This window comes from Flavobacterium sp. LC2016-23 (genome assembly GCF_009674775.1).
Classification (GTDB): Bacteria; Bacteroidota; Bacteroidia; order Flavobacteriales; family Flavobacteriaceae; genus Flavobacterium.
This window is the reverse complement of the sequence record NZ_WKKE01000006.1, coordinates 1-115,343: the sequence shown is the minus strand read 5'-3', so window position 1 is coordinate 115,343 and position 115,343 is coordinate 1. Positions and strand designations below refer to the sequence as shown.

At 35.9% G+C, this 115,343-nt stretch carries 105 protein-coding genes (1 of these 105 running past the window's edge); 32 read left to right on the top strand and 73 right to left on the bottom strand.

Annotated features, from left to right (window positions below; all coding sequences use genetic code 11):
* Both GJU43_RS06820 and GJU43_RS06815 read right to left on the bottom strand, forming a co-directional pair.
* A protein-coding gene (locus GJU43_RS06820) for a response regulator (protein ID WP_154340039.1) crosses the window boundary here: on the bottom strand, positions 1–3,178 show its 5' portion. Its footprint begins 392 nt before the window's first position; 3,178 of the gene's 3,570 nt are visible here — the first part of the coding sequence; the start codon lies at positions 3,176–3,178; its stop codon lies off the left edge, out of view.
* A 24-nt stretch (positions 3,179–3,202) separates the two neighbouring features.
* Entirely contained in the window at positions 3,203–4,420 is a 1,218-nt protein-coding gene (locus tag GJU43_RS06815; RefSeq protein ID WP_154340038.1) for a response regulator, read from the bottom strand.
* Between the two features lie 397 nt (positions 4,421–4,817).
* Between GJU43_RS06815 and GJU43_RS06810 the strand changes: the two genes are divergently transcribed.
* Positions 4,818–5,081: a SemiSWEET family sugar transporter gene (locus GJU43_RS06810; protein ID WP_154340037.1), complete on the top strand. Its 264-nt coding sequence runs from the start codon at positions 4,818–4,820 to the stop codon at positions 5,079–5,081.
* Between the two features lie 59 nt (positions 5,082–5,140).
* Here GJU43_RS06810 and GJU43_RS06805 read toward each other — a convergent pair whose 3' ends face one another.
* Both GJU43_RS06805 and GJU43_RS06800 read right to left on the bottom strand, forming a co-directional pair.
* Positions 5,141–5,974 carry a hypothetical protein gene (locus GJU43_RS06805; RefSeq protein WP_154340036.1) on the bottom strand — a complete coding sequence of 278 codons (834 nt, stop codon included), beginning with the start codon at positions 5,972–5,974 and terminating at the stop codon, positions 5,141–5,143.
* A gap of 274 nt (positions 5,975–6,248) precedes the next feature.
* On the bottom strand, positions 6,249–6,596 hold the full coding sequence (locus GJU43_RS06800; RefSeq protein WP_154340035.1) for a hypothetical protein: 348 nt from the start codon (positions 6,594–6,596) through the stop codon (positions 6,249–6,251).
* 395 nt (positions 6,597–6,991) lie between these two features.
* On the opposite strand from GJU43_RS06800, the gene GJU43_RS06795 reads away from it, so the two are divergent.
* Positions 6,992–7,492: a pyridoxamine 5'-phosphate oxidase family protein gene (locus GJU43_RS06795; RefSeq protein WP_154340034.1), complete on the top strand. Its 501-nt coding sequence runs from the start codon at positions 6,992–6,994 to the stop codon at positions 7,490–7,492.
* Positions 7,493–7,623: 131 nt separating this feature from the next.
* Here GJU43_RS06795 and GJU43_RS06790 read toward each other — a convergent pair whose 3' ends face one another.
* The 3 genes from GJU43_RS06790 to GJU43_RS06780 form a co-directional block, all read right to left on the bottom strand.
* Positions 7,624–8,337, bottom strand: a complete 714-nt coding sequence (locus tag GJU43_RS06790) for a DUF72 domain-containing protein (RefSeq protein WP_154340033.1) — start codon at positions 8,335–8,337, stop codon at positions 7,624–7,626.
* The gene (locus GJU43_RS06785; RefSeq protein WP_154340032.1) at positions 8,334–9,065 is read right to left on the bottom strand and encodes a DNA-formamidopyrimidine glycosylase family protein; all 732 of its coding nucleotides are present in this window, start codon (positions 9,063–9,065) and stop codon (positions 8,334–8,336) included. Before GJU43_RS06785 ends, GJU43_RS06790 begins: the two co-directional genes overlap by 4 nt.
* 81 nt (positions 9,066–9,146) lie before the next feature.
* Positions 9,147–9,722: a ferritin-like domain-containing protein gene (locus tag GJU43_RS06780; protein ID WP_154340031.1), complete on the bottom strand. Its 576-nt coding sequence runs from the start codon at positions 9,720–9,722 to the stop codon at positions 9,147–9,149.
* A gap of 188 nt (positions 9,723–9,910) precedes the next feature.
* Between GJU43_RS06780 and GJU43_RS06775 the strand changes: the two genes are divergently transcribed.
* On the top strand, positions 9,911–10,375 hold the full coding sequence (locus GJU43_RS06775; protein WP_154340030.1) for a hypothetical protein: 465 nt from the start codon (positions 9,911–9,913) through the stop codon (positions 10,373–10,375).
* Positions 10,376–10,450: 75 nt separating this feature from the next.
* On the opposite strand, the gene GJU43_RS06770 is transcribed toward GJU43_RS06775, so the two are convergent.
* The 3 genes from GJU43_RS06770 to GJU43_RS06760 form a co-directional block, all read right to left on the bottom strand.
* On the bottom strand, positions 10,451–11,098 hold the full coding sequence (locus tag GJU43_RS06770; protein ID WP_154340029.1) for a DUF5661 family protein: 648 nt from the start codon (positions 11,096–11,098) through the stop codon (positions 10,451–10,453).
* Between the two features lie 136 nt (positions 11,099–11,234).
* Positions 11,235–12,332 carry a DNA topoisomerase IB gene (locus GJU43_RS06765; RefSeq protein ID WP_154340028.1) on the bottom strand — a complete coding sequence of 366 codons (1,098 nt, stop codon included), beginning with the start codon at positions 12,330–12,332 and terminating at the stop codon, positions 11,235–11,237.
* A 28-nt stretch (positions 12,333–12,360) separates the two neighbouring features.
* The gene (locus GJU43_RS06760; protein WP_154340027.1) at positions 12,361–12,600 is read right to left on the bottom strand and encodes a Rho termination factor; all 240 of its coding nucleotides are present in this window, start codon (positions 12,598–12,600) and stop codon (positions 12,361–12,363) included.
* Between the two features lie 293 nt (positions 12,601–12,893).
* Here GJU43_RS06760 and GJU43_RS06755 point away from each other — a divergent pair, with 293 nt between their 5' ends.
* Positions 12,894–13,481, top strand: a complete 588-nt coding sequence (locus GJU43_RS06755) for a DUF4142 domain-containing protein (RefSeq protein WP_154340026.1) — start codon at positions 12,894–12,896, stop codon at positions 13,479–13,481.
* Positions 13,482–13,622: 141 nt separating this feature from the next.
* On the opposite strand, the gene GJU43_RS06750 is transcribed toward GJU43_RS06755, so the two are convergent.
* Both GJU43_RS06750 and GJU43_RS06745 read right to left on the bottom strand, forming a co-directional pair.
* Positions 13,623–14,030, bottom strand: a complete 408-nt coding sequence (locus GJU43_RS06750) for a cupin domain-containing protein (RefSeq protein WP_154340025.1) — start codon at positions 14,028–14,030, stop codon at positions 13,623–13,625.
* Between the two features lie 256 nt (positions 14,031–14,286).
* Entirely contained in the window at positions 14,287–15,159 is an 873-nt protein-coding gene (locus GJU43_RS06745) for an AraC family transcriptional regulator (protein WP_154340024.1), read from the bottom strand.
* Positions 15,160–15,260: 101 nt separating this feature from the next.
* On the opposite strand from GJU43_RS06745, the gene GJU43_RS06740 reads away from it, so the two are divergent.
* Positions 15,261–15,848: a Crp/Fnr family transcriptional regulator gene (locus GJU43_RS06740; protein WP_154340023.1), complete on the top strand. Its 588-nt coding sequence runs from the start codon at positions 15,261–15,263 to the stop codon at positions 15,846–15,848.
* Positions 15,849–15,949: 101 nt separating this feature from the next.
* Positions 15,950–17,131 carry an MBL fold metallo-hydrolase gene (locus tag GJU43_RS06735; protein WP_154340022.1) on the top strand — a complete coding sequence of 394 codons (1,182 nt, stop codon included), beginning with the start codon at positions 15,950–15,952 and terminating at the stop codon, positions 17,129–17,131.
* Between the two features lie 113 nt (positions 17,132–17,244).
* On the opposite strand, the gene galA is transcribed toward GJU43_RS06735, so the two are convergent.
* The gene (gene galA, locus GJU43_RS06730) at positions 17,245–20,079 is read right to left on the bottom strand and encodes a beta-galactosidase GalA (RefSeq protein ID WP_154340021.1); all 2,835 of its coding nucleotides are present in this window, start codon (positions 20,077–20,079) and stop codon (positions 17,245–17,247) included.
* Positions 20,080–20,298: 219 nt separating this feature from the next.
* On the opposite strand from galA, the gene GJU43_RS06725 reads away from it, so the two are divergent.
* The gene (locus tag GJU43_RS06725) at positions 20,299–20,682 is read left to right on the top strand and encodes a hypothetical protein (protein WP_154340020.1); all 384 of its coding nucleotides are present in this window, start codon (positions 20,299–20,301) and stop codon (positions 20,680–20,682) included.
* Between the two features lie 197 nt (positions 20,683–20,879).
* Here GJU43_RS06725 and GJU43_RS06720 read toward each other — a convergent pair whose 3' ends face one another.
* Complete coding sequence (locus tag GJU43_RS06720; protein ID WP_154340019.1) at positions 20,880–21,356, bottom strand: hypothetical protein; 477 nt, start codon at positions 21,354–21,356, stop codon at positions 20,880–20,882.
* An 18-nt stretch (positions 21,357–21,374) separates the two neighbouring features.
* Positions 21,375–21,869 (bottom strand): TlpA disulfide reductase family protein, encoded by a 495-nt coding sequence (locus GJU43_RS06715; RefSeq protein WP_154340018.1) that lies wholly within the window; start codon positions 21,867–21,869, stop codon positions 21,375–21,377.
* A gap of 487 nt (positions 21,870–22,356) precedes the next feature.
* Between GJU43_RS06715 and GJU43_RS06710 the strand changes: the two genes are divergently transcribed.
* Positions 22,357–22,659 carry a helix-turn-helix transcriptional regulator gene (locus GJU43_RS06710; RefSeq protein ID WP_127337434.1) on the top strand — a complete coding sequence of 101 codons (303 nt, stop codon included), beginning with the start codon at positions 22,357–22,359 and terminating at the stop codon, positions 22,657–22,659.
* A 6-nt stretch (positions 22,660–22,665) separates the two neighbouring features.
* Positions 22,666–23,772 (top strand): NADH:flavin oxidoreductase, encoded by a 1,107-nt coding sequence (locus GJU43_RS06705; protein WP_154340017.1) that lies wholly within the window; start codon positions 22,666–22,668, stop codon positions 23,770–23,772.
* Between the two features lie 282 nt (positions 23,773–24,054).
* Here GJU43_RS06705 and GJU43_RS06700 read toward each other — a convergent pair whose 3' ends face one another.
* The 4 genes from GJU43_RS06700 to GJU43_RS06685 form a co-directional block, all read right to left on the bottom strand.
* Positions 24,055–25,194 carry an acyltransferase gene (locus GJU43_RS06700; protein ID WP_154340016.1) on the bottom strand — a complete coding sequence of 380 codons (1,140 nt, stop codon included), beginning with the start codon at positions 25,192–25,194 and terminating at the stop codon, positions 24,055–24,057.
* A 150-nt stretch (positions 25,195–25,344) separates the two neighbouring features.
* The gene (locus GJU43_RS06695; protein ID WP_154340015.1) at positions 25,345–25,995 is read right to left on the bottom strand and encodes a DUF1349 domain-containing protein; all 651 of its coding nucleotides are present in this window, start codon (positions 25,993–25,995) and stop codon (positions 25,345–25,347) included.
* Positions 25,996–26,086: 91 nt separating this feature from the next.
* Entirely contained in the window at positions 26,087–28,303 is a 2,217-nt protein-coding gene (locus tag GJU43_RS06690; RefSeq protein ID WP_154340014.1) for a glycoside hydrolase family 3 C-terminal domain-containing protein, read from the bottom strand.
* Between the two features lie 207 nt (positions 28,304–28,510).
* A complete protein-coding gene (locus GJU43_RS06685; protein ID WP_154340013.1) occupies positions 28,511–30,154 on the bottom strand; it encodes a DUF6377 domain-containing protein in 1,644 nt (547 codons plus the stop codon).
* 142 nt (positions 30,155–30,296) lie between these two features.
* Here GJU43_RS06685 and GJU43_RS06680 point away from each other — a divergent pair, with 142 nt between their 5' ends.
* Positions 30,297–30,641, top strand: coding sequence for a 5-carboxymethyl-2-hydroxymuconate Delta-isomerase (locus tag GJU43_RS06680; RefSeq protein ID WP_154340012.1), 345 nt, complete (start codon positions 30,297–30,299; stop codon positions 30,639–30,641).
* A 75-nt stretch (positions 30,642–30,716) separates the two neighbouring features.
* Here the strand turns inward: GJU43_RS06680 and GJU43_RS06675 are convergent, their stop codons facing one another.
* The gene (locus GJU43_RS06675; protein ID WP_154340011.1) at positions 30,717–33,167 is read right to left on the bottom strand and encodes a glycoside hydrolase family 3 N-terminal domain-containing protein; all 2,451 of its coding nucleotides are present in this window, start codon (positions 33,165–33,167) and stop codon (positions 30,717–30,719) included.
* Between the two features lie 424 nt (positions 33,168–33,591).
* Here GJU43_RS06675 and GJU43_RS06670 point away from each other — a divergent pair, with 424 nt between their 5' ends.
* The gene (locus GJU43_RS06670; RefSeq protein ID WP_154340010.1) at positions 33,592–34,338 is read left to right on the top strand and encodes an NUDIX domain-containing protein; all 747 of its coding nucleotides are present in this window, start codon (positions 33,592–33,594) and stop codon (positions 34,336–34,338) included.
* 494 nt (positions 34,339–34,832) lie between these two features.
* On the opposite strand, the gene GJU43_RS06665 is transcribed toward GJU43_RS06670, so the two are convergent.
* On the bottom strand, positions 34,833–37,094 hold the full coding sequence (locus tag GJU43_RS06665; RefSeq protein ID WP_154340009.1) for an acyl-CoA dehydrogenase: 2,262 nt from the start codon (positions 37,092–37,094) through the stop codon (positions 34,833–34,835).
* Positions 37,095–37,226: 132 nt separating this feature from the next.
* A complete protein-coding gene (locus GJU43_RS06660) occupies positions 37,227–38,141 on the bottom strand; it encodes an EamA family transporter (RefSeq protein ID WP_370455524.1) in 915 nt (304 codons plus the stop codon).
* Positions 38,142–38,242: 101 nt separating this feature from the next.
* On the opposite strand from GJU43_RS06660, the gene GJU43_RS06655 reads away from it, so the two are divergent.
* Positions 38,243–39,664: a PLP-dependent aminotransferase family protein gene (locus GJU43_RS06655; protein WP_154340007.1), complete on the top strand. Its 1,422-nt coding sequence runs from the start codon at positions 38,243–38,245 to the stop codon at positions 39,662–39,664.
* Positions 39,665–39,873: 209 nt separating this feature from the next.
* Here the strand turns inward: GJU43_RS06655 and GJU43_RS06650 are convergent, their stop codons facing one another.
* From GJU43_RS06650 to GJU43_RS06635, 4 genes are all read right to left on the bottom strand, one after another.
* Entirely contained in the window at positions 39,874–40,821 is a 948-nt protein-coding gene (locus GJU43_RS06650; protein WP_132033708.1) for a bestrophin family protein, read from the bottom strand.
* A 46-nt stretch (positions 40,822–40,867) separates the two neighbouring features.
* Complete coding sequence (locus tag GJU43_RS06645; RefSeq protein WP_154340006.1) at positions 40,868–41,587, bottom strand: hypothetical protein; 720 nt, start codon at positions 41,585–41,587, stop codon at positions 40,868–40,870.
* A 77-nt stretch (positions 41,588–41,664) separates the two neighbouring features.
* Positions 41,665–43,068: a HAMP domain-containing sensor histidine kinase gene (locus tag GJU43_RS06640; RefSeq protein WP_154340005.1), complete on the bottom strand. Its 1,404-nt coding sequence runs from the start codon at positions 43,066–43,068 to the stop codon at positions 41,665–41,667.
* A gap of 2 nt (positions 43,069–43,070) precedes the next feature.
* Positions 43,071–43,745: a response regulator transcription factor gene (locus GJU43_RS06635; protein WP_154340004.1), complete on the bottom strand. Its 675-nt coding sequence runs from the start codon at positions 43,743–43,745 to the stop codon at positions 43,071–43,073.
* A gap of 228 nt (positions 43,746–43,973) precedes the next feature.
* Here GJU43_RS06635 and GJU43_RS06630 point away from each other — a divergent pair, with 228 nt between their 5' ends.
* Positions 43,974–44,552 carry a pentapeptide repeat-containing protein gene (locus GJU43_RS06630; protein ID WP_154340003.1) on the top strand — a complete coding sequence of 193 codons (579 nt, stop codon included), beginning with the start codon at positions 43,974–43,976 and terminating at the stop codon, positions 44,550–44,552.
* 200 nt (positions 44,553–44,752) lie between these two features.
* Here the strand turns inward: GJU43_RS06630 and GJU43_RS06625 are convergent, their stop codons facing one another.
* The 5 genes from GJU43_RS06625 to glyA form a co-directional block, all read right to left on the bottom strand.
* Complete coding sequence (locus GJU43_RS06625; RefSeq protein ID WP_154340002.1) at positions 44,753–45,412, bottom strand: hypothetical protein; 660 nt, start codon at positions 45,410–45,412, stop codon at positions 44,753–44,755.
* A 27-nt stretch (positions 45,413–45,439) separates the two neighbouring features.
* Positions 45,440–45,937: a GNAT family N-acetyltransferase gene (locus GJU43_RS06620; RefSeq protein WP_154340001.1), complete on the bottom strand. Its 498-nt coding sequence runs from the start codon at positions 45,935–45,937 to the stop codon at positions 45,440–45,442.
* Between the two features lie 24 nt (positions 45,938–45,961).
* Complete coding sequence (locus GJU43_RS06615; RefSeq protein WP_154340000.1) at positions 45,962–47,002, bottom strand: GMP reductase; 1,041 nt, start codon at positions 47,000–47,002, stop codon at positions 45,962–45,964.
* 270 nt (positions 47,003–47,272) lie between these two features.
* Entirely contained in the window at positions 47,273–47,866 is a 594-nt protein-coding gene (locus tag GJU43_RS06610; RefSeq protein WP_007810758.1) for a tRNA-(ms[2]io[6]A)-hydroxylase, read from the bottom strand.
* A 140-nt stretch (positions 47,867–48,006) separates the two neighbouring features.
* Positions 48,007–49,281 (bottom strand): serine hydroxymethyltransferase, encoded by a 1,275-nt coding sequence (gene glyA / locus GJU43_RS06605; protein ID WP_154339999.1) that lies wholly within the window; start codon positions 49,279–49,281, stop codon positions 48,007–48,009.
* A gap of 108 nt (positions 49,282–49,389) precedes the next feature.
* Between glyA and fahA the strand changes: the two genes are divergently transcribed.
* Positions 49,390–50,673 carry a fumarylacetoacetase gene (gene fahA / locus GJU43_RS06600; RefSeq protein WP_154339998.1) on the top strand — a complete coding sequence of 428 codons (1,284 nt, stop codon included), beginning with the start codon at positions 49,390–49,392 and terminating at the stop codon, positions 50,671–50,673.
* 301 nt (positions 50,674–50,974) lie between these two features.
* Here fahA and GJU43_RS06595 read toward each other — a convergent pair whose 3' ends face one another.
* Positions 50,975–52,015, bottom strand: a complete 1,041-nt coding sequence (locus GJU43_RS06595) for an agmatine/peptidylarginine deiminase (RefSeq protein WP_154339997.1) — start codon at positions 52,013–52,015, stop codon at positions 50,975–50,977.
* A 187-nt stretch (positions 52,016–52,202) separates the two neighbouring features.
* Between GJU43_RS06595 and GJU43_RS06590 the strand changes: the two genes are divergently transcribed.
* Together GJU43_RS06590 and GJU43_RS06585 are read left to right on the top strand one after the other, a co-directional pair.
* A complete protein-coding gene (locus GJU43_RS06590) occupies positions 52,203–53,726 on the top strand; it encodes a choice-of-anchor I family protein (protein WP_154339996.1) in 1,524 nt (507 codons plus the stop codon).
* A 226-nt stretch (positions 53,727–53,952) separates the two neighbouring features.
* Complete coding sequence (locus GJU43_RS06585) at positions 53,953–55,218, top strand: OmpA family protein (RefSeq protein WP_154339995.1); 1,266 nt, start codon at positions 53,953–53,955, stop codon at positions 55,216–55,218.
* Between the two features lie 73 nt (positions 55,219–55,291).
* On the opposite strand, the gene GJU43_RS06580 is transcribed toward GJU43_RS06585, so the two are convergent.
* The 6 genes from GJU43_RS06580 to clpB form a co-directional block, all read right to left on the bottom strand.
* A complete protein-coding gene (locus GJU43_RS06580) occupies positions 55,292–56,179 on the bottom strand; it encodes a carbon-nitrogen hydrolase (RefSeq protein WP_154339994.1) in 888 nt (295 codons plus the stop codon).
* A 99-nt stretch (positions 56,180–56,278) separates the two neighbouring features.
* The gene (locus GJU43_RS06575) at positions 56,279–56,569 is read right to left on the bottom strand and encodes a type II toxin-antitoxin system RelE/ParE family toxin (protein ID WP_154339993.1); all 291 of its coding nucleotides are present in this window, start codon (positions 56,567–56,569) and stop codon (positions 56,279–56,281) included.
* Complete coding sequence (locus GJU43_RS06570) at positions 56,570–56,815, bottom strand: hypothetical protein (RefSeq protein ID WP_154339992.1); 246 nt, start codon at positions 56,813–56,815, stop codon at positions 56,570–56,572.
* A gap of 153 nt (positions 56,816–56,968) precedes the next feature.
* A complete protein-coding gene (locus tag GJU43_RS06565; protein WP_154339991.1) occupies positions 56,969–57,382 on the bottom strand; it encodes a hypothetical protein in 414 nt (137 codons plus the stop codon).
* Positions 57,383–57,570: 188 nt separating this feature from the next.
* The gene (locus tag GJU43_RS06560; protein WP_154339990.1) at positions 57,571–58,446 is read right to left on the bottom strand and encodes a DUF808 domain-containing protein; all 876 of its coding nucleotides are present in this window, start codon (positions 58,444–58,446) and stop codon (positions 57,571–57,573) included.
* 415 nt (positions 58,447–58,861) lie between these two features.
* Complete coding sequence (clpB, locus tag GJU43_RS06555; protein WP_154339989.1) at positions 58,862–61,462, bottom strand: ATP-dependent chaperone ClpB; 2,601 nt, start codon at positions 61,460–61,462, stop codon at positions 58,862–58,864.
* Between the two features lie 207 nt (positions 61,463–61,669).
* On the opposite strand from clpB, the gene ytxJ reads away from it, so the two are divergent.
* A complete protein-coding gene (gene ytxJ, locus GJU43_RS06550) occupies positions 61,670–62,059 on the top strand; it encodes a bacillithiol system redox-active protein YtxJ (protein WP_154339988.1) in 390 nt (129 codons plus the stop codon).
* A gap of 237 nt (positions 62,060–62,296) precedes the next feature.
* Here ytxJ and GJU43_RS06545 read toward each other — a convergent pair whose 3' ends face one another.
* The 14 genes from GJU43_RS06545 to GJU43_RS06480 all read right to left on the bottom strand — a co-directional run bounded on the left by GJU43_RS06545 (position 62,297) and on the right by GJU43_RS06480 (position 79,095).
* Positions 62,297–63,466: a hypothetical protein gene (locus GJU43_RS06545; RefSeq protein ID WP_154339987.1), complete on the bottom strand. Its 1,170-nt coding sequence runs from the start codon at positions 63,464–63,466 to the stop codon at positions 62,297–62,299.
* The gene (locus GJU43_RS06540) at positions 63,463–64,458 is read right to left on the bottom strand and encodes a DUF2157 domain-containing protein (protein WP_154339986.1); all 996 of its coding nucleotides are present in this window, start codon (positions 64,456–64,458) and stop codon (positions 63,463–63,465) included. Before GJU43_RS06540 ends, GJU43_RS06545 begins: the two co-directional genes overlap by 4 nt.
* A 145-nt stretch (positions 64,459–64,603) precedes the next feature.
* A complete protein-coding gene (locus GJU43_RS06535; protein WP_154339985.1) occupies positions 64,604–65,176 on the bottom strand; it encodes a hypothetical protein in 573 nt (190 codons plus the stop codon).
* Between the two features lie 100 nt (positions 65,177–65,276).
* Positions 65,277–66,557, bottom strand: coding sequence for an argininosuccinate lyase (gene argH, locus GJU43_RS06530; protein WP_154339984.1), 1,281 nt, complete (start codon positions 66,555–66,557; stop codon positions 65,277–65,279).
* 187 nt (positions 66,558–66,744) lie between these two features.
* A complete protein-coding gene (locus GJU43_RS06525; RefSeq protein WP_154339983.1) occupies positions 66,745–67,815 on the bottom strand; it encodes a M20 family metallo-hydrolase in 1,071 nt (356 codons plus the stop codon).
* 84 nt (positions 67,816–67,899) lie between these two features.
* Positions 67,900–68,670, bottom strand: coding sequence for an acetylglutamate kinase (argB, locus tag GJU43_RS06520; protein WP_154339982.1), 771 nt, complete (start codon positions 68,668–68,670; stop codon positions 67,900–67,902).
* Positions 68,671–68,768: 98 nt separating this feature from the next.
* Positions 68,769–69,716, bottom strand: coding sequence for an N-acetylornithine carbamoyltransferase (locus tag GJU43_RS06515; RefSeq protein ID WP_154339981.1), 948 nt, complete (start codon positions 69,714–69,716; stop codon positions 68,769–68,771).
* A gap of 80 nt (positions 69,717–69,796) precedes the next feature.
* Positions 69,797–70,558 carry a glutamate 5-kinase gene (gene proB / locus GJU43_RS06510; RefSeq protein WP_154339980.1) on the bottom strand — a complete coding sequence of 254 codons (762 nt, stop codon included), beginning with the start codon at positions 70,556–70,558 and terminating at the stop codon, positions 69,797–69,799.
* Positions 70,559–70,827: 269 nt separating this feature from the next.
* Positions 70,828–72,021, bottom strand: a complete 1,194-nt coding sequence (locus GJU43_RS06505; RefSeq protein ID WP_154339979.1) for a glutamate-5-semialdehyde dehydrogenase — start codon at positions 72,019–72,021, stop codon at positions 70,828–70,830.
* A 90-nt stretch (positions 72,022–72,111) separates the two neighbouring features.
* The gene (locus tag GJU43_RS06500; RefSeq protein ID WP_154339978.1) at positions 72,112–73,251 is read right to left on the bottom strand and encodes an aspartate aminotransferase family protein; all 1,140 of its coding nucleotides are present in this window, start codon (positions 73,249–73,251) and stop codon (positions 72,112–72,114) included.
* An 86-nt stretch (positions 73,252–73,337) separates the two neighbouring features.
* Entirely contained in the window at positions 73,338–74,315 is a 978-nt protein-coding gene (argC, locus tag GJU43_RS06495; protein ID WP_154339977.1) for an N-acetyl-gamma-glutamyl-phosphate reductase, read from the bottom strand.
* The gene (locus GJU43_RS06490; RefSeq protein ID WP_154339976.1) at positions 74,308–75,501 is read right to left on the bottom strand and encodes an argininosuccinate synthase; all 1,194 of its coding nucleotides are present in this window, start codon (positions 75,499–75,501) and stop codon (positions 74,308–74,310) included. Before GJU43_RS06490 ends, argC begins: the two co-directional genes overlap by 8 nt.
* A gap of 65 nt (positions 75,502–75,566) precedes the next feature.
* Positions 75,567–76,208 (bottom strand): GNAT family N-acetyltransferase, encoded by a 642-nt coding sequence (locus GJU43_RS06485; RefSeq protein WP_154339975.1) that lies wholly within the window; start codon positions 76,206–76,208, stop codon positions 75,567–75,569.
* 616 nt (positions 76,209–76,824) lie between these two features.
* Positions 76,825–79,095, bottom strand: a complete 2,271-nt coding sequence (locus GJU43_RS06480; RefSeq protein WP_154339974.1) for a M1 family metallopeptidase — start codon at positions 79,093–79,095, stop codon at positions 76,825–76,827.
* Between the two features lie 186 nt (positions 79,096–79,281).
* On the opposite strand from GJU43_RS06480, the gene GJU43_RS06475 reads away from it, so the two are divergent.
* The 3 genes from GJU43_RS06475 to GJU43_RS06465 all read left to right on the top strand — a co-directional run bounded on the left by GJU43_RS06475 (position 79,282) and on the right by GJU43_RS06465 (position 81,382).
* Complete coding sequence (locus tag GJU43_RS06475) at positions 79,282–80,133, top strand: aldose 1-epimerase family protein (protein ID WP_154339973.1); 852 nt, start codon at positions 79,282–79,284, stop codon at positions 80,131–80,133.
* Positions 80,134–80,142: 9 nt separating this feature from the next.
* A complete protein-coding gene (locus GJU43_RS06470; protein WP_154339972.1) occupies positions 80,143–80,691 on the top strand; it encodes a GNAT family N-acetyltransferase in 549 nt (182 codons plus the stop codon).
* Between the two features lie 133 nt (positions 80,692–80,824).
* On the top strand, positions 80,825–81,382 hold the full coding sequence (locus GJU43_RS06465; protein WP_154339971.1) for a DUF3575 domain-containing protein: 558 nt from the start codon (positions 80,825–80,827) through the stop codon (positions 81,380–81,382).
* Here the strand turns inward: GJU43_RS06465 and GJU43_RS06460 are convergent.
* A complete protein-coding gene (locus GJU43_RS06460; RefSeq protein WP_154339970.1) occupies positions 81,379–81,606 on the bottom strand; it encodes a VF530 family DNA-binding protein in 228 nt (75 codons plus the stop codon). The genes GJU43_RS06465 and GJU43_RS06460 overlap by 4 nt on opposite strands.
* 101 nt (positions 81,607–81,707) lie before the next feature.
* Positions 81,708–82,346: an outer membrane beta-barrel protein gene (locus GJU43_RS06455; RefSeq protein ID WP_154339969.1), complete on the bottom strand. Its 639-nt coding sequence runs from the start codon at positions 82,344–82,346 to the stop codon at positions 81,708–81,710.
* A 138-nt stretch (positions 82,347–82,484) separates the two neighbouring features.
* Between GJU43_RS06455 and smpB the strand changes: the two genes are divergently transcribed.
* Positions 82,485–82,940, top strand: a complete 456-nt coding sequence (gene smpB / locus GJU43_RS06450; RefSeq protein WP_047776350.1) for an SsrA-binding protein SmpB — start codon at positions 82,485–82,487, stop codon at positions 82,938–82,940.
* Positions 82,941–83,168: 228 nt separating this feature from the next.
* Positions 83,169–84,218 carry a Fic family protein gene (locus GJU43_RS06445; RefSeq protein WP_154339968.1) on the top strand — a complete coding sequence of 350 codons (1,050 nt, stop codon included), beginning with the start codon at positions 83,169–83,171 and terminating at the stop codon, positions 84,216–84,218.
* A 59-nt stretch (positions 84,219–84,277) separates the two neighbouring features.
* Here GJU43_RS06445 and GJU43_RS06440 read toward each other — a convergent pair whose 3' ends face one another.
* The gene (locus GJU43_RS06440; protein ID WP_154339967.1) at positions 84,278–84,919 is read right to left on the bottom strand and encodes a protein-L-isoaspartate(D-aspartate) O-methyltransferase; all 642 of its coding nucleotides are present in this window, start codon (positions 84,917–84,919) and stop codon (positions 84,278–84,280) included.
* Between the two features lie 267 nt (positions 84,920–85,186).
* Between GJU43_RS06440 and GJU43_RS06435 the strand changes: the two genes are divergently transcribed.
* The 8 genes from GJU43_RS06435 (at position 85,187) to GJU43_RS06400 (ending at position 93,016) form a co-directional block, all read left to right on the top strand.
* Positions 85,187–86,044, top strand: coding sequence for an RDD family protein (locus GJU43_RS06435; protein ID WP_195760026.1), 858 nt, complete (start codon positions 85,187–85,189; stop codon positions 86,042–86,044).
* A gap of 122 nt (positions 86,045–86,166) precedes the next feature.
* Positions 86,167–87,132, top strand: a complete 966-nt coding sequence (locus GJU43_RS06430) for a Gfo/Idh/MocA family protein (protein ID WP_154339965.1) — start codon at positions 86,167–86,169, stop codon at positions 87,130–87,132.
* Positions 87,133–87,224: 92 nt separating this feature from the next.
* The gene (locus tag GJU43_RS06425; protein ID WP_154339964.1) at positions 87,225–88,118 is read left to right on the top strand and encodes a 3-hydroxyacyl-CoA dehydrogenase family protein; all 894 of its coding nucleotides are present in this window, start codon (positions 87,225–87,227) and stop codon (positions 88,116–88,118) included.
* Positions 88,119–88,131: 13 nt separating this feature from the next.
* Positions 88,132–88,803 carry a YggS family pyridoxal phosphate-dependent enzyme gene (locus GJU43_RS06420; protein WP_154339963.1) on the top strand — a complete coding sequence of 224 codons (672 nt, stop codon included), beginning with the start codon at positions 88,132–88,134 and terminating at the stop codon, positions 88,801–88,803.
* Positions 88,804–88,894: 91 nt separating this feature from the next.
* Positions 88,895–90,256 (top strand): exonuclease domain-containing protein, encoded by a 1,362-nt coding sequence (locus GJU43_RS06415; RefSeq protein ID WP_154339962.1) that lies wholly within the window; start codon positions 88,895–88,897, stop codon positions 90,254–90,256.
* A 30-nt stretch (positions 90,257–90,286) separates the two neighbouring features.
* Positions 90,287–91,132, top strand: a complete 846-nt coding sequence (locus tag GJU43_RS06410; protein ID WP_154339961.1) for an ion transporter — start codon at positions 90,287–90,289, stop codon at positions 91,130–91,132.
* 146 nt (positions 91,133–91,278) lie between these two features.
* A complete protein-coding gene (gene miaA, locus GJU43_RS06405) occupies positions 91,279–92,199 on the top strand; it encodes a tRNA (adenosine(37)-N6)-dimethylallyltransferase MiaA (RefSeq protein WP_154339960.1) in 921 nt (306 codons plus the stop codon).
* 76 nt (positions 92,200–92,275) lie between these two features.
* Complete coding sequence (locus tag GJU43_RS06400) at positions 92,276–93,016, top strand: acyl-[acyl-carrier-protein] thioesterase (protein WP_154339959.1); 741 nt, start codon at positions 92,276–92,278, stop codon at positions 93,014–93,016.
* 75 nt (positions 93,017–93,091) lie between these two features.
* Here GJU43_RS06400 and GJU43_RS06395 read toward each other — a convergent pair whose 3' ends face one another.
* The 13 genes from GJU43_RS06395 to GJU43_RS06335 all read right to left on the bottom strand — a co-directional run bounded on the left by GJU43_RS06395 (position 93,092) and on the right by GJU43_RS06335 (position 105,432).
* Complete coding sequence (locus GJU43_RS06395; protein WP_127337492.1) at positions 93,092–93,808, bottom strand: response regulator transcription factor; 717 nt, start codon at positions 93,806–93,808, stop codon at positions 93,092–93,094.
* A 3-nt stretch (positions 93,809–93,811) separates the two neighbouring features.
* Entirely contained in the window at positions 93,812–95,398 is a 1,587-nt protein-coding gene (locus tag GJU43_RS06390; RefSeq protein ID WP_154339958.1) for a sensor histidine kinase KdpD, read from the bottom strand.
* Positions 95,399–95,457: 59 nt separating this feature from the next.
* Positions 95,458–96,054, bottom strand: a complete 597-nt coding sequence (gene coaE, locus GJU43_RS06385) for a dephospho-CoA kinase (protein ID WP_154339957.1) — start codon at positions 96,052–96,054, stop codon at positions 95,458–95,460.
* Position 96,055: 1 nt separating this feature from the next.
* Positions 96,056–97,054 carry a glycosyltransferase family 2 protein gene (locus tag GJU43_RS06380; RefSeq protein WP_154339956.1) on the bottom strand — a complete coding sequence of 333 codons (999 nt, stop codon included), beginning with the start codon at positions 97,052–97,054 and terminating at the stop codon, positions 96,056–96,058.
* A 123-nt stretch (positions 97,055–97,177) separates the two neighbouring features.
* Complete coding sequence (gene fabV, locus GJU43_RS06375) at positions 97,178–98,368, bottom strand: enoyl-ACP reductase FabV (protein WP_154339955.1); 1,191 nt, start codon at positions 98,366–98,368, stop codon at positions 97,178–97,180.
* 21 nt (positions 98,369–98,389) lie between these two features.
* Positions 98,390–98,911 carry a hypothetical protein gene (locus tag GJU43_RS06370; RefSeq protein WP_154339954.1) on the bottom strand — a complete coding sequence of 174 codons (522 nt, stop codon included), beginning with the start codon at positions 98,909–98,911 and terminating at the stop codon, positions 98,390–98,392.
* Between the two features lie 14 nt (positions 98,912–98,925).
* Positions 98,926–100,578, bottom strand: coding sequence for a DNA repair protein RecN (recN, locus tag GJU43_RS06365; RefSeq protein ID WP_154339953.1), 1,653 nt, complete (start codon positions 100,576–100,578; stop codon positions 98,926–98,928).
* 53 nt (positions 100,579–100,631) lie between these two features.
* Positions 100,632–101,519 carry a DUF4835 family protein gene (locus tag GJU43_RS06360; protein ID WP_154339952.1) on the bottom strand — a complete coding sequence of 296 codons (888 nt, stop codon included), beginning with the start codon at positions 101,517–101,519 and terminating at the stop codon, positions 100,632–100,634.
* A gap of 80 nt (positions 101,520–101,599) precedes the next feature.
* Positions 101,600–102,808, bottom strand: coding sequence for a bifunctional phosphopantothenoylcysteine decarboxylase/phosphopantothenate--cysteine ligase CoaBC (gene coaBC / locus GJU43_RS06355; RefSeq protein WP_154339951.1), 1,209 nt, complete (start codon positions 102,806–102,808; stop codon positions 101,600–101,602).
* Positions 102,809–102,817: 9 nt separating this feature from the next.
* Positions 102,818–103,135, bottom strand: coding sequence for a DNA-directed RNA polymerase subunit omega (locus GJU43_RS06350; protein ID WP_007807938.1), 318 nt, complete (start codon positions 103,133–103,135; stop codon positions 102,818–102,820).
* Positions 103,136–103,144: 9 nt separating this feature from the next.
* Entirely contained in the window at positions 103,145–103,939 is a 795-nt protein-coding gene (locus GJU43_RS06345) for an outer membrane protein assembly factor BamD (RefSeq protein ID WP_154339950.1), read from the bottom strand.
* 125 nt (positions 103,940–104,064) lie between these two features.
* Complete coding sequence (dapA, locus tag GJU43_RS06340; RefSeq protein WP_154339949.1) at positions 104,065–104,958, bottom strand: 4-hydroxy-tetrahydrodipicolinate synthase; 894 nt, start codon at positions 104,956–104,958, stop codon at positions 104,065–104,067.
* A gap of 15 nt (positions 104,959–104,973) precedes the next feature.
* Positions 104,974–105,432, bottom strand: a complete 459-nt coding sequence (locus GJU43_RS06335) for a hypothetical protein (protein ID WP_370455515.1) — start codon at positions 105,430–105,432, stop codon at positions 104,974–104,976.
* A gap of 101 nt (positions 105,433–105,533) precedes the next feature.
* Here GJU43_RS06335 and GJU43_RS06330 point away from each other — a divergent pair, with 101 nt between their 5' ends.
* Together GJU43_RS06330 and GJU43_RS06325 are read left to right on the top strand one after the other, a co-directional pair.
* On the top strand, positions 105,534–106,313 hold the full coding sequence (locus GJU43_RS06330) for a 5'-nucleotidase C-terminal domain-containing protein (RefSeq protein ID WP_154339947.1): 780 nt from the start codon (positions 105,534–105,536) through the stop codon (positions 106,311–106,313).
* A 329-nt stretch (positions 106,314–106,642) separates the two neighbouring features.
* Positions 106,643–107,554, top strand: a complete 912-nt coding sequence (locus GJU43_RS06325; RefSeq protein WP_154339946.1) for a bifunctional UDP-sugar hydrolase/5'-nucleotidase — start codon at positions 106,643–106,645, stop codon at positions 107,552–107,554.
* Here the strand turns inward: GJU43_RS06325 and GJU43_RS06320 are convergent.
* The 5 genes from GJU43_RS06320 to GJU43_RS06300 all read right to left on the bottom strand — a co-directional run.
* The gene (locus tag GJU43_RS06320; protein ID WP_154339945.1) at positions 107,544–108,236 is read right to left on the bottom strand and encodes a lysoplasmalogenase family protein; all 693 of its coding nucleotides are present in this window, start codon (positions 108,234–108,236) and stop codon (positions 107,544–107,546) included. The genes GJU43_RS06325 and GJU43_RS06320 overlap by 11 nt on opposite strands.
* Positions 108,223–110,229, bottom strand: a complete 2,007-nt coding sequence (ligA, locus tag GJU43_RS06315) for an NAD-dependent DNA ligase LigA (protein ID WP_154339944.1) — start codon at positions 110,227–110,229, stop codon at positions 108,223–108,225. The genes GJU43_RS06320 and ligA overlap by 14 nt, the downstream gene beginning before the upstream one ends.
* A gap of 246 nt (positions 110,230–110,475) precedes the next feature.
* Positions 110,476–112,410, bottom strand: a complete 1,935-nt coding sequence (locus GJU43_RS06310; RefSeq protein WP_154339943.1) for an OmpA family protein — start codon at positions 112,408–112,410, stop codon at positions 110,476–110,478.
* An 11-nt stretch (positions 112,411–112,421) separates the two neighbouring features.
* A complete protein-coding gene (locus GJU43_RS06305; RefSeq protein WP_154339942.1) occupies positions 112,422–113,354 on the bottom strand; it encodes a type IX secretion system membrane protein PorP/SprF in 933 nt (310 codons plus the stop codon).
* A gap of 46 nt (positions 113,355–113,400) precedes the next feature.
* The coding region (locus tag GJU43_RS06300; RefSeq protein ID WP_154339941.1) for a gliding motility-associated C-terminal domain-containing protein at positions 113,401–115,343 on the bottom strand (1,943 nt) is incomplete at its 5' end.

Genomic DNA, 115,343 nt, shown 5'->3' with positions numbered 1-115,343 from the left:
GCAAATTAAGCTTTTTATGGCTTTCTTTTTTACCGTCTGCTCCTTTCGTTTCTTCTACCAAATGTAAGAACAAAGATACTTCATCTAGCATTCTTTGGTACGAATGAGCGGTTTTTACAATAATAGAATCGGCGTATTTTTTAATTTTAACTTCTTCTTTTAGAGATAAACTTTTCCCTGTAAATACAATTACGGGCAGGTTTTCTAAGCCCGGACTCTTTTTGACACCATCTAAAATTTCATAAGAATGGGCATCCGGAACTCCCATATCCAGAATTACACAATCCACTTCTTTCTTGTTAAGTGCCAGCAAACCTTCAGAAACTTCGCTTTTAATTTCAGAATTGATGTCATGCGTTTCTAAAAAGAAGGCCAGTGCTTTGGCATGTTTTGGATTATCTTCAATAATTAAAACCTTTTGCGATTCTTTGTTTATTATATGTTCAATACGTGTAAAAACTTCCGGAATGCGGTCAAATGCAACCGGTTTATGAAGAAAATCAATAGCTCCCTTCAGTAAACTTTCCTGTTTTAGTTTATGCGATGACATGATATGCACGGGAATATGTTTGGTTTCTCCGTGATTTTTCAATTCCTCCAGCACTTCCCATCCGCTTTTTATAGGCAACTCAATATCCAGTAAAATCCCGACTGGTTTGTAGATAATCGCAAAATTTAAAGCATAATCCCCACGAACTGCAACAATGGCTTTATAACCATTATTTCTGCTAAAGGTCAGAAGTGATTTTGCAAAATTAATGTCATCTTCAACAATCAAAATTACCTTGTCCTCTTCGGAAATAGCATCTCTGTCATCTTCAATCTCAGCCGGAATGACAGGAGAAATGTATTTATTTTTGACTGTTTTCAACTCTTCCGACTCCGCTGCAGTAATTTCTGCGGGAGGGGCTTTCTCTACCGTTACTTTTTTAATAATTGACCCGAAAACAGGTAAACATAAGGTAAAACTGCTTCCCTCGCCTTCTGTACTATGCAGGATAATCTCTCCTCTTAATAATTTTGCAAGTTCCCTGCTTATCGATAATCCTAAACCAGTTCCGCCGTACTTGCGTTTTGTAGATCCGTCTGCCTGCTGGAAAGCTTCAAAAATCAGGGGCTGTTTGTCTAACGGGATTCCGATTCCGGTATCTTTTACGATAAAACAAATGATTTTATCGTCGTCGTCGTTTACTTTAATTTCCAGGCTCACAGATCCTTTTTCGGTAAATTTTATGGCATTTGAAATTAGATTTTTAAGAATCTGTTCTAATCTCATTTTGTCTGTTTTTATGACAATTGGGGCATCTTTTGAGATAATCTCAAACCCTATATTTTTCTCTTTCGCCACAAACGAGAATAAGTTATACATGCCATCTGTAATTTCTTTGGTCGAAACATCTATAAATTCAAGTTCCATTTTACCGGCTTCAATTTTAGACAGATCAAGAATTTCATCAATTAAGCCCAATAAACTATTTCCGGAACTCTGAATTACTTTTGCAAACTCAATTTCTTCATTGTTCATACTCTGACTATTATTCTCCGATAATAATCGGCTTAAAAGCAAAATAGAGTTTAAAGGTGTTCTTAATTCATGCGACATGTTGGCCAAAAATTCAGACTTGTAACGTGTTGTCAGTTCTAAAGCTTCCGATTTTTTCTGAATTTCATTGTTTTTTTCTTCCAGTAAAACACTGCGTTCCGAAAGTTCCTCATTGGTTTGTTCCAGTTCTTCCTGTTGTACTCTTAATTCTTCTTCGGAGGCCTGCAATTTCTCTGTCTGCGCTTCTAATTCGGCATTAATAGCCTCCAGTTCACTATGCTGAATACGCAGTTCTTCTGATTGTGACTGCGTTTCTTCCAGTAATTCTAAAACACGTTTTCGGTTTTGAGTTGATTTAATTGCAATACCAATGTTATTCCCTACTAATTTCAGGAATTCCATGTGAAGATCAGAGAATCCGTAAATACTAGCCAGCTCCAGTGCTCCTTCTACTCTTAAGTGTAATAAAGGAAGCGCGACAACGTGAGTCGGTTTTATTTCACCCAGGGCATAATTAATATGAATTAAATCGGATGACACTGTTTTTAATTCTAATATTTTACCTGAAATGATGGCTTGTCCCAATAAACCATCACCTTTCTGAATACGCTCTCTGTTCTTCGTCGGTATATAGCTATATCCTGCCGTCGCAAAAAGTTCATCGCCTTCCAGAATGTACATCACACCTGCACTGCTGTTGGTATACGTACATAAAAATTCAATAACATCTTTACATAATTCATTCATTGATTTATCGCCCAGCATGACATTATTCAATTTTGCAATACCACTTTGCAGCCATTCTTTTTCAGACAATAAACCAAAAGAAGCTTTCAGGGAAGCCCCCATATTATTTAGGGATTCTCCAACATTTCCGAGAGCATCTGCCTTGGTATCTTCTATTTTAATATCATAATTTCCATTCGAAATATTAGAGGCAATGGTACTAATGGCAGAAATTCTTTCAGCGGTTTCCCTGTCTTTCTTTTCCAGCTCAAGCTGAAGGGCTAAACGCTCGTTATAATCTTTTAAAATTCGGGATAAAAAGAGAATCGAAATACAAAAGGCAATAATAAAAGCAACTACAATCAGGATAATACTGTACGTTCCGTACCTGTCTGAAGTCTCGTTCCGTTCCTTCAACAGAACCTGTTCGATCTTTTCGATGCGATTGAAATAACTTCTTAATTCATCCATCATCTCTATTCCTACTTCAAGGTCAAAAGTGGTATTCTTGTTTCCAAAACGTTTCTTTACAATCTGGTTGTTTAAATATTTAAAGAAATTAGCCCTGAGTGGCTTTAAGTCTTTAATCAGTTTCTGCTGTTCCGGATTATCAATAGTTAGTTCATCAAGCTTTTCGAAATAAGCATTTGATCTGGCTTCAGAATTAGTGTAATCTTTTACAAATTGCTCGTCTCCGCTGATCAGGTAGCCACGCATCCTGGTTTGAGCATCTGTAACCAGGAATGATCCCTGATTTAAATTGTAAATAACCGCCTGAGTATGCTTTACCCAGAAATTACTGTCCAGCAAATTTTTTATACTAATATAGGAAGCTGTAGAACTGATAGTCAATACCAACAGCGAAATCAATGAACTAATTAGTAAATTCCTTTTAAAATTGTTTTTCATAGGTTTTAATCCGGTTATTTAATTTTAATTCTCATATTTTAACGGTAAGACCATGATAAAACTGGCTCCCTTACCGGATTGACTTTTGGCCGTTATTAATCCGTTGTGTTTTTCTATTATTTTTTTAGCAATTGCCAGTCCAATTCCGGTACCTTCATAAGTCTGACGATCATTCAGGCTTTGAAAAATAATAAAAATACGATCCAGATAAATTTCATCAAAACCAATTCCGTTATCTGCAACGATGATTCGGCAATATTTCCCGTCCGGTGAAACCTCACCCTCAATATCTTTTGTTTTAATTAATTCTGAAGTAATGGTAATAAGGGGGGTATCTACATTTCCGGAGAACTTGAGGGCATTACCAATCAGGTTCTGAAATACCTGTCTCAACTGGCTCGGAATACTGTCTATTGTGGGAAGTTCGCTTGTTTTTATGACCGCATTTTTACGTTCTATAAGATAATCAAAATCGGAAAGTACTTCCTGTAAAACCACATTTAAATCTGTTTTTTCCGGTTCTACTTTTGATGATAATCTGGAATAGGCCAGTAAGTCTGTAATAAGAGTCTGCATTCTTTCGGCAGCCTTTACCGTGCGGTCTACATAATCAATTGCTTTTGCATCAGATACTAAGTAAAGTTCTTTTATAATTTTGATAAATATCTGAATCTTCCGCAGGGGCTCATTCAAATCATGGGAAACTACCCAGGAAAATTGCTGCAATTCGTGGTTTTTGAGTTCCAGTTCTTCATTTTTCAAAACCAGTTCTTTGGTTCTTTCCGCAATTTTGATTTCGAGGTTTTCCTGCGCTTCTTTTCGAATTTTAATTTCTTTTGAAAGTAAATCTTTCATTACTTTCAATTCGTTTTTCTGCTCGTAAATCTTGATGAAGGTTTTTACTTTTAAAATAAGTAAATCTGTATCTACCGGTTTGGTAACATAATCTACGGCACCTGTTTCATATCCTTTAAAGATGTACTTTTTTTCGATGCTGATGGCAGACAAAAATATTACGGGTATTTCTTTTGTCTTTTTGTTTCCGGAAAGAATTTTAACGACTTCAAAACCGTCTAATCCCGGCATCTGAACATCCATTATAATCAGAGAATAGTCAATTTTTAAAATTTTCTTCAACGCTTCTTCACCGGACTCTGCTGTGTCTACCTGTATATTATGCAGCTCCAGCGTTTTTTTTAAGGCAATTATATTAGCCTTAATATCATCTACGATTAATATCATTTTATTGGTGTAAAACGTTATTGAATTAAATTTTAAAACTAAAATTCGTTTCTAATGGTTTTTATTTTGGAAATACCTGCTGTTATGTAAAAAACAGCTGACAAAAGTTCCAAATTTATAAAAAAAAACTAAAATTTTTTTTTATCGTAAACGGAAATAGTTTCATAATTCCCATGTTTGGATCGAATGAATTAAATTTCCAATGATTGTTAAGTGATTAGAATTGCCCCGCATTTTAAACTCAGGTATTATGGCAACTGTATTTTCGTACAAAATAAAAGCGTACCACTTTATCAGGGTAGCTTTTGTGGCAATACAGTTAATACTTCGTAAAAATTAAGGCTACTTTTAAAGTGCTCTTTCATTTTAAAAATATCCGGGTTTATTTTAAAAAAATATGAATTTAATTAATTTTGTCGGGCTTCTTGCCGGTATATGTGTCACGCTATCGGTAATTCCGCAGATTTTAAAAGTATGGAAAACTAAAAAAGTAAAAGAAATTTCACTTTTAACGTTTAGTGTGCTCACTTTTGGAATTGCTGCCTGGATATTTTATGGTTTTCTTAAAAATGATATACCGATCATTATCACCAATAGCATATCTCTTTTTCTAAATTTAATAATGGTGTATTTTATAATTTATTACGAAAAGGAAAAGTAATCCCATAAAAAAAACAGCTTTGTTTTAAGCTGTTTTTTGTCTTACAAGTTAAGGTTATATCAGGCTGTTTTAGCTAACGAATTTTGAGCGTATTTATTAATAAGCTGGTATTTCTCTCTGAAAAGTCTTGGAAGGTAATTTCTTCCTGCATGTCCGATAGAATGTAATACTTCAGAAATATTAACCTGTGATATTCTTTTGATTTCATCCATCTGTTTCGTTGCTAAATCTAAAATGGGTGTAATCATTGCGCTGTAATTAGAACTGTGCTGCATCGCTTCAATCGCTACGATACTGCTTAGGATACTTTTTTTAAGCAGATTTTTGACAATCCCTTTCTGCGGAATACAATCAAACTCTTTTATTTTTTCACTAATTTTATGGTTTTGCGCGCCAACATAGACATAATTGCCTGAAGAATTAATAAACATTTTTGATATTTTGGAAAGCAAATCAGCATCTTCCGACTGAAATGTTGCCGTAGGAACGCCGATTAATAAAATCTTAACGGGTTTGTTTCTTTCAAAATACAGAACATTATTGATTGTTGTATTGTTGCTCATTATTCCGGACTGCCCTTTTTTCAGATTGGTACTGTTTCCATAAGCCCCAAAACTATGTTTCAGATTTCCGGCAGAACAATAAGCAAAAAAAACGGGGGCACATTGAAAAGATTCTATACTCAAAGTTACTTCATCGGAAAAAATCATATCAAACTGTATGTACGACATTTTGTTTTCAAAACTCATTCCACTGATTGTCCCTTTTGCCCACTTTGAATTGACAGCTAAATTGTAATCCTCATTATCAGCCGTTAAAGTTCCTTCAAACGAACTTTCGAGATCAGTAAAAATAGTATTGATTCCACCAGTATTTAAGTATAGTTTTTTCATTTTGATTCTCTTTAAAAACAAACAATTAGTATTAATTTAAGTACAAAACCGGCTTAAGGTTTTTATCGCTTTTGATATTTCAAATTTCGTTACTATTGCAAATCAAATTGTTATACAATTTTGCTGATATATTTCAAAATTTGTAGTTGAGCGTAAATTCATACTTTAGTAGTCTTTAAATGAAAAAGCAGCTACTCCGAAATTTCTCCTGAATAACTGCTCTTCCCAGCAAAATAAAATAGTTATGTCTTTTGTAGTAAACTTCCGGAATGCATTACTCTGAAGCAATTTCATTAATGTCTGCATTTTTAGAATAGTTCTTTTTTGGAATGTCTTTAAAGAATTCTGCTTCTTCCAAATCAGCAGTTGGTCCATATCCTATCAAATGCGTTCCTTTTTTCTCATCTTTAGTTTCTATTACATATAAGATTGACATATCATCAGGATCACTCATTCCTTCGTAGCGATGGTGGGCAACAATAAATATTTCCTCCGGCTGATAACTGTTTTTAGTTTCTGAATCTAAGAAAGTGCCGTCCTGAAACAGGAAGTTAGACGTATATCCTTCATCCTGGTATTTTTTGATATAGTCGGTTTCGTTTTTTGAATACTCCTTTTTCATGATTTTATATTTTAATAGGTTTTGTAATCTGTTCTTCAAATTTCATCAATCAGACCTGAAAAAGTTAACTCAAAACATTTAAATCTTAGCTCATTAAAAAATTAAATATACGTTACGGCGCAGCGAAAAGGCTTACATCTTTTTGTAATGCTATACGCTATAAAATGTCATTTAGGTTGCAAGGCATACCACAATCAATATTTCTAACTACTTGTTTTATTTTAAATTTCAACCCTAAATAAATTGAAATCTCATAATTTATAATAAGAATTCTGTAACCGAAAAAAAGAGTAAAAACCTCAACTTTATCTTTATCAAATTAATAGCTGAAATTCAAATGATGAATTTAGCTATTGTATGAAAATTAACTAATTAATACATTAAAAAACAAAGTTATGGGAGATCATAAAGACCTTACAGATGAACTTGCTGCAGATAAAATAAAAGATCTGGCAGAAGATATAAAAACATGTATGTTTTGTACATATAAAGACATCAGACTGCAATCTCGTCCGATGTCTGTTCAGAAAATTGATGAACTGGGACAATTATGGTTCTTATCGGATCGAAACAGCAGTCAAAATGCAGAGATTACGCTAAATCCGCAGGTAGAAATCTTCTTTGCTGCCCCACATGATAAGTTTTTAACGTTACATGGAACAGCAACAATTCTTTACAAACGCGAAATCATTGAGGAATTATGGGATCCTATTGTTAAAATCTGGATGCCGGGCGGAATTGACGATCCGAATCTGAGTGTGATTAAAGTAGTACCTGAAGATGGTTACTACTGGAACAACAAACATGGAAAAGTGGTTGCCATTGCAAAAATGACCGCTGCATTTGTAAGCGGAAAAACCATGGATGACGGAATTGAAGGAACTTTGAAATTGTAAAATTTCTCTTCTTTATATATTTTTTTTCATTTCATACGAAGGAGCAATCCTATTCAGGCGAATGCAGGAATAGGATTGCTCCTTCGTTTTAATGGCTTATTTGCTTTTTTGTTTCTCTTTTACAGAAGAAATTACAACGCTTTAAATTCTAAAGCATTCAAAATCCCCTCCACATTTGCTGTATTATTAAAATAAACAAAAGCATTTTTAGGGGCTTCTGAAATTACCTTTTTTATTTCTTCTAATTTTTCTGTTGCATAACCGGAATAAAACAACTTTTTATCGCCGTGCAGCCGAACGTAAACCATTGGAAATTCCGTTAAGACCATCTCCGGCAATCCAGGATAACTGACACTGCAAAAAGTAATTCTATGCGCTGTAAAAGCATCCCAAACGTGCTGATTCCACCAGCTTTTATGCCTAAATTCAATTACGTTTTGAAATTTTGTATCGACTGATTTTATAATAGTTTGCAGCCTCTCTTCCGTAAAATCATAGCTTGGGGGCAACTGAAACAATATCGGTCCTAATTTTTCACGCAGGCCATTTTCGCAAATAGCATAGAAATCAGACAGCAACGTTTTACAATCCTGAAACTTTTTGATGTGCGTAATTTCTTTTGGTGCTTTTACGGAGAAAAGGAAATTTTCCGGGACTTTTTTATACCAGTTTTCGAATATTCTTATGGTAGGGAATTTGTAAAAGGTTCCATTCATTTCGTACGTATCAAAATGCTGGCAATAATAATCAAACCATTTGGAAGCGGGCAGATTTTCAGGATAGAAAATGCCTTTCCAATAGCGGTTATTGTAACTCGAACATCCGGTTAAAAACTCTTTTTTCATTGGTATAAATTTTGACAATTGGTACAAAAGAAACTTCTTCGTTTTTTTACTCCGGTATACTTCTTTGTAAACGGAAGATCGCAGCGCAGACAGACACTTTTGCTGTGTGCAAGCCAATGCTGTTTTAGTTCAAATTTCTTTTTCCATTCCAAAAACTGAAAACTGTAAACAGAGCATTCCTTAATCAGTTCTGCTACTTTTTCGGGTGGAATTTTCCCAACCAAAGATTCGGGATGGGTATAGCAACGGTATAAAACTTCATTTTTGATAATGTTGCCCAGCCCGGAAAATATATTCTGATCGAGTAAGGCATCACAGATCTTTTGCTTTGGAATTTTATCCAGACTTTGTTTTGCCTTTTGCGGATCCCAGTTTTTATTCATTATATCCTCACTCCAATCGTAATGAAGATTAATATCCCCTTCCAGAATTTTGACGGAACAGGTATAAAAATTAAGTTCACCTTTCGAAAAGATCAAACTTAATCGCGGTGTGGTTTCTTTTCGCTCATTAATCCGATAGGTGCCAAACATGAGCAAATGAATTTTAATTGTAAAATCGTCAAAACAAATCAAAAAGTGTTTTCCCCAGGTTTTAAAAGAGGCTATGGTTTTGCCTTTTATTCTTTGTATATCAACAGCACTATTTCCGGAAACAGAAATTACTTTCTGTCCTGTAAATTGCTGTGTTTCTTCTTTAAGTATTACGATTGACGGACCTTCGGGCATGGGAATTCTATTTTTATAATACAGACATAATTATAAAAGAAAAAGTGCCGTAAAAAAACAACACTTTTCTTTTACAGCAGCTTACTTTTCATCTTCTTCCGCCGCTTCAATATTGATGGCAGCTACGGCAACTTCCGTTAATTTTTTATCAGCTCCTTTTTCTTCATCCAATGTTTCCTCCAAAAGAGCAGCGGCTTCCGTAAAACCAAGGGTCTCGGCAAATTGTCTTAACGTACCGTAAGTGGCAATCTCATAATGTTCAATTTTTTGGGCAGCTGCAATTATCCCTGCATCACGCACTACGCCAGGTTCAGTTTCCTCGAGGATACCTTTCCCTTCTTCAATTAAACCTTCCATGGCATCGCATTTTTTGGCAGTTGCTTTTTTACCGATTGATTCAAAAACCTTTTCTAAACGCGTTATCTGTTCTTCTGTTTCGGTCAAATGATTGTTTAAGGCATCAATCAACTCAGGAGAAGCAGCATTTTTTGCCATTAGCGGAATTGCTTTTGTTAAAGCTTTCTCGGCCCAGTAAATGTCTTTTAGCCCATCTTCAAAAAGTTCTGTTAGTCCTGAAGCAGCATTTGATTTTGGTTTCGTTACACCCGATTTGACAGTTTGTTTTGGTGTAGTCTGTTTTTTACTTTTAGTTTCCATGATATGATTTATTTGAATAATTAATAATGGTAAAATTACATGCAATGAAAACGAATTTGTTACAGCCTTTTTCGCTTAAATTACAATATAAACATCTGTAAATTATAGAATTAGCAATTAAAATTCTATAAGAAAAAAGTATTCATCAGGCAGTAGATTTGTAAAACAAACTATTAAAATTAACTATCATGGAGACTAGAGATAAAAAAATGAGAACTGCTAACTTAAATAAGCAAAATGCTATCATGAACGAAGTTCTGTATAGCAATGACGAAATAAGAAAAGGAAACCATAATTACAACGATGTTAAAAATTATGGCCGTACCACCAATGGTTATGATCCCAATAAAGCAATCCCGGATCAGGAACAAATCACCAATGATGAAGGCGATTATGATGAAATTGATGATCTGGACGATGACTTTCATGCTCCCGGTGATATTGAACACGATGACGATCATGAGGATTTAAATGACGAATTCGACAATCCTAAAGATGTTGACGATGACTTTACCGAAACAGATGAAGATCTCGAAGATATTGATCAGGACGAAGATGACGATGATCTGGAAGATGACCTTGAAGAAAATGAAATTGAAGAAGAAGAAGACGCCGGTGATAATTATCCGGACAATGATCCCCGAAAATTTTAACCGGGGCTAAAAATAAAAAGCCGTTCCATGTTGTAACGGCTTTTTCTATTTTGAGTCAGTATTAGTATTAAAAACCTAATCCCCGATTTTTTCCAAAGGAGGAATCTCATCCATTTTTTCCAGGCGTTCTGCAAGACCGGATCTGGCTTCGTTTAATTCCTGTTCGGCTTTCCCTAATTCTTTATACCATTCCTCTTTTCCTGTAGCAGAACTTTCTATTTTACGCATGATTTCATAAATTTCAGCCTGCGCTTCCATAACGGCTAATCTTTTGTAATACGTCAGGCTTTCGGTCATATGTGCCAGTGCGATCATCGCAGTCAGAAACGGATGATTGCTGGTTACATTCACATCTTTTATCCTTCCGTGTTCTAATTCGACTTTTAAGGCAAAAGCAAATTCTTCCATATTGAACTTTTCGTATTTGCTTTTTGGATTTAAATAAGCTTTAATCGCTTCGACATTATTCATCGTAGACAAATCAACATCTGTATCCTTATTTTTATTTAAATCGTTATAAACAACAGCTGCAATCGCTCTCGCTTCGTCAATTGTTGGATCGTTTTCCGGATTTTCGAAATCCCTTACCGACCAGTCCCAATTCTCGGGATGAACAGGTTTGATGTACTTTTCACAAAAATCTGTTACATCATTTTTCAAACTTACCATTTCATCTTCCCGTTTGATATAAACATCCTGATAAGCACCGCTTTTAGTTCCCATAACTTTATAATTTTATTTTAAATTAAAACGACACATTTACCAAAAGATACATGTGCCGTTTCTTTCCAATCTAAACTCCTTGTGTCTCAAAGTTCCCGTTTTTTAGCGTACTACATTAACTCTATACGATCAATTTTTAGCTCAATCCGTTTGAAAATTCGGGCTGAAAACTTCCGATTAATTCGGAAAAAACAACTTCGGAACGTGAAAAATATTTTTGATTGCTTCTGTTTTTACGGACTTTATCAAAATATTCCCGGATAGAACCGTCTTCGTAACCGGCTACAATTAACGGATGCACATAGTAATTTCGACAGACACTTCTGGTATTTCCCAATGCTTCGGCGGTACTGTCGATCGCTGTAAGAATATTTTTTTTAATTTCTTTTTCTTCTTCAGCAATTCCGATATTTAGTAAGGTTTCAAAAAATATCAGCGATGCCGCCCACGTTCTGAAATCTTTCGCACTAAAATGCTGTCCCGAAATTTCATGCAGGTATTCGTTTACCATATGACTGTCGAGCACTTTTCGTTCTCCCTTTTCATCATAATATTTAAAAACTTCCCAACCCGGAATTTCTTCGCAGCGACTTACCAGTTTGATCAGCTGTTTATTTCTGGTAGTTATAGTATGCTGTTTTCCTTTTTTACCGACAAACTCAAAACGAAGTGAATTCCGATCGATGTTGATGTGTCTTTTTCTTAAAGTCGAAAGGCCATACGATTTGTTGTCTTTTGCGTATTTTTCATTTCCGATTCTAATGTGCGTTTCCTCCATAAGCCGAATGACAAGCGCTATTACTTTGTTTTTGTCCCATTCTTTTTGTTCGAGGTCCAAATCGACCTGCCTTCTGATTTTGGGAAGAAACTTTCCGAATTCGGCTATTTTATAGAATTTTGTCTGATTTCGAATCAGGTTCCACTTGGTGTGGTATCTGTATTGTTTTCTGTTTTTATCATCAGTCCCTACCGCCTGAAGATGCCCGTTGGGTAAATCTGTTATCCTTACATTTTCCCAGGCAGGCGGAAGTACTAAACTGTTAAAACGTTTTAATTCACTTTTCCTTTTAACACTTCTGCCGTTCTTTTTATATACGAAACCCTCACCTTCTCTGCAACGTTGTATTGTAAGCTTGTGATCATTTACGTATACTAAATCTAATTTTTCTAAAACTAATTGTGGTGCTTTTATTAATTGCTCCATTAGTTTCCCCTGGGCGATTTTAGCATTCATATGATTTCCTGAAATTTAATTTTACATTCTAATTTTTGCGTAATGATTTGATTAGACTCTTTTTAGACATATACGAACGACCTGGAATTCCCACTATTCTGGCTTCCTGGTATAATTCGTCTTTTGTCCATTCTTCATAAGATTTTGTTTTATCGCCCTTTACTCCTGAACCAGGAGTATTGGCAATTCGTAGAGCGTTTTCCTGATTGTACCCTTTTTTTAAAAGTATCTGGTATTGCTCCTTATTTTTAGTTTCCGGATCTGGCATGGTAATACGTTTTATTAGATGAATTGATAAGTATATATGGTGCCCCAAAATTCCTCATAAACCAAAAGAATTTCGTTATACAATTTCTGATTAATTTTTCATAATTAACTACAAATCAAATAGTTTAAAAAAGAAGTATAGTTCTAGTGATTTGCGGTCAATACTTTTTTTATGGAAAATTATTCCCCAGTAGTGGTGCATGTTTAAATCCTGTAACATTTTTCAAAAATGGTGTAAAATATTCTTTAGCCTTTCTGAATAATTTTACACTATAACATTTAAACCATAAAATCATGAAAAAGTTACTACTAGCAGGGAAAGTTATTTTAGGTGCCGGATTAATCATTATATTCCTGAATTCCTGCAAAAATGAAACTAAACAAGAAGATCCAAAAGAGGTTGCTGAAGATACTAATGAAGCCAAATTTGACTCTATAGAAGATAAAAAAGACGATTCTGAATTTTTAGTAGATATCGCTGAAGTGAATTTAGCTGAAATCGAAATCGGAAAACTGGCTCAGACTAAAAGTACGAATGTAGAAGTGAAAAAATTTGGTAAAATGCTTGTTGATGAGCATACTAAGTCTGCTTCTGAAGTAAGTGCTTTGGCTAAAGCAAAAAATTTCACACTTCCAACATCTTTAACTGAAGAAGGACAGGAAGAGTACAATAAATTAAATGAAAAATCAGGTATTGATTTTGACAAAAAATTTGCTGACATGATGATCGACGGTCACGAAAAAGCAATTGATAAACTAAGAAAAACGTCTGAGGATGCTAAAGATGAAGACGTAAAAGTTTGGGCATCTAATAGCATTGCAGGTTTAACAGCACATTTAGAACATGCTAAATTGCTTAAACAAAACTTAGACAAAAAATAGAATTGGTATTGGTATTTTTTTTTGGGGAGCCCCTGGACAGCAATGTTCAGGGGTTTATTTTTTTTATAAGCTACTGAGCTGCTAAGGTTCTAAGTTTTTTCTTTTCTCAGGACCTTAGCAGCTTAGAGACTTAGTACCTTACTAACTCTTCCCAAAACTATTGTATTCTTCGTCGGTTACGCTTTCTAACCAGATTCCTTTGCCTTTATCGATTTCCGTAATAATGGCTATATGCGAAAACCGGCTGAAAGGCGTGGCCCCGTACCAGTGTTCTACACCAGGTAATACCGTAAGCACCTGCCCTTTATGGATCAATTTCATTCCTTTGCCTCTTTCCTGATAATAGCCAATTCCGTCTGTCGCGATAAACAGCTGCAAACTAGAGTTGATATGCCAGTTGCATCTCGAACCGGGTTCAAAAGTAACATCTTTGATCAGCGTATTTTCGGGATGAATATCGCTGGTTTGCTTTTTATAAGAAACATCGCCCGTCATAAACGAATTCGAAACTTTCCCTTCTTCAGTAACTGTGGTGTATTTTGTTGACATAAAGTTAGTTATTAATTGAGTTTAGTTTTCTATTTAAAAATTTATTGAGTATTGCCCATTAGCCTTATCTTATTATAAAGCTTTATTTTATTGTCAGTACCGGAACTAAATCAAGCGAGAGTGTGCTTATGGAAGTTTATGTTTAGACGGTAAAAGAAATCTGATCAATAATTCTGTATTCTGAGGGCAAATTTACTACGGTAAATCCGATCAGAAATAATGAAATTCAAACAAAAAATTAAGAATTTGAAACAATTTACATCCGTAACGATTTCGGAACCGTTCCTGTAAGCCTTTTGAAGTAATTATTGAAATAACTCGGATATTCAAATCCAAGGGAATATCCGATGTCGGCAATACTCCAATCGGTATGCTGCAGCAAGGCTTTTGCTTCACTGATAATTCTTTCGGTAATGTGTGCTGTCGTCGATTTTCCTGTAATTTCTTTTACCGAACGATTCAGGTGATTGACGTGAACCGCCAGATTTTGTGCATAATCCTGCGGGTTTTTCAAGACAAGGGGCTGATTCTTAGTTTCAATTGGAAATTGTCTTTCTAAAAGCTCCAGAAATAAGGATGTAATTCTTGCAGATGCATTTTTATGTTTAAAGAAATTTTCCGAAGGCTGCATTTTCATCGATTCATGAATAATCAGATTGATATAATTGCGGATTAAATCGTCTTTAAACACATAATCGGTATCCTGTTCTACAATCATTTTCTGAAAAAGAGAAGTCACAAACTCTTTTTGTTCTGCCGATAAATAAAAGATTGGCGTTCCGCTGATTTTAAACAACGGACATTCATGAAGGCTTTCCGAACGGTCATTGACCTTCAGAAATTCTTCGGTAAAAACACAGGCAAAGCCATGATAGGCTGGAGAAATTACTTCCCAGGAATAGGGAATATGCGGATTTCCGAAAAACAGAATGGTTCCGTCGGTTTCAATACCCCGGTCTGCATACTGAATGATATTCTGACCTGTATTGATACAGATTTTGTAAAAATCCCTGCGATTATAAGTCGGTATGGCATTGCAATCGTTTCCGGCCTCATACACTTTAAATCCTTTCAGCTTTAAGTCAGAAGTATTAAAATCAAGTGGTTCCGAAATAGTGTTCTCCTTCATAAGGCAAAGTTATGAAATTCAAACAAAGATTTACATCTGCAAATGTTAAAGAATAAAAACAGATCCTTCCTGTTCCATTAATAATATTTTATCTTTGTCAGATGAAGGATTTACTACCCGTTATAGATTATATTTCCAGATATGTGGATCTGACCGATGATGAAAAAAATCATCTGGCTGGCTTTTTGAAAATTACAAAGGTCAAAAAAAGACAGTTTATCGTACAGCCGGGTTTTGTATGCCAGCATAAAAGTTATGTCGTTAAAGGTGCGTTACGGGGGTATCTTGTAGACAATGAAGGCAAAGAACATACCTTATCTTTTGCCATAGAAGACTGGTGGATTTCTGATTACAGCAGTCTGATCTATCAGGAACCTGCTACTTTATTTGTAGAAGCACTCGAAGATTCAATTCTCATTCAGATCGCTTATGAAGACGAGCAACGATTTTTGGCAGAAATTCCCAAACTTGAAAAATTCGAACGCATCATTACCCAGCGCTCATTAGCCTTCCAGCAAAAAAGACTCCTGTCTAATTTTACCAAAACTGCCGAAGAACGTTACGATGAATTTATGAGCAAATATGCTGCAATTGCCAGGCGGGTTCCCCAGTACGCACTGGCTTCGTATCTGGGTTTCAGTACAGAATACCTCAGCAAAATCCGAAACGGAAAAACATCAAAAAGTTAAACCAGTTCAACCTTATTTCCTAAACCAGTTCATTTTTATTTTTCTTATTCTGCCCCAGATTTGCATTGTCAATAAGGACAAATAATTTTAATATCATAAAAATGAAAAAGACAATGTATTCAAACAATAGGGAACGCTTTTCTTTAGTGTTTCTCTTTCTAATGTGTATCGCAACTTTTACTGCAGCTGCACAAAACAAAAATGACAACCGTAAAGTCGGAGTGTATCATATCAGTAATTATTTTTCTGAAGCTTATCTTATAAAAGGCAATTCAGAAAAATTAATCTTAATTGACACAGGCGTTCCCGTTGCAGGATATCAGGACAGTCTGGTAAATTCAATAAAAAAATTAGGATTTAAACCTGAAAATATTACGTTGGCCATTGTCACGCACGGCCATGGCGATCACGCGGGAAATGCCCGATTTTTACAACAGACCTTCAAAACTAAGATCGCCGGAAGCAGAGCTGATCTGGAAAAGTTTACTTCTGGCAAAACAGAGCTGCAAAAATCGGAAGATGTCAGCATCTGGGGAAACCGGCTTCGCCCTTATTCCGATTTAAGTTATCCGCCTTTTACGCCCGATATTATTGTTGACACTACTATCGATCTTGCCCCTTACGGCATAATCGGTAAAATCATTCCGATTAAAGGCGGACATACACCCGGTGATTTATTGGTTCTGATTGGTGAAAATCTTTTTGTCGGAGATGCTTTCGTAGGAACCTTTAAATCTCAGGGAGGCGGACTGGCTCCTGACGGCCATCATGTAAGGGAACATTTTTTTCACGAAAACAAACAACTGGCAGACCAGAATTTAAAAGTCATTGAAAAAATTGCACTTGAAAATAAGGTGAAAACGATTTATCCGACGCATAACGGACCGGTTACTACTTATGAATTAAGCAAATACATTAAAGAAGAACCTTTGCTGAAACTTTTATCTAAACAGGAAAATGATTTGTTAAGTGCTGTTCTCAATGGAAAATCTGAGGTAGCGAATTCATTTTTAGCAGCCAATTTCATTTTGCAGACTGCTGATCATAAAGACCTAAACAAAAATGAATTTCTGCAAAGTTTTAATCCGGATCCGAAAACTAAAACAGAATCCCTGACTGCTGAAGATTTCAGGATTGTGTCTTCTAATGAAAATACAGTGGTTCTAACTTACATTGAAATAATTAAACTGGAAGGTAAAGATGCCACAAATGTTGCTGTAACAGAGACTTATTTCAAAGAAAAAAACGAATGGAAACTGGGGTATAAGAAGGAGGTTAATTAGGCTCAGGGCTCAGTCGCAGTCGCAGTCGCAGTCGCAGTCGCAGGGTAAAAAAATGGCTGTAAAAGTTTAAAATTTTACAGCCATTTTTTTATTCAAATTGTGATGGCCTTTTATTATTTTTTGGTCGAAGTGATCGTTAAAACTGCTGTCTTTAGACGCTTGGCGGAGGCTGAAATCACTACATCATTTCCGCTGCCGTCAGACTGAACAATTAGCTGTGCATATCCGTTAAAAAGTTTTCGCTTCCAGGGTTCTGAGGGCGTTATGATCTGAATTATTCCGGGATCGGTATTCATCACATCCCACTCTTTTAATTTTTGAAGGGGCTTAGCCACTATGTGAATTGTATTTTTTCCCTGTCTTAAAATACCGGGATTTAAAATGTATTTGTCAGAATCTTCCGCTGTTGCCGGAACTCTGTTTCCATTGACAAAAATAGTCGTCTCCAGTCCGATTTTTTTATAAAAGAAACTAACAATATTGGTTATGGCATTATTCTTCAGCTCAAACTGGCCGCGGTACGCATACGACGGAGCCTGGTTTTTATAATCCCTGTCTTTAAAAGCTTCTTTCCAGCCTTCTTCCGTATCGGCTGATAATGGTGTTGCGGCATCCCCTGTTGTTGCTTTTCTTTCCTGAAAATTAGTGATCGGAACCAGTGTAATTTCATCGAGGAATTTATCTTTCTCCAGTGATGTCGGATTACCATTTCCTGTTCCAATAATCTTTCCTCCTTTTACCTCAAACTTAATTTCATCATTGGTATTCGGCACATGCAATCCTTTTTTGTCTGTTAATTCTACGGTTACCACCGTTATGTCTGTATGAGGAAGAATTTGCTTATCGGCAGTCAGCTTGATATTTTCCTCTATTTCTGTTGTTTTCTGAACATCAGACAGTATTTTTTTTCCATCTTTATATCCAATGGCTTCCAAAGTTCCAGCCTGGTATTTGACTTTCCATTCTAAGTGTCCCAGACGATCCATTTTTTTCTTTCCGAGGCTTTTTTTGTTTAGAAACAGTTCGACTTCATCACAATTAGAATAGGCCCAGACATCGATTTCCTTCCCTTCTCTCCCAGCCCAGTTCCAGTGTGGCAACAGATGTAGAACCGGTTCTTTTCCCCACCAGGATTTAAGATAATACACATTGTCTTTCGGAAAACCGCAAACATCCATCATACCGAAATAAGAAGTAACCGAAGGCCATCCGTACGGAGTTGGTTCTCCGCGGTAATCGAAACCGGTCCAGATAAACATTCCGGCCAGATAAGGACGTTCCGCATAAAACTTCCAGCCTTCTTCAATACTGTAAAAAGACGGGCGTGGTTTTTTATCATACGCACTCTGATAGTGTTTGGCATCATCTGTAACATAAACCCCGCGTGTCGCAAAAGTAGAACCTTCCTCCGTTCCCATTCCGGGTTGTTGTTTAAATTCATTGTGGTGTGCGTCAATATCTCCGTTTCCAAGATAGTTGTACCCCATAATTTCAACAACCGATGAAATTCCACTCTTAAAACCGCTGCTGATTCCAACCGTTACCGGTCTTGTGGGATCTATGCTTTTCGAAAAACCCTGCATGACATTGGTAATACGTTCGCCGGTGCTATTTCCTTCAATATTCCATTCTTCATTTCCAACCGACCAGCAAAAAATACTAGGATGATTACGGTCCCGTTCGATCATTCTTTTCAGATCGTTCAGGTGGTAGTCGTTAATTCCCATCAGACGTGTTTCATCAATGACCAGCATTCCCAGTTTGTCGCAGGCTTCCAGCAATTCCGGAGTGGGCGGATTATGAGAGCAGCGATAGGCGTTTGACCCCATTTCCTTTAGCTTCTGAATTCGGAAATACTGCAATTCATCCGGCAGCGCAGTTCCTAATCCTGCATGATCCTGATGATTATTGGTACCCTGAAGTTTTATGTTTTTGCCATTCAGAAAGAAACCTTTTTCGGCATCAAACCGAATTGTTCTTATTCCCAAAGAAGTTTCATAACGGTCCAGGACCTTATCGCCTTGTCGGATCTCAGTTACCAAACGATACAAATTAGGCGAATCAAGATCCCATAACAGCGGATTCTTTACTGTTAATTTTGAAGTATATTTTACTGTTTTATAAAAATCAGGCGCCGTCGCATTTTCAGAAACAGTGGCAATCTGATTTCCTGATGCATCAACGATATTTTGCACGATTTCAATCGGCCCTTTATAATTTCCTTTGTTTTCAATGGTTACTTCTGCTGTGACTTCCGCTATATCATTTTTGATTTCAGAGGTGACATACGTTCCATTTTGGATGATATGCAGCTGATTTGTTTTTTGAAGATAAACATGCCTGTAAATTCCGGCCCCTTCGTAAAACCATCCTTCTTCCATCGATGCATCGGCACGGACGACAATTGTATTTTCGCCTCCGTAATTAATGTATGCCGTAACATCATATTCAAAACCGTTATAGCCGCTTTCTTCCGTTCCCAGAAAATGCCCATTGAACCAAACTTTGGAATTCCTGAAAACACCATCAAATTTTAAGGAAATAATCCGTCCGAGATCGGACTGCGGGATTTCGATTTTTTTTCGGTACCAGCCAATACTTTTTTCAGGAAAACCTTTTCCTGCTGCTTTAAATCCGTGGCTAAAACTCGCTTTTTCGCTAAAAGGCTGTTCCACTACCCAATCGTGCGGAAGATCTAACTTCCTCCAGGCTCGATCATCAAAGCCCGGTGCAGCTGGTCCGTCGCCAAATCCTGTTTTTGATAAATAGGAAAAATAACCTGTAGCGTGTCCGAAATCCTTTTCAGTATCAGACAAATGGCCAAAAGAAAAACGCCAGCCTTTGTCAATCAAAATCAAATCCCTTTCTGATTTATTTTGCCCGAAAGAATAGAATGAAAGTATAAAAACAAAGTATAAAAGAATTCCCTGAAGAGAAATAGTTTTCATAAATAGAATAGTTAACAGAAATGTTTTGCAAACAGCGATAAAAATATTGTTTTTAAACCGATTAAAATAATAGTATTTTATCAAAATGTAATATTTTATATTTTTTGCGCCTGAAAATTAGGGCTTAAAAATTTAGAATCATTCTATCAGCCCTTCTGTACCAAATCTTGTTCTTTTAACTTAATTTTACTTATTAAATCAATAAAAACCATACGTACCATGAGTGTTATAAAAGATGAAAACACCCTTCATAGCACCCTAAAAAGCATTGACGAGAAGATTAACAGTCTTAACGATCAGAAAATAGTTGCTTTTTTTGAGTCGCTTGGCTTAACCGAAAGAGAAGATGTCCCTAAAGATTTCCTGAAATGGGAAACTATACTTATAATAGTGCCGAACCGTCATGTTTCCAATGAAATCAAACCTTATAAGTACTCCATTTCAAGACTTTTCTTCGTTACTAATCCCTATGCACATGAAATTCATATATTTGATTTTCAGGAATGGAAAAATATTACGCTGAGCAAAACGCAATTTCAAATCAGGGAAATGCTAAAAACCAGCTTTGGGGGAGTCAGAAAAGCAAACAGCGATTCTGATTAGAGAGTCGCTGTTTCAAGTTTTAAGTGGACTGGAATCTGAATCCGGTCGGGTAACCTTTGCCAAAACGCTAAAACAGATTAACATTAAATAAAGACAATCATTGTCATTTCCGGAAATGAGAAATCTTCGCAAAGACAAGGTTTTTTTTGCCGCCACTGGTAAAGATTCCTAATTTCCCGGAATGATAAAAATGTGTACTACTCTTTTTTAATTTCAAAAATCCTGACAAATTTTTGTTCTAACTTTTTTCTCTTCCGCTCTTCATTCCATCTCGAATAGAAAGCCATGACAAGTAAAAACAAATTAACAATTGTCGATGCTCGTCTAAGCCCTCTCGCAAAAAAAAGAAAAAATATATTAATTGCTACGATACAAACTATTGGAAAATATCTTGACCAAAGCAACTGAAATTTATTGTTGAGTTCAACAACATAATCCACTTTAAGTGTATTATTAAAATTCTTGTATTTTCCTTTTATACTGAAAGGTGTCGAAGAAGATCTTGAATTGATTGTCAGGTGAAAACTTTTATCATCAAAAAGTCCGTAAAATGTTTTAACAGCACCAGATACAGGGAATACTCTCACCTGTCCCAATGTTGCTTTTAGAGAACCAATCTCTGTATTATGCTGTAATCTTGCGCGGAATTCAGATAAACTCAGTTTTGATTCCATTGGACTTTCAGTTTGCTTTTACTTTTGTTCTAATATACTCTTCACCATTTCATTCAGGGCATTTCCGTGAATATTTTTGGCCAGAATAATTCCGTTTTTATCAATAAGGAAATTTAAAGGTACAGATTGAAGCATGTAATCGCCTACCACCGGGGATTTCCAGTATTTTAAATCACTTACCTGTGTCCACGGAAGTTTTTGTTTCGCAATTGCACCTAACCAAAGCGGTTTTTTGGTATCCATAGAAACACTGTAAATTGCAAATTTATCCGGATAAGCATTGTATAGTTTTATCAATTCCGGTTGCTCTTTAATACTCGGCCCGCACCAGGATGCCCAGAAATCTACCAGCACCAATTCTCCTCTGAAAGAAGAAAGTACCACATTGTTTCCTTTTGTATCCGGAAGATCGATTTCAGGCGCAATATCTCCCACTTCAACTCCAACAACCTGGGCTTTTGAACTGGTTATTACACAACATAAAAATCCTAAAATGAGTAAAGTTTTTTTCATAGTTTGATTAAGTTTATTATTTGAGGCAAGTTTCTAATCCCGCAAAGTTGATTTTTTTGTCATTTCGATTTCTATAATAAAACCAAATTTCTTTTTCAGGAGCTAATCCCGCTATCCGTTGCAATCTTTTGTGGCGAACTCCGCCACAAAAGGATTTCCACTTCTATCGGGGCTAGGTCAATCTTTTTCATAAGAATATTTCCGTTTATCTTCTCATTTCGGCGAAGGAGACTCGAGCGGCAGCGAACAGACGAAGTAAGTCACACTAGAAATTCCGTACAGTAAGGAGCCAATCTTTGTCGAGTTAAAACTGTGATTTCTCTCTCCGGTCGAAATGACAATATTGCGCATAAACTCCGTGACTTTGCGAGATTATTACACCCGCAAATATAAATACTTCTTCATAAATCCTCTTCTCTCTTCTTAAAATTATGCTAAATATTTTTTCTTTAATTGGTATATCGGGAAAAGTCGATATATTTGCGCGATGGAAAATATAGAAATCTTTAAAGCATTATCTAACAAGTCCAGATTGCAAATGCTGGAATGGCTGAAAGAGCCTGAAATAAACTTTCCGGATCAACTTCAGCATGCCGGATTTGAACATGGAGTCTGCGTTGGTCAAATTCAGGCCAAAGCCGGCTTAACACAGTCTACAGTTTCAGAATACCTGTCTATTTTACAACGTGCCGGTTTTATAGAAGCCAAACGCGTTGGGCAATGGACTTACTATAAACGCAACGAAGGTGCCTTTGAAGCACTCAGTAAATTAATCCAATCTAATTTGTAAATTACTATGAGTACAAACAACCTGTTTTCGCCATTTAACCTAAAAACGTTAAATCTTAAAAATAGAATCGTAATGGCGCCCATGACGCGCTCTTTTTCTCCAAACGGAGTTCCAACTGATAAAGTAGCTGCTTACTATGAAAAAAGAGCTGAAGGAGAAGTTGGCTTAATCTTATCTGAGGGAACTGTAATTGACAGACCTTCATCATCAAACGATGCTAATGTACCTCATTTTTATGGAGACGAATCCTTAAAAGGATGGAAAAAAGTAATCGATGAAGTTCATGCTGCCGGAGGTTCAATGGGACCACAAATCTGGCATATGGGAATTATGGACAATCACCATTCCGGATGGGTTCCTCCTGTTCCGTTTGAAGGTCCTTCAGGACTAAACCGACCTGATTTTAGAAACGGTATTGCCATGTCTGAAAAAGATATTGAAGATACGATTCTTGCTTTCGGAAAAGCGGCTGCTGATGCTAAAAGATTAGGTTTTGATACGATCGAAATCCACGGAGCACACGGATATTTAATCGATCAGTTCTTTAGAGCTGAAACAAATTTACGTACTGATATTTACGGTGGAAAAACATTGCCGGAACGCAATCGTTTTGCTATTGAAGTGGTGAAGGAAATCAGAAAACAAGTAGGTAACGATTTTGCTGTTATTATGCGATTTTCTCAATTCAAACCTTCTGATTACAATTATAAACTGGCTAAAAATCCAGAAGAATTAGAAGCATGGCTTACGCCTCTTGTGGATGCCGGTGTAGATATATTACACTGTTCACAACGTCGTTTCTGGGAACCTGAATTCGAAGATTCTGATCTGAATTTTGCAGGATGGGCTAAAAAAGTTACGGGAGCACCAACCATTACGGTAGGTTCTGTTGGTCTTTCGGGAGATTTCTTCGGTGCTTTTGCAGGAGAAAGTTCTCAGCCTACTTCTCTTGAAGAATTAAACAGACGTTTCGACAGAGGTGATTTTGATTTGGTTGCAGTTGGAAGACCTCTTTTATCGGATCCGAACTGGGTTGCCAAAATCAAAGCCGGAAAAACGGATGAATTAAAAGGTTTTAGCAAAGAAGCTTTGGGAGCATTGGTTTTAGAATAAAAAAAGGTTCTAAGTTACAAAGGTTCAGAGGGGCTAAGGTTTTCTCTGATTGAACTTAATACAAAAGGGATGAAGCTTTTAAAGTTTAATCCCTTTTTTTAGTTTTATTAAGGTTCAAAGTTGCAGAGATGCAAAGTGACAAAGGTTTTCCCTCTGTACCTTTGAACCTATCCCTCTTTAAGCCTTTTTAAGAAGCTAAGCTACAGAAAAGTTACAGAGTTGCAAAGCGACAAAGGTTTTCCCTTTGCAACTCTGAACCTTTGTAACTTTGAACCTATGAACCTATGCCTCTTTGAGCCTTTTCTGAAATCTTTTCTGAAGCCAGTTACGTACAGGTTCATCATACAATTTCAAACATAAATAAGCTATTACAATACTGGCAATCAAAACCCCGATTCCTAACAAATATCCATCCTGTATCGAAACTTTATTGTCTACCACCCAGGCAGTATACCAATAAATAAGGGGATAATGCGTAATGTAAATCGGATAAGAAATATCTCCTAAAGCTTTACAGATTTTTAGGGAGAACGGATTTTTGATTTCTCCTCCTGCCCCAATAGAAACAATTAAGGGAAACAATACAATAATACAAAGCGATTCGTAGATACCATTCATCCATAAACTGCTTTCATTTCCAAATCTTGGCAGGGCTAAAATTACCGTTATCATTAAACTGCATACCCAAAAAGCTCCTTTAAGGTGAATTAATTTTCCTAAACGAGAAAGTAATATTCCGGCAAAAAACGGGTATAGCAAACGGGTAAAACCAACATTAAGCTGCTCCAGGTTTAAGGACCATCCGCCAATGACATCGCCTTTTGGTCCAAAAACGGTGTAGTTAATTAATAGTCCGGCAAATATCAGCACAAAAACTGACAGCACTTTATTTGAAAATTTGCGAAAAATCAGTGCGTACAGAATATTAGCAATATATTCGAAAAAAAGTGACCATGCCGGACCATTTAAAGGATGCATTTCGCCCCATCCCCTGATTTCCATTGACGGCGGAACCGGAAGTAACGTAAAGCCAATAATCATGGTTAGGATCACTTTCCAAACTTCCATTCCGCCAATCATCGGAAACAAAATATCCGAAGCCTGAAAATAATAAAAAAGGGCTCCGATGATCATTCCCATAATCACCATAGGCTGTAAACGGATTAATCTTCGTTTGTAAAATTCCCATTGCGTCATTTTCAACCAACGATCATCATACGCATACGCGACGACAAATCCGGATAAAAGAAAAAAGAAATCCACAGCCAGATAGCCGTGATTGATAATTTGCACAAAACGGTTTCCTCCCGAGAAGGCTTCGAAAATGTGAAAAGCAACAACTAAAATTGCTGCTACTCCACGTAAGCCATCCAGAATTTCATAATGTTTTTTTGGTTTTATAGCTGATGAAATTGAACTCATAAAAATGGTTAATGGTTAGTTATTAATTGTTAGCGGGTTTTAACCGCAAAGTTTGCAAGGTTTTACGCGAAGATCGCAATGAAAAACGCATACAACTCAGCAGAGCTTTATGTTAAATCCAGCTAATTATCTAATTGTCTAATTATCTAATTATTCCTGATGATTTTTAAGCCATTCTGCTCTGCGCTGATCCGGTAAATGTGTTACTTTGAAATTTTCAAATTTAGCTTCAAAACCTTTTCCGTCTGGGGATGCAGCCATTAAACCTACCATAACGGGAGTGTTATCCTGTAACGGTGCATTTCTGGTCAGGATATAGTTTTTATCATCATAAGAGAAGAATACTTCGATCGCATCTAATCTTCGCACTACTTTGATCCATACAAAAGGCGGAGCTTTCTCTAATGTTGTAACGCTCCAGTCGCTTTTGTCATGTGTTACTACGGTACTAATATTGAATTTTCCATCTACAAATTCAACTCCGGTTTTGATGTAGTTTTTTTCATCTACCCGAATCATCAGTCCCATCTGGTCAAAACGGGCGATATAGTTTCCGGTTAATTTTACTTTGGCTTCGAATTCCCCACCGTAACTGGCGTAGTAAAACGGAGCATCATCAACGGTGAATCCATAGTGCGAAATACGCCAGTAATCACTGTTTGCCGTAACATTCATAATCAATGCATTGTTTTTAATTTCCCATTTTTCAGGTTCATTAAACCACTGCATTTTATTCAGGCTTTGTGCCGAAAAGTTCTGCGCTAAAAATAAAGCTATTAGGCTTAGTACAATTTTGTTCATGATATTTTATTTTTTTTTAAGACTAAAAATAAAGCTGCAAGTTTTACCATTGCAGCTTTACAAACCAACCAAGTTTAGAAATTAATGAAAATTATTGAAGTGAGAAACCCACCTTAGATTTTATATTAACCGCCGAAGCACCAATTATAGCTTCAAAAGCGCCCGGTTCTGCAACCCATTCGTGTTTTTTATCATCGAAAAAGCTCAATGCGGTTTTGTCTACTGTGAAAGTGACTGTTTTTTCTTCTCCCGCTTTAAGCGAAACTTTCTCAAACCCTTTTAATTCTTTTATGGGACGAGGCAGAGAAGATTTTAGATCACTGATGTAAAGCTGAACCACTTCAGACCCTTCTCTTGTTCCGGTATTTTTAACTTTAACAGAAAATGTAATCTGATCTCCTGCACCCATTTGCTTTTTATCAGCCGTTACTTTTCCGTATTCAAAAGTAGTATAGCTTAAACCATGTCCGAAAGCGAATAATGGTTTTGCTTTTTGTTTGTCAGCCCAACGGTATCCGACAAAAATACTTTCTTTATAGGTTACCTCTTCTCCACCCGGGAATTCTCCCAAGGCATGAGCTCCGTTATCCGTTAATTTTACCGGGAAAGTAAAAGTCAGTTTTCCGGATGGATTCACATCTCCAACCAAAACAGCAGCCAGTGCATTTCCTGCTTCAGTACCTAAAAACCATCCCTGAACAATTCCGGGAACTTCTTTTACCCACGGCATTGCCACGGCATTTCCTGAAATGTTTACAAAAACTATATTTTTATTGACTTTAACTAACTCCGAAATTAATTGATCCTGGCCATACGAAAGTTCTAATCCTTTACGATCGTGACCTTCATCATCCTGATTTGGAGCTTTATTCAATCCTCCGATAAAAAGGACAATATCAGCATCTTTTGCTACTTTTAAAGCTTCGGCTGTCAATTCGGCCGGAGAACGTTTTTCTTCTAAACTTACTTTGGCCACAACTCCGTTATAATTACTGGTCGGATCTCCAACGTAACCACGGGCGTACACAATTTCAGCCTGATTTCCGATTCTTTTCTTTAGTCCTTCAAGTGGTGTAATTTCGTATCTGGCTTTTAAGGAAGAACTTCCTCCGCCAACGGTCATCATTTTAATCGCATTTTCTCCGATAACTGCAATCTTTTTGGTTTTGGAAAGATTGATTGGCAGAATATTATTATTGTTTTGCAATAAAACGATGCCTTCTTCGGCAATTTTCAAACCTGCATCCGCATGTTCTTTTGTTCCGAAAGATCCGAAAGGTCTTTCTTTATTCATGGTCGTTAAAAATGACAAACGCAGAATACGACGTACTTTATCATCTAATTCTTTAGTTCCCACTTCCCCTTTAGCAATCATGGTGGAATATGGTTTTGCTAAATAATAATTATCATAAGCATTGCTGGTCCCCCACGTAAGTCCGTTGGTCCAGGAACCGAATTCCATATCCAGTCCATTATGAATGGCTTGTTTGGTATCATGCACTCCGCCCCAGTCTGAGATTACCACTCCTTTAAACCCCCATTCTCCACGAAGAATATCATTCAGTAAAAACTCATTATGGCAGCAGTGCTGTCCTTTGTATTTATTATATGATCCCATAATGGCCCAGGCATCACCTTCCTGAACGGCAGCTTTAAAAGCCGGCAAATAAATTTCATATAAGGCACGGTCATCAACGATTACGTTTACACTATTACGGTTCGTTTCCTGATTGTTTAAAGCAAAATGTTTCACACAGGCAGCTACTCCGTTAGACTGGACTCCTTTAATGTAAGGAACGACCATTTTTGAAGTAAGGAAAGGATCTTCTCCCATATATTCGAAGTTACGACCGTTTAGCGGCGTTCTGTAAATATTAACTCCGGGGCCTAACAGTACATTTTTATTACGAAAACGTGCTTCTTCTCCTATTGATTTACCATATAAGGAAGACAATTCTTTATTCCAGGTGGCAGCAAGTGCTGTCAGTGCAGGAAAGGCAATACAGGAATCATTGGTCCAGCCGGCCTGTTCCCATTCGTCCCATAAAACTTCCGTTCGGATTCCGTGAGGTCCGTCGGTCATCCAGTTTTCAGGAATTCCCAAACGCGGAACACCCGGTGAACTAAATTTAGATTGTGCATGAATCATGGCGATCTTTTCATCGACAGTCATTTTCGAAAGTGCATCTTCTACACGCTCATTGATTGGCTTTTTATCATCCAGATAAACAGGGACTTTATTTTGTGCATTCAATCCGAATGAACTTAATAAGACTAAAACAAGAACTGTTTTAACGTTTTTAAACATAACTATATAATTTATTAAAGCATTTATTTTGGCAGGGTACTCTATTAGTCAAAAGTACCTTATAATAATATTGTAAAGCTAAAACGTTATCGTACACGTTACATTTTTAAACGAAAAAAAGTAGTGGTTTAAAAAATTAAAATACTAATAATCAATTATTTAATTAAATTTAGATTTAAAAAAAAGTAGTGATTTTGAAACAAATCGTTATACTTTCAAAGATATTAAACCTATTTTTATCACCATTTCCTCGAAATCATTTCGTGAAACTGCGGCTTTATTTCTGGCTCTTGTACGGTAATTGTAAATAGTGCTCAACGAGTACCGAAGAAAGGCTGCAATTTTTACACTGTCGGTAATCCCAAGGCGGATCAGTGCAAAAATTCTAAGTTCCGTATTGAGCAATTCCCCCTGCTTTAAAACGATCTGTTCTTCTTTTATAAGCAGGTCATTAAAATCTTTTACGAAAGTCGGGTAAAGGTTCAGAAAGATAATATCAAAGTTTTTATACAATTCTTCCAGTTCATTATCAACCAGTGTTGTTGATTTCAGCATTTTATAAATCTCATCAAACTGTCTGGCTGTCGCTTTTTTATTCAGAATGATGCGGTAATTCTCTAATTTGTTGATGTAAGCCGAACAAAGGCTGAAGAAATGCGCAATATATTCTTCTTTAATATGATTGGATTCCGACAACTGTGCGTTTCGTTCCTGCAGCTGACTGTTGGTTTCGGTAATATCTTTGTTTAATTCGGCTAATTTCTGGCTGGTTTCATACAGTTCTCCCCGAATTCTTGATACTTTTTTCATTTGCTTGTACACATAAATAACAGCAACAATCAAAAATAAAGACAGTAAACTAATGCATAAAAGATAGAGCTGCAGTTCTGTTTTTCTTTTTGCTTCTTTCTCTAAATAAACAGTATTGATGATCGAATATACTTCCGACATCAAAAGCGTACGAAACTGTACATTGCAATAAAGGGCATCCTCAATAGCAGATTGCGTCAGCTTATATGCCATGTCTACATCGCCTATTTCATAAAAAACCAAAGCCAGCTCCTGAAGCGATGCATTGTCTTTTATGGCATTTTTGATATCAGCGGTAGAAGAAAGCGCATAATATTTTTTTCGTAATTCTAATCGATGGGTTGTTTCGTAAATACTGCCGAAGAGATAGGTAATCATGGCATATTGCGAATCTTCTTCCCTGGTGTTTTTTAATAAAACGGTCAATTGCTTTTCAGCGACGGCAAACTTTTTATCAAAAATATTTTTCTGAATCTGAGTAATTTTAAAATTCAGTGATTCCGGATTGAGAACGCTTAGCAGAGAATCTCTGTATTTCCCGATTTGTTCAATGTATTTTTGGCTGGTGCTGTTGGCATTATAGTGTTCGAAAAACTCCCTGTATACTACATAATAGTTGGGCAGCAATGATTTGTTTAGTGTTTTCTTGTTGATGCTTTTTAGTATAGCTTCCGATTCCCGGTATTTTCCTGAGGAGGAATACAGATTGGCTAATTGCAGTTCTGCCAAATCCGATAAGTCTTTATTTTGAAGTGCCGCCGCAATTACCAGGTTCTTTTTGACATAAAAAATAGCCGAATCTGAATTGAATTTCTGATATTCGGTATATAAAGTTTTATTGTAATTGTATTCCTGTTCCTTTGTAAAAGCATCCGACTTAATTTTCTTGAAATTCAGAATTCTTTCTTCTTTTATTTTAACATAGTATTGTTTGTTTCTCAAAGCATCATTAAGCTTTTTCAAAATAGTATCGGTACTATCCGATGCCTGAACAGGAAAGCAAAAAAGAAGGGTGACAACAAACAGAAAATAATTTTTCAAACTAATAAAAGATAAAAACAGAATTACAAATATAAGAAAGTGATGGTATAAAAGTGATTTATAAAAACCATTTCCGTCAAATGCGAATAATCTTTCCTTAATTTTGTGTAAATGAAAACTTCACACTTTAAAATCCATACCAATGCCACATTTTATAATTGATTGTTCCGAAAACGTGATCCGCTTAAAATCTGCCGATGAAATAATGCAGGAAGTTTTTAATTCGGCTTTATCAACCGGGATTTTTGTTGCATCTGAGATAAAAGTCCGCATCAATCCTTTTGCTTTTTATAATAACGGAGGCACGCCGGATGATTTTATTCATGTTTTCGCCTATATTATGGAAGGTAGAAATGACGAACAAAAAGGGAATCTTTCCAAAGTAATTGTCACTAAATTGGCTTCGATTCTTCCTGAAGTTCCGGTGATTTCGATCAATATTCAGGATTTCGAAAAGTCAAATTACTTCAATAAGACCATGGTTTAAAAAATAGTTCCGTTTATAAGTTCCTCTGAATTTATAAACGGAACGATAGTTTTGAAAATTAAAATCGTCTCTAAATTACGGTTTCAATTCTGTGAATTTAGTGTCTAAATCAAAAGCTTTCTTTACTTTTTCAACCGTAATTTCATTTGCTACGGAGAATTCCGCTGTTTGTTTGATATTTAAAGATGAAGCACCGACCAAGACTTTATAGGTTCCGGCTTCGGCAATCCAGGCACTTTTGGCTTCTAAAAATGAGGCCAGATCTTTTGGAGATAAAGTAAAAGTTAATGTCTGGCTTTCACCCGGCTTTAATTCTTTGGTTTTGCCAAAAGCTTTCAATTCTTCTTTTGGTTTGTCAATAGACTTCGAAGGAGCAGCAAGATAGACCTGTACTACTTCTTTTCCGGATGTTTTTCCGGTATTTTTGACTGTAACTGAAACCGTCAGTTTATCTTTAAAAACCGGAGCACTTACTTTCACATTCGAATACTCAAAAGTCGTATACGAATTTCCATAACCGAATTCATATGATGGTTTTATATTAAAAGTACTGAAATAACGGTATCCCACATACACACCTTCTTCATAAGTCACTTCTTTTGGATTATCAACGGGAATTCCCGGAAAGTTTTTGGCGGAAGGCGTATCAGCATATTTCACCGGAAAAGTCATAGTTAATTTTCCGGACGGATTGATTTTTCCGGAAACGACATCTGCAACAGAATGTCCGCCTTCCTGACCCGGCTGCCAGGCTAACAAAATAGCATCTGCTTTATCTTTCCAGGATGCCGTTTCGATTACACCGCCAATATTTAAAATCACCACCACTTTCTTTCCTTTTGCGTGAAAAGCAGTTGCAATTTTGTCCAGCATTTCTATTTCTTCTGTGGCCAGATTAAAATCGTTATCCACTACCCTGTCGCCGCCTTCTCCGGAATTTCTTCCTAAAGTCACAAAAGCAATCTCAGAAGTGGCCGCTTTTTTAGTGATAAAAGCATCGTCCATTTTCATTTCAGGAAGTCTTTCGGGCAAAGCCAGAATACCTCTTGATTTACTTCTCTCTTTTGCGGCAAGGGCTTCTTTTTCTGCATACGGTTTGTATAAATCAACCAATTCTTTATCTAATTTATAACCTGCTGCATTTAAACCTTCTAATAAAGAAACGGTGTGTTTATTGTTTACGCTTCCACTTCCGGTACCTCCTGTAATCCAGGCATAAGAAGTCACTCCGAATACCGAAACTTCTTTTTGTTTATCGCTAAAAGGCAATGTGTTTTTTTCGTTTTTTAATAAAACCATTCCTTCTGCTGCCGCATTTCTGGTTACAGCGGCATTTTTGGTTAAGTTGGGTTTGTTGCTGTATTTATAAGCTGCGAAAGTTGGTGTGCGAAAAACATATTCTAAAATTCTTCTCACATTCGTATTCGCTACTTCCTGCGATAATTTTCCGGAATTTAAGGCTTCCAGCAAGGCTTTTTGCTGCACGGGAATTCCCGGCATGAGCAAATCATTTCCGGCATTCATTTGTTTCACTACATCAGAACTTGAACCTTTTTGTATCGATTCAAAACCCGGAAAACCACCAAACCAGTCGGTCATCACAATTCCTTTAAAACCCCATTCTTCTCTTAAAACCTGCGTTAACAAATCTTTCCTGTCCGAAGTATAAACACCGTTTACTTTGTTGTACGAAGACATTATTGTCCAGGGCTGGGCTTCTTTAACGGTGATTTCAAAACCTTTTAAATACAATTCTCTCATGGCTCTTTCCGAAACGTGGGCATTAATCGTCAGACGATTGGTTTCTTCGTTATTGGCTGCGAAGTGTTTGATAGAAGTTCCCACTCCCTGCGACTGGATTCCGTTTACAATTGCTGCTGCGGTTTTTCCTGCAATCAGCGGATCTTCAGAATAATATTCAAAGTTTCTTCCGTTTAGAGGATTTCTGTGAATGTTCAAAGCCGGAGCCAGTAAAACATCTACGCCATATTCTTTCACTTCATTTCCCATAGCTTTTCCCACCTGCTCCAAAAGCGCTGTATTCCACGTTGAAGCCAAAGCAGTTCCTACCGGAAAAGCCGTTGCATAATAGGTTTGTGAATCGTTTTCCCTTTTCGGTTCAATTCTTAAACCGGCAGGACCATCTGCTACCACTGTTGCAGGAATTCCGAATCTTTTCATTTCTAAAGTACCTCCCGCAGCTCCGGGAACCAGACCTTGTTTCGAATCTCCGACAGGGCCTGTGAGCATTTCGATTCCGGGCATTCCTGTTCCGATCAGAAAGGCTGCTTTCTCTTCGTTGGTCATTTCTTTTATGATCGCATCAATTCTTGTATTGACCGAAAGACGGGTATCTTCCCAGGTATCTAATTTTCCGTTTTTGTTTAAATCCTTAAACGTAAAACCTTTAATGGTAAGTAACGGCGGCTCATTTCCGTCATTTGGAACGGTAGTAAAGGATAAATTGGAAAGCACCACTGCGGTCAAAAGTGATACTCTCGCTGTCTTTATAATTTTGTGTTTCATGGTAGATAAATTAGTTTAATAGTATGTTTCATTTCAGCCGATTTTTCAATCTGTACATGGATTAAAAAAATCATTGCTTCATAATGAAGCAATATTAATTACAATTTCTCATTTCAACAAATAAATCCTGTATAAATTTCATTATCAAATCAATAGCAGTTAAAAAAATACCAGAAAACTAAATATGCAATCTATAATTGATTTATCAAAATGAAGTTCAAAAATGGCTATTTCGTTTGCGTAAAATAATGAAATTAACAGAAATAGTAATTTTAACTCACCAAAAACCGGAAACGAAAAAGCCCGGAAATGAAAAATATCATGAGCATACTTTTTTTCAATGCATGAATTTATTTGTAGGAAAAAATTTAAACAACTTGACTTATAGCATTCAAAAAACTAAATTTGGAAATACTTCTGTCTTATGGAATTTAAAAAAATACTTGAACAGCAATCCGAAGAGGCCTGGAATAAATATATTCCGACCCTTTCTATTGACTGCGTTATTTTCAGTTTTCACGAAACGACGCTTCAGGTGTTGACGCTAAAAATGAAAGATCAGCTCAATTGGGGACTTCCCGGCGGCTATGTCAGAAAAGACGAAAATGTAGATGATGCGGCGATACGTATCCTGAAAGACAGAACCGGAACTGAAAATATCTATTTGCAGCAATTTTATACGTTTGGAAATTTAAACCGCTCTGAAAGTGCTTTTGAGCAATATGATGATACGCTTTGGAACAAACAGCGTTTTGTTTCCATCGGCTATTATGCTTTGGCGGAATATACGAATGTGAAACTAATTATCGATCAGTATTCTACAGCCTGCGAATGGAAATCTATTGACGAGCTGCCCGAATTCATGATGGATCACAGAACCATTTTCGACAGGGCTTTACTTGCACTTCGGGAACAATTGAACAATCACCCGATTGGATATAACCTTCTTCCGGAGAAGTTTACCATGCCGGAGCTTCAAAAATTATATGAGGCCATTTTAGGAAAGAAATTAAACCGTGGTAATTTCTACCGAAAAATCCTGCGTTACGATATCCTCACAAAATTAGACGAATCGCGTAAAGGCGGTGCGCACAAAGCGCCTGATTTGTACAGTTTCGATCTGGAGAAATACAATGCTGCTTTAAAAGAAGGTTTAAAAGGAAGCTGGTAACAGGAATTATTTACCATATAATTGATGTGAGTAAATATAAGTTTGAATTTTATTGTTTTCCCACAGATTAAAGAGATTTTTATTCTCGCAGATTGGGCAGATTGCTTCGCCTGTTCGCTATCGCTCGGGTTTGCAGATTTTTTTTTATTTGGTGTCATTTCGACGAAGGAGACTCGAGCGGTAGCGAACAGACGAAGTAAATCACACTCGTAATTCGACAAAGATTGGCAACTTTCTTTGCGTAGTTTCTAGTGATTTCTCCTTCGTCGAAATGACAAACTTTGGAGTAAAAAAAAGCTCTGTCAAAGTTTAAAACTCCAACAAAGCTCTTAAAAAAATCTATTTTCTTTACTCTTCACTCTTAACTTCTAACTCTTAACTTCTAACTCATAACTCATAACTCTTAACTTCTAACTCATAACTCTTAACTCTTAACTCTTTACTCTTAACTCTTTACTCTTAACTCTTTACTCTTAACTTCTAACTCCATATCCCTAATTAACAGCAATAGGCGCTGCCAGACAACTTTCCGGAATATCAAAGGCGTTCACCAATGATACGGCATCCGGACGAATATCCCAGCACAACTGATTGACCATTTTACGGATGGCTTTGGTTTTCACCGCTTCCATATAACCGTCTTCAAGATACCAGCCTTTGTTTTTTTCTATTTGCGAAAGCGCATATAATTGATATAATTTGGTCAGTATTACTTTTGAATTTTCATCCTCAACGGTTTTTATTGCCGCCTGAAATTGTTCTAACACAATTCTTTCTAAATAGGCCTGAGCGACATCAATCATTTGATGTTGTACGACATTAAAAGCATCATAAGGTTCTAAACCGCCATCGACCAGTTTTTTGATACGTCTTGCTGCAGATGCTAAAATTGTTTTTTCCCTGTGAATAAATGCCTGCAAATGAAATTCAGAATCCAGCAGATGTTCGTCATCCGTTTTGCGGGTAACTATTGGGTTTTTCTCAGCAATAGCGGTTTTTGCATTTTCATAAACATAATTAATAATGCCAAGGGATCCCATCTCGCCAAAGGCTTTACGGAACTCAGATAAGCGGTTTTTAGCCACCAATTGCATCAAAACTGTATTGTCTCCTTCAAAAGTCGTATAGATTTCGGTATCGTTTTTTAAAGCATCAATACGGTTTTCAGACAAATATCCTTTTCCCCCGATGGCTTCACGGCATTCCTGTAAAATATCCCTTGTGCTCCAGGTCGAATAGGATTTCATTCCGGCCGCCAAAGCTTCGATTTCCTGCATTTCCGATTCAGTTCTGTTCAGAAAACGATTCGTCAGGTATTGTAAGGCAAAATGTACCGCGTAGGTTTTGGCTAAGTGCGGCAACAATCTGCGCTGGTGCATGCGGTAATTTAAAATCGGCACTTCAGAACCGCCTTCGGGACCAAATTGTCTGCGCTGATCGCTGTAACGAATAGCAATTGTAAGTCCTGATTTAGCCGCAGCCAAAGCCGAACGCGGAATTCCGATTCGTCCTCCGACCAAGGTTCCCAACATGGTAAAAAAACGTCTGTTGTCACTCGGAATGGGGCTTTCAAATTCACCTTTATCGTTTACGGAAGCAAAACGATCCAGCATGTTTTCTTTTGGAATCTCCACCTGATCGAAACTAATGGTTCCGTTATCCACACCGTTTAATCCCATCTTATGACCGCAGTCGCCAATCGTAATTCCTGGTAACGTATTTCCATTTGTATCGCGCAAAGGCACTACAAAAGCATTTACGCCGTAATCATGACCGTCAATAATCAGTTTGGCGAAAACGGTGGCCATTTGTCCGTGAACGGCTGCGTTACCGATGTATTCTTTTTGTGCATTCTTATTGGGCGTATGGATCGTAAAAGTCTGATTGCTGTGATTATAAGTTGCGGTAGTTTCAAGCCCTTTTACATTCGAACCGTGATGTGTTTCGGTCATGGCAAAACAGCCAGGAAGTTTTAAGGAACCAATATCTTTTAAATATTTTGCGTAATGTTTTTCTGTTCCTAACGACTGAACGCTCATTCCCCAAAGCCCAAACTGAACGCCAAATTTGATGACCAGGCTTAAATCGTGATAACTCAGGGTTTCCATAATAGCAAAATAATCGGCTATGTTTTCTCCTCCTCCATATTGCTTTGGATAAGCCATATTTCCGAGATTTTCAGCAGCCAGAATTTTACACCAGTTGTATACCGTTTCGCGATACACATTGATGTCTGTTGAAGTTTCGTAAGCGAACTCCGGTCTTGAAATTACCGATTTTACTTTTTTGATAATCGCGGCTTCTTTACCGTTTAAAAGTTCGGTGATTTTCTCAATGTCAAAAGTATTGTTGGTCTGGGAACTGGCTGTAAAGGATTCCGCTTTTGTTTTGAAATTCTGAATGACTTCCTCACCTAAAACGCCCAGATCATTTTCGAGTTTGGTGAAATCAGATGCTAATGCTGAAATATCAAGATGGGTATCAGATAGTGAAACTGCGATGTCAAAAATAGATTTTATCGAAGATTTATCTTTAATACTTTTCTCGATATCCCCTTTCCATTCGGCAAGTTCGTTTCGGGAAGGCGGATTTGAAATATCAACTTTAGAAAGTAAATATTGCTGTTCTTCAGGCGAAAGAAAAGTAAGCGAAGTAATAAATTCCTGTAAAGTCGTAAATTCTTTCTGCGTCAGAAGATCGTCAGACCATACCATGTAAAATAAAGGAATAAAGGCTTGTAGTTTCGTATTTTTCATAAAATAATATTGAGCTATTTGGAAATTAAATTTCAATTGCTTTTTCGTAAAAACAAAAAAAAACAGAAATGAAAAATACTCATTCCTGTTTTAATATGCTGTTAAGATTCTGGTAATTTTATCGCTCCGGATTTATGTGTTTTTAGCCGCCGGCATATATTTTTCCCTCAGGGCAAAGAGATGATGTGAATTAAATACCAAAACTGCAATAAAAATAATGCTGTAAGCCAAAATCTGCAAGGTTCCAATCTGTTCGTTAAAAACAAAGGCTGCCAGCGCAAAAGCAATCATCGGATTAATGTTTAAAAGCATTCCGACCGTTGAAGAATTAAGTCCTGAAAGCGCGTATAAATTCAAAAACAGCGGGAAAATGGTAAACAATATGGCAATGGTTTCAATACAGAAATAAAACTTAAATTCTGTTGGTACCGGTCCGCTGTAAATTGGATAAAAAGGCAATAAAACCAATGCGGCTAACGTAATGTGAAACGTTAGTATGATAAATTTATCAAACCCTTTATTGACACGCTGACTTACTAAATAGGCTGCGTAGGTCAAACCAATTACAATACTGAAAACCATATCCATAATATTGGTGTATGATAAAAGTAAACAGCCTGAAACGCTAAGTCCAACGGAAATCCATTGTGTTTTTGACAGCTTTTCGTGCAAAAGAAAATACGCCAGCAAAGTGGTTAAGATCGGACATACTAAATACGCCAGAGATGTCGCTTTTACGCTCACATGATTCATGACATAAATAAACGTAAACCAATTGGCCATTAAAAAGAAGCTCCCTCCGAAATTTAATAATAGGGTTTTTCTTTTTTCTGCTTTTGACAAGGCTTTAAAAGTCTCAATTGTTTCTCTGATACTTTTTCTTTTAAAGGTAAAAGAAATCAATAACATAAGGACACTACAGCTAAAAACTCGGTTAAACAAAATATCCAGGGAAGGGTATTCATGGATCGGTTTTAGCACCAGGCTAAAAAATCCCCAAATGGTGTAAGCGGTAATCGCAGCTAGGTAATATTTTGTTGTTTTCACGGGGTTTGTTTTGGTTAATTTTTCTGATGAAGCAAATTTCATAAAAATAAAACAGCAATACAGATACAGTTTTTGTAAATTGCACCATAACAGTTTCTTTTATGAAAAATTCAAATTACTTATATCTTCAGTTTGCGGACCGAATTGAAAAGCAGATCAAATCGGGTGTTCTGAATGTTGGGGACAAGTTACCTTCTATTCGGGAAGTCTGTTCAGAAACGGGTTACAGCATGAGTACGGTGAGTAAGGCCTATTACGAAGTCGAAAGCCGTTCCCTGATTGAATCCAGACCACAATCGGGTTATTATGTGAGTAATACTTCTGCAAGAGTAATTGCGGAACCGAGTTCAAGCAGTCCGGTTTCAAAATGCCTGAATATCGACCGCGAAGATTTAATCGATCAGGTTTACGGCAACATGACCGATAAAAATATAACCATGCTTTCTTTGGGATTCCCTTCGAATGAGCTTCTTCCTATTGCAAAATTAAACAAAGGAATGATTCAGGCGATGCGTTCCCTGCCCAATAGCGGCACCAGTTATGAAGAAGTACAGGGAAATCCGAATCTGAGGCGCGAAATCGCCAGATGGTCTTTTACCTGGGGCGGATCGCTGACTGAAGACGATATTATTACAACACCGGGCTGTACCAGTGCAATCTCGCACTGCCTCATGACGCTGACTAAACCGGGAGATACTATCATAATTGAAAGTCCTGTCTATTTTGGCCTGCTGCAATTATCAAAATCTTTGGGCTTGTATATCATGGAACTGCCGACCAACATGACCACAGGAATAGAATTGGATGCCGTAAAAAAAGCCATTGCTACCAAAAAAGTAAAGGCTTGTGTACTTATGAGTAATTTCAGTAATCCTTCCGGAAGCATGATGCCTGTGGAGCATAAGAAAGAGATTGTACGATTAATGGAATTTTATAACGTTCCTTTAATTGAAGACGATATTCACGGTGATTTATATTTTGGTTCCAGCCGTCCGACCAATTGCAAAACGTATGACGAAAGCGGTATTGTGCTTTGCTGCAGTTCGGTATCCAAAACACTGGCTCCGGGTTATCGCGTGGGATGGGTTTCGCCGGGGAAATTTAAAAAGGAAATCCTGAGAAATAAAATTTACCATACCCTCTCCTCTCCGACCATCACTCATGAGGTTGTAGGCGATTTTCTTAAAAACGGACGCTATGAGAATCATCTTCGCAAAATTCGTCAGATTCTGAATCATAATTGTAATAATTACATCAACACAGTACTGGAATCTTTTCCCGCCGGAACCAAAGTAAGCCAGCCGCAGGGCGGATTTTTTCTTTGGATAGAACTGGATAAAAAGATAGACACCGCTGATTTTTACCATCTGGCGATGAAGCATCGTATTAGTATTGCACCGGGAAGGATTTTCTCGTTTCAGGATCAGTTCTCCAATTGTATGCGTCTGAGTTTTGGTTTGCCGTGGACCAATGAATTACGACAATCGATTCAGACTTTGGGCAGGTTGCTTCATTCTTATTAAAAAAGGTTGCCACGAATTTTCACAAATCAGTACGATGAAATAAGTAATTCGTGGCAAAAAAATCCATAAAATTAATCTAATCTAGAGGTTTGAATATAATGTCATCCCTACAAGCTTGAAAAGACCTTGCAGGAATTACAGCAAATAAAAAACCAGACAATACAAATACATGCATTGTCTGGCCAACAATTAAAATTGACTCACATTAATTATAAAACATAATAGGTATTCTTGTCTACTTTTGCAGGTTCAGCACTAAGATTAAATTCTTTAATGATATCAAATTCGCTTTGATATTCGTTTAACATCTGCATGATATTTTTTTCAATCGTGTTCGAAATAGCCGTTACCGGTGTATCTGTAGGTCTGTTTTCGAAAGGATCCTGCAAGTGAATGGCCATTCTTTCAATTAAAAAGAAAGCTCCGGCAATAGCGGTAATCAACGGAATAGCAAACCAGCTTAATACACTGATTAATCCAAAAGGCAATAGCAGAATAAACAAACACAGGGTCAATCTAATGTACATACTGTATGTTGTGGGAAAAATGGTGTTTTTAATACGCTCACATTTACCCATGGCATCACACAATCGCGACAAAGTATTATCAATTTCTACCTGTTGGTACATGTTAATGTGCTTCGTGTTTTTAGCATTTCGAAGATCTTTGGCGTGAAGCATTAAAATGGCATTCGGTATGTTTTGATGATTTTTTACAAAACGCAGTTCTTCTTCACTAATTAAACCTTCAATGGGTGTTATGGCATCTCTGTTTCGTAATGCCTGACCTAAACTGTAACACCATGCAATTTGTCTTTTCGCGAAATTTTCTTTGAACTCGCTTGCTTCAACAGAAAAATCAGGATCTTTATAAAAAGTCAATACCTGACGGATCAACGTTCTGGAATCGTTTACAATAGCTCCCCAGACAATACGGGCTTCCCACCACCTGTCATAGGCCTGATTGGACTTAAACGCTAATAATAAGGATATAATAGTACCAATCATTGTTGGTATTGCAATTGGAATATCTACAGGCAGGTTTATAAAATAATTGTGAAAAATTTCAAACAAAATTGTGTAAGCCAGTACCAGACTTAATTCTACTTTAATTTTTCCGAGAACGTACTTCATTGGAATTCTTTTCTTTAATAACATATTTTCGGTTTTAAATTAAACTTATTTCTTTTTGGGAAATGGGTTATCAGGCCATTTCATACAATGACAACACCGGAAGTCCAAGTTTATCGTTGACATTTTCTTTTTTAGATTTTTTGAATTTGATTTTTTCGCCTTTGCGTGTTTCTACCAGCAAATCGATATCATATTTTGAAATGGCTTCCGATAAATAAGGGGCAAATTGTTCGTAGTTATCATCAAAATTGGCGGTCTGGCTTACAATTTCATAAGAGAAATTCTGGCTCAGAAACTGCTGAACATCTTTGACATGCATGTTGGCATTACTGTTTTCGATATAAAGCGCTTTATTGAAATCGTCTCTCAACGCTTCTGTTCCTAAATGTAAAATAGGACATCTCTGATTTCCGGCTAATTTTACCAGATATTGATGAATGCGTTTTGTTTCTTGTTTATAAGAAGGTGTCAAAATGACCAGTTTCACATCGAAAGCATCAATGATTCCTTTAAAAACCGGTGATGAAAGTCCGTATTGGTTGTGCACTTTTATTTTGCAGTTGGCCGTATGTCCGATAATATAACGGCAGGTATCAAGAACCTCTTCCTGGCTTGCAGTCAGGCCGACTCTCATTTCACGCAAAAACTGTGAAGATGAAAAAGAATCCGGAGTCTCTGCAGTCATCATTAAGATGATTTCACAATTGGTGTTTTTTGCCTGAGTTACCGCTGATTTAACAGCACTGATGGTATCTTCTTTTAAAGTAGTGGGTATAAGGAAATTTTTCATAAGTATAATTCTTTAGTTTATACGTACAAAATAACTTCCTGCAAATTAGAAGGGTCTTAAGTTAAAATTAGAATTTTCTAAGATTCAACATTAGATTTTTTAATGTTGGCTTTTCTGGTGTTGTCTTTCTTAAAAATGATGGTTACAATCGTCCCTTTGTTTTGTTCCGACTGTACCTGTATTTCTCCGTCATGCATGCGGATGATCTTAGAAGCCAGTGGAAGCCCCAAACCATATCCTATGTATTTAGCGGCAATTTTCCCCCTGAAGAAAGGTTCATATAAGTGTGGGATATCTTCCGGCGGAATTCCGATTCCGATATCGTTTATCGCGATTTTAATCCATTCATTAGTAGCGGAAAGCGATACAAAAACCTCATTATTATCAGAGTATTTGACGCCATTCGTAATAATGTTATTGATTGCCAGCTCTAAAAGAGGCTTGTTACAGGGAATCAATAGTAAATTAGAATCTTTAGGTGCAAAATTAAGTTTAATGCTTACGCGGTTATCCGGATAAATTTTATCGAGATCTGATTTTACATCCATCAGTAATTCGTCAATTCGGGCAATATCGAGCACCTGTTTTTTTCCGTCATAACCGGTTTGTGTCAGTTTGAGCAAACTTTCGGTCAGATTTCCTAATCTTGAGGCCTGGCTGTAAATGTTTTCCAGAGACTGAATGTATTCCGGTACTTCCCTTTCTTTCAGAAGCATAATCTCTGACTCTGCAATAATTGTCGTAATAGGCGTTTTTAACTCATGGGAAGCATTATTTATAAAGTTTGCCTGTATCTCAAAAGAGGTTTCCAGACGGTCCAGCATATCGTTAAACGTTTCCGTAAGATCGGAGATTTCATCTGAATTTTTAACTTCAGGCAATCGGTTATGAAGATTGGACGCACTAATCCTGTTGACTTCCTTCGTAATTCTTGCAACCGGATTTATGACCCTTTTCGCCAGAAAACGCCCTAAAAAGAACGCCAGAAATACAAAGGCAATCCCGCCAAAAAGCATGATTTTTACAATGTAAATGGTTGTTGTGGTTCCTTTCCTGTCCCTTGCACCCACAATTACGATATATCTTTGATTGTTTTCGGTAAAGACCTGCCCCAGGTAATACTTATTATCAATTTCAAAAAAATCTCTTCCGGTTTTTAGAACATTGGTATAAAATTTATTCGGCAGATTAAGGTTGGTATTGTAATCAAAACTGTTGGCACTGTTGATTCGCAGCACATATTCTTCTTCCTCTATAAGTTCTTCCAGTCCATTCTTTTTAAGATTGCGGTAATATTTGATTTTTTCAGGATCTTTCTGAAAATGAATTGACGCTACAATCTTAGCCCTGTCTTCTAATCGTTTTAAGAAGTAATACCGGTTATTTTCCCGAAACAACACAAAAACGACAATACACAACAATAGTGTACTAAAAGTAGAAAGCGCTACGTAAGTAACGGTAATTTTTTTTCTTATATCCATAATTAAGGCTGTATGACATAACCTAAACCTTTCATGGTATGAATAAGCTTGGTTGCAAAGGGTTTATCTATTTTTTTTCGTAAATAATTGATATAAACGTCCACAACATTGGTGTTCATATCGAAATTTATATCCCAGACATTATCTAAAATCTGGTCTCTGGAGACAATTCTGCCACTATTTTTGGCCAAATAATAGAGTAATTTAAATTCTTTGGCGGTTAAAACAATAGCTTCTCCGTCTCTTTTTACGGTTTTAGCCCTTCCGTTTATTTCCAGATCGCTGATGACGATGGTATCTATTTTTTCCGTCTCCTGATTGGCTCTTCTGTTTAAGGCATTTACCCTCGCATCGAGCTCTCCAAATTTAAAAGGCTTCACTAAATAATCATCAGCTCCCGCATTGAGGCCTGTTACAATATTTTCTGAAGTCCCAAGTGCTGTTAAAAGTAGAACAGGAACAAAATTTTTACCTGCCCGCAGTCTTCTGCAAATTTCAATTCCGTTGATGTCCGGCAGCATTACATCTAAAATTACAACATCGAACGAATAATTATGAATCATTTCCAAAGCCGTTTTGCCATCAAGCGCCACGCTTACTTCATTATTATTTTCAGCAAACCCTTTCCGTAAAATGGATAAAAGATTTGGTTCGTCTTCAACTATTAGTAATTTCATATGAATATATGTATATCTAACAAAAATAAGAATTGAGTTCAGAATACAAATCACAATAATTTATTATTATGAATTTATTATGACTAAAAGGACTTAAAAATTTAAATATTAAATTATTCACGGTTAAATTCTTATAAATTCATTTACATTTTAAAAATAATAAGACAAAACGCCTCAGATAGCAACGTAATTATTATCTTTTCACTCTCAAATAACGATTAAAAAGCATTGAAAAAACAATCCGAATATTTTCTTGATAAAGAATACGATACCATAATTTATGGCAGAGACGATGTCAATTTCAAGGATTTTGAATGCTGCATTTTCAATAATTGCAACTTCTCGGCCTGTACTTTTTTAGCCGTTACCTTTATCGATTGTGTTTTTAATGACTGCATTTTCAATGAGGCCAAAATCAATTACGTTGCTTTCAGAACGGCTACTTTTAATCGTTGTGAAATTAAGGAAGTTAATTTTGCCATGTGCGACAAACTGATCTTTGAAGTTCATTTCTATGATTGCATTTTAGATTTTTCGAAATTTTATACCTTAAAGCTAAAAGGAACCACTTTTACGAATTGCAGTTTGATTGCGATCGATTTTATGGCCACAGATCTGACAAGCGTACTTTTTGACAATTGCGATTTATACCGCTCCGAATTCGATAAGGCTATCGCCAACAAAGCTGATTTTAAAACAAGTTTTAACTATACTATTGATCCCTCCAAAACTAAGTTGAAGAAAGCGGTTTTTGCTTTGAAAGAAGTTAAAGGATTGCTGTTTAAGCATGATGTGATTGTGAGTTAATTAGAATAACAACCTCTTATTATTCTAATCAAATCTAAAACGCTGTAATTTCATGACTTTGCGGGATTCTAATTTTAAATTATTTAGTTTTAATATAAAATTCACGCAAAGGCGCAAAGACGCCAAGTTAAAAAAAGTAAATACAAACTTTGCGATTTTGCGGCTTTGCGAGATTATAATTTAAGTTTTAAATATAAACTTTAAGTATTCTGTATAAAATAACAAACCGTTTTTGCTTCAGGTTCTATAAAAATATATAAATTTCCATCATCCCAAAAATTCATTTTTGAAAATAGATTTTGTTCGTACTTGCTTTCAGCTATCACATTTGTGTATTTTGTTGGCACATCATTCCAACTCGTTAATTGGCAAACAAATTTCATCTTCCTATTTGTTTTAGGACAAATCGGAATGTTGTGTTTTTGATCCCAATGTGGCTTTCCTGCAATTCCTTTAATATCAAATTCATTATCTTCTGTAACGTTATCAAACTCTACTAAAGAAAATTTTCGAGCTTCGTAAATCACTTTTGAATTTAAGTCTAAAGTTCTGTATGCACTTCCTATTTCTGCTGTGTTGTTTGGGTAAATTAATTTTGGAGCATTAGGTTTTTCATAATCAAGAAATACCAAATCAATATCTAAATATATTGGACATATTAAATTTAGTTTAAATGGAAGCCAATTGAAAGCCGGATCATCATTATTGATAAACCCTAAATATTGAAAATTTGATTTAAATTCGTTATTGGGTATTACAAATTCTGTTGGTATATCACCTCCAAGCTGATGCTTCCCATTTTCATTAAATACAAATTCATATTTTTTTGCCTTACCTAAAAGGGTTTTAATAAAATTCATTTGTTGATAATTTTATTTTTAAACTAATCACAATCGTTTCTCCATCACATAATCTTCCATCAAATAACCGTTCCCTATGTCGATGTTCACTTCATCAACAATTTCAAAACCTATTTTTTTATAAAAGCCTAAGGCGGAATTAAATCGGTTTACATTTAAAACTAATGCTGTTGAATTGTTATCTGAAGCTAATTTTCCAATTTCATTAATCACTTTTTTACCAATTCCTTTTCCTTGTGTTTCAGGTAAAAGATATATTTTATGAATTTTGGTTACTGTTTCTCCATTATAATTATGTTCTATTCCGATAAAACCTAAATTAGTTCCATCTTCATAAATCATATAAAATAATTGCTCTTTTTTATTGTATTGCAGTGTTAGCGCCTCATTAGAATAAAAAAGACCTAACATATAATCTAATTGTTCTTTTGATAGAATTTTGCCATAAGTAATGGGCCATGTAATATCTACTATATTTTGAATTTGCTTAATATCACTAAGAGCTGCTTGTGAAATTGTAATCATATGTAATGTATTGTAAAAAGTATTTTAATTGGTAAAAACCTGATTTTCCTGTTCACTTACCCTTATAAAAGTGGTTCGTTTTGTCAATTCTTTTAGTCTTGAAGCACCTACATACGTACAGGTACTTCGTAAACCGCCCAAAATATCCAAAACCGTGCTGATCACTTTCCCTTTGTACGGAACCTGAACTGTTTTTCCTTCGCTTGCCCTGTATTCTGCCACGCCGCCAACATGTTTGTCCATTGCCGTTGTAGAGCTCATTCCGTAAAACTGTTTGAATTTCTCACCGTTAATTTCGATTAGTTCTCCCCCGCTTTCGGTATGTCCGGCTAACATGCCGCCCAACATTACAAAATCAGATCCGGCGCCAAAAGCTTTGGCCACATCGCCGGGTGTACTGCAACCACCATCACTGATAATATGTCCGCCCAAACCGTGCGCTGCATCGGCACATTCTATAATCGCTGAAAGCTGCGGATATCCCACTCCTGTTTTTACACGTGTGGTGCAGACAGAGCCCGGACCAATTCCCACTTTTACTATATCGGCTCCGGCTAATAAAAGTTCCTCCACCATTTCACCCGTAACCACATTTCCGGCAATAATCACTTTGTCCGGATATTGTTTGCGGGTTTGTTTTAAAAACTGAACAAAATGCTCTGAATACCCATTGGCCACATCGATACAAATAAATTTAAGCAATGGATTTGCGGTTATAACCTCACCGATTTTAGCAAAATCTTCTTTTCCTGTTCCGGTGCTTATGGCAATGTAATCGTAGAAATCGGGTGTTACATTTTTAAGAAAAGTATTCCATTCCTGTAGTGAATAATGTTTATGAATTGCTGTAAAAAGTTTTTCTTTGGCTAAAACTTCCGCCATTTCAAAAGTCCCGACAGTATCCATATTAGCCGCTATAATCGGAATTCCCGTCCAGTTTGTAGTACTGTGCAAAAATTTAAAATTCCGTTCTAAAGAGACCTCAGATCTACTTTTTAGCGTTGATCTTTTTGGTCGAATCATTACGTCCTTAAACCCTAATTTCAGATCTGTTTCTATTCTCATGGCTTTCTGTTTTCGTTACTCTCAAATATACAATTTTAGATTGTTGATTTTAGATTTTAGATTGCCAAAACTTTGTGATTATTTGTATGCGGATGACACGGAGGTAGCAGTCACAGTTTTCAGTCACAGTTTTCAGTCGCAGTTTTCACGTTTGTCATGTTAAGCGAAGTCGAAACACGTTCCTGTTTTCAAGTTTAGTATTGAGTCTCAGTCTCCACTTCCTGAATACTGCGACTGAAGACTGATACTGAGACCGAAAACTAAAAAAACCTACCCGTGAATCGTCTCCCCTTTTCCGTAATTGCTTATAATCGATTCTTCGTAGGCCAGCCATTCTCTCCAGCGTTTTTCAACGTCAATTCCTACTCCGTATTTTCTGGCGTAGGTGATGAAAGTGGTGTAATGACCTGCTTCGCTTTCCATCAGTTCTCTGTAGAAAACAGCTAATTCCTCGTCCTGAATATTTTCAGACAACACTTTAAAACGTTCGCAGCTTCTGGCTTCGATCATTGCAGAAAACAAGAGTCTTTCTACCAGACCGGAAACACGACTTCCGTCGCCGCTTTTTTTCATGTACAAATACAATTCATTTACATAATCGTCTTTGCGCTCGCGTCCTAATTTTAGTCCTCTTTTGATAATTATATTATGAACCTGCTCAAAATGATCGATTTCTTCTTTAGCCAAAGCCAGTAAATCTTTTACCAAATCCTGGTGCTCCGAATTATTGGTAATAATCGTAATCGCGTTTGTTGCTGCTTTTTGTTCGCACCAGGCGTGATCCGTCAGGATTTCCTCAATATTTTTTTCTACGATATTAACCCATCTTGGGTCAGTTGGCAATTGTAATCTTAGTACACCCATGGTCTTTTGTTTGTTTTGTTTCAAGTTTCAAGTTTTCTTTGTTTCAGGTTCTTTTAGGAACGAAAAAAGTTTAAAGTTTTGCTGTACGCTTTTTAGGCGTTACAAAACTTTAAACTTGAAACTTTAAACTTGAAACTAAATTAATATACGAAAATTGGTCTTTCGCTCATCATTTCATTTACTTCGTTGGCTACTTCTTCGATAAGTGCTTCGTTGGTATGATCGGCCAATACTTTGTCGATTAAGGCTACGATAGTTTCCATATCTTCTTCTACTAAACCACGAGTCGTGATTGCAGCAGTTCCAACACGGATTCCTGAAGTTACAAATGGTGATTTATCATCAAATGGAACCATATTTTTATTTACTGTAATTTCTGCTTTTACTAATGCATTCTCTGCTTCTTTACCGGAAATATTTTTATTTCTTAAATCAATAAGCATCATGTGGTTATCCGTTCCGCCAGAGATAATGTTGTATCCTCTTTTTACAAAAGCATCTGCCATAGCCTTTGCGTTTTTCTGCAATTGCATCGCATAAGTAAAGAATTCGTCTTTAAGGGCTTCACCAAAAGCAACCGCCTTCGCAGCGATAATATGCATTAACGGACCACCTTGATTTCCAGGAAAAACAGCTAAGTCTAATAAAGAAGACATCATTCTGATTTCTCCTTTTGGTGTTTTTAATCCTTGTGGGTTTTCGAAATCTTTCCCCATTAAGATCAAACCTCCACGAGGTCCGCGTAATGTTTTATGTGTTGTAGTAGAAACAATATGACAATGTGGAATTGGATCATTCATTAATCCTTTTGCAATAAGACCTGCAGGGTGAGAAATATCAGCAAACAAGATGGCTCCTACGCTGTCAGCAATTACTCTGAAACGCTCAAAATCCATATCACGGGAATATGCCGAAGCTCCTGCGATGATTAATTTTGGCTGTTCTTTAGTGGCAATTTCCTGAATTTTATCATAATCCAAACGACCTGTTTCAGCATCTACACCGTAAAAAACAGGACGGTATAAACGACCTGAAAAGTTTACCGGAGAACCGTGAGTCAGGTGACCACCGTGAGACAAATCGAAACCTAAAATCGTATCACCAGGGTTTAAACAAGCATGGTAAACTGCTGTATTAGCCTGAGAACCTGAGTGAGGCTGTACGTTTGCATATTCAGCACCAAATAATTCTTTGGCTCTGTCAATTGCAATTTGCTCAATAACGTCAACTACTTCGCAACCGCCGTAGTATCTTTTGCCAGGATATCCCTCAGCATATTTATTGGTTAAAACAGACCCTGCTGCTTCCATTACTTCATCACTTACAAAGTTCTCTGAAGCAATAAGTTCTAATCCGTGAATTTGTCTGTCTTGTTCCTCTAGTATAAGGTCAAAAATTTGTTCGTCGCGTTGCATTTTTTCGTTTTTCGTTAATTTCCTGCAAAAATACAAAAAAACGTTTGTCAAACTGTTAGATTATGATATATTTGACATACAATTTTTCAACAAATAATTAACATTCACATGCCAATAACCGCCAACGATACCAAAAGAAAATCATGGTTAGAAGTACCGGAAAATAGTGACTTCCCTATTCAGAATATTCCTTTCGGTGTATTTCTTACTAAAGAAAATGTCGTTACAGTAGGAACACGAATTGGCGATTACGCTATAGATTTAGGAGCTTTACAACAATTAAACTATTTCGCAGGAATAGATTTAACGGATGATATGTTCATGCAGGACACGCTTAATGATTTTATTTCCGATGGAAAAAAAACATGGCGTCTGGTCCGAAATCGTATCGCTGATATTTTCGATGCCACCAATCCACAACTTAGAGATTCAACAAAAGACCGCGATATTGTTATTTTCAAAATCGAGGATGTTGAGATGCAATTACCTGTCTTAATTGGTGATTATACTGATTTTTACTCCAGTAAAGAGCATGCCACGAACGTTGGAAAAATGTTCCGCGATCCCGAAAATGCTTTATTACCAAACTGGTTGCACATTCCGGTAGGATACCACGGAAGAAGTTCTACTATTGTTCCTTCCGGAATTCCGGTACACCGGCCAATGGGACAAACGTTGCCTTCAGGTGAAAAGTACCCTGTTTTTGGTCCTTCAAGATTAGTTGATTTTGAATTGGAAACCGCTTTTATTACAACCGACGTAAATATTATGGGAGAAAATATCCCTACTTACGAAGCCGAAGATTATATTTTCGGAATGGTTTTACTGAATGACTGGAGCGCGCGCGATATCCAGAAATGGGAATATGTGCCTCTTGGGCCTTTCTTAGCTAAAAATTTCGCAACATCAATTTCTCCCTGGATTGTAACTCTGGATGCTCTGGAACCTTTCAGAACGAAAGGCCCTAAGCAGGATCCGTCACCGCTTCCTTATTTACAAACGAAAGGAAAAAAAGCGTTTGATATTCATTTAGAAGTTTCGATAAAACCTGAAGATGCAGAAGAAACTATAGTTTCTAAATCAAATTTTAAATATTTATACTGGTCCATGAGTCAGCAATTGGCACATCATACCTCAAATGGGTGTCGCATCAATTCCGGTGATATGATGGGTTCCGGAACTATTTCTGGTCCGACTCCCGACAGTTTTGGTTCTATGTTAGAACTAACCTGGGGAGGGCAAAATCCGTTAAAACTAAAAGACGGAAGCGAACGCAAGTTTATCGAAGATAATGATACCGTTATTATCAGAGGTTTCTGCGAAAGCAATGAAGTACGTATTGGTTTTGGAGAAGTGGCAAGTCAATTGTTACCTCCTTTTATCAGACAATGAAGAGAAGATAAAATATTTTAATCAATAAAAAACCTTGTTAGCTGCTAACAAGGTTTTTTTATGGCTGTAAATAAATTTAAGTTTCTTTTGTTTTGAATCAAGCAAAGGCGCTTAGTCATTAAGTTTATAATATAAAAGCCATTAATTAATGGCTTTTTGCCATTTCGACCTCGTTAATCGACAAAGATTGACGACATTCAGTATGAACCTTCTAGTGCGATTTCTCCTTACGTCGAAATGACACAAAATGAGAAAAAAAACTTTGCTCTTTTTCGAATTTGCGTGATTAAATTTTCACCAGCTAAGCAGGAATCTGCTGGCTCAAACAGTGCAATGTTCCGAATCCCCAGATAAAATCGATACAACTTATTCCGATTACTTCGCGATCCGGGAAACATTCTGACAGTATATTCAAAGCCACACGATCGTTGCTGTCATTGAATGTTGGCACTAAAACACAGTTGTTCAGAATTAAGAAATTAGCATAGCTTGCCGGTAATCTCAACTCTTCAAAATCGACACGTTTCGGCATTGGTAAAGCAACAATTGTTGGCGATTTTCCGTCTTCTAATTTTGCATTTTGCAAACGTTTCAGATTATCCTGCAACGGCTTGTAATTCGCATCATTTTTATCGGTTTCAACAATCGTAACAATGGTATCTTCATTAACAAATCGGCATAAATCATCGATGTGTCCGTGTGTATCATCTCCTTCTATTCCGTCTCCTAACCAAATTACGTTTGTAACGCCCAGATATTCCTTAAAAACAGCCTCGTAATCTACTTTGGTAAAACCTGCATTTCTAACCTGAATGGTAGGATGCATCAAACATTCTTCAGAGGTCAGTAAAGTTCCTTTTCCGTTTACATCAATTGCTCCGCCTTCAACAATTACTGGTTTTCCCTTGTACATTACTTGTGTTAAGGGAACATCAATAAAATCGGCCACTTTTCCGGGAACAAATTTATCAAGCTGATAATTTTTATATTTTGCCCAGCCATTAAAGTTGAAATTCAATGCCTCTCTTTTCGAACCATTTTTTACGATAATCGGTCCGGAATCTCGCATCCAGCTTCTGTTGGTTTTATGAATGATAAAAGAAATGTTCGCAACATTTACACGCGCTCTTTCCAGCATTTCGGCTACTTTTCCTTTTAATTTTTCATCGGCTACAACCAAAAAAACGGTTTCAAAAGTGGCTACCTTTTTAATAAATTCCACAAAAGCCCACTGAACGGCGTCATATTTACCCGGCCAGTCGTTACCATTATGCGGAAAACACAATACAATTCCTTGTTGTTTTTCCCATTCTGCCGGGAATCTTCTATTATTTGTTGCCATAAAGAGTTTCTAAATTTAAAAGTGTACAAAGATAATGATTCATAAGGATTATAAAACAGCTGGAAGAAAATCAAATTGGAATTCCATTAAATAACGGATGAAAATTAAGTTAAAGATTAAATAATGAAGGCTTAATATTCAGCCAGATTCTGCATTTTACATTTGGCAAAACTAAAAAACCAACACAATGAAAAAACTAAGCATCTCATTATTAACAGCTTTATTTATAATAACAAGCTGTAATAACGATGAAAATTCAAACAACGATCAACCTGAAGTTGTTGTAAATGAAAATCCAGCTGCTTTTAAAGAAATAGGAAGCATTAAGATAGGTGGAGAAGCTGCAGCTGAAATTTCAGCTTATGATGAAAAAACAAAAAGACTTTTTACAGTAAATAATAGCGGAACGAATCAGATTGATGTAATTGATTTGTCTGATCCAACAAAACCAACTAAAATTGGAAAAATTGATTTGACTCCTTATGAAGGTGCTTCAAATAGTGTTGCTGTGTATGATGGAAAATTAGCTATTGCCTTAGAATCTACAGTTAACAAACAAGGAAATGGAAAAGTAGTTGTCTTTAATACAACAGATTACAGTCTGATCAAACAAGTTACGGTTGGTGCTTTGCCGGATATGGTAACTTTTTCACCTGATGGAAAATTTATAATGACTGCTAACGAAGGAGAGCCAAATACCGATTATTCACAAGATCCAAACGGAACCATTTCTATCATTGAAGTAGCCAACAATTATACTGTTACCACTTTAGATTTCAGCTCTTTCAGTACGCAGGCAGCCGCTTTGAAAAAAGACGGTTTCAGAATTTCAACCTTTGCTAAATCTTTTGCACAGGACATTGAACCTGAATATGTAACTATCTCTGATGATTCTAAAACAGCCTGGGTAACGCTTCAGGAAAATAATGGAGTGGCAAAAGTAGATCTGACTTCTAAAACCATTACTGCTATTTATCCTTTAGGCTTTAAAGACTTTAATACTGCTTCGAACGCAATTGATGTAAGTGATAAGGATGACAAGATTGCTTTTAACCCGTGGAAGGTAAAAGGAATGTTTATGCCGGATGCAATAAGTCACTTTTCTGCCAGTAATGTACCTTATTTTGTTACGGCCAACGAAGGAGATGCGAGAGAATATGCCGCCTATTCAGACATCAAAAGAATGAAAGACATGACATTAGACGCAACCGTTTTTCCTGATGCAGCTACCTTAAAACTGGAAACAAACTTAGGAAGGTTAAATCTTGTTAGCGATATGGGAGACACAGATGGCGACGGTGATTTGGACGAAATGGTAAGTTTTGGAGCCCGATCTTTCTCTATCTGGAATGGAAACACAGGGAAAATAGTCTATGACAGCAAAAATGATGTTGATAAAAAGACTAATGAATTGGGAACTTATGATGATAAACGCAGTGACGATAAAGGTTCAGAGCCTGAAGCGGTAGTAGTGGCCAAAATGGGGAACCAAAATATTTTATTCGTAGGTTTAGAAAGATCTGATGCTTTTATGACCTATGATGTGACCAATCCTGCTTCGCCTCAATATTTACAAACCGTGAAAACGGGTGATGCTCCGGAAGGGTTACTTTTTATTCCGGCTTCTAAAAGTCCAACAAAAAGAAGTCTTGTAATTGTGAGCAGTGAAGGTGACGGAACGATTAAAATTTTCCAGGCAGATTTGAAGTAAATTCATTCCTTCCAAAAATAGCAAAAGGGGCAAAATATTGATTTTGTCCCTTTTATTTTGGTCAAAATTTAGATTATTTTAACAATTTTTCAGTGATTTTGGCTAATAAATGGAAATTATATAAGATTTAAAGAAAGGTAGTGGAACAAAATTTCATGTTTGATGGCCTAAGTTTGTCCTAAGCTTAATAAAAGCTTAACAAATTCAAATTAAATAATAAGATAACATGAAAAAGACATTAGCTTCCGTATCATTTTTAGTACTATCATTTGCAGCAAGTGCGCAAAATATGGCAACGACAGCGGCTCAGCCTTCAGTTGACAAACCTGCATACAACAGATGGTCTATCGAATTGAATGGCGGTGTAAACAAACCAACCAGAGCATTAACGCCGGGTTATTCTACTGCTACATTAAATCCTTTCCACGCTGATTTAGGTGTGAGATATATGTTTAACCCAAAATTTGGTGCGAAACTTGACTTTGGATATGATAAGTTTCAGGAACGCGACAATACGCCTGCATTTGAAAGCAGAGCGATCAGAACCAGTTTGCAAGGGGTTGTAAATATTGGAAGAGCATTAAATTTTGAAACCTGGACGAATACTATTGGTATATTGGCACACGGTGGATTTGGGGTTACACAATTAACTTCTGATAACGGTTTTGACGGAGAAGATTATATGGGACACGGAATCCTTGGTCTTACCGGACAAATCAGATTAAGCAACAGCATTGCGTTGACAGGAGATTTAACAGGTATTGTTAACGGAAGACAAAATCACAACTTTGACGGAATGGGTCAGACGACTACAGGTTCATTTGATGGTGTATTGCTAAATGCTTCTGTTGGTTTAACTTTTTACTTAGGTAAAAATGAAAAACATGCTGACTGGTATTCTGAAGAAAATGAAAGATTAAATAAATTAGAAGACAGAGTTACAACAATCGAAACTAATCTTATTGATACTGATAAAGATGGTGTTGCTGATCTGTATGATTTAGAGCCAAATACGGTTTCAGGAGTTGCTGTTAATACGAAAGGACAATCTATTGATAACAATCAAAATGGTGTACCGGACGAATTGGAAAGCTATTTAGAGAAAACGTACGTTCAAAAAGGCGGAGAAACAGCAACAAATAATACGGTTGAAGAATTAATTAACGGAGGATATGTAAATGTTTATTTCGATTTTAACTCTTCTAAACCAACAAACGCTTCTTTATCAGGAGTTGATTTCTTAGTGAAATATTTGAAAAACAATCCGGGTAAATCGGCAGATATCATTGGATATTCAGATGAAATCGGAAGTTCAGACTACAACACTGAATTATCAAGAAAAAGAGCTGAAGCTGTGAAAAACGTAGCTATAAGTGCTGGAATTGATGCTTCAAGACTGAATGTAATCGCAAACGGTGAAGATACTTCTGTGAATAAAAATTCTAAAGAAGCCCGTCAAATCGTGAGAAGAGTTACTTTCAAAGTAAAATAAATTCTCTCTCTTATAAATTAAAAAGCCGTTTCAAATTATTGAAACGGCTTTTTTTTTTATGGAATAAAATGAATTAATCAATTGCTCTCTTGGTAATATCCCCGAAAGCGTCAATTCTTCTGTCTCTGAAAAATGGCCAGTTCTGACGTACATTCTCCTGTAAATCCAAATCGACTTCGGCAATCAAAATTTCTTCCTGATCGTGAGAAGCCTGAGCCAGAATTTCACCCTGAGGTCCTGCTATAAAAGAAGCACCCCAAAACTGTATTCCATCTGTACCTTCTATATATTGCTCTAAACCAATTCTGTTGGCAGCTGCAACAAAAACTCCGTTGGCAACGGCATGCCCTTTCATTACATTCATCCAGGCACCATATTGATTTTCACCGTACTGTTCTTTTTCTTTTGGATGCCATCCTATCGCTGTCGGATAAAATAACACTTCTGCTCCTTTTAGCGCTGTAATACGGGCTGCTTCCGGATACCATTGATCCCAGCAGATTAATGTCCCAACAGTTCCTTTTTGCGTTTTGATTGCCTGAAAGCCCAGATCTCCGGGTGTAAAATAGAATTTTTCGTAGAAATGCGGATCGTCCGGAATATGCATTTTGCGGTATAAACCTGCTTCGCTTCCGTCAGCATCAATAATGTAGGCACTATTGTGGTAAATTCCAGCCATTCTTTTTTCGAAGAAAGGAACAATAATTACAACTCCTAATTCTTTTGCCAGTTCACTAAAAGCAATAAAGGAAGTACTGTAAAGCGGTTCTGCTAAGGCAAAATTATCCACGTCTTCACTTTGGCAGAAATAATGGCTGCTATATAATTCGGGAAGTAAAATAACTTCAGCTCCTTTACTGGCTGCATCTTTTACCCAGCTGATACATTTTTTCAGGTTATTTTCGGCTACGTCGTTCAGGTTTAACTGGATGACGGCTATTTTATATTTTCTTTTCGGCATGACATAAAATTTAGAGTGCAAAAATAGTAATTTTTAGAGGAATGACAAAGTATGTTTAGGTTACTTCCCTCCATAAAAAAAGAGCCGGTTAAGCTCTTTTTAGAATTGTTTTACAGAATCCCTTTTTGTCGAAAATATTCTGGCAATATAGACAACTCCATTCTCTTCTCTATATAATATTTTATATTCCCTTACAATAATTCTTCTGTATTCAGGATCAATTTCATCCTTTTGATACTGCTCGCCAAAGTGAATACTTTTTGTACTGGCTAAAATATCATTCTTTATATTATTTGCTCCCTGAATCGATTTTTCTTTATAATAATTGTAAATGGTATTTAGCTGATTCCTGGCTGTATTAGTCCAGACTACTTTTTCTATTGTATTCATTTACCAATTCTCAGATTCTTTTTCTAAATCTTCCTGTGAAGTAAATTCTCCTTTTTGAATTTCCAATTTTGCATTAGCCAATTCAGCTTTATAGACACTTCTTGTAATCGGTTTTCCATCTACTGAAAAAGCAACTATCTCTTCTTCCTGATAACTTTCGATAACTGCTTTAACAACTTTTAGAAGACGTTCATCGGCTTTATTTATAGATTCTAAAATACTATCTCTTAACTCTAAAGCTCCCATAATCCTTTTTTTTTTAATCATTCAAAGATAGTTATTTTATTTAAAATTAATTTACCCAATCAAAAACCATTTTTCAAGTATGTAATTCCTTAATGATAGAATCAAATAGTTGAAAAATGGTTCATAACCTTAATTTTATAATCAGGAAAATAATTAATCAATAACCACTTTCTGGATTATAAATTCAGTTTCTGATTTTTTGAATTTGATTTCGAAAGTTCCTTTTTCTGCCGATTTAAATTTATAAACTGCTTTTTTAGGGGTCGGAACCTGTTGTGTACAAACCTCAGGATATTTTACTTGTACCTGCAACCCTTTTACGGTTCCAATAGTGGCTTCTGTAAATTTAGTAAACTCTCCACAAGAATTGTCCGGTAAAAAAGTGACCTCATAACTAAGTTCTGTGTTTACCTTTCCGGTTGCCGGACCTTTTACTTCAGTTGCCAAAGCATTTTTTACGGTTACAGTTACAGGATCTGGTGTTTTGTCATCATCACTATCACAGGACGTTAATACTATTAACGAGAATAATACTAATAAAACTGAATTTAATTTAAACTTTTTCATAATAAATATTTGTTTGTTATTTTATTATGAAGAGGGGAATACCTGCATAAGGTTGCTTAGATAAAATGTTAAATAACATAAACAAAACAGTAAACAACTGGATTTCAAAATTTTATTCTTTAAAAAAAAGCATAAAAAAACACCAGCTTTACAGCTGATGTCCTAGTATAGTCTTAAAATAATTTTAATTAATGCGTTTTCTTTCCGAAAAGTTTTTTAAACAGATTTACAATTCCCAAAACTATAAATCCTGCTACCAGTCCAATTATAAATTCTTTTAAAATGGAAGGCAATTGCGGTAATAAGTGATGCAAAAATTCAATATTATGAACAAATAATCCTCCGGACACCAAAAGTAAAGCAATTGTACCAATGACCGTTAAAAGTTTAATAACCTTTGGAAGCGCCTGTACCAGAATGTTTCCTATCGTTTTTAAAATACTTTTTTCTTTTTTACTATGCTGAATCATCTTAAAGCCCACTTCATCCATTCTCACTATAATAGCTACAATACCGTAAACACCAATAGTTGCAATTAGCGCAACGATTGAAACTACAACAATCTGTGACAAGATAGGTTTGCCAATTACGGTTCCTAAAGCAATGATTACTATTTCTACTGACAGAATAAAGTCGGTCACAATAGCTGATTTTATTTTATCTTTTTCCAGCGCTAAAATCTCTTCCTCTGTGAATATTTCTTCTGTAATTCCTTCTGAAGCATGTTCATGTGGAAATATAAATTCGTATATTTTTTCTGCACCTTCGTATGCCAGAAAAAGACCTCCAAGTACTAAAATGACAATTATTGCAACAGGGAAAAAGGCACTTAAAAGAAAAGCGATTGGCAGAATAATAATTTTGTTAAGAAGCGACCCTTTGCTGATTGCCCACAAAACAGGAAGTTCTCTTGAAGAAGCAAATCCGGAAGCTTTTTCGGCATTAACGGCTAAATCGTCGCCCAAAATACCTGCAGTTTTCTTTGCTGCCACTTTGCTCATTACTGCAACATCATCCATGATTGCTGCGATATCATCTAATAGTACGAAAAAACCTGATGCCATTATAAATTAATTTATTTTTTAAGTATTACGTAATCAACTGGCGTTCAATACCCAATTTAATTTACGTTATTTGTTTTTTTACGTACGCGAAGCTACTACTTTTTTATTAAATCTTTGACTAAAAAATTAACTGCACTGCCCTAAAAGCAACCAGATAATTACAAAGACAAAGATAGTACCGAAGCATCCTCCGCCTAATTTTTTCGCCCCGTAACCTGCTAATAATCCTCTAAAAATATTGTTCATGATTTTCTGTTTTAAGTTAGAAGTAAATTTCTGTACTTAATTTTTAATTAAGCTTATATTACTTTTAAAAAAAGTTTCATTATTCACGGATTACACTTATTTCTCCAAAAAAAAAGCACCAGCCTTTCGGCTGATGCTTCCCCAATTTAATAATTAACTAAACAAATCATTAAACATTATGGGTCTGGTTTCTGAAAACCAGTTTTCCGTCAAATGCATCAATTAAAATGATGCTATCAGTTGTAATAGTATTGGCCAGAATTTCTTTCGACAACTGATTCAATACTTCTCTCTGGATCACACGTTTTACTGGTCTTGCCCCAAACTGGGTATCATACCCTTTGTCTGACAGATATTTAATAGCTTCCGGAGTGGCATCCATCGTAATACCCTGTAAAGTCAGCATTTTGGTAACACTCTTAAGCTGTAAGCTTACAATTCTAGAAATATTTTCGATCGTTAATGGCGTAAACAATACAATTTCATCAATACGATTGATAAATTCCGGGCGAACTGTTTGTTTCAGCAAACCTAAAACTTCCACTTTTGCAGCTTCGGTTGCGGCTTCTATACCGCCTTTCATGTTATCGAATTTCTCCTGAATAATCTGGCTTCCCATATTGGAGGTCATAATTATAATGGTGTTTTTGAAATCCGCCAGACGTCCTTTATTATCGGTTAACCGGCCTTCGTCTAAAACCTGCAATAAAATATTAAACGTATCCGGATGTGCTTTTTCAATCTCGTCTAACAAAATCACCGAGTACGGTTTTCTGCGGACAGCTTCTGTCAATTGTCCCCCTTCATCATACCCCACATATCCCGGAGGCGCTCCTACCAAACGGCTCACACTGTGGCGTTCCTGGTATTCACTCATATCAATACGGGTCATGGCATTTTCATCATCAAAAAGATATTCTGCCAAAGCTTTTGCCAGCTCTGTTTTACCCACTCCGGTAGTTCCTAAAAACAGGAATGTTCCGACAGGTTTTTTCATGTCCTGCAAACCAGCACGGCTTCTGCGTACAGCATCACTTACCGCTTCAATCGCTTCTTCCTGCCCTACCACACGTTTGTGTAATTCATCTTCCAGATGCAATAGTTTTTCTCTTTCTGTCTGAAGCATTTTCATCACCGGAATCCCGGTCCATTTGGCCACCACTTCCGCAATATCTTCACGGGTTACTTCTTCTTTTATTAAAGAATTACCCGATTGGTATTCCTGTAACTGTTTCAGTAAAACATCCAGACGTTCCTGTGCTTCCTTGATTTTTCCGTAACGGATTTCGGCTACTTTTCCGTAATCGCCTTCGCGTTCTGCACGTTCTGCTTCATGTTTGAAATCTTCTATTTCTAACTTAACCGCCTGAACGCCATCTACCACATCTTTTTCAGATTTCCATTTGGTATAAATTTCATTGCGTTCTTCTTTCAGGTTGGCCAGATCCATTCTTAAAATCTTAAGCTTGCTCTCTTCTTTTTCGCGTTTAATGGCTTCGATTTCGATTTCAAGCTGCATGATTTTACGATCCAGAACATCTAATTCTTCCGGTTTTGAATTGATTTCCATACGTAATTTAGAAGCCGCCTCATCCATTAAATCAATCGCTTTGTCCGGCAGAAAACGATTGGTAATGTAACGCTGTGAAAGCTCTACGGCTGCAATAATAGCTTCGTCTTTTATCTGAACTTTATGATGTGTTTCGTACTTTTCCTTAATACCACGCAAAATTGAAATAGCACTTTCGGTATCCGGCTCATCAATTAAAACCTTTTGAAAACGACGCTCCAGCGCTTTGTCTTTTTCAAAATATTTCTGGTATTCATCTAAGGTTGTTGCACCGATTGCTCTTAGTTCCCCACGAGCCAAAGCTGGTTTTAAAATATTTGCCGCATCCATCGCACCTTCTCCTCCGCCCGCTCCTACAAGCGTGTGAATCTCGTCGATAAATAAAACAATATCACCCTCTGCGGCAGTCACTTCTTTTACTACCGATTTTAATCTTTCTTCAAATTCTCCTTTGTATTTGGCTCCGGCAATCAATGCCCCCATATCCAGAGAAAATACGATTTTGTCTTTCAGGTTTTCAGGCACATCACCATCTACAATTCTATGCGCTAAACCTTCCGCGATGGCGGTTTTACCTACTCCTGGCTCGCCCACTAACATTGGATTATTTTTGGTTCTTCGGGTCAGAATCTGTAATACACGTCGGATTTCTTCATCACGACCGATCACAGGATCCAGTTTTCCGGTACGTGCTAATTCGTTTAAGTTTTTAGCGTATTTATTTAAGGAATTATAATTTTCCTCTGCTGAAGCAGAAGTTACTCTTTCCCCTTTTCTAAGTTCTTCTATGGTTGCTTTTAAAGCTTTTCCGGTAACGCCCTGATCTTTTAAAATCTGGGATACTTTACTTTTTGAATCGAAAATGGCCAAAATTAAATGCTCGATCGAAACGTATTCATCGTTCATTTTCTGCGCAATGATTTCGGCTTCGTTCAGGGCTTTATTGGCGTCTCTTGAAAGTACAATGTCTCCTCCTGAAACTTTAGGAAAACTTTGAATGGTTGAATCTAAGACCTGTAGAAACAAGGGTACGTTTACATTGAGTTTTTTCAAAATAAAGGGCGCCACATTTTCGTCAACTTCAAAAATAGCCTTCAGAATGTGTTCGTTTTCGATTTGCTGTTGCCCGTATCGTTGCGCCAACTGCTGTGACAGCTGAATGGCTTCCTGAGATTTTGTTGTAAATTTATTAATGTTCATGATTGGTATGATTTAGGTTTCTTAATTTAATTCTAAAATTCGATATCATCAAAATTTGAATTTATTGCATCAAAATTTAATTTTAAATGACATAACTTTGCTATTCTATTCAAATTACAGTCCATAGTAAAAATTAAGACAAAATGACATTAAAAATGAAAAAATCAATCATTATAAATGCCAAAAAGTCACAAAAACAGTCAAATTATGAGTTTTTTAAATTCAATCTTCGGAGATTCAGATAAATCTGATTCGCAAAAAAGCAAAATAAACTGGATTCCTCTTACAAATTTAGCACAGTTAAGCGACATAGAAACGATTTCCAGTGTTAAGCCTATTGTAATTTTCAAACACAGTACACGATGCAGCATTAGCCGCATGGCTTTAAAACAATTTGAAAGAGCATACGATCTGGACGAAACGGTTGATGCTTTCTTTTTGGATTTAATCGAACATCGCGATGTATCTAACGAGATCGCCAGCCGATTTAATGTCTATCACGAATCACCACAATTGATTTTAATCAAAAACGGTAAAGCCGTTTACAACGTTTCCCACAGCGATATTGATGCAGAAGCTTTGAAAGCAAAAGTTTAGGTCGGGAAGTTAAAAGTTAGGAGTGAGAGTACGAAATAAAAATACAAACAAAAAAAGTAAAACCCTGAACCGGAAAATTCAGGGTTTTACTTTTTTATGGTTTATAGTTTATGGTTCAATTCTTACTCATAACTCTTAACTTTTAACTCATAACTTTTAACTCATAACTCTTAACTCATAACTCTTAACTTTTAACTCATAACTCTTAACTTCTAACACCTAACTCCTTAAAAAAAATTAAAAATTCCCTTCCGATCCTCCTCCGCTAAAGCCTCCTCCACCAAATTCCATTGGGGATTCCGGTGATTTTACTTCCGGTTTCATTCCAAAAGTTGAAGCGATAATTAGTGCTTCGGCATTTAAAAAGGTAGTGGAATTGGAAATCCTGTCCGGTTTAAATGTCAATCCGGTTTCTTTGTGTTTTAATCTTTTTATAGATAAAAATGCTATTGCAAATAAAACTACGCCTCCCAGAGTTAATGCAACTTCTATGGGTAAAACTGAATAATAAAACCTAAAGCTGTAAAATGAAAAAGCAATCGCAGCAAAACTTATCCAAAGCATAATTCTGTCTTTGTTTTTTAAAGCAAAAACCAAATACAAAACCGGAATGCCAAATGTAAATATCCAAAAGAAAAATGCGAATGGAATTTCAGGACTTACTTCATAATACGTGTCGGCTAAACTTGCTGAAAATTCCCTTACAACCAAATAATTCCCGGAAAAATACAACAGAATTAAACTCAGACTTTTTATTAAAAGAATTCCGTTGTAATAGAAGGACTCTTCGAGTTTACTTATAATTCTCCGGCAAAAATAATAGGTTCCTATACCGTACAGCATCATAAAGAATGGTAAAATTGCCTGTCCTGCTTGCAAAAAATCAAATATGGCATATCCCAATGTTACCGTAAATGCCAGGTAAAAAACCAATGCAGACAGCAAATGCACATAACGCAAATAAGCGATCAGTGAAACGATTGTTACCGCTATTGTAATGGCCAATATGTTGTCTCCATCTGTAGAAACTCCAACAGCAAAACCAATATTGAGCTGTAACCCTAAGATAAAAGCGTCGTCGAGTCCGTGATGATGATAATCCTGTTTGGTCAGAATTTCTGATCCGACAACACCGATTATGGCAAACAGATAGGGGAATATTTTCCAGCTCTCCTCTATTCCAGAAAGCCCCAAAAGGGAAATTACACCACATAAAGAAGAGTACAAAAAGCAGCCCAGTAAAAAGAAACCAATACGTACCAGAATATTTTTGTGATTGTTCAGAACCGGAAATTCTTTTTTTATAAAATCAAGCTGCTCTTTTCCTATAAACCCGGCATTTTTTAATGAACAAGCTTCTTCAATTAAAGCTGAATTTTCCAACTTACTTTTATCTAATAGTATCATTCGGCAATTTCTTTATTGAAGTTCTTAATTAATTTGATAAACAGAATTATCGAGCCAATGAAATAGGCAGGTATAATCATAACAAATAATATCCAGATATCGGAGAAGTCAATAGTATCGAAAACCCTGAAAATGAATATATTTATTCCGATATAAGCATAGATAATCATAAAAACAAACAAGGAGATTGCCTTTACTTCATAGCTGATTTTATAAAAATAAAAACTGGATCCTGCCAAAATAATCGAAAAAGCAAACCAGATACCCCTATGGTCGTTTACCAAATTGCTAATAGAAGCGATACTGATCATGTGCAGGGCAAATGTCAGGTAGATGAGATTAAAGTGTGTCTTGAGCTGGATTCTTGAACTGTAAATGGTCCATAGTATAAGTAAACCTCCCAATATAACGGCAGAGTAACTTAAATCCTGATGTGTATAGAAATCATTTTTAAGTAAATCCTGCGGTGTTACCGAAAAACCAATGTAAGCTGCCAAGCCTGTAATAGCAATAGTCAGTACACTTTTATTATCAAAATAATACGCACAAAAGAAACTCACAATTGTTGGAACCAAGGTTGCCAGGCCGTAATGCGTTCCGAAAGGTTTGTACTGAAATTGCAGATAGCCAATAAAAATACAGGTCAGAATATTGGCTGCAAGCACCAGATATTCTAAAACGGGGTTTTCAAAAGTCGTTTCTGATTTCTTAAATCCTTTGGAATTCTTAAAACAAAAGTAAAAACAGATCACTATAACAATCAGCAATAAAGACAAAATTACTATATGTCCGATCGTATCAATGTTTTCATAAATCAGTATTCCGATTCCGGATGTAAAAAGCAAAACCGCCAAATACAGAAACATTTTTAACTCGGCATTTAATGAAAAAATACCTAAACTGCGGTACTCTTTTATCTGAACTAGTTGTTCCCGGGTAATAAAATTTTTCTCAAAAAGAGTTTGAGTTGCCTGTTCTTCAAATTTTGCCATAGTCTTACTTTAAGATAACTGATTTTCAAATGTATGTATTTAGCATGGATTTTCTGTCGTAACCAAAAAGGATTTACTCAAAAAAAATGCGTTATGATCTCATAACGCATTTAAATATTTTAAATAAGTTTGGATTTAGCCCAAATTATTTTTGAATTTTGATATCTACAACAATTCTTGGGTCTCCACCAACTCTGTGAACTGATTTTACATAAATAACTCCTTTTTTACCAGCAGCATTTTTGAACAAAACCAATAATGGCAATTTATTGTCCGGGAATGTTTCACCATCATCAACAATAGTTAAACCATTTAAATCTGCTCCGTTTTCCAATTTATTAAATTGATCAATTGTATATTGATCCTTTACATAATTGATATAATCCGTCGTAGTTGCTTTTAGAATACCATCATCCGGATCATTAGGACTCACGAAGTAATTCAACGAACTGTTTTCTCCGTAAAATGCAATGTCAATTTTCGGTAAGATAGTAGCATCAATCTGTGTTTTTTTGTATGATTTTCCAGTCTCAGTTGAAAAGAAACGTGTTGCAGTGAAACCTTCTTCTTCATCCAAAGAAAAGGTAACGTCTTTAAATGTTTTTAATGTAGCAGTATCTACTACTTCATTTTCATTTTTATCATCACTTGAACAACTTGTAAAAACAGTTCCACAAACAAATAATACTAAAGCAATCTTTTTTGTAATGTTAATCATTATAAATAAATTTTAAATTTTGCGCGAATATATATCGAAAAAAGCAAAAATAAAATTAAATTTTAACAAAACAAATAATACTAAAAAAATTAAATCCTAACTAATAGTTATTAAGCATTTTAAGTTTTATGGCATCCAGACACAAATTATTAATACTTCCTTCATGTGTATGTTTTGTTTCTTTTGGAGAGGTATAAGTTCCAGCTTCCAGTTGTTCTGCAACGGCTTTGTAAGCATCTCTAAACGGTATTCCGGCTACCACCATTTCGTTTAGCGTATCTACGGTAAACAAATAGTCGTATTTTTTATCTTCTAAAATATGCTCTTTTACCGTAATATCTTTTATGGAAAAAATAGCAATATCCAGACAGGCTTTTAAGTTTTGGATTGCAGGAAAAAGCCCTTCTTTCAAAAGCTGTAAATCTCTGTGGTACCCGCTTGGAAGATTATTCGTAATTAAAGTAATCTCGTAAGGCAAAGCCTGAATTTTGTTGCATTTTCCTCTGATTAATTCAAAAACATCCGGATTTTTCTTGTGTGGCATAATACTCGAACCTGTTGTAAGATGCGACGGCAACCCGATAAAATCAAAGTTCTGGCTCATGTACAAACACACGTCCATGGCAAATTTTGACAAGGTTGCTGCTACGCTGCTCATCGCAAAAGCGACAGTTTTCTCTGCTTTTCCGCGGCTCATCTGAGCGGCAACCGCATTGAATTTTAAAGTTTCAAAACCCAATTCCTGAGTCGTAAATGTTCTGTTGATGGGAAATGAACTCCCGTAACCTGCTGCTGAACCCAACGGATTTTGATCTACAATTTTTCCTGCTGCATTCAGCATGGTGATATCGTCAATCAGGCTTTCAGCGTAGGCAGAAAACCACATTCCGAAGGAAGAAGGCATTGCAATTTGCAAATGTGTATAACCCGGCAATAATACATTCTGATGTTTCTCTGCAGATTCCATCAGTAAATCAAAAAGTGTTTTTACCTGTTCTTTTAAGGCTTTGACTTCGTCTTTTAGATACAAGTGAACATCCACCAAAACCTGATCGTTACGGGAACGGGCTGTATGAATTTTTTTCCCGGCATCGCCTAATTTTACCGTTAATAAATATTCAATTTTAGAGTGAACATCTTCAAAACTGTCTTCGATTATGAAGTTTCCTTTGGCTATATCTGCGATAATTTCGTTTAATGCTTCTACTAAACAATTCGTTTCTTCTGCGGTCAGCAAACCAATTTGGCCGAGCATTTTGGCGTGTGCAATAGATCCTAATGCATCGTATTTTGCCAGAACCAAATCAAGGTCCCTATCGTTTCCAACAGTGAATTGTTCGATTTGTTTGTCTGTTGGTATTCCTTTTTCCCAAAGTTTCATAACTTAGATTTTTAGATATCTAGACTTTTTAGACTATTAGATTTGTGGATCTTATTTTCTAATTATTCCTAAATGTCGTTGTTTATACTTTTGGTTTTCTAGCCCCGATAGCAGTGGAAATCCTTTTATTTTTTTCTTTAAAAAATAAAAGATTGGAACGGATAGCGGGATTAGCTCCTGATGACTATTATAATTTAAAAAAATCGGTTAATATTTTGATGTACAAATCGATTCCTTCTTCAATTTCACTGATAAAAATAAATTCATCTGCCGAATGCGACCGCAGGGTTTCTCCTGGTCCGAGTTTTAAAGACTGACAGCTCAAAACCGACTGATCTGAAAGTGTTGGTGAGCCGTAAGTCGTTCTTCCCAAAGCAATTCCTGCCTGAACTAAGCCGTGTGCAACCGGGATTGACGAAGCATTTAAATGCATTGATCTGGGTGTGACTTCAGCATTGATATTGGCTTTAACGACGTCAAGGATTTCGGTATTCGAATAACAATCCGTAACACGAATATCAACTACCAAATCACATTCTGACGGCACCACATTATGCTGTTTTCCTGCACTGATTTGTGTTACGGTCATTTTTACCGGCCCGAGAACTTCAGATATTTTATCGAATTTATAGTTTTTAAACCACTCCATTACCGGAATTGATTTGTATAACGCATTATCGTCATTTTGGTGTGCCGCGTGGCTTGCCGTTCCTTTTACTTTTACATCCAGAACCAGTAATCCTTTTTCGGCAACAGCCAATTGCATTAAAGTGGGCTCGCCTACAATAGCGCACTCCAGTTCCGGCAGATGCTGTAAAACACTGTTTAAGCCGTTTTTACCACTGCTCTCTTCTTCTGCTGAAGCTACTACTACTATATTGTAAGGTAAATTTTCGTTGTGGTAAAAATATACAAAAGTCGCCAGCAGGGAAACCAGACAGCCTCCGGCATCATTGCTTCCTAAACCGAATAACTTGCCGTCTTTTTCGATTGCCTTAAACGGATCGTTGGTATACGCCTGATTGGGTTTTACAGTATCGTGATGAGAATTTAATAAAAGTGTTGGTTTGTTTTCGTCAAAATATTTATTGAAAGCCCAGACATTATTGTTTTCTCTTTTAAAAGGAATTTCGTTTTGAGTGAACCAATTTTCTATCAAAAGTGCCGTTTGATCTTCTTCACTGGAAAATGAAGGGGTTTCAATCAGATTTTTTAATAATTGTATGGCTTCTTTGGTAAGCGTTTCTATATTTTTCATTTTTATTTGGTACTGAGTTGCTTAGGTTCTGAGGTCCTAAGATGCAAAAGTCTTGGTTTCTTAGAAACTTAGCAACTTTTTCTTTTATAATGTAATAGTGGTATGCAACGTATCAGGATTCTGAAGCATTTTGTGATGTCCGATTTTGATTTTCTGAACACCTCTTGCTAAACTATTAAAACAATTATCTAACTTGGGAATCATTCCTGAATGGATCACTTTTTCGGCTTTCAGTTTTTGGTACAGTTCTTCATTAATCGCTGTAATTACGGAGGAATCATCTTCTGAATCCTGCAAAACACCTTGTTTTTCAAAACAATACGTTAACGTAACCTCAAAAACTTCAGACAGGGCAATTGACAGTTCGCTTGCAATTGTATCAGCGTTTGTGTTTAACAACTGTCCGTTTTTATCATGTGTAATCGCGCAGAAGACAGGAACAATTCCGTTTTCGAGCATCGTTGCCAGTAATTTTGTATTTACCTGTTTTACATCTCCCACAAAACCATAATCGATTGATGGGTGATTGCGTTTTGTCGACTGAATCAGATTTCCGTCAGCTCCCGAAAAACCAATAGCATTATTGTCTTTCGATTGCAATTGCGCTATGATATGTTTATTGATCTGCCCTGCATAAATCATAACAACCACATCCAGCATCGGGGCATCTGTAATACGTCGGCCTTCAATCATCTGTGGAACTAAGCCAATACTTTCAGCCATCTTTGTAGCGGATTTTCCTCCTCCGTGAACTAACACTTTGTAACCTTCAATTTTAGAAAAATCAGTTAAAAACTGTTCTAATTCGGTTGGATTGTCAATTATGTTTCCGCCTATTTTTATTACTGTTACCATTTTTTTAGGTTCAGAGGTCCAGAGGCTCAAAGGTTCAAAGGTTTTTATAAAGGCCTGAGGCCTTTGCTCCTTTGCAACTTTGCACCTTTGTACCTTATTTATAACTTCTTTAAAATCTTCTGCAACACCAATTGTGCCGAATAGGTTCTGTTATTGGCCTGCTGAATTACGATTGAATTCTCGCTGTCCAGCACTTCGTCGCTTACAATTACGTTACGACGTACCGGAAGGCAATGCATGAATTTTCCGTTGTTTGTCAATGCCATTTTCTCGGCGGTAACAGTCCACTCGGGATCAATATTAGTTACTTTTCCGTAGTCGTTAAAATTACTCCAGTTTTTCACGTACACGAAATCGGCGTTTTCGAAAGCTTTGTTTTGGTCGTATTCAATTTTGCAGTCTTTGGTGATTTCCGGACTCAGTTCGTAGCCTTCCGGATGTGTAATCACAAAATCCATGTTTTTCTGGAGTTGCATCATTTCTACAAATGAATTGGCTACTGCCTGAGGTAACGCTTTGGGATGCGGTGCCCACGAAAGCACTACTTTTGGTTTGTGTTCTGTTTTGTATTCTTCCATCGTGATAGCATCTGCCAGAGACTGAAGTGGGTGACGCACAGCGCTTTCCATATTCACAATCGGCACTGTTGCATATTTTAGGAATCCGGAAATGACCGTTTCGGCATAATCTTTCTCTTTGTCTTCTAAACCTGCAAAAGCACGAATGGCGATAATATCACAGTATTGTGATACTACTTCCGCCGCTTCCTTAATATGTTCCGAAGCTCCTGAATTCATTATGGCTCCGTCTTCAAATTCCAATGTCCAGCCTTCGTTGGTGAAGTTCATGACCATGACATTCATTCCCAGGTTTAAAGCGGCCTTTTGAGTACTCAGACGCGTTCTTAAACTCGGATTGAAAAACAACATCCCTAAGGTTTTATTTCTTCCTAGACTCTGATTTTTAAGCGGGTTCTTTTTGATTTTTAACGCGCTTCTTACCCATTTTGATAACGAGTTGATGTCTTTTATTGAAATGTAATTCATGTTTTTTGTTTAATTGTTAATTTGTTTAACCGTTTATTTGTTTATCGATAACCGAATTAACGATTAAACAAATAAACATTTTACACAATCTTTGTGAACGGAATTTCGTCTTTTAATGCTTTCAAAATAAAATTATCCTCTAATCCGTTGACAATCCAGATTTCAATCCCAGCCGCTTTTGCAATTCCGGCCGCTTCAATTTTGGACTGCATGCCACCGGTTCCGTGTGATGATTTTGACTCTCCGATTTCTTTTTCTAATTCTTTTAGATCCTGTACCACTTTAATGGTTTCAGGATTTTCATAGTGAATGGAATCTTTGGTGTAAATTCCGTTTGTATTGGTGGCAATAATCAGAATATCAACATTTAGCAGCACTGCCGTTAAAGCTGCTAATTTATCGTTGTCACCAAACCGGATCTCATCTGTGGCAACGGTATCATTTTCATTAATAATCGGAATATAATTGTTCTCCACCAAAACGTTAATGGTATTGACAATGTTTACTTTCGACTGATCTTTTTCGAAATCAGAATAAGACAGCAAACACTGGGAAGTCAATAATCCCAAATCGCTGAAATTTTCATGGAATATCCGCATTAAATGGGGCTGTCCAATGGATGCTAAAGCTTGTTTCATGGCAATTTCTTTTCCTTTGCTTTCCAGTTTTACAAATTGTTTTGCGGCTGCAATCGCTCCGGAACTCACGATTACAAATTCGTAATCTTTGTTGAGAGCCGCTATCTGCATTCCAATATCTTCAATCTTTCCCCGAGAAATATGATTGGTTTCCTTGGTTAAAGTATTACTTCCTATTTTTAATAAAATCCGCTTTTTAGTCATTTTTTTTAGTGGCTAAGGTTCTTAGTTGCTAAGAGCCTAAGTTTTATATTGTGTGTTTTTACCGCAAGGGGCGCAAAGTTTTTTTTATTGTCTGACGCTTATAAACGCAAGGGTCGCAAAGCTTTGTCTTAATAAATACCAAATTTTAAAATTCCAAATTCGAAATAGATTGAATAAAATTTCAATTATCACAATACTTCATTTGAAACTACAAATTCCAATCAACAATCTAAAATTATCTAATTACCAAATTATCTCAATTATCTCAATTATCTAATTTGCCCATCTCCATAAACATACCATTTATTGGTAACGAGATGCTGCAGGCCGATTGGTCCTCTTTGGTGCAATTTATCTGTACTTATGGCTAATTCTCCGCCTAAACCAAATTGTCCTCCGTCTGTAAATCGGGTTGAAGCGTTCTGATAAACCGCTGCTGCGTCAATCGCTTCCATAAATTCCTGTGCTGCTTTATCGTCTCGTGTAATAATTACAGCCGAATGTCCGCCGCAATATTTGTTGATTTTTTTGATTGCGTTTTCCTCAGAATCAATCGTTCCTATGACAATTTTATAATCCAGAAACTCTTCGTACCAGATATCTTCATTTTGAAGTGTTTCTGTATCTTCGAAACTTTTCAAAGAGTCATCCACGATAACTTCAACCTTGTGTTCTTTTAATTCTTCGATTAAAATTGCGGTAAAGCCTTCAAAGTTGGGCAATTTTGAATCTATTAAAACTTTATCCACTGCATTGCAAGCCGAGATTTTAGATGTTTTAGCGTTTAAAATTACTTTTAAAGCCAAATCGGTATCGGCTCTTTCATGAACGTAAACAAAATTATTCCCGCGTCCGCTTACAATAACCGGACAAGTAGCGTGTGCTTTTACAAACTCAATTAGTTTTTCTCCTCCTCTCGGAACAATTAAATCTACTTTTTGAGTTGGTTTTTCTAAAAAAGCCTGTGTTTCTGCACGATTATAATTCAGATACTCCACCCACTCTTTTGAAACTCCGTTTTCTTCTAAAGCCTGATGCCATAGGTCCACAATTTTCAAGTTGGATTTTAAAGCTTCTTTTCCGCCTTTTAATAAAATCTTATTTCCGGATTTAAAAGCAATTCCACCTGCTTCAATCGTTACATCGGGACGGGATTCGTAAATAATGAGAATCGTTCCGAAAGCAGCGGTTTTATTGATCACTTTAATTCCATTATCATGCACAAAATGAAAACGTTCTACTCCCACCGGATCTGCCTGGGAAGCCAGTTGATTCAGGGATAAAATCATCTCGTCGACTTTTTTATCATCTACTTTGAGGCGTTCTTCCATTGCTAAATCGGCTCCGTCATACGCTTGCAAATCGGCCTGATTGGTGAGAATTATGCTGCTACGCTCCTGCCCGACCAGCTTTGCCATAGCGCGCAAAACCAGATTTCGCTTTTCAATTGATAATGGATTCATAATTCAGTTGGTTGTTTTTTGGTGGTTTCTTTTTATTGAAACTTATTTTAAACCCGACAGGTTTTAAAAACCTGTCGGGTTTAACGAAATTTAATTTTGTAATTCTTCTAAACTTTCTTTTAAAGCTACGATAAAAGTATCAATGTCTGCTTTTTTGACTGTCAATGGAGGTAAAATTCTTAACAGATTTTTGTTGTTGGCACTTCCTGTAAAAATATGTTTCTCAATAATTAATTTCTTTCTCAATGCCGCAACATCAAAATCAAATTCAATTCCAAGCATTAATCCTTTTCCTTTTACCTTCCTGATTCCCGGAACTTGTTTGATCTGCTCCGTGAAATAGGCCGAAACTTCATTTACATTTTTCTGTAAATCCAGTTTTTCGATTACATCCAGCACTGCAATTCCTGCAGCACAAGACAAATGGCTTCCGCCGAAAGTAGTTCCTAACAATCCGAAACTTGCTTCAAATTTTGGTGCAATTAAAATGGCTCCAACCGGAAAACCATTCCCCATTCCTTTTGCTACCGAAATAATATCAGCAGTGATTCCGTGGTGTTGGAAAGCAAAAAACTTTCCGCTTCTTCCGTATCCTGATTGTACTTCGTCTAAAATCAGAACCACATCATGTTTTTTACAAGCTTTTTCCAAAGCCTGAAAAAACTCTGTTGTGCCCTGATCTAAACCTCCAACGCCCTGAATTCCTTCTATAATTACACTTGAAACATCTCCTTTTTGAAGTTCTGCTTCTACCAATTCAATTTGGTTTAAAGGCAGAAAAGTAACTTCCTGCTGTGCATTTATCGGCGCTACAATTTTCTTGTTATCTGTAACAGCCACTGCAGCAGAAGTTCTTCCATGAAAGGAATTATGAAATGCGATAACTCTGGATTTTCCATTGTGGAAAGATGCTAATTTCAAAGCATTTTCATTGGCTTCAGCACCGGAACTGCACAAAAACAATTCGTAATCTTCCAATCCGGAAAGTTTTCCTAATTTCTGGGCCAATTCTACCTGTAAAGGATTCTGAATAGCATTCGAATAAAACCCCAAATGATCCAGTTGGTTTTTTAATTTGGCTACATAGTCAGGCTGTGTGTGTCCGATAGAAATTACACCGTGACCGCTGTATAAATCTAAGTATTCTGTTCCGTTTTCATCTGTAATTGTGCAGTCTAAGGCTTTTACAGGGGTGATATTATATAGTGGGTATACGTTAAATAAGTTCATTTTCTTGAAGTTAAATGTTATTTGTAAAAAGTTAGAAGTTGCGTAGAGACGTTTGACCTCTAACTTTTAACTTTTTTACTTTTTTTCTAAAATCCGCTTGGTTTCAAATGTAAACCTGTGGTTTCTTCTAATCCGAACATTAAATTCATATTTTGAACGGCCTGTCCGGAGGCGCCTTTGGTTAAGTTGTCAATGACAGAAGTAATTAAAACCCGGTTTCCTTTTTTCAATAAACTAATGATACATTTATTGGTTTGAACGACTTGTTTCATATTGATATTAGTCGTTGTAACGGTCACAAACGGTTCGTTTTGATAGAACTCTTCGTATTTAGACACCAATTGTTCCAGACTATCGTCTGAAAGGGTATATAAGGTTGCAAAAATTCCTCTTGGAAAATCTCCTCTGTTTGGAATAAAAAGCAAGTCACTTTCGAAATCATCCTGCAACTGAACTAAACTTTCTGAAATTTCACCCAAATGCTGGTGTTCAAAAGCTTTATAGTGCGACATATTATTATTTCTCCAGCTAAAATGAGATGTTTCGGAAAGTCCGACTCCTGCACCGGTACTTCCGGTTGTTGCATTGATATGAATATCGTTGTTTAGCAGATTGTTTTTCGCCAAGGGCAATAATGCCAATTGAATAGCAGTGGCAAAACAACCCGGATTTGCAATATAATTGGCGCTTTTAATGTCTGATTTATTCAGTTCCGGTAAACCGTAAATGAAATCTTTGCCTTCGAAATGAGCATCTTTATTCAATCTGAAATCATTTCCCAAATCGATAATTTTGGTATGGCCTGCAAATTGATTTTCCTGTAAAAAAGAAATGGATTTTCCGTGTCCAAGACACAAAAAAACAACATTTACAGTTGGGTTTATAACATCGGTAAAATTCATTTCGATATCTCCCATCAAATCATGGTGCGCCACAGAGAGTGGTTTCCCGGCATTTGTGGTGCTGTAAACAAAATCAATTTTTACATTGGGATGATACATTAATATTCTGATGAGTTCTCCGGCCGTATAGCCCGAACCACCAATGATTCCGACATTAATCATGATCTAAATGATTTACAGATGAAAATATGTTTTGGGCATTTCCCAAAATCTTAATAAACCCTTTTGCATCGTCAGAGGTCCAGGCGTTGTTCATTTCGCCGTACTGACCAAAACCCGTATTCATTAAATCATTATCAGACTCGATTCCGTCAAGCGAAAAATGATAAGGTTTTAAGGAAACCGTAACCACTCCGTTTACTGTTTTTTGTGTGTCTTGCAGGAAAGTTTCAATGTTACGCATAACTGGATCTAAAAACTGACCTTCGTGAAATAACATTCCGTACCAGTTTCCTAATTGCTCTTTCCAGTACTGCTGCCATTTTCCTAAAGTATGTTTCTCTAATAAATGGTGCGCTTTGATTATAATTAAGGGCGCTGCCGCTTCAAAACCAACTCTTCCCTTAATTCCTATAATTGTATCCCCTACGTGGATGTCTCTTCCAATAGCAAAAGCATTTGCTAATTTTTCAAGTGCTACAATATTATTAGATGGCTTATCAAACTGACCGTTTAAACCCACTAATTCTCCCTGTTCAAAATGTAACCTTACTTTTTCTTCTCCTTCTTTTTTCAATTGCGAAGGATAAGCGTCACCCGGCAATGGCTGGCTTGAAGTTAGTGTTTCTTTTCCTCCAACACTGGTTCCCCAAAGTCCTTTATTGATCGAATATTGTGCTTTTTCCCAGGAATAGTGAACACCGTTTTTAGACAAATAATCCACTTCTTCCTGTCTTGAAAGTTTCAAATCTCTAATTGGAGTAATGATTTCAATTTCAGGAGCAATAGTCTGGAAAATCAAATCAAAACGAATCTGATCATTTCCTGCGCCTGTACTTCCGTGCGCAATGGCACTTGCTCCTACTTTTTTAGCATATTTTATGGCTTCGATAGCCTGAAAAACACGCTCTGCACTTACTGACAATGGGTACGTATTGTTTTTTAGTACATTTCCAAAAATCAAATATTTTATAGCTTTATCGTAATATTTATCTACAATAGTCAGGTTGGCATGTTGTGCGCTTCCTAATTCGTAAGCTCTTTTTTCTATAGCTGCCAATTCTTCTGCATCAAATCCTCCTGTATCCACAAGCACAGTATGAACTTCGTATCCTTTTTCATTTTTTAAATATTTCAAACAATACGAGGTATCTAATCCTCCACTATAAGCTAATACAACTTTTTTCATTTTTTATAATTTAAGCTAATACTTTCGTATCCAGCAAGTTTGAGATTTATTTTTAATTTAAATTCTTAAGATAAAAAGCCAATAGAGATTATCTTATTTAAGAATAAAGCTTGTTTAATTTTTTTCAGCCTTTTCAAAACAACTTCATTAAATGGATGTCTTGGCGGATCTTTTTGTTTTTCTTTCGGATCGTAGAGCATTCCGGTACAAAGACACATTTTGTTTTCTTTGCTTTTTAGAATTTCGTAATTCGTACAAGTTTTACAACCGGACCAAAAACTCGGATCTGTTGTAAGTTCTGAGAAAGGTACTGGCTTATAACCTAAATCAGAGTTGATTTTCATTACTGCCAAACCAGTAGTGATACCAAATATTTTGGCATCAGGATATCTTTGCAATGAATAATCGAAAACCTTTGATTTTATTTTTTTTGCCAAACCTAAACTTCTGTAATCCGGGTGTACGATTAAACCGGAATGCGCCACGAATTTTCCGTGCTGCCAACTTTCGATATAACAAAAACCTGCAAATTTTCCATCTGCCAGAGCAATCATCGCGTCACCGCTAGACATTTTTTTCTGAATGTATTCAGGAGTCCTTTTAGCAATCCCCGTGCCTCTTAGCAAAGCCGATGATTCTATTGTATCGCAAATTTCCTGCGCATACTTGAAGTGTTCTTCCTGAGTTACAACAATAGAGATCTTCATTTCAATAATTGAAGTTAGAGTTAAAAATTAAAACATTTTGTTTCGTTTGAAATTTAAAAACCCATCCAATAAAGTTAAGCAAAATAAAGATAACAGACTCTAAATCAAAAACTTGATCATGAGATAATTTTAAACAATAGGTGCTTTCAGGATAGGTTTGTCCAATGGACAAATGATGTGATTTCAAAATAGGAAATGAATATAAATAAATACGCGGCGAAAAACTCGGTGAATACTATAGAGATAGCATCCGTACTTCGGGAGAAGTACCAGGCGAGTTTGTCCGTGACAAAGAAGTTGTATGTAAACTTATTTTATTCATCGATGCAAAAGTACACTATTTTTTTAGTTACAAAACAAAAAAATAAAAATCTAACATTTTTTTAATGTATTGTTAGTTTTGTAAGACGCTAAGATACTAAGGTGCTAAGGTTCTGAGGTTTTTTCAAAGTCTGGAACATACTAATGGCTAAGCAAACCGAAAGTCACCTGAGACTTTGAATGTGACTGAGACTGAGACTGAGACTGAGACTGAGACTGAGACTGAGACTGAAAACTAAAAAACCCGATAGTAACAAATACTATCGGGTTTTTAATATTTAAAAAACTTTATCTTTTAATTCTTAGTAAACGGAATTACTTGTCCATTCCCTAAAACAGTCATGTCAAAAGCCGTTTTAGCTTCGTTAAATTTAAATTTCAAACCAGCTCTGTTGGACTGAAAAGTATCTTTCTCATTTGCAACCGGATCAACAGAAAACTTAGGAAAATTTGTGATTTCTACATTCAGAACACTATTTTTCTCTGTGAATTCAATTTTCAAAGGTGCTTTTGCTGTTGAATAGGTTCCGATATATCCGTCTAAAATAATATCTTTTTCCAGCAAACTTTTCCCTGCTGTCCAGACATTGTTACTTTCGTTATAATCCGGAAAAGCATGATCAGGATCTAAAATTATACTTTCAATTTCTTCGGTAGAATTATGCTTGAAAGACCAGTCATTATTGCGCTGCCAGATTTCTACCGGTAACTTAACTCTGGTTACTTTTCCGCTTTTTGTTTTTACATCCAAAACAATTGGCATTGGCATTTTATCAAAATTTTCCACGGTAATTATAGCTCCCTTTGCAGGATCATTTTTTACATATTTAACAGAATTGATGCCCTGATCAAAACGCCAGTTGTTTACGAACCAGCTTCTCCAGAACCAGCTTAAATCTTCACCTGCAACATTTTCTATTGTTCTGAAAAAATCATCAGGAGTCGGGTGTTTAAAAGCCCAACGCTCTACATAAGTACGCAATGCTTTATCAAAACGTTCTTCTCCAAGCACTTGTTCTCTTAAAATCGTTAAACCGGCACTTGGTTTGAAATAACACAAAGTACCAATATTAGCTTCTTTCATATTATCCGGAGAACTCATAATTGTTTCCAGTGTCGGGCTTGTTAAGCTTTCTGCATCCTGATGTAAATCGGAAGCTTTCTGCTTGTATTCTCCGTTGTTAAAATCAACAGAACTTACTGAGTTGATAAACGTATTAAATCCTTCATCCATCCAGGCAAACAAACGCTCATTTGATCCTACGATCATAGGAAACCAGATATGTCCGAATTCGTGATCTGTAACTCCCCATAAGTCATCCCCTTTAGATTTCCATCCACAGAAAACAATTCCCGGATATTCCATTCCACCCTCATTTCCTGCTACGTTTGTAGCGGCAGGATAAGGATATTCAAACCATCTTTTAGAATAATGTTCAATCGATGATTTTACATATTCCGTCGAACGTCCGTAAGCATCATTACCAGCACTTTCTACCGGATAAGCAGATAGCGCTAATGATTTTTTACCACTTGGCAAGTTTATTTTTGCTCCGTCCAGAATAAAAGCCGGCGAAGATGCCCAGGAGAAATCACGTGCATTTTTAATTTGATAATGCCATGTTTTTTCGGCCGTTGCATTTGTATTTGCTGTTGCAGCTACTTCATCAGCAGAACGAATCATAACCGTTTTATCACTTTGTTCTGCCTCTTTGTAACGTTTCAATTGCGCTGCAGAAAGTACTTCAGCACCATTTAACAATGCTCCCGATGCTACTACATAATGATTGGCAGGTGCTGTAATTTTCACATCAAAATCGCCGTACTCCAGATAAAACTCAGAAGCTCCCAAATAAGGTGCGGTATTCCAGCCTCTCACGTCATCATAAACACACATACGCGGATACCACTGAGCAATTGTAAAAATTTTACCGTTTTTAGTTTCTAAAACCCCCATTCTGTCTGATCCTTCAAAAGGAGCAATGAATGAATATTCGATTTTAATTTTTACAGCTCCTCCCTTTGAAGCCAGTTCTTTCGGAAGGAAAATTTGCATTCTGGTATCTGTCACTATGTATTTTGCAACAGTCTCCGTTTTATCTTTTCCTGTGGAAATTACTTTTACTGATTTAATTTTATTTCCACCATCGAAAACCTGACCCTGAGCACCGTTACGGCTTCCTGTTAAAGGTACAACCGCATTTCCTCTTGAATCTTCCTTGAATAAATTCTGATCTAAATTCAACCATACAAATGACAATTTATCAGGACTGTTATTCGTATATGTAATCTCATCGGTACCGACAAGTTCATTTGTAGTGCCGTTTAGTTTTACTGTTAATTGATAATCTGCTCTGTTCTGCCAGTATTCAACTCCCGGCTGACCACTTGCAGAACGGGTTGGTGTACCATTTTTAGTATAAAAATGCGGTGCGAATGCATCATGGTAGTTGTAGTTATTAACTGGATTTGCTGCTGTTGTAGCTGGCGTTTGTTGCGCCCAAACAGAAGAAATCCCAACAAATAAAGCCATGGTCAATAAGGCTTTTGAGGAATGCTTTTTCATATTTTTTAGCTGTTTATGTAGCAAATTAATGAAAAAAAAAGCTATTTACAGAGAAAACTTAAAGCTTATATTTAATTTTAGCAAAAATTTATTAAAAAAAATAATTTCAGCCATTTGTCCAAAAAACTAAAATTTATAAAATATATTTACAATTAATTAAAAGTAACTTATTTCAATTTTAAGATTTTGAATACAACAATCTCAAATTCAAGTTTAAAAGCTTCAATAAAACATGCCGGAGCTGAATTATTTTCAATAAAAGACCATCAAAATAAAGAATATATCTGGGAAGGTAATCCGGCTTTCTGGGGAAAACACTCTCCAGTACTTTTTCCTATCGTAGGAACTTTAAAAAACAATACCTACACCGTAAATAACAAAGAATATCAGCTGCCAAGACATGGTTTTGCTCGTGATATGGAATTTGAATTAATTGATCAGACACAGAACACTGCTGTTTTTTCGTTACAATCCAACAATGAAACGCTTCAAAAATATCCATTTGAGTTTGAATTACAATTGCTGTATACTTTGGAAGAAAAAGAGCTGATTATTGGCTATAAAGTGATTAATAAAGGAAATACCAAAATTCCATTTTCCATAGGTGCCCACCCTGCCATTGCTTTACCGAATGCTTTTGAAAAATATTCGCTTCAGTTTGAAAAAGAAGAAGTTTTAAAGTATAATCTGCTTGAAAATGATTTAATATCAGATAAAACAAAAGTACTTGAAACTACAACTCATATAGTCCCGTTAAAATATAAGTTATTCGAAAATGATGCTTTGATTTTCAAAACACTGGAATCTAATTCCATGACCATTCTTGAAGATAACAAGCCTTACGTAAAGGTTAATTTTGAAGATTTTCCGAGTTTAGGAATCTGGACCAAAGAACAGGCTCCTTTTGTCTGTATTGAACCCTGGTTTGGTTATTCGGATACAGCCGAAAACTCCGGTGATCTTTTCCAGAAAGAAGGAATTGTTGTTTTAGAAGCAAATCAAACATTCCATTCGAAGTTCAGTATTCAAATATTTTAATACAAAAACATGTTAGAATTTAATTTTACACCATTCCCCGTAATAGAAACAGAACGTTTACTTTTAAAAAGAATTACCAATAGTGATGTGAACGAAATTTTCGAATTACGTTCCAATCCGGAAACAATGAAATATATTCCGAGACCTCTGGTAAAAACTACAGAAGACGCGCTGGGACATATTGCCATGATTGATGATAAAATCGTGACAAACGTCGGGATAAACTGGGGAATTACATTAAAAGACAATCCAAAATTACTTGGGATAATTGGGTATTACAGAATGCAGCCGGAAAATTACCGTGCTGAAATCGGCTATATGTTATTACCTGAATTTCATGGAAAGGGAATTATCCCGGAGGCTGTAAACAAATTAATCCGATATGGTTTTGATGATTTGAAACTGCATTCCATTGAAGCTGTTATTGATCCTGAGAATTTTGCCTCAGAAAAAGTACTGCAAAAATGTGGTTTTGTTAAAGAAGCACATTTAAAAGAAGCAGAATTTTATGAAGGTGTATTTCTGGATAAAGTAATTTATTCATTATTAGATAAATAACTTTTAAAAAAAATATCAGAAAAAATAAATCTTGTTAAAATTATTTTTTACACAACAGTCTGCTGTGGTATTGCGTTATATTTGCACGCAAAATAAGTAATTAAAGCTTATTTTATCCATGAAAAACCACTTTATGAAAAAAGTCTTAATTCTGTTTGTTATTTTCTTATCTGCTCATTCACAAAGTCAGACGTATCTTAAATTTAATACCGCTACGGCCGCGATTCTGGTGCCAAATATAGGTATTGAAACTAGTATTGGAGAAAAAACTACCTTTAGTGTTGACGTTATGGCTTCTTTTTGGGAGTCCTTTAACGGGCACAGTCCAATGAAATTTTACACCCTTACTCCTGAAATTCGTTATCATTTTAAAGAAAAATACAATGGCTTTTACGTTGGACTCCATATGGGACCGGACATCTACGAAATTCAAAAATGGAACTACTGGGAAACCAATAAATATGAACACGGTTTTGGATACAGAGTTGGAGCTACCGTCGGATATAACATCAAATTAAATGACAAATTCCTACTCGATATTTTTGCCGGAGGTGGCTGGCATCAGGGTTTTTATCACGGGTATTATAATGACGGAACTCCGGGCAGATATGAAAAAGCCAAAAACTGGAACAAAAGCGGAGAATGGCTTCCTTATCGCGGAGGCGTGATGCTTTCGTATAAACTAAATTAATTCCTAAACTTAGGGATTGATTTTACGTATAAATCTTCGACCTTTTTTCGTGCCCAATCTGTTTTTCTTAAAAAAGTAAGACTTGATTTTACACTCGGATTTGAAGTGAAACATTTTACAGGAATCAATTCTGCCAAAGTATCAAAACCATAATGGTCTGCTAATTTTTCGACTATAGTTTTTAGCGTAATTCCGTGCAAAGGATCTTTAGATTGATTTTCCATCTTATATTTTTAAATACTATCAAAAAGACCGTACTCTAAAAAGGTACGGTCTTTCTTTTTTTGCAAAATTAGCAAATTGAATCCAATATCATCAATTACCCTTAGAATATAAATTTAAATCCAAAAGAAAGTGGTGAAGTCAGGTTAGGACTGCTTCCTCCCAAAGCGCTATTATAAAACGGATCAACACTGGCAACGTGCGCCAATCCAAAATTAGTTACTGTTGTTTTCTCGCCAGTTTTCGGATCCAGTGTTGTTGAAGTGAAATTAGCCAGGTCATAAGAGAATTCTACAGAGAAGTTTTTAGTCACAAAATAGTCGAATCCTCCGGATAATGATACCCCATACTGTGTAACCTTTAAGTCACTTTGCTTTTCTTTTCCTGTGATAACCGGTGCTGCCAGCTGACCGAAGAAATACAGTGAACCTGCAACATTCCAGTATTTTCTTGCCAATGGTTCGATTACGATTAAATCCGTTTTTGCGGCAGTTCCTTTGTCAGAATCCGATTTTATGTTCATATAACCAAAACCGGCTCCTATAGCAACAGAAGGCGTAACAAACGTTCCTACAATTGGCAATACCGATAAACTTGTATTTTTTACATCTGCTGTTTTAGTTTGCTGGTACCCAAACTGTGATGTGGCAAACCACGCTCCTTTTAATCCCTGATTTACTTCCTGTGCTTTTGCTGTTAAACTAATTAATGCGATACTAATCAGTGCTACAATTTTTTTCATGATAAAGTTTATTTTAAATTACAGAACAAACTTAATCGTAAGATTTTTCCCTTAAACTGATTAAAGTCATAGATTAAAAAAAATATTATTATCTTTAATTTCCTCAAAGTTTTTCATTTTTATTTTACCTTTGCATCTATGCTAAAATCAGTCAATATCCTTAATAAAAGAGCGCGTTTCGATTACGAAATAATCGACACCTATACTGCCGGAATTGTTTTATCCGGAACCGAAATCAAATCTATCCGTCTGGGAAAAGCAAATATTACCGAAAGTTTTTGTGAATTTAGCGGTATCGAGCTTTTCGCCATTAATACCTACATTGAGGAATATACGTTTGGAAATCAGTTCAACCATAAATCCAGAAGCGAGAGAAAATTGCTTTTGAACAAAAAAGAATTAAAAACACTTCATAAAAATGTTCAGGCAAAAGGATTGACGATTGTTCCTTTAAAATTATTTACCAATGAAAAAGGGCTGGCAAAACTGCAAATCGGCCTTTGCAAAGGAAAGAAAAACTACGACAAGCGCGAATCCCTTAAAGAACAGGATACCAAACGTGATCTGGACCGAATTAAAAAAGCTTATAACTAATTTTTTTTTACAAACAACTTTTTATTGCTAGCATTCTTAATTAAACGTACATCCAGGCTAAACTCCCAGATACTACTATACAGCATTTTGTTAGAGAAATGAGAAAAGAAGTTTCCTTTCAATCAAAATAATCAATTTTAAAAAAAGTAATTTCTTTTATGATGTTACTTTTTTTTTCATCTAAAAAAATGACTAATTTTGTCAAGACGATTTAAAGCATAATTAAAAATGAAGACACTTCTTAAAAATGCAAGAGAGCAAAAAGGCTTAAAAACTCGTGAAGTGGCGCAGATTCTGGGCATTGACCAGGCTTTAATAAGTAAATTTGAATCAGGGGCAAGAAAACCAACAAAAGATCAGATTTCTAAACTCGCTCTACTTTTAGAAATTGATTATGAAACTTTGATGATTGCCTGGCTGAAAGAAAAGATTCTTTATGAAATTGGCGATGATGAATTTGCCTTAAAAGCTTTAATGGTAGCCGAGCAGGAAATTAAATACAATAAAACGGTTTCAAAATTAAAAATATCTGCCACTCTGGAAAATCTTTTAAAAGAGATTGATCTTTTAAAAGCAAAATTAGATACGTATCTCCAATTTGACAGTTATAGAATTACTCAGGCTCTTGAATTAGAATATACCTTTGAAAGCAATCGAATAGAAGGAAACACAATGACTTTGCGTGAAACCGATATGGTTATCAACGAAGGTTTAACTATTTCCGGCAAAAGCATGCGGGAACATCTGGAAGCGATTAATCATAACGAAGCCATTGGGTTTATTAAAGATTTGATGCAGAAAAATATTTCCTTAAACGAACGTGATCTTTTGTCCATTCATAATTTAATTCTTCGCAGTATCATCCCGGAAGATGCAGGTCGCTACAGAAAGGTTCAGGTTATGATAAAAGGAAGTTCTCAAATGCCGCCACAGCCCTATATGGTTAGCAAAGCAATGGAAGATTATTTTATTTGGTACGAAATCAATAAGAACAAATTGCATCCTGTTATTTTAGCTGCTGAAATGCATGAACGTCTTGTTACTATTCATCCTTTCATAGATGGAAATGGGCGAACTTCGCGTCTGGTTATGAATTTAATTTTATTGCAAAAAGGGTATATTATTGCCAACATAAAAGGTGATTATGATAGCCGAATGCAATATTATCAAAGTTTGGAAAACGCACAAACCAAAAATAATAAAGAAGATTTTTTACTTTTTATTGCTCAGGTAGAAAAAGAGAATTTAGAACGATACATTAGCATTATTGCCCAATAAAACAAAATTTCACTAACTTACTTCGAATGTAATTTAGTGAAATTTTGTGCTTATACGATCTAATTTTTATCTTCTAATAAAGGAACAAATCGGAATTCTCCAAACTCATGTTTTTCAAATTGCGTTTCATTTTTACGTATTAGCAAAGTCATGATCTGAACGTCTTCCCCTAACGGAATCACCAGCCTTCCTCCTATTTTCAACTGTGCCATAAGAGGCTGTGGAATAAACGGAGCTCCTGCTGTAACAATAATACTGTCAAAAGGCGCGTGATTCGGTAATCCTTTGTAACCATCTCCAAAAGAAAGGTGTTTGGGACGAATATTTAATTTTGGAAATAAATTTGAAGTGGCCTTAAACAATTCGTTTTGTCTTTCAACACTGTAAACCTTGGCTCCCAGCATAAACAAAACTGCCGTCTGATACCCTGAACCGGTACCAATTTCAAGAACTTTATGGTCTTTCTTAACTTCTAATAACTGGGACTGAAAAGCTACCGTATAAGGCTGTGAAATAGTTTGCCCTGCTCCGATAGGAAATGCCTTATCCTGATAAGCATAATCTTCAAAACTGGAGTTAAGAAAAAGGTGTCTCGGGATTTTTTTTATCGCATCCAGAACGGCTCTGTCAGTAATTCCTTTTTGTTCTAAAGTACTTACTAATTGATTACGAAGCCCTTGATGTTTGGCAGTATCTTTCAAAATAGGTAGGTTTTATTTTTGCAAAAATAAGAAAACAAATTATCAAATGTCAACTACTTTTTAATCATTTAATTTCTATTTTTGGTTACGAACTTAAAAGCTAATGAACGTTAACATTTTATGAAAAAAACTATCTTTCTTCTGTCTTTATTTTTTGCGCTGTGGGGCATTTTTTTATCCTTTTTTTTTGTTTTTTTTGATTTCCAGAATTTAACGGAGTTTTTAAATTTTATAGTTTTTAGCAGCAAGCCTTATCATTATTCAGGTATGGATACTTTTATTGTTACAGAAAGAACAAGTCAATATTCATACAAAAGCAGCTCTGTAGCCCTTATAAATTTATTCTTTTATTTGTCTTTTCTTGCAGGTGCCATTATTTATTACTTCTCGAAATATAAAGAAACCAAATTACTGGCTTTTAATTACAGTTTAGTTTTTCTGGATTCTGTAATAAAAATATTTTCTTTTATTGCTTATTTTAATAGTGACAAACTGAGTATTTATGGTGTTACTTATATAGCAATTACATTGTTATACATTTTTATATCCTACCATTTCATAACCAAAAATCTAAATTCTGCTACTATTGACGATAGCAGCCTGACGATTGAAAACAATCTTGAAAACGCCTCGAATTACAAGCGGTTTTTAAATTTATCTATTGATTCTTTTATTATAATCGTTGTTGCTTTTGGTTTTATTGGCTACGCACGACAAAACGATCATCTAACTACTTTTTTCAGCTATTTAAAAACAGCTTTTGGAGCTAAATTTGGAATTCTAATTTTCTTTTCCATTATTAAGTTTCTATACTACCTGATGTTTGAATCTATCTTTAAAAATACACCTGCAAAAATTCTGACAGCTTGCTATGTAACAGATGAGGATGGAAATTCACCTGACTTTTCCATGATTCTAAAACGAACAATATTGAGGTTTATTCCACTGGAAAGCCTATCTTTTTTAATGGGCAAAAATCTACACGACGATTACTCAAACACTTATGTAATCAATAAAAAAAGAGATTTTAAGATCGAAAAAAGATATTTACAAATCTTGTCAGTTAGTTTTCTGATAATGCTGGTTGTCTATTTTTGTAATTTTTCCGAAGGGAATCGTTTTTGAATTTAAAAAACATCAGCATATATTCATGAGGATTCTTATATCACGATTAAATCGCTAAATCTTTAATGCATTAACTTTTACTTTCAACAAATAAATTATATTTTTGTTTAAAATACATTATCATGTTAAAAGTGGGAGTTTTAGGTGCTGGTCATCTTGGTAAAATACATTTACGCTTATTACAACAATCTGACAAGTACGAATTAGTTGGATTTTACGACGAAAATCAGGAAAATGCCGAAAGAATTTCAAAAGAATTTGGCTATAAAAACTTCAGCACTATTGCAAAATTAATTCACGCTGTTGATGTAATCGACATTGTAACGCCAACGCTTTCACATTATAAATGTGCCAAAGTAGCGATCAAATCCGGAAAACATATTTTTATAGAAAAACCTATTGCTAATACTGTTGATGAAGCCGAAGAAATTATTGCTTTAGCCAAAGAGTACAACGTAAAAGGTCAGGTAGGTCATGTGGAGCGCTTTAATCCGGCTTTTATTGCGACCAAAAATATGATCGAAAATCCGATGTTTATAGAAACGCATCGTTTAGCTGAATTTAATCCGCGTGGTACTGATGTCCCTGTAGTTTTAGATTTAATGATTCACGATATCGATGCGATTTTAAGTGTTGTAAATTCAAAAGTAAAAAATATTAATGCGAGTGGTGTTTCGGTAATCAGTGAAACACCGGATATTGCGAATGCCAGAATTGAATTCGAAAATGGATGTGTCGCTAATTTAACAGCAAGCAGAATTTCGATGAAAAATATGCGTAAAACCCGTTTTTTCCAAAGAGATGCCTACATTTCGGTTGACTTTTTAGAGAAAAAATGTGAAGTAGTCCGCATGAAAGATGCTCCTGAAGTTCCGGGAGATTTTGATATGATCCTGCAAAATGCCGAAGGTGTTAAAAAACAGATTTATTTCACTAATCCTGATGTGGAGCAAAACAATGCCATTTTAGATGAACTGGAATCCTTCGCAAATGCCATTAATACCGACACTACGCCAATTGTAACACTGGAACAAGCTACTGACGCTTTACGGGTAGCTTATCAAATCATAGATTGTTTCGAAAAATAATACAAAAAAACAGAACTCTTATTTTTAAGGTTTAAAGTTGGCTTAAAACCCGCTTTAAACCTTAACTTTTAAAATTTAAATACCAAAATTAAATGAAAACTATAGCTGTAATTGGTGCAGGAACAATGGGTAACGGAATTGCCCATACTTTTGCACAAAGTGGTTTTGTTGTAAAACTAATTGACGTTTCTGAGAAATCATTAGACAAAGGAATGGCAACTATTGCCGCCAATCTGGACCGAATGCTGGCAAAAGGAACCATTTCTGCCGAAGACGTTGCTAAAACAATCACAAATATTATTACTTATACCGATATAAAAGATGGTGTAGTTGGCGCTGATTTGGTAGTGGAAGCTGCCACAGAAAATGTAGAATTAAAATTGAACATTTTCAAACAATTAAATGAAGCTTGTTCGCATAATACCATTTTAGCAACGAATACTTCTTCTATTTCCATCACACAAATCGGAGCTGTAGTGGCACATCCGGAAAGAGTAATCGGAATGCATTTTATGAATCCGGTGCCGATTATGAAATTGGTAGAAATCATCCGCGGATACAATACCAGCGATGAAGTAACAAAAACCATTATGGATTTATCTGAGAAATTGGGTAAAACTCCTGTTGAAGTAAACGATTATCCTGGTTTTGTGGCCAACAGAATTCTGATGCCTATGCTAAACGAGGCCATTGAAACGTTATACAATAAAGTGGCCGGTGTTTACGAAATTGACACGGTAATGAAATTAGGAATGGGACACCCAATGGGACCGCTTCAATTAGCTGATTTTATTGGCCTTGATGTTTGTCTGGCTATTTTGAACGTAATGTACGAAGGTTTCAAAAATCCTAAATATGCTCCTTGTCCGTTATTAGTAAATATGGTAAGAGCAGGCAAATTAGGCGTAAAATCCGGAGAAGGTTTTTATGATTACAGTGAAAGTAAAAAGGCAGAGAAAATCGCTAAGCAATTTATCCTTTCATAAAAAAGAAAAAAGCATGTCAATCGCATCAAATTTAGATTCTATTAAAGCTTCTTTGCCGGAAAACGTAACTTTAGTGGCCGTTTCCAAAACAAAGCCTGTAGCCGATTTAATGGAGGCTTACGAAAACGGTCAGCGCATTTTTGGAGAAAACAAAATCCAGGAAATGGCCGATAAACACGAACAAATGCCAAAAGATATTCAATGGCATATGATTGGCCATGTACAAACGAATAAGGTCAAATTTATGGCTCCGTTTGTAAGTTTGATTCATGGGGTTGACAGTCTGAAATTATTGCAGGAAATCAACAAACAGGCATTAAAAAACAATAGAATTATCGATTGTCTGCTTCAAATACATATTGCTGAAGAAGAAACTAAATTTGGTTTGGATGAAAACGAATTGAATTTACTTTTATCTTCGCCAGAATTCAAAGAGATGAAAAATATTCGTATCTTAGGATTAATGGGCATGGCAACATTTACAGAAGACCAAAACCAGATTAAAAAAGAATTTACACATTTAAAGTCTATTTTTGACTCATTAAAAAATAGTGAGGGATATGGTAAAGACGCACTGCAGTACGTCTCTACTATTTCCATGGGAATGTCCGGCGATTACCAACTTGCCATTGAATGCGGAAGCACCATGGTCCGTATTGGAAGCAGCATTTTTGGAAGTCGCTAATAATTTCATTACATAATTATCTATCGTAAGACACACTGCTGTGTTTCTCTACAACAAACTGAATACTGACACTGAATACTGAACACTGAATTTGTACGCAATACTAGACATAGAAACTACCGGAGGCCAGTTTAATGAAGAAGGAATTACCGAAATCGCCATTTATAAATTTGATGGCCATGAAGTAATTGACCAGTTCATTAGCCTTGTCAACCCTGAAATTCCGATTCAGCCATTCGTGGTGAAATTAACCGGGATAAACAATGCTATGCTTCGTTCTGCCCCTAAATTCTTCGAGGTAGCCAAAAGAATTATCGAAATCACTTCGGATTGTATTATTGTAGCACACAACGCTTCTTTTGATTACCGGATCTTACGTACTGAATTCAGACGTTTGGGATATGATTTTGAAGCCAGAACACTCTGTACTGTTGAACTGGCCAAAAAATTAATTCCGGAGCAGCCTTCTTACAGTTTAGGAAAATTAGTCCGTGCACTTGGAATCCCTATGGCAGACAGACATCGCGCCAGTGGTGACGCTATGGCAACGACGAAGTTATTCAAAATGCTACTGGAAAAAGATTTAGAAAAAACCATCGTAAAAGATTTCATAAAACTGGAAGTTGAAAAAGGAATTGCCCCGAAATTCCTGGATCTTTTATCGCAAATGCCAACAAAAACCGGAGTTTATTACATTCATAATCAAAGTGGAACCCTAATTTATATCGGCAAAAGCCAAAACATCAAAAAAAGGGTCAATCAGCATTTTACAGGAATTACAACGAAAAGCAAAAAAATTCAGGCCGAAGTTTTCACAATTACTTACGATGAAACCGGAAGCGAATTAATTGCCCTGCTAAAGGAAAGCGAAGAAGTAAAAATAAACAGGCCGAGATACAATCGTTCCCAGCGAAAAACCATTTTCCCATATGCTTTATACACTGAAAAAGACAGCAATGGCTATCTGAATCTAAAACTGGAGAAAGCAGACGGCCGTAAAAAAGAAATCACCTCTTACGCCAGCTTACAGGAAGCCAAAAATGCTCTTTTCAAACATACCGCAAAATACCATTTATGCCAAAAACTAACCGGATTGTATGTTTCTAAAAAAGAGTGTTTTCAATATAAAATAAAAGAATGTGATGGCGCCTGCATTGGTGAAATAACTCCGGAAATATACAATGCCAGAGTACAGGAATTCATTTCTGAAAACAGTTTTGAGAACAAAAGCATGATTCTGATCGACAGAGGCAGAAACATAAATGAACGAAGTGCTGTCTTAATCGAAAACGGAATTTATAAAGGATATGCCTATTATGATTTGAATTATCAAATCACAAACATTGAAATCCTTAAAAACATTCTTATTCCGATGCAAAATAACAGAGATGTAAAAAATATCATCCAAAGTTATATCCGTAAAAGCAAATCGCTGAAAATTCTTCATTTTTAATACTTACAAACTTTACGTATCTTCGTAGGGATGACAAAAAACAAATCAAAATACGAGGTTTTCAGAGAAAAAATAAAAATCGTTCTTTACGGAACAAACACTATTTTAGGGCGTATGTTCGATTTAGTGCTTCTTGGATTAATACTCCTGAGTGTTATTCTGGTAATGCTCGATACCGTCGAAGGAATAAATCTCAAATACCATTCACAGCTGCTGATTTGCGAATGGGTGATTACTATTTTCTTTACAATTGAATATCTCCTTCGAATTCTCTCTATCCAAAAACCACTGAAATACGTCTTTAGTTTTTATGGAATTATCGACTTGCTGGCCATACTGCCTATGTATCTTTCGATTTTTTTTCCGGCAACCAATGTTCTGACCATCGTACGAGTTTTGCGTTTCTTCAGGCTTTTCAAAATTCTGCACATTCCACAAATTTCGCATCAGTCGTATCAATTAAAGGAAGCACTGCAAGCCAGTAAAGAAAAAATTCTGGTCTTTATCTATTTTGTTATGATTAGTGCCGTAATTATCGGCGCATTGATGTATGTCGTGGAAGGCAAAGAAAGTGGTTTTACAAGTATTCCCGCAGGTATTTACTGGGCCATTGTAACCCTTACAACCGTAGGTTACGGAGACATATCACCGGCAACGCCTTTAGGCCAGTTTTTAGCATCCTTGGTAATGATTATGGGATACGGAATTATAGCCGTTCCTACGGGAATTGTTACTGCCGAATTTGCAAAAAACAGCCTTCGAAACAATTCAGTCAGTACAAAAAATAGCTGTCGCAAATGCAATGCACAAGTACACTTTGACAGCGCAAAATATTGCCATGAATGCGGAACAGAATTACCAAAAAATAATTTATGAAGCCAATCCAGCTGTACACTGCAACTCCTCGTTATACTTGTTGTTTTTTAAAGGCATAAAAAGAGCTTCCGCCGGTCGCTCATTTATACCAAAAAAACAAACAATTATAACTCCGGGGTTTCCATTTCCATCTGGGCTAAAAAAATATGAAATACTTAATTACCATTGTCGGACCAACAGCTATAGGCAAAACTGCCTTAAGTATTGCTCTGGCACAACATTTTAAATGCGAAATTGTTTCGTGTGACAGCCGTCAGTTTTTTAAAGAAATGACCATCGGCACAGCAGTTCCGAATCAGGAAGAATTACAAGCTGCCCAACACCATTTTATTCAGAACAAATCAATATTCGAAAATTATACCGTTGGCGATTACGAAAAAGAGGCTTTAGCGAAAATTGAAACTCTTTTTCAAACGAATGATTATGTCATTCTTATCGGAGGTTCAGGTTTATATGTTGATGCTATTTTAAAAGGTTTTGACGAGTTTCCTGAAATCAATCCGGAAGTTCGTTCCGAAGTAAATTCAAATTACGAAAAACTCGGAATAAACTACCTACAGGAAAAACTCAAGGAATTAGATCCCGAATATTATCAAAAAATCACGTTAGAAAATCCGCAAACTTTACAAAACCCGCAACGAATGATGCGTTTTACAGAAGTCTGTATTGGAACCGGAAAGCCTTATTCTTCTTTTCTGAATCAAAAGAAAAACAACCGCAACTTCACTCCTGTTTTAATTGGTTTAGATGCTGAAAGGCAAGTTATTTACAACAGAATTAATCAACGGGTTGATATAATGATGGACCACGGTTTACTCGAGGAAGCAAAAAGATTATACCCTGATAAAGCGTTAAATGCACTCCAGACGGTAGGTTACAGAGAATTATTTAGTTATTTTGATGGCGAATTTACATTACCTTTTGCTATAGAAGAAATCAAAAAAAACACCAGAAGATTTTCAAAAAGACAATTAACCTGGTTCAAACGAAACGAAAACACCAAATGGTTTGATTACGCCACAGACAGAAAACAAATTATAGCATACGTAGAAACGTTCCTAAAGTAAAAATAAAAATCTATGCTCTATGCTCTTTATTCTATTCTTTAAATCAAATCTAAAATCAACAATTTAAAATTACAAAATGCCAATATCTCCAAATTTCACATCCGTTTTAAGCAAAGACTGGGAAATTAATTTTACGCAATGCACACCAAACGGTTATTTAAAATATACCGATTTGTGTAACCTTTTACAACTAACGGCTGCCGCACATTCAGAGGTGGGAGGAATTAGTTTCGCCGATATGCAGGAATTTAATCAGGCCTGGGTTTTAAGCAGAATGCGTGTAGAAGTAAGCGCTTTGCCTAAATGGCAGGATATTGTAACGGTAAAAACATGGATCAACAGTCTTGAGAACTCGCGATCTGTTCGTGCGCTTGAAATGTATGTAAATGGAAAAAAGATTATTGGAAGCGAAACATTCTGGGCCGTATTCAATACCAAAGCGCGTCGTCCTGAAGCTTTAGCGCTGCCTTACGAACATTTTGAGCTTTTCCCGGAGAATAGGGCTACAACAGAAGGTTTTTCAAAAATAAATGTCAATCCGGAAAAAGAGTCTGTTTTTGAAAAAACAGTTTATTTATCAGATCTGGATATTGTGAATCATGCCAACAATGTAAAATACCTGGAATGGTGTCTGGACCACGTTGATCCCAAAAAAATACTAAGTCAGAAAATTGCCAGTTTTGAAATGAATTTCATGAAGGAGTTATCCCTAAATGATGCTGTGATCATTCATGAGAGTGAAACTGAAACTGATTCTACTTTTAGCATAACCAAAGAAGACAAAACATGTTTCGCTTTACAGCTTAACTGGAAATAAATCATATACCAGAAAATTGAATTCATAAAAAAAGCTCTGATGTCTCAGAGCTTTTACTTTTTATCAGGTGAATTATTATTCAGCAATTTTGCTTTTTACCACTAATCTGAAACCTTCTCCGTGAATGTTTAAGATCTCTACATCTTCATCAGATTTTAGATATTTTCTCAATTTAGCGATGTAAACGTCCATACTTCTTGAAGTAAAGTAGTTGTCATCTCTCCAGATTTTAGTCAATGCTAATTCTCTTGGCATTAAATCATTTTCATGAAGAATCAACATTTTAAGCAATTCATTTTCTTTTGGAGATAATTTTATTGCTTCATCGTTTTCAAAAGTTAAAAACCTAAGTTTAGAATTTAAATGGAATTTTCCGATGTTAAATTCAAACTGTACTTGTTCTGCTTTTGTATCGGCAGATTTTCTCTGAATAATTGCTTTGATTTTCATTAATAACACTTCTGAATCAAAAGGTTTATTCAAATAATCATCAGCTCCGGCTTTATAACCTTTTAACACATCCTCTTTCATTGATTTTGCTGTTAAAAATATAATAGGCACTTCACTGTTCTTTTCTCTAATTTCTTTGGCTAAAGTATAACCATCTTTATAAGGCATCATTACGTCAAGAATACATAAATCATACACATCCTTCTTGAATTTCTCGAAACCTTCCATACCGTTTTTAGCTAAAGTAACTTCAAAGTCATTTAACATTAGATAATCTTTAAGAACTGCCCCGAAATTAAGGTCATCTTCTACTAAAAGTATTCTTTTGTTATTATTTTCCATATTTTAATTTATTAATGGTATTTTTATTATAAAGGTGCTACCTTTTCCTTTTTCGCTTTCAACATATACTTGACCATTATGGTCTTCTACTATTCTTTTTACGTAAGCAAGCCCCAAACCATGTCCTTTTACATTATGCAAATCTCCGGTATGTTCCCTGTAAAATTTCTCAAAAACTCTTTTCTGGGCTACCTTACTCATACCTAGCCCGTTGTCTTTTACTTTTATCAGAATCATGTCTTTAACATTTTCTGTAAAAATTTCAATTTCAGGAATATCCGGCGAATATTTTATGGCATTTTCTAAAATATTAACCAATACGTTTGTAAAATGCACTTCATTAATAAGACAGGTTGTTCTTGCAGCATTAAAATGCTTTACCACAGTTCCCTGCCTGTCTTCTAAAATTAAATTTACGTGCTCAATTGCATCATCAATTATATCATGAATTACAGTAGGTTCTTTTGTAATATCTAATTCTTTTTTTTCTAATTTAGAAATCCGAAGAACGTTTTCCACCTGGGCATGCATCCTTTTATTTTCATCTCTTATCATTTGAAGATAGCGAAAAACTTTCTCTTTATCTTCAATAATTTTAGGATTTTTAATGGCATCAAGTGCTAAATTTATGGTCGCAATTGGAGTTTTAAACTCGTGCGTCATATTATTTATAAAATCTGTTTTAATCTCAGAAATATGCTTTTGACGTAATAATTGATTCAACGCACTGGTGTAGGCAACTATTATAATTAATGTAAAAATTATAGACAGTATTGTAATACTTAACAATTCAGACAACAAAAATTTCTTTTTGTGAGGGAAAGTTATAAATAACTCATATTTACTATTTCCTTCGTTATCTGTATATATTGGCACATGATAGCTTGCATCTTTATCATAATGAAAACCATCCGATTTTACTTTTGTCGCAAGACCGCTGTTAAGTACACCGTACTCAAACTTGGTTTTTACACCATATTCTTCTAATTCTTTCTTTAAAAGTTTTTGCAGCTTGTCTTTTGTAATCCTTCCTTCTATAGGCGTCAGCGAAGCAATATCTTTATACTGAATTTGCTGCTGTACTTTATTTAAAATATCTAAACTACCTGATTTTTCAATTCTTAAATCCGGAATAATACTTTGTCCTAAATTATTATTATCGATTCCGATGTTGTTATTATAAACTTCAGTTACTCTTTTTGAACTAAAATTTTTAAATCTTTCGCTACTAAACTTTTTATTAAATAGTGAACCGTTTATATCGTAATCTTCAGATGTAAGTGTATTAGAATATACAATAGTTTTATTTGTTTTTGTATTTCTCTGAACATAGAGAACTTCTAATAGATCTTCTTTTTTTGGAGTTTTACCGGTACTGTCTTTTATACGATTGTATTTATCATAAAAACTATACTCTTCCTGTTGCTCTAATTTATCAGCAACATTTCCAATTACCTGAGTTACGTGGTATTTAAACTGCTCATCATTATTTTTAAATGAAGAGTTGAACCAATATACCTGAACCAGAATTATCCCTATTAAGGACAGACTCATGAGCAAAACAAGTATTCTAAAAAATAATTTATTCATCGCAACAAAATTAATATTTTAACAATATACTAAATAATACATTAACCAAATATTAACATTTAAGACCGATTTTGTTTTATATTTAAAATTTTAAGAATTTTAACAACTTCTTCTTTAGCTTTTTTAAGATTATCGTTATTTATTACAAAATTGCTTCCGGAAATACGTTTTTCATCATTCCATTGCATTTTCATACGGTTTAAAACCTGCTCTCTTGTGGTATTATCACGCTTTAAAACTCTTTCAATTCTTACTTCTTCCGGAGCAGTGACCGTTATGACAAGATCACATTCTTTATAACGCCCGCTTTCAAACAAAATTGCGGCTTCGTAGATTATATACTGGCAGTTTTCATGTTTCAATAACCATGCCTCGAAATCTTCTTTAACAGCCGGATGAACTATAGCATTTAACTCGTTTAATTTATCTTTATCTTTAAATACGATCTCAGCCAGTTTAGCCCTGTCTAAAATATTATTTTCGAAAATTACTTCTCCAAAAGTTTTTTTTATTTCTTTTATAATATTCTCCGACTGCATGACTCTTTTGGCACCGTCATCAGCGATGTAAACAGGAACTCCCATTTCCTCAAAATAATGGGCGATGGTTGTTTTACCACTTCCAATTCCACCTGTTAAACCAATAACTTTTGTCATATTATACTTTAAAAAACATACGGGGAAAAGCTTCTTGCGGTTTTTTCTTTAAAAGAATAATTTTTACAAAAGATTCCAAAAACCCGGTTCCATACCCATAAAACTGTTTCCAGACTGCTACTACTGAAAGTGCTCCAATTTTGACACTTTTATTCTGAACGCTGGATGTAAGAAAAATTACACCGAAATATACAAAATATAATTGTAAAAAAAGATCAATATTAAATATTAACAATAAAAAAGCTATTAATAACCCCAAGATAAAGAAAGTAGGAAAGAAAAAAGTGATTTTACTATGTTCCGGATACCAACTATTTAAAATAGGTCTTGCAATTCCGAATTTATGAACCTGAATGGAAAATTTACCCCAGTCTATACGACGTTTATGATACACGAATGCTTCCGGAAACAATCTGGTTTCAAAACCTAAATTCCATAAACGGATGGACAGATCCGGATCTTCTCCCGGATGAATATTTCCAAAACCTTTTGACATTTCAAAAGCTTTCTTTGAAATCCCCATATTAAAACTGCGCGGCTGAAATTTATTGATTTTTTCAGAACCGCCGCGGATACCGCCGGTTGTAAGAAATGAAGTCATGGCAAAGTTGATCGCTTTCTGAATATCTGAAAAGCTTTTGAGTGCCTTATCAGGCCCCCCAAAACAATCTACATAATTGGCATTTAATTCTTTTCGGACTTCAGTCAGATAATTGGACGGAATAATACAATCCGAATCAAAAATGATAAAATAATCCCCCCTCGCTTTTTGCATTCCAAAATTTCTTGAGGCTCCCGGTCCTGAATTTTCTTTGAAATAATAGGAAATATTCAGCTTTCCCTGGTACGTCATCACCACATCTTTGCATGGTATTGAAGAACCATCTTCTATAAGAACAATTTCAAAAGCTTCATTATAATCAGATTGGGTCAAACTTTCTAAAAGTTCATCAACTTCATCTGGTCGATTATACACGGGTATAATTAAAGAAAAAATCATAATGGAATATGAGGTATTAAAGTAGTAATTATTTAAACGGAAAAATTTTAACAAAGATATGGTATATTCACAAAAAAACCATCAACTTTTGGCTGATGGTTTTTATTTATGGTAATCTCTAATTTATTTTATACTTTCAATTTCAACTACTTCATTTGCTTCTGCTTTGTAGTCCACTCCTGCAAATTCAAATCCGAATAAATTCAAGAAATCATTTCTGTATCCTGCTAAATCTCCGATTCCCGGTAAAGATTCGGTAGTGGCTTCCTGCCAAAGCTTCGCTACCTTAGCCTGAACATCTTCGCGCATTTCCCAGTCATCAATTCTGATTCTTCCTTTATCATCTACGGGAACTTCTGATCCATTGTACAATCTGTCCTGAAACAAACGCTGGATTTGTTCAATACAGCCTTCGTGAATTCCTTCTTCTTTCATGATTTTGTACAAAAGAGAAATATATAACGGAATAACCGGAATTGCAGAACTTGCCTGGGTAACCAAAGCTTTATTCACGGATACATATGCTTTTCCGCCTACTGATTTTAAACTGTCTGTGATAGAAAATGCCGTAGCTTCCAAATCATCTTTTGCACGGCCAATTGTTCCTTTACGGTAAACTGCCTCTGTCAATGAAGGCCCGATATAAGAATACGCCACTGTTGTAGCTCCTTCTGCTAATAAATTCTCCTCTTTTAAAGCATCCATCCACATCGCCCAGTCTTCACCCCCCATTACTGCGACAGTATTGGTGATATCTTCGTCATTAGCCGGCGCGATAGAAACTTCCGTAACGTTTCCGGTATGAAAATCAACTGTCTTGTTTGTAAAAGTCTGTCCGATTGGTTTCAAAACAGAACGGTGTGTTACTCCTGTTACAGGGTGTAAACGCACTGGTGATGCTAAACTGTAAATGACAAGATCAACCTGCCCTAAGTCTGCTTTTATTAAATCTAACGTTTGTCTTTTTATTTCGTTTGAAAAAGCATCTCCGTTGATACTTTTTGCATACAAACCTGCTTTATGAGCTTCAGTTTCAAAAGCTGCAGAATTGTACCATCCCGGTGAAGCTGTTTTTCCTTCCACCGGCGGTTTTTCAAAAAATACTCCTATTGTCGCAGCATCGGATCCAAAAGCACTCGTAATTCTTGAAGCCAGTCCGAAACCTGTTGAAGCACCAATAACCAGTACTTTTTTTGCTCCGGCGATCGGACCTTTTGATTTTATATATTCTATTTGATTTTTTACGTTTTGCTCGCATCCTTTTGGGTGAGACGTCAAACAAATAAATCCTCTCATTCTAGGTTCTATAATCATCTTGCAATTATTTTTATTGTATTAATTCAGTTTCAGTTTTAATTTTTCAAAAATAGACATTTTATCTTTAACCCTTTTCATGTTAGCGTTCATATTGTCTATAAAGTTTGGGTTTAAGGCATTTTTCTTCGCTAGTTTATAATAATTATAAGCTGCGGTGTACTCATTTTCATACTCCGCCATTCTTCCCAATTCGCTGTTGTAGGTCGAATAATCAAAGTTTTCAAGATTTTGCATGGTATTTTTGATATGCTCTTTTGCTTCTGCATAACGGCCAATATCTATGAGCAAATACGTATAGTTGATGTACGGCGGTGGATATTTCGGCTCAAATTTCATCGCCAGTTTATAGTGATAAATCCCTCTATCATGGTTACTTAGCTTATTATAATAAATCCATCCCAAATGGTTATGAGCTTTGCCAAAGTCGGGATATTGAGCCAGTATTTCCTCCAGCAGTTCTTTTCCGTCAGCTATATTTCCGTCAGATATTAGGGAATCTGCTTTAATAAATTGATTTTCGTAAAAACTCAGGCTTTCCATCTTTAAACGTATTCTTAATTTAATAATTCTTTTGCATGATTTAATGCCGAATCCGAAATGTTGGCACCGGAAAGCATCTGCGCAATTTCTGTCACTCTTTCTTCCTGGCTTAATAGTTTCAATTCTGATTGTGTATCCTCATCAACCGTAGATTTGAACACCTTGAAATGAGAGTCGCCTTTCGCGGCAATTTGCGGTAAATGCGTAATGGCAAATATCTGCATGGTAGCACTCATTTCTTTCATAATTTCTCCCATTCTAATGGCAATTTCACCTGAAACCCCGGTATCAATTTCATCAAAAATTAAAGTCGGTAATTTGGAGTATTTTGCCAATATTGCTTTTACAGCCAGCATAATACGGGACATCTCTCCTCCGGAAGCCACTTTCTTGAGCAATCCGAAGTCAGTTCCTTTATTGGCTGAAAACAAAAACTGCAATTCGTCTTTTCCGTTTTGAAAATACGTTTCAGACGGCAGCAATTCCATATTGAAACGAACATTTGGCATGCCTAAGGTTTCCAGGATCGAAACTAACTGATTGGATAAAACCGGAATAGCCTTTTCCCTATTTTGATGAATAGTTGCCGAAAAAGCAGCCAATTCCTGTGTTTTTTGTTCTATTGACTGCGACAAAACCGCAATTTCTTCTTCGATATTTCCTAATTCGACCACTGCACTTTCCAAATTGGCCTGAATTTGAAGCAAGTCTTCTACAGAAGTTACCTGATGTTTCTTCTGAAGGTTATAAATTAACTGCAATTTCTGATTCGTCAGTTCTAACTTTTCAGGATCGTTTAATAATTTTTCCGAAGCATTTTGCAATTCTTTAGAAACATCATCTACTTCTATGGCCACACTTGTAATTCTTTCGAATAAACTCTGATATTCGGGCGAAAAAAGAGCGATTTTTTGCAATGAGGCTTTAATTTCATTCAGATTGTGAAAAACGCCAAATTGTTCTTCATTCGTAATCACCAGAGATTTATCAATTGCTTCTTTTATAATTTCAACATTATTCAGCTTCTCAAAATCAGCTTCCAGTTCTTCCTGTTCTCCGGGTTTCAGTTTTGCTGCCACCAGTTCATTCAACAGAAAAGTATTGTATTCCTGTTCTTTACCTGAATCACTTTGTTTTTTCAGTAAGGCATTCAGCTTTGATTTTTCTGATTTATACGTTTTTAGAAGTTTCTGATAGGAACTTATACTATCTGAATTGTTGGCAATTGCATCAATTATTTTAAACTGAACACTTTCATCTGAAAGTTCCTGAGTCTGCTGCTGTGAATGAATATCAATCAAAAACAAACTCAAATCCTGCAGTTCCTGAAGGTTTACGGGACTGTCATTAATAAAGGCACGTGATTTTCCCGAAGGTAAAATTTCGCGTCTGATAATTGTTTCATCTTCATAATCGAGGTCATTTGCTTCGAAAAATTCTTTTAAATTGTATTTCGAAATTTCAAATTGTGCCTCGATAACGCATTTTTCTTCTTTATTTTTCAATGAAGTCAGGTCGGCTCTTTTTCCTAAAACCATACCTAATGCGCCTAAAATTATAGATTTACCAGCACCTGTTTCACCTGTAATTATAGAAAAACCTTTTGAAAAATCAATAGCAAGCTTTTCAATCAGAGCGTAATTTTTAATTGACAGTGAAGTAATCATAAGAAAAATATATAAATATAAAAGTTAATGAAGGAGGCAAAATCTAAAATCAATTAAAATTTGATTTGCGACCATTTTGTAGAATTCAATGGGGAAACTTTATTTAAAACATCTGTTAAATCCGTAACAGGAATACTTGGTCCACCTGAAAAAACAGAGACAATTTCGTCTGATTTAGCATCAAAAAATATCCGTGTTAAAAAAGCATTTGGCTTCACCGAATTTAATTTACCTATAAGCAGTATTGAAGATTTGATCTTTTCTTTGGCAGCTTTCAGATCCTGACTCATATTGTCTAAACCGGAATGGTACAAAAACATGGTTTGTCTTAAATCGCTGTAGGTTGGCGAAAGCATATCGTTGATTAAAAAGTAACGGTTCTGAACTCCGTCTGCCTGGCTCCATCCTTTGAAACCACCCTGCTGCGCCACATTTGCGATGTTTTGGGCTGTTTCAAGATACGAGCTTCCTCCACCCATTTGAAAGGTATCTGCATCTATTCCTAAAATCATATAGCTGTAAAAGGAAACTACCGAGACTAAATTAGAATCAAAAGTAGTCGGATTGAACAATAGTGGCTCATATTCCGTATACCTGAAGCTAAAGTCTTTATCGTTATAATTGAAAATTGGAGAGGAATAGGTCGAATTATAGATCAGTCTTGATGCCTGAACCTGAATGGTTCCCGAAAACTGATCTGAACTGTTGGACGATAAAGTAATATACATCGAACAATTGATGCGCTCGTTTTGTTTCAGGACGGAACCCGTCCAGTCGGTTTTATTTACAAATTCTGACAAGGAGGTCTGAAGCGTTTTAAAAACCTGCTGATTTGGATTGGGAAGTCTGTCCGTATTTATAGTTACCGTACAATTTAGCTGTTGTGCCTGCGTAAAGCCAAAGATTAAAAATACTAATAAAGTAACTATTTTATTATTCATACGAAGATACTATTTGCGTTTAGCGAAAGATGATTCCGCTATTTTTTTAATTCAGTGTCTGGCTTGAAATCACCTTTACTTTATGAAAAATGTGAAATCACCTTATTCAAAATATCGGTTGCTACTGATTCTTTTGATTTCAGTTCCATTGGTTCGATTTTAAAATCCTTATCGATAAAAGTCACTTTATTGGTTTCTTTTTTAAAACCGGCCCCTTCATCCTGTAAGGAATTTAAAACAATCAAATCTAAGTTTTTTTTCTGAATTTTCAACTTCGCATTCTCAATTTCATTTTCAGTTTCTAATGCAAACCCAATTAAAAATTGCTTTTTTTTGCTATTTCCCAACGACAATAAAATGTCTTTTGTTTTTTCGAGTTCGATCGAAAACTCATCCGGAGCTTTTTTGATTTTCTGCAAAGCTACCGTTTTAGGCTTATAATCAGCTACTGCTGCTGCTGCAACCGCAACATCAACATCATTATAGTACAAATGACAGGCATCATACATTTCCTGAGCAGATACTACGTTTATAACCTGAATTGCTGTATTTTTCGCCTTGAAATGCGTTGGTCCGGATACCAAAACAACACTTGCCCCTAAATCTGCTGCTGCATTTGCGATATCAAAACCCATTTTTCCTGAGGAATGATTTCCTATAAAACGCACAGGATCTATAGCTTCGTATGTTGGCCCGGCAGTAATTAGTATTTTTTTTCCTTTTAAAGGTAATTTAGCTTCTAAATCAGCTTCCAGAAATGCGATTATATTTTCGGGTTCTGCCATTCTTCCTTCACCTGAAAGTCCACTTGCCAATTCACCGCTTTCTGCCGGAATCATGATATTCCCAAATTGTTTTAAGGCTGTAAAACTTGAAATGGTGGAAGGATGTTTGTACATATCCAGATCCATTGCCGGAGCAAAGTAAACAGGACATTTGGCCGATAAATAAGTAGCAATTAAAAGGTTATCGCAATTGCCGGTTGTCATCTTGGATAACGTATTGGCAGTTGCTGGAGCAATCAGCATTATATCAGCCCAAAGCGCTAATTCAACGTGATTGTTCCAAACGGCATCTTCATCATCCTGATTAAAGAAACTGGAATGTACCGGATTTTTTGATAAGGTAGATAACGTAAGTGGCGTTACAAAATCCTTAGAAGCAGGTGTCATTATCACCTGGACATGTGCACCTGCTTTTATAAAAAGTCGTACTAATGATGCTGTTTTATACGCTGCAATTCCACCAGAAACTCCCAGTAAAATTTTCTTTCCGTTTAAAACTGACATTATACTATATTATTTGTTTGAACCTCTGTGGTATGTTTTACCATCTAACCACTCCTGAACGGCTAAAGCGTGTGGCTTTGGTAATTTTTCGTAAAATTTAGAAACTTCAATTTGTTCTTTATTTTCAAAAACTTCTTCAAGACTGTCATTATAAGTAGCAAACTCTTCTAATTTCTCCGTTAATTCTTTTTTGATTTCAGAATTGATCTGATTTGCTCTTTTAGCCATAATGGTAATTGCCTCATACACATTTCCTGTTGGCTCTTCAATAACTGTTTTATTGTAAGTTATTGTATTTACAGGAGCATTCGTCTTTTTTAAATCCATGACTTTATTTTATTTAGTAAATTTTTGTAAATCAGTTTCCACTCTGGCGTTCATTTCGTCAGCTTGTACTTTGTATTTTGTATCGCTTTTAAACTTAATTAAGTTACTGTAAGCTACTTTGGCAACATTTAAACGATCCTGCATTTTTGAAGGAACGCTGTTTATGGCCAGTTTGTATGCAGAATCATATTTATAGAACAACGCATCTTCTTTAAAAGGCGTTCCGGGAAAATCAGCAATAAAATTATCAAAAGCGACTAATGCTGATTTATAATCTGAAATCGTGTTGTATCCTTTGGCATTTTCGTAAGCTTTTTTCTCCAGCTTGCCATTTAGAATTTTCACTGCATCGTTTGCCTGAGTGATGTATTCTGAATTTGGGTAATTATCAATAAAAGCCTGCAATTTTTCAAGTGCTTTTACAGTATCTGTCTGATCTAAGCTGTAAACAGGAGATAATTTAGAATAGCTAAAGGCCCCGAGAAAAGCAGCTTCCTGAACTTTTTCACTTCGCGGATAACCCGAAACGAAACTTTCGAACTGATAACCTGCCAAATAATATTGTTTTGTTTTATAATAGGACTGAGAAAACATATAAAATAATTTTTCAGCCTGAGGTTTACCTCTATAGGTAGGGGCTAATTGCTCAAAAAGACGGATGGCTTTTGAATATTTACCAGCCTCATACATCTTTGTTGCTATTTCAAATTTTGCCGCAACATCTTCATTTTTCAATGCTTTTTGGTAATCACTACAAGAACAAAAAAGGACAACAACAATTAATAGAGATACTATTTTTTTCATTTTATTACTTTTATTATGATTTCTTAGACAATTGTGCCAAAGCAAAATCACACCGAAGTTCCGGTGGCAAATTTAGTTATTAATTTAGCTACTACAAAATATTTTTTTGGTATAATAAAATACCGTTAATCCTGCTCTACTTTAATGCTTTTTTTAACAAATTCATTCAATCTTCCTGCCAGTGCATCATCAACTGACACTAACGGTAAACGCACTGTGTTTTCAGCAATACCAAGGGCTTTGAATACTTGCTTGATTCCGGCAGGATTTCCCTGCTCAAAAATCATATCAATACAATCTGACAGAAAGTATTGCGTTTTAAAAGCTTCACTTACTTTTTTATTCAGTCCTAAACGGATCATTTCTGAAAATTCTTTCGGAAAACCTTGTCCAATTACAGAAATCACCCCTGCTCCGCCAGCCAAAACTATAGGCAAGGCAATCATATCATCACCTGAAATTACAAGGAAATCTTTCGGTGCATTTTTGATCAGCTGAAAAGCCTGAACAATATCTCCCGCAGCTTCTTTTATCGCCACGATATTATCAAAATCATTTGCCAGACGAATTACGGTTGCAGGCAGCATATTGCTTGATGTTCTTCCCGGTACATTATATAAGATAACCGGTAACGGAGAAGCTTCGGAAACCGCCTTAAAATGCTGGTAAATCCCTTCCTGGGTTGGTTTGTTATAATATGGTGAAACAGAAAGAATGGCATCAAAGGCAGAAAAATCCCTGGTTTTCAATTCCTCAACAACCTGCATGGTATTATTACCGCCCACACCTAGTACCAAAGGCAATCTTCCCTTGTTAATATCAATTACTGCATTTATAACCAATTCTTTTTCGGCTTGTGTTAAGGTCGCATTTTCTGCTGTTGTGCCCATAACGACAAGATATTCAACTCCTCCATCAATCGAAAAATTAACTATTCGCTGTAATGCTTCAAAATCAATTGAGAAATCTTTTTTAAATGGAGTTACAAGAGCAACGCCAGTACCTATTAATGATTGCATATTCTAATTTATATTTTATTTGATATTTTTTAAATACTTAAACAATTCGAAAACGAAGAGTTTGTAATTTTCCATAGTGGTTTCTATCATCCATCGGTTTAATTTTTTATCGACGGCTGCAAAACCAACTTTAAACTTCGCTTCTGATTTACTTGTTACCATCATCAAAATTGCTTTTTCGATATCATAATAACTAATCATAAGGTCAAATTCTGCTGCTATAAATTCATTTAGAAAATCTACCGTAATATTCCCGTCCCAACTGATGTCTTTTTTACCAAAAGTGGGTCTTGAGTACGCTGTTTTTTTCTTCAATTTATCTCTGTACACCACAATTTTTATATCCTCCGGATTGATTCCATTCGATATTAATTCTCTGATTAACTCTTTCGAATGACGAAATTTGCTTTCATCAACCAGTAAACCAATTGTTTGTACTTTACTTGTAAAGACTTCGTTTTTGACATTATGCAAGTTATTTTTTAATGATTTTTTTACAAAAAATTCCTTTATATAATTTAAAAACATAGTATTTTTACCAGATTACAAAATTAATTATTTAAGTCGCATTTAAGATGGTAAAACTAAAAAAGTATAACGGATTTTTAAAACTTTTTGTTATATTCTTAACACTTTTTTTTATAACTTCTTGCAGTACCAAAAACTACAATTTAACGAAGATAGAAGGTAAACTACTGCCTGTAACCGAAAAAGCTGCCGAGACCCCGGCAATAGAAAGCTTTATTGCACCGTATCGAAATCATATTAATAAGGATTTGGACAGTGTTTTGGCTTATTGTCCTGAAACACTTGACAAAAGCAGCGGAAAATGGCAGACGACTATTGGAAATCTGATGGCTGATGTTTGTGTAGAAAGAGGAAATCTGGTTTTTAAAGCGCGTGAGAAAAAAAGCATTGACCTGTGTTTATTGAATCATGGCGGTATCAGGGCTATTTTACCAAAAGGAAATGTGACCAGCAGAACTGCATTTGAAATTATGCCTTTTGAAAACAGCATGGTTGTAATGGCTTTAAAAGGGGAGCAGATTTTAGAAATGTGTTCTTATATTATTAAAGCACAAAAAGCGCAGCCATTATCCGGGATGACTTTTACAATTGCCAAAGACAAGACTGCAAAAAACATCCTGATTCAGGGAAAACCTCTTGACCTATCTGCTGTTTATTATGTAGCCACGAATGATTATTTAGCAAATGGCGGAGACAGTATGGCTTTTTTCGCAAAAAGTGTTAAGAAATATGATCTGAATTATAAACTAAGGGACGTATTGATTGATTATTTTAAAGAAGTTGATACCATTCCGGTGCCAAGAGACATCCGAATTACGGAAGAATAATATTAAGTTTGCCGCGAATTTCACGAATTTTCACTAATTTTTTAAGAGTGAATATTTAAAAAAATGAATAGAAAATAAAATCCGGCAACCGTGCTTGTGAAAAGTTTAACTGCTCCGGGTGGCTATCGGGATAAAAGATTAAAATCAATGCAAATCTTTTTAATCTGTGGCAAAAAAAATCACAATACAGAACAATAAGTTGCCACAAATTTGACGGATTTACACCAATCCTAGTTTTTGTAAAAAATACTAATTCGCGGAAATTCGTGAAATTCGTGGCAAAAAAAAACATTACAAATAAAATATCGTTTCAGTAAAAAATATAAAAAATGAAAAGAAGAGAATTTATCGAGAAAACAGCTGCCAGTACTGCTTTATTAAGCTTAGGCCTTTCATTAAGCAGTTTTGAAACTAACGATATTAAACACTTAACGATTTTACACACCAACGATGTTCACAGCCATATTGACCCTTTTCCGGCTGATGATCCGCGTAATGCAAACAAAGGTGGTGTATCCCGCAGAGCGGCTCTTATTGAAACGATCCGTAAAGAAAATCCAAACGTACTTTTATTAGATGCAGGTGATATTTTTCAGGGAACTCCGTACTTTAATTATTACGGTGGTGAACTTGAATTTAAATTGATGAGCATGATGAAATATGATGCCTCAACGATAGGAAATCATGATTTCGATAATGGTCTTGATGGTTTATACGCTCAGATGCCCCATGCTACTTTTGAATTTATAAATTCGAATTACGACTTTAAAAATACGGTAATGGACGGACTTGTTAAACCGTATAAAATTTTTCATAAAAACGGAATCAAAGTAGGTGTTTTTGGTCTTGGAATTGAACTTGCCGGTCTGGTAGACAAACAAATGTACAAAGAAACCGTTTACAACAATCCTGTGGAAATTGCGCAGGACATGACGCAATTACTGAAAAAAACAGAAAAATGTGACCTGGTTATCTGTCTTTCGCATTTAGGGTACAACTACAAAGATGATGCGTCTAAAATCTGTGATTTGAAATTAGCGGAATTAACTCAGGATATTGATTTGATTATTGGCGGACATACGCACACTTTTTTAGACAAACCAACTATCGTAAAGAACAAAGCGGGAGAAAATGTTTTAGTAAATCAGGTAGGATGCTACGGAATTAACTTAGGCCGTATTGATTTTTATTTTGATAAAGACAAAGCACATACCAATCAGGGGAAATCGATTATTGTATAATAATTCTTTTCGCGGTTTTAGTCTTTTCAAGGAAATATTCCGCCATAAAATAGTACGCCAGAATTTGGGTGATGTCACGAATCAGTACGAGGACTACTGAAAAGGAAAAATATTCATTGAAGATATAAAATATGTCTGAAAATATATAACTTATTGCCATTAAAGACATTAATAAGGTAATATGGGTTCCTTTTGTAATGTAACTTACGAATGAAAAATAGCTTAAAACACTCAGTACAATTCCGTAAAAAGTATAAATAAAATTAAGCTTTTTTATGCTCTCTGACTGCAGGCTTAATACCGAAACCAGCAAGTATACTATAAAAATAACTACTATAGATACAGGCAAAATATCTTTTCGCCTAAGTTTTATTCTTTCATGGTTTACTATAAAAAAACGAAGCAGTAACATGTAGACCACCAGAAAACTAAGTACTGCACCGATTTTAGAGACTTCCACTTCCATCAGATCAAATACCTGACCCACGAAGCAGAACAAAAAAATGAAAGCTTCCGTTTTTCCAATTTTGTAATTATTGCTAATCAAAAAGTAGAAAAAAATTGCGGGAAGCACAATCGCTTTAGCGTATACTGCCAAAAAATCCTGTTCTGTCCAATCAAAAATTATGGTACAGAGTAATGCCAGAAAAAACAGGATTAACGACGGTTTATTCGCTTTCATTTAGTTTCGTTATAAAATCTTCTTCAGACAGTATCGGAATATTTAATTTATTTGCTTTTTCTAATTTGGCTGGTCCCATGTTATCTCCTGCCACTACAAAATCTGTTTTGGCAGAAATGGAGCTTCCGACCTTTCCTCCGTTATCTTCGATGGTTTTCTTTAATTCATCTCTTGAAAACTGGGCAAAAACACCTGAAACTACAAATGTTTTTCCGATGAATTTTTCTGTTGCATTTGGGTTTATTTTTTCAACAATTTCAAATTGAACACCATAACTTTTTAAGCGTTCTATGATTTTTTGATTTTCTTCATTTTCGAAAAATTCAATCACACTTCTGGCAATACGTTCGCCTATTTCATCTACCAGAATTAATTCCATCAGGGAAGCCTTACTTAGCGCGGTAATATTTTTATAATGTTTGGCTAATTTTTTGGCTACTGTTTCCCCCACAAAACGGATTCCAAGTGCAAACAAGACACTTTCGAACGGAATTTCTGTTGACTTTTGAACGCCGTTTACCAGATTCTCTGCCGATTTTTTTGCCATTCTTTCTAAATGCAAAATATCTTCTACTTTCAATTCGTATAAGTCGGCATAGTTATGAACCAATCCGTTTTTGAAAAGAAGCGCCACTGTTTCGCCTCCAAGGCCTTCAATGTCCATTGCTTTTCGGGAAATATAATGTTGGATTCTTCCGATAATCTGTGGCGGACAGCCGTAGAAATTAGGGCAATAATGATTGGCTTCACCCGCATTTCTTACCAGTTCGGTATGGCATTCCGGGCAATGTGTAATGTAAGTGGTTCTTTCTGAGTTTTCGGGACGTTTTTCTAAATCTACAGCTATAATCTTCGGAATAATTTCTCCGCCTTTTTCGACAAAAACGGTATCATTTATTCTGATATCTAATTTTTCTATCTGATCTGCATTGTGCAAGGAAGCCCTTTTTACAATCGTTCCGGCGAGTTGTACTGCTTTTAAATTTGCCACAGGCGTAATGGCACCTGTACGGCCCACCTGATATGAAATTGATTGTAATTGTGTAGAAACCTGTTCCGACTTGAACTTATAAGCCATTGCCCAACGAGGCGATTTTGCCGTATAGCCCAACTCTTCCTGATGCTGAATACTATTTACTTTGATTACTACACCATCTGTTTCATAAGGTAAATTATGACGATGTACATCCCAATAATCGATAAAGTCGAAAACTTCCTGTAAATCATGGACGAGTTTTGCTTCGTTTGGAACTTTAAACCCCCATTTTCTGGCAGATTCCAATCCTTCAAACTGAGACGCAAATGGCAAATTATTACCCGTTACAAAATACAACAAACACTCTAAAGGGCGTCTGGCTACTTCTGCACTGTCTTGTAATTTTAAACTTCCTGAGGCTGTATTTCTTGGATTTGAATAAGGTGTTTCCCCAATTTCAATTAGTTCCTGATTCATTTTTTCGAAACCGGCGTAAGGCAGAATAATTTCTCCGCGAATATCAAATCTGGAAGGGTAATTTCCTTTTAATTGTAACGGCACTGATTTTATGGTTTTGATATTATTGGTCACATCATCTCCCTGAAAACCATCTCCGCGCGTTAAAGCCTGTGCTAATTTTCCATTTTCATAGGTGATGCTTATGGAAGCTCCATCATATTTTAATTCACAGGTATATTGCAAATCTACATTTCCAAGTACTTTCTGAATTCGGTTCTGCCAATCTTCCAGATCATTTTTTGAATAGGAATTATCGAGCGAATACATGCGGTATTGATGTGCTATCGTTTTAAAATTCTTGGTAATCGTACCTCCTACTCTCTGGGTTGGAGAATTTTCATCAAAAAATTCCGGATTTTTATTTTCCAAATCCTGAAGCTCTTTTAACTTAACATCAAAATCATAATCTGAAATTGTAGCATTGTCAAGTACGTAGTAATTGTAATTGTGCTGGTTAAGTTCCTCTCGTAAAGCCTGAATTGTTTCTTGAATACTCATAAAATAGTAAAATGATGCGGATTGTAATTTTGAATAACTGTAAATTCAAAATTAGGATTATTTTCGTTGAAAAACATAAAAATACAAAAGTTTTAAAAATCAAAAATCAAGTTGCAAAAAAATGCAACTTGATTTCCTTTTTGTCCACTATTCTTTAAAAAAGAATGAATCAAAACCAACTTCCAAATGGTTTTTACGTTCTATACTTTTACACTGGCCGAAGCCAATCCGGACTTAAATATAGAGTTACTTTTGAATGATGATGAAATCTGAACGTCTGTTGAGCAGGTGCTCTTCTTCGGTACATTTCACACCATTTTTACATTTATTAATCAACCGGGTTTCGCCATACCCTATCGCACTCTCAATTCTTGAAGCATCAATTCCCTGGGAAATAATATAATCACGGGTCGATTTAGCCCTGTTATCAGATAGTTTCAGGTTGTAAGCGTCCTTCCCGCGAGAATCGGTATGTGATTCAATTTTGATTCTGATGTTCGGAAATTTCTGCATGATAAAAACTACTTTTGTCAGTTCCTCTATTGCCAAAGGCGTAATATCATACTTGTCATAATCAAAATAGATAGGATTAACATCGACTTTTTCGACTCCTTTTTTCTTCACTACTAAATCATCATAATTGCTGAGTTCAAAATTGATATCTTTAACTTCGCCTTCGTTATCATCTCCTGTCTGGACTGTTTTTTCGTCATTACTGTAGTTCTGCTTTGCCGCCAGCAGTTTAACCACTTTTCCGCAGGGCACTACAACTGCATATTTACCCTCATAATTGGTCTTTGTTTCAGTAAGAACATCATTATAAGAATTGTATGCCATCACTACCACATCAGTAAGCGGCAATTTGGTTTTTCTGTCTATGGCTATACCTGAAATATTCTGATTACAGACCGGTTTTCCTTTCGTAAAAGAATAAATATCATCATCGCCTTTTCCCTCTGCCCTGTTGGACGAAACATAACCAAAAGTATCCGCTTTGTCGATTACAAAAGAGAAATCATCTTTGTTGCTGTTGATTGGCGCTCCTAAATTACGTGGTACAGAAAAAGTTCCATCTGCCAGGAATTTACTTTCGTAAACATCTAAATCCCCTAATCCGTAATGCCCATCTGAAGAAAAATAGAGCATTCCGTTGCTGAAAAAAGGAAAAAGATCATTTCCCAGGGTATTAATTTTTGGACCGAGGTTTACGGGGGAACTCATCGTACCGTCATCTGCAATTTTCACATAATACAAATCGGTTTCACCATATCCTCCGGGCATATCTGAGGCAAAGAAAAGCCAGCGTCCGTCATCACTTAAAGAGGGATGTCCGACAGAATACTTATCACTGTCAAAGAAAACTTTTTCCGGATTTTCTAATTTGTTATTTACAATTGATCCTTTAACAATCTGAAAGTTATTGGTTTTTGTCTCATCTACAACCAGTTTATTTTTCTTGACGATATTGGTCGAATAATAAATCGTTTTTCCCTGAGCATCAAAAGTAGCCGTTGCTTCATGATATTTTGTCATTACATTTGGTATAAACAAAACTTCGTTGAACAAACTTCCATCTGCCGGATTGCGCTCTGCTACATAGAGGTTTAGAAAAGGCTGATTGTTCCAGGTGTATAATTTTTCACTAAATTTTGTAGTATCCCTTGAGGAGGTAAACACAATTTTATCCTGAAAAAAAGTAGCCCCAAAATCAGATTTACTGGTATTGATATCAAGATTTTTTATATTATAGAGCGATTTCGCTTTAGAGAGACTGTCAAGTTGTTTCTTTTGTGCGGCATATCTGTTAATTTCATTCTGATCTCCTTTTTTATCCAGATATTCTTTGATCACTCTGTTGGCTTCATCGTAATCCATCACTCCTTTTAAGGACTGAATGTAGCGCAGATAGTAAATGTCTGTCAGATTATTGCCTTGTGCTTCATATAATTTTTTGTACCATTTCAGCGCATTTCTGGCATCTGAAATAAAATAATACGAATCGGCTGCATTCTTTAGTGTCTGTGTGGACGGATTCTTTATGTTTTGTAAAATTTCTTCGTAAGCTTTAGAAGCATCTACATACGAATAGTTTTTAAACAACGCATCTGCCTTTTTTAAATTAGTCTGAGCAAAACCAATCGTAAAACTCAGAACTAAACTTAGGATATATATTTTTTTCATAGAGTTTGTTTTTAGAAGAATCGAGGAGATTTGATTTTGCTTTGGCCTTTATTAAACTGATAGCGCAGAATGATTTCATGTGAACCATCATTATACTTGTTCAATTCACTAACAGTGTAGTCAAAAGCGTATCCGATATAAAAGCTTTTTGATATCTGGAATCCGGCCAGTATGCTTACAGAATCATCTGTTCTGTAAGCACCGCCAATGACAAATGTTTCGGCAATCATGAAATTGGCGGAAACATCAGCGGTAAGCGGAGCTCCACTAACTGCTTTTACCAAAAATGCCGGTTTAAATTTCAAATTCGGACTCAAATCAAATACATAACCTCCCATTAAATAATAATGTAAACGATCATAATCTATAGATTCCTGAACATCATCATAATAATTATTCTCAATAAAACTAGGAACTGAAACTCCCAAATACCATTTATCGGTATAGTAATAAATACCTGCCCCGACGGCCAGTTTCATCTGATTGTTAATATTCTGATTTAACAGATTATCTGTATTATCATAATATTTTCCTTTGGACCAGTCTATATTCAGCATTCTCATACCGGCTTTTAATCCAAAGGCCAGTCTTTTTTCATACCCGAGAGCTATTGAGTAAGCAAAATTTCCATCAACATACAATTCGTCCGATGGTCCGATTTTGTCATTAACAATACTCAGACCCAATCCGATTTTTTCATTTCGAAGTGGTGCATGAATCGAAAAGGACTGGGTTTCCGGCGCGCCATCAATTCCAACCCATTGGGAACGGTACAAAAGCGCTGCTTCCAATGCTCCGGTAGATCCTGCATAAGCAGGATTTACCGACATTGTATTATACATATACTGCGTGTATTCCGGGTCTTGTTGCGCAGAAGCGCAAAACGTGATAAAAGAACATATTAAAATGAAATACGTTTCTAATGATTTTATATATAGTTTCATAACGATACTTATTTAGTTTAATTAATTAGATAAGAGTATTAATGGACTATCTCATTATAGATAACCATCCTTTTTTAACCGTTCCATCTCCGGTGTCTATCACATAAAAATAAGTACCTGTAGGCAACATATCTCCTCTATTAATAACTCCCGATACATTCGCAGTTCCATCCCAGTCGTTTTCATATTTCTTTTTGCTGTATACTAACGCACCGTATCTGTTGAATACTTTTAGTTCATTATTTGGGTGTGTTTCAATACAATCAATTCTGAAAAGATCGTTTTGTCCGTCATTATTTGGAGTAAACTCATTGTAGACTGTCAGACAAATTGGCTCAACAAAAGCCGTAGCCGAATTATTTGTAGGGTCCACATCTAAAGGAGTGGAAATCTCGATTGTTGCTACATTGTTATAGTTACCATTTGGCAATACCAAAAGTTTCACTTCTAAGGTTTCACTTTCTCCGCCGCTTAAAGTTGGAATTGTCCAGACCTGAGTGGCAGGATCATAAACTCCGGCAGATGTGGTAAAGGATACCAAACTGTATCCGCTAGGGATTAATTCACTTACAAGTATATTTTTGATGGTCCCTTCTCCAACATTGTTTACGGTTATTGTAAAGACAACCTCATCTCCAAAATTCGGATTTGGATTACTAACTGTATTTGTAATCGTCAGATCTGAACATGTGGCTACTGTAACGTTTAATGATTTCGTTGTAGTTTCGTCACAAGTATTCACATAAGTCACGCTCACTGTTCCCGGACCAACATCAGACCACGAAACGGTTACAGAATCATCTGATGTTCCGCCTCCGGTAAGAATAGTTCCATTTGAAATAGTCCACACGTAATTTGATTTTCCATTTCCAATAGAATAGGTAACTCCCTGGAATACACATGGTGTATCATCACTAGTTGTAATTTGTACAAGAGCGTCATTGGCAAATTGCACTGTTATTCCTAAACGTGACGTATTAACACATCCATTGGTTGTATTATTAAGCGGAACAGCATAATATGTCGTAGCGGTAAGCGGCGTGTTTGCAGCCAGAGGTGTGCCTCCTGTTGCAGAAGAATAGTAAACCACATTTGGTTCATTTACCACTATATCTTCAATTGTTGGAGTATCTGATAAACAAAACGTTTGCGTTGTTCTAGGAGTCGTCACTATTCCCGGTGTATTTACATTTACGACAACTATTAATCGTATCGGATTCTCACAACCCACATTACTTGCAATGGCACCGTAATAGGTCCCTGTTATCAAAGCTGTTGTTGCCGGAATTGCAGTACCACCTGTTGAAGTGCTGTACCAAACTACATTAGGTTCATTTACCTGAATATTAGCAATTGTTGGTGCATTTACCGAACAGAAGTTTTGAGTCGCTGAATTTGTAGTTGGAGTTGCTGTAGTGTTTTCGATTGTAACAGTTACCTGTAATCTTGTCACACTTTCGCATCCAGTCGCCGGATTTGATATAGCACCATAATAGATACCATTTGCTAATGGTGTCGTTGAAGCTATTACTGCACCACCGGTAGGAGTGCTGTACCAAACTACATTTGGTTCATTAACCTGGATATTAGCCACTGTTGGTGCCGCTGTTATACAGAAACTTTGTGTATCGTCTGTAGTGGTTGGCGTCGCAGGATTGGTTACGGAAATGGTAACCAATAGACGAACTGAGCTTTCACATCCTGTTACCGCATCTAATAAAGCAGCGTAATAAGTACCACTTGTCAAGGCTGTTGTGGCCGGAATTGCTGTTCCGCCTGTCGCTGCACTGTACCAAACCACATTAGGTTCATTGGTCTGAATGCTTGCAAAAGTTGGTGCGTTTACCAGACAGAAATCTTGTGTTGTATCTGTAGTCGTTGGAGTCGCAGGATCGGTTACGGAAATCGTAACGGCCAATCTTATGGAACTTTCACATCCTGTGGCAGCATCCAATAAAGCAGCGTAATAAACTCCGCTTGTCAAGGCTG

Bases quoted from the DNA above. Each gene is read 5' to 3' on its own strand.
- GJU43_RS06815 (WP_154340038.1), bottom strand. From the start codon at position 4,420: ATGATATTAATCGTAGATGATATTAAGGCTAATATAATTGCCTTAAAA.
- GJU43_RS06810 (WP_154340037.1), top strand. From the start codon at position 4,818: ATGAATTTAATTAATTTTGTCGGGCTTCTTGCCGGTATATGTGTCACG.
- GJU43_RS06805 (WP_154340036.1), bottom strand. From the start codon at position 5,974: ATGAAAAAACTATACTTAAATACTGGTGGAATCAATACTATTTTTACT.
- GJU43_RS06800 (WP_154340035.1), bottom strand. From the start codon at position 6,596: ATGAAAAAGGAGTATTCAAAAAACGAAACCGACTATATCAAAAAATAC.
- GJU43_RS06795 (WP_154340034.1), top strand. From the start codon at position 6,992: ATGGGAGATCATAAAGACCTTACAGATGAACTTGCTGCAGATAAAATA.
- GJU43_RS06790 (WP_154340033.1), bottom strand. From the start codon at position 8,337: ATGAAAAAAGAGTTTTTAACCGGATGTTCGAGTTACAATAACCGCTAT.
- GJU43_RS06785 (WP_154340032.1), bottom strand. From the start codon at position 9,065: ATGCCCGAAGGTCCGTCAATCGTAATACTTAAAGAAGAAACACAGCAA.
- GJU43_RS06780 (WP_154340031.1), bottom strand. From the start codon at position 9,722: ATGGAAACTAAAAGTAAAAAACAGACTACACCAAAACAAACTGTCAAA.
- GJU43_RS06775 (WP_154340030.1), top strand. From the start codon at position 9,911: ATGGAGACTAGAGATAAAAAAATGAGAACTGCTAACTTAAATAAGCAA.
- GJU43_RS06770 (WP_154340029.1), bottom strand. From the start codon at position 11,098: ATGGGAACTAAAAGCGGTGCTTATCAGGATGTTTATATCAAACGGGAA.
- GJU43_RS06765 (WP_154340028.1), bottom strand. From the start codon at position 12,332: ATGAATGCTAAAATCGCCCAGGGGAAACTAATGGAGCAATTAATAAAA.
- GJU43_RS06760 (WP_154340027.1), bottom strand. From the start codon at position 12,600: ATGCCAGATCCGGAAACTAAAAATAAGGAGCAATACCAGATACTTTTA.
- GJU43_RS06755 (WP_154340026.1), top strand. From the start codon at position 12,894: ATGAAAAAGTTACTACTAGCAGGGAAAGTTATTTTAGGTGCCGGATTA.
- GJU43_RS06750 (WP_154340025.1), bottom strand. From the start codon at position 14,030: ATGTCAACAAAATACACCACAGTTACTGAAGAAGGGAAAGTTTCGAAT.
- GJU43_RS06745 (WP_154340024.1), bottom strand. From the start codon at position 15,159: ATGAAGGAGAACACTATTTCGGAACCACTTGATTTTAATACTTCTGAC.
- GJU43_RS06740 (WP_154340023.1), top strand. From the start codon at position 15,261: ATGAAGGATTTACTACCCGTTATAGATTATATTTCCAGATATGTGGAT.
- GJU43_RS06735 (WP_154340022.1), top strand. From the start codon at position 15,950: ATGAAAAAGACAATGTATTCAAACAATAGGGAACGCTTTTCTTTAGTG.
- galA (WP_154340021.1), bottom strand. From the start codon at position 20,079: ATGAAAACTATTTCTCTTCAGGGAATTCTTTTATACTTTGTTTTTATA.
- GJU43_RS06725 (WP_154340020.1), top strand. From the start codon at position 20,299: ATGAGTGTTATAAAAGATGAAAACACCCTTCATAGCACCCTAAAAAGC.
- GJU43_RS06720 (WP_154340019.1), bottom strand. From the start codon at position 21,356: ATGGAATCAAAACTGAGTTTATCTGAATTCCGCGCAAGATTACAGCAT.
- GJU43_RS06715 (WP_154340018.1), bottom strand. From the start codon at position 21,869: ATGAAAAAAACTTTACTCATTTTAGGATTTTTATGTTGTGTAATAACC.
- GJU43_RS06710 (WP_127337434.1), top strand. From the start codon at position 22,357: ATGGAAAATATAGAAATCTTTAAAGCATTATCTAACAAGTCCAGATTG.
- GJU43_RS06705 (WP_154340017.1), top strand. From the start codon at position 22,666: ATGAGTACAAACAACCTGTTTTCGCCATTTAACCTAAAAACGTTAAAT.
- GJU43_RS06700 (WP_154340016.1), bottom strand. From the start codon at position 25,194: ATGAGTTCAATTTCATCAGCTATAAAACCAAAAAAACATTATGAAATT.
- GJU43_RS06695 (WP_154340015.1), bottom strand. From the start codon at position 25,995: ATGAACAAAATTGTACTAAGCCTAATAGCTTTATTTTTAGCGCAGAAC.
- GJU43_RS06690 (WP_154340014.1), bottom strand. From the start codon at position 28,303: ATGTTTAAAAACGTTAAAACAGTTCTTGTTTTAGTCTTATTAAGTTCA.
- GJU43_RS06680 (WP_154340012.1), top strand. From the start codon at position 30,297: ATGCCACATTTTATAATTGATTGTTCCGAAAACGTGATCCGCTTAAAA.
- GJU43_RS06675 (WP_154340011.1), bottom strand. From the start codon at position 33,167: ATGAAACACAAAATTATAAAGACAGCGAGAGTATCACTTTTGACCGCA.
- GJU43_RS06670 (WP_154340010.1), top strand. From the start codon at position 33,592: ATGGAATTTAAAAAAATACTTGAACAGCAATCCGAAGAGGCCTGGAAT.
- GJU43_RS06665 (WP_154340009.1), bottom strand. From the start codon at position 37,094: ATGAAAAATACGAAACTACAAGCCTTTATTCCTTTATTTTACATGGTA.
- GJU43_RS06655 (WP_154340007.1), top strand. From the start codon at position 38,243: ATGAAAAATTCAAATTACTTATATCTTCAGTTTGCGGACCGAATTGAA.
- GJU43_RS06650 (WP_132033708.1), bottom strand. From the start codon at position 40,821: ATGTTATTAAAGAAAAGAATTCCAATGAAGTACGTTCTCGGAAAAATT.
- GJU43_RS06645 (WP_154340006.1), bottom strand. From the start codon at position 41,587: ATGAAAAATTTCCTTATACCCACTACTTTAAAAGAAGATACCATCAGT.
- GJU43_RS06640 (WP_154340005.1), bottom strand. From the start codon at position 43,068: ATGGATATAAGAAAAAAAATTACCGTTACTTACGTAGCGCTTTCTACT.
- GJU43_RS06635 (WP_154340004.1), bottom strand. From the start codon at position 43,745: ATGAAATTACTAATAGTTGAAGACGAACCAAATCTTTTATCCATTTTA.
- GJU43_RS06625 (WP_154340002.1), bottom strand. From the start codon at position 45,412: ATGAATTTTATTAAAACCCTTTTAGGTAAGGCAAAAAAATATGAATTT.
- GJU43_RS06620 (WP_154340001.1), bottom strand. From the start codon at position 45,937: ATGATTACAATTTCACAAGCAGCTCTTAGTGATATTAAGCAAATTCAA.
- GJU43_RS06615 (WP_154340000.1), bottom strand. From the start codon at position 47,002: ATGAGAATAGAAACAGATCTGAAATTAGGGTTTAAGGACGTAATGATT.
- GJU43_RS06610 (WP_007810758.1), bottom strand. From the start codon at position 47,866: ATGGGTGTACTAAGATTACAATTGCCAACTGACCCAAGATGGGTTAAT.
- glyA (WP_154339999.1), bottom strand. From the start codon at position 49,281: ATGCAACGCGACGAACAAATTTTTGACCTTATACTAGAGGAACAAGAC.
- fahA (WP_154339998.1), top strand. From the start codon at position 49,390: ATGCCAATAACCGCCAACGATACCAAAAGAAAATCATGGTTAGAAGTA.
- GJU43_RS06595 (WP_154339997.1), bottom strand. From the start codon at position 52,015: ATGGCAACAAATAATAGAAGATTCCCGGCAGAATGGGAAAAACAACAA.
- GJU43_RS06590 (WP_154339996.1), top strand. From the start codon at position 52,203: ATGAAAAAACTAAGCATCTCATTATTAACAGCTTTATTTATAATAACA.
- GJU43_RS06585 (WP_154339995.1), top strand. From the start codon at position 53,953: ATGAAAAAGACATTAGCTTCCGTATCATTTTTAGTACTATCATTTGCA.
- GJU43_RS06580 (WP_154339994.1), bottom strand. From the start codon at position 56,179: ATGCCGAAAAGAAAATATAAAATAGCCGTCATCCAGTTAAACCTGAAC.
- GJU43_RS06575 (WP_154339993.1), bottom strand. From the start codon at position 56,569: ATGAATACAATAGAAAAAGTAGTCTGGACTAATACAGCCAGGAATCAG.
- GJU43_RS06570 (WP_154339992.1), bottom strand. From the start codon at position 56,815: ATGGGAGCTTTAGAGTTAAGAGATAGTATTTTAGAATCTATAAATAAA.
- GJU43_RS06565 (WP_154339991.1), bottom strand. From the start codon at position 57,382: ATGAAAAAGTTTAAATTAAATTCAGTTTTATTAGTATTATTCTCGTTA.
- GJU43_RS06560 (WP_154339990.1), bottom strand. From the start codon at position 58,446: ATGGCATCAGGTTTTTTCGTACTATTAGATGATATCGCAGCAATCATG.
- clpB (WP_154339989.1), bottom strand. From the start codon at position 61,462: ATGAACATTAATAAATTTACAACAAAATCTCAGGAAGCCATTCAGCTG.
- ytxJ (WP_154339988.1), top strand. From the start codon at position 61,670: ATGAGTTTTTTAAATTCAATCTTCGGAGATTCAGATAAATCTGATTCG.
- GJU43_RS06545 (WP_154339987.1), bottom strand. From the start codon at position 63,466: ATGATACTATTAGATAAAAGTAAGTTGGAAAATTCAGCTTTAATTGAA.
- GJU43_RS06540 (WP_154339986.1), bottom strand. From the start codon at position 64,458: ATGGCAAAATTTGAAGAACAGGCAACTCAAACTCTTTTTGAGAAAAAT.
- GJU43_RS06535 (WP_154339985.1), bottom strand. From the start codon at position 65,176: ATGATTAACATTACAAAAAAGATTGCTTTAGTATTATTTGTTTGTGGA.
- argH (WP_154339984.1), bottom strand. From the start codon at position 66,557: ATGAAACTTTGGGAAAAAGGAATACCAACAGACAAACAAATCGAACAA.
- GJU43_RS06525 (WP_154339983.1), bottom strand. From the start codon at position 67,815: ATGAAAAATATAGAAACGCTTACCAAAGAAGCCATACAATTATTAAAA.
- argB (WP_154339982.1), bottom strand. From the start codon at position 68,670: ATGGTAACAGTAATAAAAATAGGCGGAAACATAATTGACAATCCAACC.
- GJU43_RS06515 (WP_154339981.1), bottom strand. From the start codon at position 69,716: ATGAATTACATTTCAATAAAAGACATCAACTCGTTATCAAAATGGGTA.
- proB (WP_154339980.1), bottom strand. From the start codon at position 70,558: ATGACTAAAAAGCGGATTTTATTAAAAATAGGAAGTAATACTTTAACC.
- GJU43_RS06505 (WP_154339979.1), bottom strand. From the start codon at position 72,021: ATGAATCCATTATCAATTGAAAAGCGAAATCTGGTTTTGCGCGCTATG.
- GJU43_RS06500 (WP_154339978.1), bottom strand. From the start codon at position 73,251: ATGAACTTATTTAACGTATACCCACTATATAATATCACCCCTGTAAAA.
- argC (WP_154339977.1), bottom strand. From the start codon at position 74,315: ATGATTAATGTCGGAATCATTGGTGGTTCGGGCTATACGGCCGGAGAA.
- GJU43_RS06490 (WP_154339976.1), bottom strand. From the start codon at position 75,501: ATGAAAAAAGTTGTATTAGCTTATAGTGGAGGATTAGATACCTCGTAT.
- GJU43_RS06485 (WP_154339975.1), bottom strand. From the start codon at position 76,208: ATGAAGATCTCTATTGTTGTAACTCAGGAAGAACACTTCAAGTATGCG.
- GJU43_RS06480 (WP_154339974.1), bottom strand. From the start codon at position 79,095: ATGAAAAAGCATTCCTCAAAAGCCTTATTGACCATGGCTTTATTTGTT.
- GJU43_RS06470 (WP_154339972.1), top strand. From the start codon at position 80,143: ATGTTAGAATTTAATTTTACACCATTCCCCGTAATAGAAACAGAACGT.
- GJU43_RS06465 (WP_154339971.1), top strand. From the start codon at position 80,825: ATGAAAAAAGTCTTAATTCTGTTTGTTATTTTCTTATCTGCTCATTCA.
- GJU43_RS06460 (WP_154339970.1), bottom strand. From the start codon at position 81,606: ATGGAAAATCAATCTAAAGATCCTTTGCACGGAATTACGCTAAAAACT.
- GJU43_RS06455 (WP_154339969.1), bottom strand. From the start codon at position 82,346: ATGAAAAAAATTGTAGCACTGATTAGTATCGCATTAATTAGTTTAACA.
- smpB (WP_047776350.1), top strand. From the start codon at position 82,485: ATGCTAAAATCAGTCAATATCCTTAATAAAAGAGCGCGTTTCGATTAC.
- GJU43_RS06445 (WP_154339968.1), top strand. From the start codon at position 83,169: ATGAAGACACTTCTTAAAAATGCAAGAGAGCAAAAAGGCTTAAAAACT.
- GJU43_RS06435 (WP_195760026.1), top strand. From the start codon at position 85,187: ATGGATACTTTTATTGTTACAGAAAGAACAAGTCAATATTCATACAAA.
- GJU43_RS06430 (WP_154339965.1), top strand. From the start codon at position 86,167: ATGTTAAAAGTGGGAGTTTTAGGTGCTGGTCATCTTGGTAAAATACAT.
- GJU43_RS06425 (WP_154339964.1), top strand. From the start codon at position 87,225: ATGAAAACTATAGCTGTAATTGGTGCAGGAACAATGGGTAACGGAATT.
- GJU43_RS06420 (WP_154339963.1), top strand. From the start codon at position 88,132: ATGTCAATCGCATCAAATTTAGATTCTATTAAAGCTTCTTTGCCGGAA.
- GJU43_RS06410 (WP_154339961.1), top strand. From the start codon at position 90,287: ATGACAAAAAACAAATCAAAATACGAGGTTTTCAGAGAAAAAATAAAA.
- miaA (WP_154339960.1), top strand. From the start codon at position 91,279: ATGAAATACTTAATTACCATTGTCGGACCAACAGCTATAGGCAAAACT.
- GJU43_RS06400 (WP_154339959.1), top strand. From the start codon at position 92,276: ATGCCAATATCTCCAAATTTCACATCCGTTTTAAGCAAAGACTGGGAA.
- GJU43_RS06395 (WP_127337492.1), bottom strand. From the start codon at position 93,808: ATGGAAAATAATAACAAAAGAATACTTTTAGTAGAAGATGACCTTAAT.
- GJU43_RS06390 (WP_154339958.1), bottom strand. From the start codon at position 95,398: ATGAATAAATTATTTTTTAGAATACTTGTTTTGCTCATGAGTCTGTCC.
- coaE (WP_154339957.1), bottom strand. From the start codon at position 96,054: ATGACAAAAGTTATTGGTTTAACAGGTGGAATTGGAAGTGGTAAAACA.
- GJU43_RS06380 (WP_154339956.1), bottom strand. From the start codon at position 97,054: ATGATTTTTTCTTTAATTATACCCGTGTATAATCGACCAGATGAAGTT.
- fabV (WP_154339955.1), bottom strand. From the start codon at position 98,368: ATGATTATAGAACCTAGAATGAGAGGATTTATTTGTTTGACGTCTCAC.
- GJU43_RS06370 (WP_154339954.1), bottom strand. From the start codon at position 98,911: ATGGAAAGCCTGAGTTTTTACGAAAATCAATTTATTAAAGCAGATTCC.
- recN (WP_154339953.1), bottom strand. From the start codon at position 100,578: ATGATTACTTCACTGTCAATTAAAAATTACGCTCTGATTGAAAAGCTT.
- GJU43_RS06360 (WP_154339952.1), bottom strand. From the start codon at position 101,519: ATGAATAATAAAATAGTTACTTTATTAGTATTTTTAATCTTTGGCTTT.
- coaBC (WP_154339951.1), bottom strand. From the start codon at position 102,808: ATGTCAGTTTTAAACGGAAAGAAAATTTTACTGGGAGTTTCTGGTGGA.
- GJU43_RS06350 (WP_007807938.1), bottom strand. From the start codon at position 103,135: ATGGATTTAAAAAAGACGAATGCTCCTGTAAATACAATAACTTACAAT.
- GJU43_RS06345 (WP_154339950.1), bottom strand. From the start codon at position 103,939: ATGAAAAAAATAGTATCTCTATTAATTGTTGTTGTCCTTTTTTGTTCT.
- dapA (WP_154339949.1), bottom strand. From the start codon at position 104,958: ATGCAATCATTAATAGGTACTGGCGTTGCTCTTGTAACTCCATTTAAA.
- GJU43_RS06330 (WP_154339947.1), top strand. From the start codon at position 105,534: ATGGTAAAACTAAAAAAGTATAACGGATTTTTAAAACTTTTTGTTATA.
- GJU43_RS06325 (WP_154339946.1), top strand. From the start codon at position 106,643: ATGAAAAGAAGAGAATTTATCGAGAAAACAGCTGCCAGTACTGCTTTA.
- GJU43_RS06320 (WP_154339945.1), bottom strand. From the start codon at position 108,236: ATGAAAGCGAATAAACCGTCGTTAATCCTGTTTTTTCTGGCATTACTC.
- ligA (WP_154339944.1), bottom strand. From the start codon at position 110,229: ATGAGTATTCAAGAAACAATTCAGGCTTTACGAGAGGAACTTAACCAG.
- GJU43_RS06310 (WP_154339943.1), bottom strand. From the start codon at position 112,410: ATGAAAAAAATATATATCCTAAGTTTAGTTCTGAGTTTTACGATTGGT.
- GJU43_RS06305 (WP_154339942.1), bottom strand. From the start codon at position 113,354: ATGAAACTATATATAAAATCATTAGAAACGTATTTCATTTTAATATGT.